Source organism: Enterobacter sp. DNB-S2, from assembly GCF_019443845.1.
Classification (GTDB): domain Bacteria; phylum Pseudomonadota; class Gammaproteobacteria; order Enterobacterales; family Enterobacteriaceae; genus Enterobacter; species Enterobacter asburiae_B.
This window is the reverse complement of sequence record NZ_CP050520.1, coordinates 227,777-339,581: the sequence shown is the minus strand read 5'-3', so window position 1 is coordinate 339,581 and position 111,805 is coordinate 227,777. Positions and strand designations below refer to the sequence as shown.

Here is a 111,805-nt window from a genome sequence, read left to right as displayed (position 1 = left end):
TGCGCAACGCCGGGCAGCAGCGGCTGTACGGCAAAATGGCCCTGAAACCAGAACAGCGCCGCGTCGAGATGCAAAATGATTTCCAGCTTCTCCGGCTGTGTCTGGCGACGCTCAAGTTCATGAATTTTCATGAAATAACTCCTCTAGCTGCGCATAGACACGCTTGTTCATACTGTTTACCGGCATTTCATCGACAATGCGCCAGTAGCGCGGAACGGCGACCGGCTCAAGCCACGGCAGCAGGGCGCGACGCCAGGCGAACTCCTGCGCTTTTTTATCCTGCATATACCCGCGCTGGCGAACCGCTTCATCCAGCACCAGCAGTGCACCAATCCCCTGACGGCCTCCGCGCGTGACCGGCAGCGCAGCCGCTTCGCAAATGCCGTCGAGCTCCAGCAGGCGACGTTCGATCTCGTTAAGCGAGATGCGCTTTTCTTCAATTTTGACCACCCGCCCGCGACGACCGGCGATGCTGAATAGCCCCTCGCTGTCGAAGTGCAGGATATCGTCCAGCTGGAGTCCTTCAGCCTCGTGGATCAGTGGCGACGTGACGCGACAGGCGTCATCTTCCTGATGGAAGATAACGCCGGGGAAGGCCAGCCACGGGACGTTATCCTGCTGGCGATGGCGCCAGGCGAGGATGCCGGTTTCGGTGCTGCCATAAATTTCATCCGGGCAGATGTTAAGCCAGCCAGCGGTGGTGGCGACGTCACACCACGGCAGCATTCCGCCTGCTGAAATCAGCATTCTGACGGGCGGCGCGGGCAGTTCCGTATCCAGGCGCTTCAGGAACGCCGGGCTGCTGATGAACAGGTAATGCCGGTCATGAGGAAGGGCGGCCAGCTGCTCGGCGTAGTAGAGCATCGCGGCATGCAGCGGCAGGCCCAGCGCCATCGGCAAGACGATGCGGAAGGTCAGCCCGTACAGATGTTGCGGTACGACCGAGGCGACAACGCTACAGCCGGTCAGACGTTCGCCGAAGCGGTCAGCCAGCAGACGGGCTTCGCGATCCAGGCTGACGATGTGCTTAATCACCCGGCGCGGGGTACCCGTGGAGCCGGAGGTGAACAGTTCAACGAAGCGGCTTTCGTCAATGGCCGGCAGGGGCGCCCAGCGGCGAGCCGTCAGATGGCTGGAGGCCACCACTATCAGCTTGCCATGGAAATCGAGAGAGCGATCGCTCAGAACGCCGCTAAACAACGCCTGCTGTTCTTCAAGCTGCGAGACGCGGCTATGGCCGGGAATGACCGGCGTTTTACCGGCATGCAGCGAGGCCAGCAGCGCAACGATAAACAGGTAGCTGTTTTCAAAGCACAGCGCCCAGCGCTCGCCTTCCTGCTGACGCAGGGTGTCGACCAGCAGGGTCACGTCGTGGCGCAGCTGGCCCAGCGTCCAGGTACGATCGTCAAGCCAGGCAACGGGCATGTCGTCAGGGCGGGGCGCGTTTAACCACTGGCCCAGCGGAAGGGGACTAGTCATTGTGCATCTCTTTTTTTATCACCCGCTGGCGCACCAGCCACTCGGTTGCCATCAGCGTTCCCATCAGGATATAAGCCACCATACCGTTCCACAGCGTCCACAGATGCATGTCGCCGTAGAGCACGGTCAACAGCGCCATCGCGCCGTTTCCGATGAAAAAGCCGCACCAGACGAGGGTCACCTTGCGGGTATAGCGCACGCCCTCCGGGGGCAGATTTGGCTCGCGCAAGCGCGCCAGCCGTTCGACCAGCGGCATCGCGGTCCACAGCGAACCGCCGAACACGGCCAGCATCACAAGGTTGACGACCACCGGGTAGAACAGCAGCCACTGGTGGGTTTTCAGCAGGTAGCTTGCCGCGCAGAGCGCGATGCCCGCGAGCGCCACGCACTGCACCACATACCGCATCGGGCCAGCGTTCCGTCGCGCCTGGCGCAGCCGCAGCAGCAATACCAGCGCCATCACCGGCAACAGCCACTGCAGGCTGTTGTGCGTTAGCCCAAATCCAATCAGGAAGGGCCACGCCAGCAGCATCAGCCCCGTCAGCAGTGGGATGACCGGGAACGTCCGTCCACCACGCACGACGTCTTACTCTTCGCGCAGAAGCTGTTCGACGGCGTCTACCACATCCTGAACGGTACGAACCGACTTGAAGGTTTCCGGCTTGATTTTCTTGCCCGTTTTCTTCTGCAGATGAACAATCATGTCCACCGCATCAATGCTGTCCAGCTCCAGGTCTTCGTAAAGACGGGCTTCGGGCGTAATGTCCTGCGGGTCGATTTCAAAGAGCTTGGTCAGAAGGCCGCAGACTTCCTGATAAATGGTTTCTTGTTCAGTCATCGTTCACATCTCAGGCGCGTTGAGCGTTGATAAAGGACGCCAGCGTGGCGACGGAAAAGAAGTGCTGGCGCATCTCTTCGCTTTCGGCAGAAAGCACCACGCCATACTGGTTTTTTACCGCCAGACCCAGTTCCAGCGCGTCAATGGAGTCCAGACCCAGCCCATCGCCAAACAGCGCGGCATCGGTATCAATATCCTCTGCGGTAAGCTCGTCCAGATTCAGCGTGGTGATAATGAGATTCTTAATTTCAAGATAAAGCGCTTGCATCATTAATTCCTGACAAAGATTGAAGGCCTGATGTTAATCGATGCTGCAGATGCCGGTTTAACTGCCTTGCCGCCAGCGCCGGTTCTTGTTCATTTGCATCGTAAAATTCGTCGATGTTCACGCGGTCGCGGACATCCACGGTGAAAACAGGTTTTTCTGGCGGTACATCATACCAGTGGCTTTTTTTATCCAGCAGGTGTTCGCTACAGTGGATCAGCACCACCCGCAGATCGCTGTTACAGCGCACGGCGATATTTGCCGCGCCGCGCTGGAGGGAGATAGCCTCGCCAAACCGGGTACGCGTGCCTTCCGGGAAGATTAACAGCGTGTCGCCCTGAGCCAGACGCTGCTGGCTGGCCGCGAGCAGGGGCTCGGCTTCGCTGTTAATCAGGTAATCCGCCGCGCGGATGACGCCGCTGACAAAGGGATTGCGCAGCAGCGCGCTTTTCACCAGGCAGTCGGTTTCGGGCATCACCGACGCCAGAATCACGTAGTCTATTAACGTGGGGTGGTTAGCCACCACCAGACAACCCCGATCGCTGCGCAGCGCGTCAAGATTGTGAATGCGATAGTCCAGTACGCCGAGGCCGCGCGCCACGGTCAGGAAGAAGCGGAAGCTGGCCGCAATGCTGCGACGCGCCAGGCGGCGACGGCTGGCGCGGTCGCGCTGGACGATCAGCAGCAGGTTGAACCAGACCAGCGACAGCAGCAGCCCGCCCACGCCAAACAGCGCGAAGCAGAAGCCGGTCATCACCAGACGCCATAACCAGTTGATACGGGCAGCCAGGCGATTCATGCGCGCGTCCATTGCCACAGCAAACGTTCGCCGGGCACCGCAAACTGACGTTCCTCGCTGAGATAGCGCTGCAGGAACATCAGGCTTTGCGGCAGGGCGGGTTCTTCACCCGTGCTGCCGCTGCGGGTTTCACACTGCAATCCGTTGCCGGATTCAATCACCAGCGCCAGCGCGTAGGGCCAGGTGGGCATCTGCGGCGGTAGCGCCGGATGGTAAAATTCCGGCAGCGCGCCGTCAAAATCGACCAGCAGGACGCGGGAATAGCCCGCATGCAGCAGGCTCAGCACTTCGCATAAGGCCTGCTGGAAGGTGTCCAGTCCGGCAGAAATGGATGACGAGACGATGGCCTGGCGTGCGGTGATCGTGAGATTGCCGACCGCGGAATTGTGCACGGACATCGCGAAGTCGGTGGGTGAAACGGACTGCCCGGTCGCCAGAGCATGCAGAATACGGTCGTTGCGCTCCAGCTCGCCGTGGCGGCTGGAATAGACGACGGCATCAATGGCGTGGTTTTGCAGCATGGCCAGACCAATATCCACCGCCAGCTTACTGCCTGAATTGAGGCGGCGCGCGGTCATCATGGGTAAAGCGGTCAGGCGGGGAAGCGGGGCCGCTGGGTCAACGGCCAACTGCAGGCGCGACCATGCCTGCCAATCTGTGGCATCGCTGAGTCCTGGCGCTCTCGCCTGCCAGTCGATAATGTTCAGTGAAAATTTCATCTACGCGCGTCCGCGAAAAAAAACCGTATTCAAAGGGCAGACTGGGCCACCCGGCAGCTAAGCTGCTCTATTGTTCACGTTTGGTGCATATCAGCAGGGTATGACCGACCCCAAGGTTGTCCAGCCGCTGTTCAACGCTGAAACCTGCGCTCTCCAGGTAGCGATAGAACTTCTCTACGCTGTAAAACCGGCTATTGCCATTCGCCATACAGGTGAAATAGAGCGAGGTGGCATTCAGGCTGAAAGAGGCTGCTTCAAATTTCTGAGCATCCCAGAAAAGCTCCATGATGCACAAACGTGCGCCTGGCTTCATGGCCTGTGCGACGCGCGTCAGCATGGCGACAATCTGATCCGGAGAGAAACAATCCAGGAACTGGCTCATCCACCAGACGTCGGCGTCACCCGGCAATGTTGCTGGGCTAAGCATATCGACAGCATGGAATGCAATACGATGAGAAAAACCTGCTTTTGCGATGTTTTCCTGCGCCAGCGCTATCTGCTGCGGCAGATCGAGGATCGTCACGGCAACATTTTCGTCATAGCGGCAGCAGCGTAACGACCATTTACCCGTATTTCCGCCCACATCGTACAATTTTGTCGGCGAGCTTGCGAATATATATGGCAACGCGGCGTCAAAAGCGGCATCAGAATAGTAATGATCGAAGGCGAACCAGCTCTCTTTCGCCGGAGCTGGTAATTGGGATAACGCCGGGTAGATGGTTGGCCAGTTGCCAAACACGGCTAATCCGGCAGGTTTTTCCTCCTGCAGGGCGTCCGCCAGGTGAAATAGCCCCTGATAACAAACGTCCTGGGTGAAATCCATATTTACGCGGGTCATTTCGTCGTGCAGTAAAAAATGGCCCACTTTCGCCAGGAAATAACGTCCATTCTGTTGGGTAACGATTCGACCGCTTAATCCCATATCCAGCAGTACGCTGACGCCATAGCTGCCGAGCGTGCTGTGTTCGGTTATTTCGTCGAGGCTTGCCCCCGCTTTACCTTGTTTATCGAGCCAGGCGAGAACGCCTGAGTTACGCAGACAAAGCGCAGTCTGGAATAACATCGGGGCAAAGGCGATGCGTTGCGCTTCGGTAATGGCATCCAGTGCGCTGAGTGTGTCCTTTTCGTACATTCCTGCGTAACCTTTGAAGCTAATAAAGAGAGGTTATCGGGCCATACGCGGCCCGACTTTAGAAAAATATTACAGCGCGGCGCCAGCGGAGAGGTTCAGCTGAATATCGTGGTCGAGGTTATTTACCCAACGGTTATAATTTTTGTGAATTTTACCGTCTGCCGCTTTCAGGTTAAGGCTGTTTTCATAGTTGATTGAATAGCTTGTGGCCGTGTACGGAATACTTACCTGGACCGAGTGATCGCGTGACTGCAGACGCCCCTTAATCATTCCCGGGCCGGTTTCCGTCATGATCCAGTCGCGTTTTTGGCCTGCTTTCAAAATTGCCGTTTTTACCTGATCGGCAGTATGGCCCGCGCTTACAATAGAGTGAACCTGAGCAATTGGGGCGGTACGCGCACAGCCTGCCAGTGCGCCAATGAATACGGCAGCAGCACACCATTTAACGATCTTTTTCATCAACAACTCCATATCAATAATAACAATTAAAGGTAGTGTTTTTTACAAATAATATTCATCCGGCTGTTTGTTATCGCCGGGTGTATTTTTTAATCAATATTAATGTTTACATTACGTTGACGCGAAGACGGGCATAATAACATGGAAAATAAATAAGAATTTCATTTTTTATAATTTGCGTTAAATCATGAGTTGCGTTTCAACGTAATGCGCGCGGCGTAATTAAAAACAGAATGAGTATCGCCTTAACGCAAATAAAAATACCGCGACGGATTAGGGACGCGGTAATTTACGGTGTATTACAGACGGTTTAAACCTACCTGTACAGGTAGGTCGGTTACCCGGGTAACCGGCTTTTCGGCCTCCCCGGCCCGAGCAGGATCGCCAGCTTGCTGCCGCCTTTGGTGGTTTCCATCCAGATTTTACATACGCTGGTCAGGGGGACCGACAGCAGCATACCGACCGGGCCCAGCAGCCATCCCCAAACCAGTAAGGATAAAAACACCACCAGCGTCGACATGCCCAGACGGTGTCCCATCATGCGCGGTTCAAGAATATTGCCCAGCACCATATGCACGACGAGGAACAGCGCGCCGACCAGCATGCATTCGTAGAAGCCGTTAAACAGAAACGCCTGAATCATCGGCGGCACGGCGGAAAGCACCGCGCCAATATTGGGCACGTAGTTCAGCAGAAAGGCCAGCACGCCCCACATCAGCGCGAACTGCACGTCCATCAGCATCAGCCCCAGCCAGACAATCACCCCGGTCCAGACGCTCAGGAGCGTTTTCAGCGCCAGATATTTGGAGACGCCCTTCAGGGCCCGGTGTAACCCGGCAATGTGAATTTGCGGATTGTTCAGCGCAAAGCGCAGCTTATAGGGGACGTGGCGGACTTCGAACAGCATAAACACAACGGTCATGACCAGCAGCAGAATGCTGGCCATCGCGCCGGAAAGCCCCGTCATCAAGGTGGTGGCGTAGGTCATGACCTTCTCGGAGTCCATCCTGCGCAGCATCCGTTCGGGTGAGATATGCAGATTAAGGAAGGGCACCATCTCCTGCAGCGCGACAATTTTACGCGTCAGCTCTTTGTTGTACTGCGGCAGCATGGTGGAGAATTCGCTCAGCGATGCCGCCAGCACGCCGAAGAGCGCCGTCAGGCCAATCAGCATGACAATAACCACGATGGTGATGGCTACCGGACGGCTGACGCCCCGGCGTAAAAACCAGGTGACCAGAGGATTAAGCACGATGGCAAAAAAGAGCGCCAGCAGGAGCTGAACAATAATGTCAGCGGCAGCATGGATACCCGCAAGGATAACCACCAGACAGGCGAGTTTTAATAAGATGTGGAGTCCTGCTTTGTCGGACGGGTTAGCGATCATGCGTGTTCCTTAATATGATGACCCGATAAGTGTAGTGCCCGGGCTTCGCTTCGTCTGGCACCGTTAATCTGAAAGTCGGGGCTGATTTTCTTATTGCGCCGTGGTAATAGTGAAACACTGTTGTAAAAAATCCAGGTAGAACCCCATGCCCGAACCTGCCGCTGAACCGGCACTGAGCGGACTGCGCCTCAATCTGCGCATCGTTTCCGTTGTGATTTTCAACTTTGCCAGCTATCTGACCATCGGCCTGCCGCTGGCGGTCCTGCCGGGCTATGTCCATGACGTGATGGGCTTCAGCGCCTTCTGGGCGGGGCTGGTGATTAGCCTGCAATATTTCGCCACGCTCCTCAGCCGCCCGCATGCCGGGCGCTACGCGGACGCGTTCGGTCCAAAAAGCATCGTGGTGGTGGGGCTGTGCGGCTGTTTTCTCAGTGGCCTGAGCTATCTGCTGGCTGCCGCAACCGGCCACTGGCCGCTGGTCAGCCTGGCGCTGCTCTGCCTGGGCCGCGTCATTCTGGGCATTGGGCAAAGTCTGGCGGGAACCGGCTCGACGCTGTGGGGCGTGGGTGTGGTAGGCGCGCCGCACATTGGCCGGGTGATCTCCTGGAACGGGATTGTCACCTACGGTGCGATGGCGCTCGGAGCGCCGCTCGGCGTGGCCTGCTATGCGCTTGGCGGGCTGTATGGGCTTTCCATCACCATTATGGCGGTCGCGCTGCTGGCAATCCTCTTTGCGCTGCCGCGTCCGAAAGTGAAGGCCAGCAAGGGCAAGCCGCTGCCGTTTCGGGCGGTGCTGGGGCGCGTCTGGCCGTACGGCATGGCCCTGGCGCTGGCGACCACCGGCTTCGGCGTGATTGCGACCTTCATTACCCTGTTCTACGACGCCAAAGGCTGGGACGGCGCAGCCTTTGCGTTAACCCTGTTTAGCTGTGCGTTTGTTGGCGCCCGCCTGCTTTTCCCTAACGGCATCAACCGTCTTGGCGGGCTGAATGTGGCGATGATTTGCTTTGCGATAGAGATAGTCGGGCTGTTGCTGACCGGAATTGCGATGGTGCCCTGGGTCGCGAAAGTGGGCGTATTCCTCGCGGGGGCTGGCTTTTCCCTGGTCTTCCCGGCGCTGGGCGTGGTGGCGGTAAAAGCCGTGCCGCAGCAGAATCAGGGGGCGGCGCTGGCGACCTATACGGTGTTTATGGATATGTCTTTAGGCATTACCGGCCCGCTGGCGGGGCTGGTGATGGCCTGGGCAGGGGTTCCGGTGATCTATCTTGCCGCGGCGGGTCTGGTGGTGATTGCGCTGCTGCTGACGTGGCGGCTAAAAAAATGGCCCCCGGTGCAGGCACCGGAGGCCACGTCATCGTCGTGAAGCGTTACTGGATCACGATGGTGTTAATGATGTTTTCAGCAGCCGTCTGCGCTTTCTGCTGATCTTCGGCTGGCAGGGTGATCTGCAGGGTCAGCAGTTTGTTATCAACCTTGCCCAGCACCACAGAAGAGTAGGCGGTCTGGCCTTTTGCAGAGATGATGCTGTCGAGCTGTTGCAGCGTGTGGCCTTTCAGCTCGATGGATTTATTGGTCACGACCTGCAGCTGCGGATCGCGGCCGCGCTGCTGATCTTCCAGACGTTTGGACAGGACGGCCAGGTCTTCGCTGGTGTCGTCGCCCACAATCACAATGACCGCTTTCTGCCCGGTTGCGTCGGAGTAAACGTGCATGTTATTCGCCTGGGTGCCCAGCTTGCCGCTCTGATCGGTCATATCGGCTGGCAGAGAGAAGCTGAGTTTGCCATCCATCAGATTCACCGGCTGGCCGGTCGCGTTGCTCTCTGCGGATGCGCCCTGAGCAGGCGTTTTCGTGTCGCTGTTATCACAGGCTGCAAGACCCACAACCAGCAGGCCAATCCCGACATATTTAACCAGATTGCGCATTGACTTCTTCCTTTCGATAAACGGCCATAACGGCTCATTCGCTCATCTTATCACAACTGATAAAGCGAACCCTTAACCAGCCTGCAATGCCGTGATTTCAGATTTATCTGCCAGCCTTTTCAGCAGCATATTGAGCAGCACGCCGTACATCGGCAGGAAGAACACAATGCTGATAAGGACCTTGAAGCAGTAGTCCACCAGCGCGATTTCCATCCAGTGTTCGGCCATGAACGCATCCGGGCTGCGCCAGAAGGCGATGAAGAAGAAGGCCAGCGTATCGCTCACGTTACCGAACAGCGTGGAGGCGGTTGGCGCCATCCACCAGCGATGATTCTGACGCAGGCGGTTAAACACATGCACGTCGAGGATCTGCCCCAGCGCGTAGGCCATAAAGCTTGCCGCGGCGATACGGGCAACAAACAGGTTGAAGTGGGTTAACGCCTCAAAGCCCTGCCAGCTTCCCATATAAAACAGTGACGAAACCACGTATGAGATGAAGAGCGCCGGGAGCATGACCGAAAAAATAATACGGCGAGCCAGCGGTGCGCCAAAGATACGCACGGTCAAATCCGTCGCGAGGAAAATAAACGGGAAGCTGAATGCGCCCCAGGTGGTATGAAAACCAAAGATGGAGATCGGGAGCTGCACCAGATAGTTGCTGGAGGTGATCACCAGCAAATGGAAAAGCGAAAGCCAGAACAACGCTTTTACGCGCTGTGATTCAGAAAACGACGTCATATTGTGACCTTTTTATACGTTGGGGTGAGGGAACCCAATAAAAACCGCAGCATGATACTGCTTTGGCAGGACATTGCAATGGTTAGTTTTTACGCAATCGTTAACCTGGTTTGCATTGATCGCAACCGGGCGTAAACTACAGCCGTTTTTACCAGACCGAGAAGACCATGACCGACCTGTTTTCCAGCCCAGACCACACTCTTGATGCCCAGGGCCTTCGCTGCCCGGAACCGGTAATGATGGTACGCAAAACCGTGCGCAACATGCAGACCGGTGAAACGCTGTTGATTATTGCCGACGACCCGGCCACGACCCGCGATATTCCCGGCTTTTGTACCTTTATGGAGCATGAGCTGGTGGCACAGCAGACCGAGGCGCTGCCGTACCGGTATTTGATTCGTAAGGGTTAGATGGGCTGTCCTCTGCGGCCTGATGCCCTCACCCCGCCCCTCTCCCACGGGGAGAGGGGGCAAACACTAAAAACGGCAATCTTTGATTGCCGTTTTGCGTTTACCTAGCCTTTCATCCACGCGCGGATCCCGTCCAGGAACATCTGCGTTGCCATCATCACCAGAATCAGCCCCATCAGGCGCTCCAGCGCGTTCACCCCTTTCTCACCCAGCAGGCGCAGGAACAGCGACGACTGCAGCAGGATGATAAACGTCCCGCCCCAGGCGATCAGCAGGGCAATCACCAGATGGCTCATCTGGTTCGGATACTGATGCGACAGCAGCATCAGCGTGGCCAGAATGGTCGGCCCGGCGACGAGTGGAATCGCCAGCGGCACGATAAACGGCTCTTCACCCGCGGGCAGGCCGCTGCTGCTGCCTTCCGCGCTTGGGAAAATCATCTTAATGGCAATCAGGAACAGAATAATCCCGCCGGAAATCGACACGGTTTCGGCGCGCAGGTTCAGGAACGCGAGAATTTTTTCACCGGCAAACAGGAAGATAAACATCACCAGCAGGGCGATAAGCAGCTCGCGGATCATGATCGCCCGGCGGCGCTTCGGCTCGGTGTGCTTCAGCACCGACATGAAGATAGGCAGGTTTCCCAGTGGATCCATAATCAGGATCAATAAAACCGCCGCGGAAATGATTTCACTCATCTTTAAATTATCCCTGATACTTAGTAGTGTTATTCCGATGATTAGCGCTTTTTCTGATTGCCGGGCAATCATCGATTAATTTCGCTTGCGACTTTGGCAGCATTTTGTAATGTGAAGCATATCCCAGTTCAATACTGGCTTGCACAATCAGCACACACCCTCAGCAGGAAAAAAATGCTATGAAAAACGTTGGTTTTATCGGCTGGCGCGGTATGGTCGGCTCTGTACTCATGCAACGCATGGTTGAAGAGCGCGATTTCGACGCTATCCGCCCGGTCTTCTTCTCCACTTCCCAGCTCGGCCAGGCTGCTCCGTCCTTTGGTGGTACCACAGGCACGTTGCAGGATGCTTACGATCTGGAAGCGCTGAAGGCACTCGACATTATTGTGACGTGCCAGGGCGGCGATTATACCAACGAAATCTATCCAAAGCTGCGTGAAAGCGGCTGGCAGGGCTACTGGATTGACGCGGCTTCTTCGCTGCGCATGAAAGATGATGCCATCATCATTCTCGACCCGGTGAACCAGGGCGTCATCACCGACGGCCTGAACAACGGCGTGAAAACCTTTGTCGGCGGTAACTGCACCGTCAGCCTGATGCTGATGTCCCTCGGCGGCCTGTTCGCGCAGGATCTGGTTGAGTGGGTCTCCGTGGCGACCTACCAGGCGGCGTCCGGCGGCGGCGCGCGTCATATGCGCGAGCTGCTGACCCAGATGGGCCAGCTGCACCAAAGCGTCGCAACCGAGCTGGCAAACCCGGCGTCCGCGATCCTTGATATAGAACGTAAGGTCACTCAGCTGACCCGCAGCGGCGAGCTGCCGGTGGACAACTTCGGCGTACCGCTGGCCGGTGGTCTGATCCCATGGATCGACAAACAGCTGGATAACGGCCAGACCCGCGAAGAGTGGAAGGGCCAGGCTGAGACCAACAAAATCCTCGCGACCGCGAACACCATTCCGGTTGACGGCCTGTGCGTGCGTATCGGCGCGCTGCGCTGCCACAGCCAGGCCTTCACCATTAAACTGAAAAAAGATGTGTCTATTCCGACCGTGGAAGAGCTGCTGGCCGCGCACAACCCGTGGGCGAAAGTGGTACCAAACGATCGCGATATCACCATGCGCGAGCTGACCCCGGCTGCCGTTACCGGCACGCTGACCACGCCGGTTGGCCGTCTGCGTAAGCTGAACATGGGGCCGGAGTATCTCTCCGCGTTCACCGTCGGCGACCAGCTCCTGTGGGGCGCCGCCGAGCCGCTGCGCCGCATGCTGCGCCAGCTGGCGTAATAATTTGTTAACTACCGGGGGTGATTTTCACCCCTTTTTTTTTGCGTACTACATGGAGTAACACGCGTATGTCTTATTTTTTATCAGGAGTCATCTAGAGCGTTGGCTATGCTTTAAGGAAGAGTCATTTCTTACCTGAGGTTCGAACGGAGCAGAATGGATGCACATTTTTGTGCTGTCCCGTTCAGGTCACATTAAAAGTCGTCCCGGAGCGCTTAAAAAGGACGACATAAAAAACAGGATGAATACCATGTCCGATCGTGTGGATAGAGACGTGATTAATGCGCTTATTGCGGGTCATTTTGCTGACCCCTTTTCTGTGCTTGGGATGCATCAAACTGAGGATGGCCTTGAAGTTCGGGCACTGTTACCGGATGCCACAGAAGTCTGGGTGATTGAACCCAAAACCGGCCGCAAGGTCGGTAATCTTGAATGCCTCGATTCCCGTGGCTTCTTCTCGGGCGTGATGCCCCGCCGTAAAAACCCTTTTCGCTATCAGCTCGCCGTTCTCTGGCACGGTCAGCAAAACCTGATTGACGATCCTTACAGCTTTGGCCCGCTGCTTAAAGAGATGGATTCCTGGCTGCTCTCCGAAGGAACGCATCTTCGCCCTTATGAAACGCTGGGTGCCCATGCCGATACCATGGACGGCATTACCGGCACGCGATTCTCCGTGTGGGCGCCTAACGCCCAGCGCGTCTCCGTTGTCGGCCAGTTCAACTATTGGGACGGTCGCCGCCATCCGATGCGCCTGCGCCGGGAAAGCGGCATCTGGGAGCTGTTTATCCCCGGAGCGCACCCCGGGCAGCTTTATAAATTCGAGATGATCGACGCCAACGGCAAGCTGCGCATTAAAGCCGACCCGTATGCCTTCGAAGCGCAGATGCGCCCGGATACCGCGTCGCTGATTTGTGGCCTGCCGGAGAAGGTCGTCCAGACGGAGGAGCGCAAACAGGCCAACCGCTTTGACGCGCCGATCTCCGTCTATGAGGTACACCTTGGCTCCTGGCGTCGCCACACCGATAACAACTTCTGGCTCAGCTACCGGGAGCTTGCCGACCAGCTGGTGCCGTATGCCAAATGGATGGGCTTTACCCACCTTGAGCTGCTGCCGGTCAACGAGCATCCGTTCGACGGCAGCTGGGGCTATCAGCCTACCGGGCTGTATGCGCCAACGCGCCGCTTCGGCACGCGCGATGACTTCCGCTATTTCATTGATGCCGCGCATGCCGCCGGGCTGAACGTGATCCTCGACTGGGTGCCGGGACATTTCCCTGCGGATGACTTTGCGCTGGCAGAGTTTGACGGCACGAAGCTGTACGAGCACAGCGACCCGCGCGAAGGCTATCACCAGGACTGGAACACGCTGATCTACAACTACGGTCGCCGTGAGGTCGCAAACTATCTGGTCGGGAATGCCCTGTACTGGATCGAGCGGTTTGGCATTGATGCCCTGCGCGTCGATGCGGTGGCGTCGATGATCTACCGCGACTACAGCCGCAAAGAGGGCGAGTGGATCCCGAACGAGTTTGGCGGCCGTGAAAATCTGGAAGCGATTGAATTCCTGCGCAATACAAACCGCATTATCGGCGAACAGGTGGACGGTGCCGTGACTATGGCGGAAGAGTCGACCGACTTTGCGGGCGTCTCCCGTCCGCCGTCATCAGGCGGCCTGGGGTTCTGGTATAAGTGGAACCTGGGCTGGATGCACGACACGCTCGACTACATGAAGCTGGATCCGGTTCACCGTAAGTATCATCACGATAAGCTGACGTTCGGGATGCTCTACAACTACACCGAAAACTTCATGCTGCCGCTGTCGCACGATGAAGTGGTGCACGGCAAAAAATCCATTCTCGACCGCATGCCGGGCGACGCGTGGCAGAAGTTTGCCAACCTGCGCGCCTACTACGGCTGGATGTTTGCCTTCCCGGGCAAGAAACTGCTGTTTATGGGCAATGAGTTCGCCCAGGGACGCGAGTGGAACCACGACGCCAGCCTCGACTGGCACCTGCTTGAAGGCGGCGACAACTGGCACCACGGGGTGCAGCGTCTGGTGCGCGACCTGAACCTGACCTATCGCCACCACAAAGCGCTGCACGAGCTCGACTTCGATCCGTACGGCTTTGAGTGGCTGGTGGTGGACGACCACGAGCGCTCGGTGTTTGTCTTTGTGCGTCGTGACAAAGCGGGTAACGAAATCATCGTCGCCAGCAACTTCACGCCGGTGCCGCGCGAACACTACCGCTTCGGCATTAACCAGCCGGGCAAATGGCGCGAGATCCTGAATACCGACTCCATGCACTATCACGGCAGCAACGCCGGTAACGGCGGGCTGGTCCAGAGCGACGCCATCGAAAGCCACGGGCGACCCAACTCCCTGAGCCTGACGCTGCCGCCGCTTGGCACCATCTGGCTGATGCGGGAGGGCGAATGACGCAGCTTACGGTAGGTAAACCCGAACCGCTCGGCGCGCGTTTTGACGGAAAGGGTGTCAATTTCACCCTCTTTTCCGCTCACGCTGAGCGGGTAGAACTGTGCGTGTTTGATGGGGAAGGTAACGAACACCGTTACGATTTACCCGAGCGCACGGGGGATACCTGGCACGGCTACCTGGCCGGAGGACGGCCAGGCATGCACTATGGCTTTCGCGTACATGGTCCGTGGGATCCGGCGCAGGGGCACTGGTTTAACCCGGCGAAGCTGCTGATCGACCCGTGCGCGCACCGCGTGGACGGCGAATTTAAAGACGACCCGCTCTTCCACGTGGGCTACGGCGAGCCCGACCACCGCGACAGCGCGCCCGTCGCGCCAAAAAGCGTGGTGGTGAACGATCTTTATGACTGGGAAGACGATGCCCCGCCGCAGACGCCGTGGGGCAATACCGTCATTTATGAAGCCCACGTCAAAGGGCTGACGTACCTGCACCCGTCGATCCCCAAAGAGATGCGCGGCACCTATAAGGCGCTCGGGCATCCCACCATGATTGCCTACCTGAAACACCTCGGCATCACCGCGCTGGAACTGTTGCCCGTCGCCCACTTTGCCAGCGAGCCGCGCCTGCAGCGGCTGGGGCTAAGCAACTACTGGGGCTACAACCCGCTGGCGATGTTCGCGCTTGAGCCACGCTATGCCGCCCATCCGGAAAAGGCGCGGGACGAGTTTCGCGATGCGGTGAAGGCGCTCCATACGGCGGGCATTGAGGTCATTCTGGACGTCGTGCTCAACCACAGTGCTGAAAGCGATCTCGACGGTCCGACGCTCTCCATGCGCGGAATTGATAACCGTAGCTATTATTGGATCAGGCAGGATGGCGATTATGAGAACTGGACCGGCTGCGGTAACACGCTCAACCTCAGCCATCCGGCGGTCACGCATTTTGCTTATGAATGCCTGAAATACTGGGTGGAGACGTTCCACGTCGACGGTTTTCGTTTCGATCTGGCGCCAGTGATGGGGCGCACGCCAGCGTTCAGCCAGCAGGCGCCGCTGTTTGAGGCGATAAAAAACTGTCCGGTGCTCTCGCAGGTGAAGCTCATTGCCGAGCCGTGGGACATCGGGGAAGGCGGCTATCAGGTCGGGAATTTCCCGCCGCTGTTTGCCGAGTGGAACGATCACTACCGCGATGCCGCGCGCCGCTTCTGGCTGGAACGGAATCTGTCGCTGGGGGAGTTCGCCGGACGCTTTGCCGCTTCAAGCGATCTCTTTAAGCGCGACGGCAAACGCCCGTCGGCCACCGTCAATCTGTTGACGGCACACGACGGTTTTACGCTCAGGGACTGCGTTTGTTTCAATCAGAAACACAATGAGGCAAACGGCGAAGAGAATCGCGATGGCACTAACAATAACCATAGCTTTAATCATGGTATAGAAGGGTTAGGCGGAAGCCTTGACGTCATCGAGCGGCGACGCGCCAGCGTTCACGCTTTGCTGACAACGCTTTTATTGTCGCAGGGCACGCCGATGCTGCTGGCAGGCGATGAACACGGCCACAGCCAGCACGGTAACAACAATGCGTATTGCCAGGACAACACGTTAACCTGGCTCGACTGGGGTGAAGCCAACAGCGGGCTGATTCATTTTACCGCTGCGCTGATCCATCTTCGCCAGCAGATCCCCGCGCTGACCGCCGACCGCTGGTGGGAAGAGGGTGACGGCAACGTTCGCTGGTTGAATCAAGACGCGCAACCGTTAAGCGCGCAAGAGTGGCAACACGGCGTACCACGCCTGCAAATCCTGCTGTCGGATAAATGGCTGGTCACGCTGAACGCGACGGATGACGTCGCAGAGATTGTTTTACCTGAAGGGGAATGGCGAGCTGTTCCCCCCCTTGCCGGAGCGGATAATCCGGTAGTAATGGCTGTCTGGCACGGGCCTGCGCACGGAGTGTGCGTATTCCAAAGATGATAAAAAAGGAGTTAGTCATGGTTAGATTAGAGAAGAACGATCCCTTAATGTTGGCGCGCCAGCTACCATTAAAAACGGTTGCCCTGATACTTGCGGGTGGACGTGGTACCCGTCTGAAAGATTTGACCATCAAGCGCGCGAAACCGGCCGTTCACTTTGGTGGTAAGTTCCGTATCATCGACTTTGCGCTCTCCAACTGCCTTAACTCGGGCATTCGCCGTATTGGCGTCATTACGCAGTATCAGTCGCACACGCTGGTTCAGCATATCCAGCGCGGCTGGTCATTCTTCAGCGAAGAGATGAACGAGTTTGTCGATCTCCTTCCCGCTCAGCAACGCGTCCACGGTGAGAACTGGTACCGCGGAACGGCGGATGCAGTGACGCAGAACCTCGACATCATTCGCCGCTATAACGCGGAATACATCGTGATCCTCGCCGGGGACCATATCTACAAGCAAGATTACTCCCACATGCTCATCGACCACGTCGAAAAAGGGGCGCGCTGCACCGTAGCGTGTCTGCCTGTGCCCGTTGCTGAAGCGACGGCGTTTGGCGTGATGCACGTGGATGCCGACGACAAAATTATCGACTTTGTTGAAAAGCCGGCGAACCCGCCAACGATGCCGGGCGATGACACTAAATCGCTCGCCAGCATGGGGATTTATGTCTTTGATGCAGATTATCTTTATGAGCTGCTGGAAGACGACGATAAAGACGAAAACTCCAGCCACGACTTCGGTAAAGACATCATTCCGAAAATCACTAAAGCTGGCATGGCCTATGCACATCCTTTCCCGCTGTCCTGCGTGCAGTCCGACCCCAATGCGGAACCTTACTGGCGCGATGTGGGAACCCTGGAAGCCTACTGGAAAGCGAACCTCGACCTGGCGTCGGTCACGCCTGAGCTGGATATGTACGACCAGAACTGGCCGATTCGTACCCATATGGAATCGCTGCCGCCGGCCAAATTCGTGCAGGACCGCTCCGGCAGCCACGGTATGACGCTGAACTCGCTGGTGTCCGGCGGGTGCATTATTTCAGGCTCGGTGGTGGTGCAGTCGGTGCTGTTCCCCCGCGTGCGGATAAATTCATTCTGTAATATCGATTCGGCAGTCTTACTACCTGATGTCTGGGTAGGGCGCTCGTGCCGTCTGCGTCGCTGCGTTATCGATCGTGCCTGCGTCATTCCAGAAGGGATGGTGATTGGTGAGAACGCGGAAGAAGACGCGCGTCGTTTCTATCGTTCGGAAGAGGGGATCGTGTTAGTCACACGGGAAATGTTGCGGAAGCTGCAGATCAAACAGGAGCGATGATGCAGGTTTTACATGTATGTTCTGAGATGTTCCCGTTGTTAAAAACGGGCGGTCTGGCAGATGTTCTGGGTGCATTACCGGCGGCGCAAATCGCCGGAGGCGTGGATACCCGAGTCCTGCTGCCCGCCTTTCCGGATATCCGGCGCGGTATTCCCGATGCAAAAGTGGTGACCCGCCGTGAGACCTTCGCCGGACGCATCACCCTGCTGTTTGGACATTACAATGGCGTAGGGATTTACCTGATCGACGCGCCGCATTTATACGAGCGACCGGGCAGCCCGTATCACGATACGAACCTGTTCGCCTACACCGATAACGTGCTGCGCTTTGCGCTGCTCGGCTGGGTCGGGGCAGAAATGGCGACGGGGCTGGATCCGTTCTGGCGCCCGGATGTGGTGCACGCGCACGACTGGCACGCCGGGCTTGCCCCGGCGTATCTCGCGGCGCGCGGCCACCCGGCGAAATCGGTCTTTACCGTGCATAACCTGGCGTATCAGGGGATGTACTATGCCCATCACATGAGTGAAATCGATCTGCCATTATCGTTCTATAACATGCACGGGCTGGAATTTAACGGGCAGATCTCGTTCCTGAAAGCCGGGCTCTATTACGCCGATCATATTACGGCGGTGAGCCCAACCTATGCGCGTGAGATCACCCAGCCGGAGTTTGGCTACGGCATGGAAGGGTTGCTGCAACAGCGCCACCGCGAAGGCCGCCTGACGGGCATTCTGAACGGCGTGGATGAACAGATCTGGAGCCCGGAAACCGATCTCCTGCTGGCGGCGCGCTATGGCCGTGATTCCGTGGAAGACAAAGCGGAAAACAAACGCCAGCTGCAGATTGCGATGGGCCTGAAGGTTAACGACAAAGTGCCGCTGTTCGCGGTGGTCAGCCGCCTGACCAGCCAGAAAGGGCTGGATCTGGTGCTGGAGGCGCTGCCCGGTTTACTGGAGCAGGGCGGACAGCTGGCGCTGCTCGGCGCGGGCGACCCGGTGCTGCAGGAAGGTTTCCTTGCCGCCGCGGCGGAACATCCGGGGCAGGTGGGCGTGCAGATTGGCTACCACGAAGCGTTCTCGCACCGCATCATGGGCGGCGCGGACGTCATCCTGGTGCCGAGCCGTTTCGAACCCTGCGGCCTGACGCAGCTTTACGGCCTGAAATACGGCACGCTGCCGCTGGTGCGCCGCACGGGCGGACTGGCGGATACCGTATCCGATAGCTCTCTGGAAAACCTGGCGGACGGTATCGCCAGCGGGTTTGTCTTTGAGGACAGTAATGCCTGGTCGCTGCTTCGGGCGATTCGGCGTGCTTTCGTCTTGTGGTCCCGTCCATCGCTCTGGCGTTACGTTCAGCGTCAGGCGATGTCCATGGACTTTAGCTGGCATGTCGCGGCGCAGTCATACCGCGATCTCTATCAACGCTTGATGTAACGAGGCGAAGTTACTGATATGAACGCTCCATTTAGCTACTCTTCACCCACGCTCAGCGTTGAGGCGTTAAAGCACTCCATCGCCTACAAGCTGATGTTCACCATCGGGAAAGATCCGGTTATCGCCAACAAGCACGAGTGGCTTAACGCCACCCTGTTTGCGGTGCGTGACCGTTTAGTGGAACGCTGGCTGCGCTCAAACCGCGCCCAGCTCTCGCAGGAAACGCGTCAGGTTTACTACCTGTCGATGGAATTTTTGATTGGCCGCACGCTGTCCAACGCGCTGTTGTCGCTCGGAATTTATGACGACGTCAAAACCGCCCTGGAAGAGATGGGGTTAGATTTAGAAGAGCTGATCGACGAAGAGAACGACCCGGGGCTCGGCAACGGCGGTCTGGGGCGTCTCGCTGCCTGCTTCCTCGACTCGCTGGCAACGCTGGCGCTGCCGGGCCGCGGCTACGGTATTCGCTACGACTACGGTATGTTCAAACAGAACATCGTCGACGGGCGCCAGAAAGAGTCGCCGGACTACTGGCTGGAGTACGGCAACCCGTGGGAGTTTAAGCGCCACAATACGCGCTACAAGGTGCGCTTTGGCGGACGTATCCAGCAGGAAGGCAAAAAATCCCGCTGGGTAGAAACGGAAGAGATCCTGGCCGTGGCCTACGACCAGATTATCCCCGGCTATGACACCGATGCCACCAACACGCTGCGCCTGTGGAGCGCCCAGGCCAGTAGCGAAATCAACCTCGGTAAATTCAACCAGGGGGACTACTTTGCGGCGGTGGAAGACAAAAACCACTCCGAGAACGTGTCCCGCGTGCTGTACCCGGATGACTCGACCTACTCCGGTCGCGAGCTGCGCCTGCGTCAGGAGTATTTCCTCGTCTCCTCGACGATTCAGGATATCCTCAGCCGCCACCATCAGCTGCACAAAACCTACGCCAACCTGGCGGAGAAAACCGCGATCCACCTTAACGACACTCACCCGGTGCTTTCCATACCGGAGCTGATGCGTCTGCTGATCGACGAGCATAAGTTCAGCTGGGATGACGCGTTTGAAGTGACCTGTCAGGTATTCTCCTACACCAACCACACGCTGATGAGCGAAGCGCTGGAAACGTGGCCGGTAGACATGCTCGGTAAAATCCTGCCGCGCCATCTGCAGATTATCTTTGAGATTAACGACTACTTCCTCAAGACCCTGCAGGAGCAATACCCGAACGATACCGGGCTGCTGAGCCGCGCTTCCATCATTGATGAATCGAACGGGCGCCGCGTGCGCATGGCCTGGCTGGCGGTCGTCATCAGCCACAAGGTCAACGGCGTGTCCGAGCTCCACTCGAACCTGATGGTGCAGTCGCTTTTTGCGGACTTCGCGAAAATCTTCCCGACGCGGTTCTGCAACGTGACCAACGGCGTCACGCCGCGCCGCTGGCTGGCGCTGGCCAACCAGCCGCTCTCTGAGGTGCTGGACGAGAATATCGGCCGTACCTGGCGTACCGACTTGAGCCAGCTGAGCGAGCTGGAACAGCATATTGATTTCCCGACGGTGAACAAAGCCGTGCGCGAAGCCAAGCTGCTGAACAAAAAGCGTCTGGCGGTCTGGCTGGCGATGCACCTCAACGTGGTGGCAAACCCGAAAGCGCTGTTTGACGTTCAGATCAAACGCATCCACGAATACAAGCGTCAGCTGATGAACGTGCTGCACGTGATCACCCATTACAACCGCATCAAGGCCGATCCAACGGCCGAATGGGTGCCGCGCGTGAAGATCTTCGCCGGTAAGGCGGCCTCTGCCTACTACATGGCGAAGCACATCATTCATCTCATCAACGACGTGGCGAAGGTGGTCAACCAGGATCCGGACATTGGCGACAAGCTGAAGGTGGTTTTCATTCCAAACTACAGCGTAAGCCTGGCGCAGATGATCATCCCGGCGGCGGATCTCTCTGAGCAGATTTCCACGGCGGGTACGGAAGCATCCGGCACCAGTAACATGAAGTTTGCTCTTAACGGCGCGCTGACCATTGGTACGCTTGACGGGGCGAACGTCGAGATGCTGGAGCACGTGGGCGAAGAAAATATCTTTATCTTCGGTAATACGACGGAAGAGGTGGAGGCGCTGCGCAGGAAAGGCTACTCGCCGCGTCAATATTACGAAGAGGATGAAGAGTTACGTCAGGTGCTGACGCAGATCGCGACCGGCGTGTTTAGCCCGGATGAACCGAGCCGCTATCGCGATCTGGTCGATTCGCTGATTAACTTTGGCGATCACTACCAGGTGCTGGCGGACTATCGCAGCTACGTGGACTGTCAGGATAAGGTTGACGAGCTGTACCGTCAGCAGGAGAAGTGGACCAGCGCCGCGATGTATAACATCGCCAATATGGGCTATTTCTCGTCCGACAGGACCATCAAGGAGTATGCCGAGACGATCTGGCATATTGATCCGGTGAGGTTGTAAAAGCAAAACGGCAACCTCGGTTGCCGTTTTTAGTGTTTGTTCCCTCTCTCTGTGGGAGAGGGTCAGGGTGTGGGCATCAGCCCACACCGATCGTATTACGACGCCAGCGACAGCTCACGCTTCCCCGCATTTTGCTGTAACCACTGCGCCACGCGAGACTGTTGCTCGGCGTTGAGCCACATCCCTTCTTTGGTACGACGCCAGATAGCATCATCCAGACGACGAACCCACTCGTGCTCAACCAGGTAGCGCAGCTCGGCTTCGTACAGCTCGTGGCCGAAATGTTCGCCCAGATCCGCAATGTCCTTCGCGTCGGCCAGGAAAAGCTCGGTATTGCTGCCGTAGGTGCGGGCATAGTGGCGCGCCATCCCTTCGGTGATGAACGGGAAGCGACGGCGCAGCTTCGCGGCGTAATCATCGCGATTGTCGCCGATATCACCGCCGGGCAGTACCGCGCCTTTGGTCCACGCCGGGCCAATACCTTTATAGTACGGTGCCAGTTTTTCCAGCGCGTGCTCGGCCAGCTTGCGGTAGGTGGTCAGCTTGCCGCCAAACACGGAAAGCAGCGGCGCCTGACCGTCAACGTCGTGAATATCGAGCGTGTAGTCGCGAGTAATCGCCTGCGGTGAGTCAGACTCGTCATCGCACAGCGGACGCACGCCGGAGTAGGTCCAGACCACGTCGTCGCGTGACAGCTGCTTCCTGAAGTGCGTGTTATACACTTTGAGCAGGTAGTTCACTTCGCTCTCGTCGATCTCGACGTTCTTCGGATCGCCTTTGTACTCCACGTCGGTGGTACCGATGATCGAGAACTCGTCCATCCACGGAATCACAAACACGATGCGCTTGTCTTCGTTCTGCAGAATGTAGGCCTGCTTTTGCGTATGCACGCGCGGTACCACAATGTGGCTGCCCTTGATCAGGCGAATGCCGTACGGCGAAGGCAGATGCATGCCGTCGTCGAAGAACTGCTTCACCCACGGGCCGGTGGCGTTCACCAGACCGCGCGCTTTCCAGCTGAATTTCTCGCCGGTATCGATGTCTTCCGCTTCCACAATCCACAGGCCGTTTTCACGACGGGCTGAGGTCGCACGGGTACGGGTTTTCACCTCGCCACCTTTCTTCTCGACCATCTGGGCATTCGCCAGCACCAGACGCGCATCGTCCACCCAGCAGTCGGAATATTCGAAACCGCGCACGATTTCAGGCTTAAGGACCGATTCTGAGCCAAAACGCAAACCTGTCGAACCCGGGAGGCTGGTGCGTTTACCCAGATGATCGTACATAAACAGACCGATTCGAATCATCCACGCCGGACGCAGATGCGGGCGATGGGGCAGGCGGAAGCGCATCGGAATCGCCAGATGCGGGGCCATTTTCAACAGCACTTCACGTTCGGCCAGCGCTTCGCTGACCAGGCGGAATTCGTAGTGTTCCAGGTAGCGCAGGCCACCGTGAATCAGTTTGGAGCTGGCGGACGACGTCGCGCAGGCGAGGTCGTTAGCTTCCAGCATCAGTACGGATAAACCGCGTCCTGCGGCATCGACCGCAATACCGGCACCGTTGATGCCACCGCCTATCACAATCAGATCTTTGGTTTCCATAACACCCTCATGCACTTTCGTTAAAGCTCAGAAATGTTCGATATCGCTCATAATAGCAAAGGAACGCGCTTTTGGTAACATCAAAAAAACAATTTAGAGTGATATGGATAACATAATGGCGTTTACCCGCCGCCAGGACGTACACTACGGGGTAAAATAGTGCGGTCTGATGCTCTCTCCCCTCACCCTAACCCTCTCCCCAGAGGGGCGAGGGGATGGTTTGCTCCCTCTCCCTTTTAGGGAGAGGGCAGGGGTGAGGGTCAGCAGGCGCCATAAAACCTGAATAAGCGAAAGAGAACACCATGGATCAGTTTGAATGTATTAACGTAGAAGAAGCCCACCAGAAGATGCACCAGGGAAAAGCGGTGCTGGTGGACATCCGCGATCCGCAGAGTTTTGCGATGGGCCACACGCCGGGCGCGTTTCATCTCACTAACGACACGCTGGGCGCGTTTATGCGCGATAACGACTTCGAGACGCCGGTGATGGTCATGTGCTACCACGGCAACAGCAGCAAAGGTGCGGCGCAGTATCTGCTTCAGCAGGGCTACGACGCGGTGTACAGCGTCGACGGCGGCTTCGATGCCTGGCATCGTCATTTCCCGGCAGAAGTGGAATACGCTTTTGAGCGCTGATCCCGCTATACTGTCCCCTTTTGTGTGGAAATAAGCGACCGCTGCCCATGTTGATGATCACCTCTTTTACCAACCCGCGCGTCGCCCAGGCGTTTGTCGACTATATGGCGACGCAGGGCGTTATTCTGACCATTCAGCAACATACGCAGACCGACGTCTGGCTGGCCGACGAGAGCCAGGCCGCGCGTGTAAACGAAGAGCTGGCGCGTTTTCTTGAGAACCCCGGCGACCCGCGCTATCTGGCGGCCAGCTGGCAGTCCGGGCAGACCGACAGCGGATTGCACTACAGCCGTTTTCCCTTCCTTGCCACCATCCGCGAGCGCGCCGGCCCGTTTACGCTGCTGCTGATGGCGGCCTGCATTATCGTCTTCATTATCATGAACGTGGTGGGCGACCAGAGCGTGATGATTGCCCTGGCCTGGCCCTATGACCCGTCTCTTGAGTTTGACGTCTGGCGCTACTTTAGCCACGCGCTGATGCACTTCTCGGTGATGCATATTCTCTTCAACCTGCTCTGGTGGTGGTATCTCGGCGGCGCTGTTGAAAAGCGTCTGGGCAGCGGCAAGCTGATCGTTATCACCCTTATCAGCGCCCTGCTGAGCGGCTATGTGCAGCACAAGTTCAGCGGGCCGTGGTTCGGCGGGCTGTCGGGCGTCGTGTATGCCCTGATGGGCTATGTCTGGCTTCGCGGGGAGCGCGATCCGGAAAGCGGCATTTATCTGCAGCGCGGATTAATAACCTTTGCGTTAATATGGCTAATTGCCGGATGGTTTGATCTGTTTGGTATGTCTATCGCCAACGGTGCACACGTCGCCGGGCTGGCCGTGGGGCTGGCGATGGCCTTTGCCGACACGCTCCATGCGCGAAAACGAACATAATTCTCAGGGATAATTGATGAAACAAACACAACGTCATGACGCTATTATCGAACTGGTAAAAAAACAGGGATACGTCAGCACCGAAGAGCTGGTGGAGCAGTTTGCCGTCAGCCCGCAAACCATCCGTCGTGACCTGAACGACCTGGCCGATCAGAACCGCATTCTTCGCCACCACGGCGGCGCGGCGCTGCCGTCCAGTTCGGTCAATACCTCCTGGCATGACCGTAAAGCCACGCAGACGGCAGAGAAAGAGCGCATTGCCCGCAAGGTCGCCAGCCAGATCCCGAACGGGGCGACGCTGTTTATTGATATCGGCACCACGCCGGAAGCGGTCGCCCATGCGCTGCTGGATCACGAGAACCTGCGCGTGGTCACGAACAACCTGAACGTGGCCAATACCCTGATGCAGAAAGATGACTTCCGCATCATCCTCGCGGGCGGCGAACTGCGCAGCCGCGACGGCGGGATTATCGGCGAAGCGACCCTCGATTTTATCTCTCAGTTCCGCCTCGACTTCGGCATTCTCGGGATCAGCGGCATCGACAGCGACGGCTCGCTGCTGGAGTTTGATTATCACGAGGTGCGCACCAAGCGCGCGATTATTGAGAACTCACGTCACGTGATGCTGGTGGTAGACCATTCGAAGTTTGGCCGAAATGCGATGGTAAACATGGGCAGCATCAGCATGGTGGATGCGGTCTATACCGACGTGATGCCGCCGGCGGGCGTGATGCAGGTGATTAAAGATAATAATTTGCAGTTAGAGTTGTGTTGAAAAGCCGTTCTCCCTCTCCCTGTGGGAGAGGGCCGGGGTGGGGGCACCAGACCGCAGAGGTCCTACACGCCATACCCCATCATCTTCAACAGCTGCTGCGCATGCTGCACCGCATCCTGACGATGCGCCACGCCCAACTTCTGATACAGATTGCGGATATGCGTTTTGATGGTGGTCGCCGCCACCGCAAGCTCACCGGCAATCTGCTCGTTGCTGTAGCCTGAATAGATCAGACCCAGAACCTGCCATTCGCGCTGGGTGAGCGGACTGGTGCGGATAAGCTCCGGCACTTCCGGGTGGTTCAGCAGACGTTCAACGAAGTTCTCATCAAAATGCGCGAACTTGTGTCGATGATGCTGGTTAATCTCGCGCAGAATGCGCTGGGCGCGATGCTGGTCCAGCTCCGGCAGCGTGTTGAGCTGAATAAGCTGACGCAGCTGCTGCGCCATCACTTCACCTTCAATCACAAAGTGGCTGATAAAGCCGGTGCGGTTAGCCAGCTGCAGCGCTTCCAGCAGCACGCGCTGGGCATCGTTTTTACGACCCGCCTGCCAGTAAAGCTGGTTCAGCAGCAGCAGGTTGCGGTTCAGGTCGCTCATCAGACGCAGGCTGCGCGCGTTCTCGTTCAGCTCTTCCAGCACAATCTCTGCGGGCTCTAATTCACCGAGCAGGATCTGCGCGCGGGCAATGTTGCGCCACTGGCTCTGCAGGAAGTGGTTGTTCGCAAATTCGGGTTTTGGCGTCTGACGCAGCCAGTTGGCGGCGGATTTTTTATCGCCGGTCATCTGCCAGTAAATCACCCGGACCTTATCGGCATTTGAGACCCAGTCGCTGTGATACTGACCGTTGCCGAGCAGGTTCTCCAGGCGGTTCAGATGGTTGCGGGCGTTATCGAGATCGCCGCGCGCCAGCGAGCACTGCACCAGCAGCGCCAGGCACTGCAGCTGCTGCTGAGGCTGGAAGCTGGAAAGGACATCCACACCCTGGCGGGCGCAGCTTTCCGCTTCATCCAGACGCGACCATGCCCACAGCAGCTGAGCGCGAATACGCAACAGGAACTCGTGCATCGGCAGCTGTTCCAGGTGCTGTTCACGAATCAGCTGGAACGCTTTTTCCTGGTTTTCCCAGGCGGCCTGCAGGAACCCCTGCGCGAATAAAATCTCGCTCTGTTGGATCAGGCTCCACAGCGCGTAATGCCAGACATCATGTCGACGCGCCATCTGTTCGGTTTGCTGCATCAGTGAAAGGGAACGGGTGAGGTCGCCTTTGCAGTGCAGCACTTCACCGTGCACAGAGGTCGCCACGATGCGGCTGTAGAAGTTAGCCAGCGGCAGTTCATCCAGCGCGACCATCGCCAGCCGTTCAGCTTCGTCCGGGTCGCCGTCGTTAATGGCCACCTGAGCGCGCAGCGCGTTGAACTCGCCGTGCAGGGTGGTATCCATTTCGCTTTCCATCTCCTGCTCGGCGCGCGCCAGCAGGGTGTTCACTTCGCTGTAGCGGTGCTGGCTCTGCATCAGCCAGGCCTGCAGCAGCACCAGACGCGGATTCTCCAGCAGGCTTTCCCACGGCAGGGCTTTGAGAGACTCTTCCAGCAGGGTCAGCTCGCTGTGGTTAAACAGGCCCCACGCATGGTTGAGGAGGATATCGCGCAGCATGCTGGCATCACCGGCGGCCAGCGCGTGGTGGATGGCCTCGCTCGGGAAGCCTTGCGCCATCCAGCTTTCGGCAGCGGCGCGGTGGATCTCCGGCAGTTCAACCGCCAGTTCCCACTGACAGCGCTGGCGCAGGAAGCTGCCAAACAGCGGGTGATAGCTAAACCACTCGCCGGGATCGTCCATGCGCGTCAGGAAAAGGCCCTGACGTTCAATCTCTTCGAGCTGCAGCTGTCCGTTTTCACAGCCCGTCACGCGCACGATGAGAGCATCGTTCATGGAGCGCAGCAGCGAGCTTTTCAGCAGGAAATTACGCGTCGAGGGATCGACGCTGTCCAGCACCTCATCCACGAGGTAGTCAGAAAGGTGGCTGGCGTTGATGCCCGCCAGACGACGCGCAGACTGATGCGCCGGACTGTTGTTTTGTCGGGCAGAGAGCGCGATAAGCTGCAGCGCCGTGGCCCAGCCGGCAACGTCATCACACAGACGGCTGCTTTCGGCGGCCTCAATCGGTGATGTCAGGCGGCAGTCAAAGAACTGTTTCGCTTCCTGGTGGGTAAAGGCCAGCTGCTGGCTGCCCACTTCCAGAAGCTGATCGCGCACGCGCAGGTTGGCAATACCCAGCTGCGGCAGGTTGCGTGACAGCACCACTAAAGTCAGGTTTTCCGGCTGATGGCGCAGGAAGAAACGCATAGATTCATGAATCACCGGATTCGTGATGAGATGGTAATCATCAATCACCACGTAAAGCGGGCGATGCCATTCGGCCAGTTCGATAAACAGCTGAGAGAAAAGGGAGGACAGGCTGGCGTACTGGCGCTTTTGCACCATCACCTCACTGGCGACGCAGTGTCCATGGGTGGCTTGCTGTATGGCGGCAATCAGATAGCTGGCAAAACGCTCCTGCTGGTTATCGCCCTCGTCGAGGGAGTACCAGCCAAGATCGCTTTTACCCGCGGCCCATTGCGAAATGAGCGTTGTTTTTCCATAGCCTGCAGGGCTCGTAACCAGCGCCAGTCGGAAATTATGCGCGCCGGAAAGTTTAGCCAACAGACGCTCGCGGACCACTGTATGGTCAAGACGAACCGGGCGACTTAATTTAGACGGAATCAACATAGGTTTCACTTCACTGTGGGGAACGAGAGATTTTATTTTTTTTGCGCTTCGTAATTAATACGATATAAGGTCGAACAGAAAGAGAACTATTGCAAGTTATGTCTGGGTTTTGTGGTTCTGAATTTGCACTCTGTCACAAAACATTCAGGCAAATGTTGGAACTTTCTCGAAAGGGCCGTAACGCCGCGTCACTGCTGGTTTGTCTGTATACATTCCCGCTGCGCTGAAACTGGTTTCAGAAAGGTATAGTGACGTCAAATTTAATAAAGTGCGGGTAAAGTTGAGTGAGAGTAATAGTCTTTTGAGATCTGTCCCGATGGCTAAATTATTATTCTACGTAAGTAATCATTTCAGAGCGGATTAATTTCGCCCGAAACTGCATTTCATTTCTTTGACATTCTCCCCGGTTACTTTTTTATCATCCGGGCACACTCGAACTATGCTCTGAGAGTGGCCTCGATCACACTTTTATGCTCATCCCCGCTACTCCTCCCTGTCTAATCCCCCACAGGAGGAGGAAGAGGGGAAATGAGCCAGGCACACTAGCGCCAACTTGTGTTTTCTTTCTAAAGGATGCCGATCCCCTATGTCACAGCCTACCTTCAACAAAGCTCAATTCCAGGCTGCCCTGACGCGTCAGTGGCAGCGTTTTGGCCTTCATGCTGCAAACGAGATGACGCCTCACCAGTGGTGGCAGGCCGTGAGCGGTGCGCTCGCAGAACAGCTGGATGCTCAGCCTTTGGCAAAGCCGGTGAAGAACCAGCGCCATGTAAACTACATTTCAATGGAATTCCTGATTGGCCGTCTGACGGGCAACAACCTGTTGAACCTCGGCTGGTATCAGGACGTTGGTGACGTCCTTAAAGAACACGACATTAACCTGACCGACCTGCTGGAAGAAGAGATTGACCCGGCGCTGGGCAACGGCGGTCTGGGACGTCTGGCGGCCTGTTTCCTCGACTCCATGGCGACCGTCGGCCAGTCGGCGATTGGCTATGGCCTGAACTATCAGTATGGCTTGTTCCGTCAGTCGTTTGCCGATGGCCATCAGATGGAAGCGCCGGACGACTGGCATCGCAATACCTATCCGTGGTTCCGCCACAACGCGCAGCTGGATGTGCAGGTCGGCATTGGCGGGAAAGTGACAAAGCAGGGGCTCTGGGAACCGGCGTTCACCATTACCGGTGAAGCCTGGGATCTGCCGGTGCTCGGCTACCGTAACGGCGTGGCGCAGCCGCTGCGTCTGTGGCAGGCGAAGCACGCGCATCCGTTTAACCTGACCAAATTCAACGACGGCGATTTCCTTCGCGCCGAGCAGCAGGGCATCGACGCCGAGAAGCTGACCAAAGTCCTCTACCCGAACGACAACCACCTGGCCGGTAAAAAGCTGCGCCTGATGCAGCAGTACTTCCAGTGCGCCTGCTCCGTGGCGGACATTCTGCGTCGCCATCACCTCGCGGGCCGCAAGCTGGCGCAGCTGCCGGACTTCGAAGTGATTCAGCTCAACGACACGCACCCGACGATTGCGATCCCGGAACTGCTGCGCGTGCTGATCGACGAGCACCAGCTGAGCTGGGATGACGCCTGGGCCATCACCAGCCGTACCTTTGCCTACACCAACCACACCCTGATGCCAGAAGCGCTCGAGTGCTGGGATGAGAAGCTGGTGAAAACGCTGCTGCCGCGCCACATGCAGATCATCAACAAGATTAACGACCAGTTTAAAACCCTGGTGGATAAAACCTGGCCAGGCAACAAAGCGGTCTGGGCGAAGCTGGCGGTTGTGCATGACAAGCAGGTGCGCATGGCGAACATGTGCGTGGTCAGCGGCTTTGCGGTGAACGGCGTGGCGGCGCTGCACTCGGATCTGGTGGTCAAAGATCTCTTCCCGGAATACCACCAGCTGTGGCCGACCAAATTCCACAACGTGACCAACGGCATCACGCCGCGTCGCTGGATCAAGCAGTGCAACCCGCTGCTGGCCGGTCTGCTGGATAAGACCCTGAAGAAAGAGTGGGCCAACGATCTGGACCAGCTCATCAACCTGGAAAAATACGCTGACGACGCGAAATTCCGCGAGCAGTACCGCGCGATCAAGCTGGAGAACAAGGTTCGCCTGGCGGAGTTTGTGAAAGTGCGTACCGGCATTGAGATCAACCCGAATGCCATTTTCGATATCCAGATCAAACGTCTGCACGAGTACAAACGCCAGCACCTGAACCTGCTGCACATTCTGGCGCTGTACAAAGAGATCCGCGAGAACCCGCAGGCCGACCGCGTGCCGCGCGTGTTCCTGTTCGGTGCGAAAGCGGCGCCGGGCTATTACCTGGCGAAAAACATTATCCTCGCCATCAATAAAGTGGCGGCGGCGATCAACAGCGATCCGAAAGTGGGCGACAAGCTGAAGGTGGTGTTCCTGCCGGATTACTGCGTCTCGGCGGCTGAAATGCTGATCCCGGCGGCGGATATTTCCGAGCAGATCTCGACGGCAGGTAAAGAAGCGTCCGGTACCGGCAACATGAAGCTGGCGCTGAACGGCGCGCTGACCGTCGGTACGCTCGACGGGGCAAACGTCGAAATCGCCGAGAAGGTCGGGGAAGAGAATATCTTTATCTTCGGCCATACCGTGGAAGAGGTGAAGGCCATCAAAGCCAAAGGCTATGACCCGGTGAAATGGCGTAAGAAAGACAAAGTGCTCGACGCGGTGCTGAAGGAGCTGGAAAGCGGTAAATACAGCGACGGCGACAAGCACGCGTTTGACCAGATGCTGCACAGCATGGACAAACACGGCGGTGACCCGTATCTGGTGATGGCGGACTTCACGGCCTACGTTGAAGCGCAAAAACAGGTCGACGTGCTGTATCGCGACCAGGAAGCCTGGACCCGCGCGTGCATTCTGAACACCGCCCGCTGCGGTATGTTCAGCTCTGACCGTTCAATCCGTGATTATCAAGCCCGTATCTGGCAGGCAAAACGCTAAGGAAGCGCGATGGAGAGTAAACGTCTGGACAGCGCCGCGCAGGCGGCGGGGATCAGCCTCAGTTACATTAATGCGCACGGCAAACCGCAGTCTATTGGCGCCGACACCAAAAGACGTTTGCTGGATGCCATGCACAAAGCCGACGCGAAAGCGTCGGTTGCGCCGGTGCCGAACGTGAAGGTGTTCACCGCAGGCAAAAAGATGCCGCTGGCGGTGGAGGGGCGCGGCGAGTTTAGCTGGCTGCTTACCACCGAAGAGGGGCATCAGCACAAAGGCCACGCCACCGGCGGTAAAACGTTAAACCTTCCGGCGAAGCTGCCGGAGGGGTATCACACCTTAACGCTCACCCAGGACGATCGTCGTTTCCACTGCCGGGTGATCGTCGCGCCAAAACGCTGCTACGAGCCGCAGGCGTTGCTCGAGGGTAAAAAGCTGTGGGGCGCCTGCGTGCAGCTCTATACGCTGCGCTCCGACAGCAACTGGGGCATCGGTGATTTTGGCGATCTGAAAAAGATGCTGGTGGATGTGGGCGAGCGCGGCGGCGCGTTTATCGGGCTCAACCCGATCCACGCGCTCTATCCGGCCAACCCGGAGAGCGCCAGCCCGTACAGCCCGTCGTCCCGTCGCTGGCTGAACGTGATTTATATCGACGTTAACGCGTTAGATGACTTCAAAAACAGCAAAGAGGCGCAGGCGTGGTGGAAACTCAGCACCACGCAGCAGGCCCTGAAGCAGGCGCGCGACGCGGACTGGGTGGACTATTCCACCGTCACGGCGCTGAAAATGGCCGCGCTGCGTCTGGCGTGGAAAGGCTTTTCGCAGCGCGATGACGAGCAGATGGCCGCGTTCCGCCAGTTTGTAACGCAGGAGGGCGAGAGCCTGTACTGGCAGGCGGCGTTTGATGCACTGCACGCGTATCAGGTGAAGGAGGACGAAATGCGCTGGGGTTGGCCGGTCTGGCCGGAAGCGTATCAGTCCGTCGACACGCCTGAAGTAAAAGCGTTCTGTAAAAAATATGCCGATGAAGTGGACTTCTACCTGTGGCTGCAGTGGCTGGCGTACAGCCAGTTTGCCGCCTGCTGGCAGGTGAGCCAGGGCTATAAGATGCCGATCGGCCTGTATCGCGATCTGGCCGTCGGCGTGGCAGAGGGCGGCGCGGAAACCTGGTGCGACCGTGAGCTTTACTGTCTGAAAGCTTCCGTCGGCGCGCCGCCGGATATTCTTGGTCCGCTCGGTCAGAACTGGGGATTGCCGCCGATGGATCCGCACGTCATGGCGGCGCGCGCCTATGAGCCGTTCATCGACCTGCTGCGCGCGAACATGCAGAACTGCGGCGCGCTGCGTATCGACCACGTGATGTCCGTGCTGCGTCTGTGGTGGATCCCGTACGGTGAAACGGCCGATCACGGGGCGTACGTGCAGTATCCGGTTGACGATCTGCTGTCGATCCTGGCCCTGGAAAGTAAACGCCACCAGTGCATGGTGATCGGTGAAGATCTCGGTACCGTGCCGGTGGAAATTGTCAGCAAGCTCCGCGACAGCGGCGTCTACTCCTATAAAGTGCTCTATTTTGAAAACGACCATGAGAAAACCTTCCGCGCGCCGAAAGCGTACCCTGAACAATCAATGGCAGTCGCGACGACGCATGACCTTCCTACGCTTCGTGGCTATTGGGAAAGCGGCGATCTGACGCTCGGCAAAACGCTCGGGCTGTACCCTGATGAAGAGGTTTTGCGCGGCCTGTATCAGGATCGCGAGCTCTCCAAACAGGGGCTGCTGGATGCGCTGCACAAGCAGGGCTGTCTGCCGAAACGTGCCGGACATAAGGCGTCATTGATGTCGATGACCGCTACCCTCAATCGCGGCTTGCAGCGCTATATTGCCGACAGCAACAGCGCCCTGCTGGGCCTGCAGCCGGAAGACTGGATTGATATGGCGGAGCCGGTGAACATTCCGGGCACCAGCTATCAGTACAAGAACTGGCGTCGCAAGCTGTCCACATCGCTTGAGAAGATGTTTGCCGATGACGGGGTGAACAAGCTGATTAAGGATTTGGACAAACGCAGAAGGGCGGTGGGCAAGAAGCGGTAGTTTCACCCTAACCCTCTCCCAGAGGGAGAGGAAATAGAATGTAGGCCGGGTAAGCGTCAGCGCTACCCGGCTTTTTTACATCAAACCACCATATTCAACAGCAGTACCCCGACCAGACCGCACACCGAAATAATGGTTTCCAGCGCGGACCAGGACTTAATGGTTTCACCGATCGTCAGGTTGAAGTACTCCTTGAACAGCCAGAAGCCAGGGTCGTTAACGTGAGAGAAAATCACGCTACCGGAACCGACGGCGATAACCATCAGCTCAGGGCTAACACCCGTGGTCGCAATCAGCGGGGCAACGATACCGCCCGCGGTGATTGCCGCAACGGTCGCAGAACCCAGCGCAATACGCAGAACCGCGGCAATAGACCAGGCCATCAGGAGCGGCGACACGTTGGTTTCATGCATCATGGCAGCGATGTATTTGTCCACGCCGCTGTCGACCAGAACCTGCTTGAATGCGCCGCCGCCGCCGATGATCAGGAGCATCATGGCAATGATTTTGATGGAAGAGGTCAGCGTGTCGTTGATCTGATCCATTGAACGACCGCGGTTCAGGCCGAAGGTGAACATCGCGATCAGCACCGCAATCAGCGTTGCCATGACCGGGTCACCGAGGAATTCCGCAACGGACAGGAACGGATGACCTTTCGGCAGAATCATCTCCGCCACGGCACGCATCGCCATCAGGATCACCGGTACCAGAGAGGTCCAGACGCTGACGCCAAAGCCCGGCATCTCTTCTTCGGTGAAGGTTTTGGCGCTGTACAGACCTTCCGGAATCGGCTTATCAATGCCTTTCAGGAAGCGGGCATAAACCGGGCCCGCCAGAATCACGGTTGGGATCGCCAGAATCGTACCGAACAGCAGGGTTTTACCCATATCCGCGTGGAAAATGGTTGCGATAGCGGTTGGACCCGGGTGCGGCGGCAGGAAGCCGTGAGTCACGGACAGCGCCGCAGCCATTGGCACACCGACATACAGCAGCGGGATGTTTGCCGCAGCCGCGATGGTGAACACCAGCGGCAGCATCAGCACGAAGCCCACTTCATAGAACAGCGCGAAGCCGACGGTAAAACCGGTTAATACCACCGCCCACTGGATGTTCTTCTTGCCAAATTTGGCAATCAGCGTGGTGGCGATACGCTGGGCGCCCCCGCAGTCTGCCAGCATTTTGCCGAGCATGGCGCCGAAGCCCATGATCAGCGCCAGGCTGCCGAGCGTGCCGCCGACGCCAGCTTTGATGGAACTGATAACTTTAACCAGCGGCATACCCTGCATCAGACCGACTGCAAGTGCCACCAGAACCAGAGCGATAAATCCGTTCATTTTGAAACGGATCATCAAGAGCAGTAATAACACAACACCGATAGCAACGATGACTAATGGCATGATTTACCTGGCCTTTGAATTGTTATGGGTAACGTCATTGTTTCAACGACAAATTCCGATTGTCCCAACTGGGAACAGAGTGTTAACGGCACTCATACTGATGCCTTCGAAACCATTAAGTTTAGTCGGCTGTTATAAGGATGCTGAGTGCCCACGAGAATGATACGGGTAACATGGCTCGATTGAGAATCACCCTGGGAGGCTAAATTTGAATTATGAGACGCAGGTCAACATATGGGAGGTAAACGCAAAACGGTAACCATGAGGTTACCGTTTTTAATGTTTTCACCCTCTCCCGGGGGAGAGGGCCGGGGTGAGGGCATCAGACCTCACTATTTCTGTAGGCCCGGTAAGCGCAGCGCCACCGGGCGATACAGACGGATACTGAATTAGTAGTAAGAGTGCTCGCCGCGCTGGTGCTCGGTCAGGTCACGCACGCCTTTCAGTTCCGGGAACTCGTTCAGCAGCTGCTTCTCGATCCCTTCTTTCAGCGTCACATCGACCATTGAACAGCCGTTGCAGCCGCCGCCAAACTGCAGAATGGCAAAACCTTCGTCGGTGATTTCCATCAGGGAAACACGACCGCCGTGGCCCGCCAGCTGTGGGTTGATCTGGGATTGCAGCAGATACTCAACGCGCTCCATCAGCGGGGCATCGTCAGACACTTTACGCATTTTCGCGTTCGGCGCTTTCAGGGTCAGCTGAGAACCCAGCTGATCGGTGACGAAGTCGATCTCCGCATCTTCAAGATACGGTGCGCTCAGCTCATCAACGTAGGCGGTGAGCTGTTCAAATTTAAGGGCAGTGTCAGTCGCTTCCACAGCGTCCGGAGGACAATAAGAAACACCACATTCTGCATTCGGAGTGCCTGGATTAATCACAAACACGCGGATCTGCGTCCCTTCTTCCTGATTTGCCAGCAGTTTGGCAAAGTGCGCTTGTGCAGAATCGGAAATACGGATCATAGCTTTGGCCTAATAGTTGACTAAATTACCTGGGTATAATCATACGCCCATTGAAGAAGGGCTACAAGGTACGGCACAGACACCATACCTGAACCGACGCGGCGCCGCTTCGCAAAAGCAGTCGGGAAAGTTCAGCAACGGTACTGCCCGTGGTGACGACATCATCCACAATCGCGATATGGAGACCGTCGACCGGCAATTCAAGGCGAAAGGCATTTTTGAGGTTTCTTTTGCGAAGCCGTGCGCTGAGCTGATGCTGGATGGCGGTGGCATGAACGCGTGTCAGCGCGCGGGCCTCATACCGGCAGCCGAGCCACCGCGCGAGGGGACGGCAGAGCAGGTCACTCTGGTTATAGCCGCGCCGCCAGTGCCGACGTCGGTATAAGGGGACATTCACCACCATGTCAATTTTCGGCAGTGCCCGGTGACGTCGCGCCTGCAAAACCGCCAGCAACAGCAGGCGGGCAAGGGGCTGTGCCAGCGAGCTCTGCCCGGAAAACTTCAGCGCGTGGATCAGCCTGTTCAGCGGCGGAACATAATCATCCACGGCCACCAGCGCGCTCCACGGCGGGGATTTTTTCAGGCAGCGGCCACAGGGCAACGAGGGGTTCGTGGCCGGTAAACCACATTGTGGACAGATCCCAATACGCCATTGCAGCGATCGCGTGCAGACGGAGCAGACGCCCCACCCGCTGAGCACCAGCGGCATTTGGCATAGCCAGCACAAGCCGGGTACTGTTAGCATGTGCAACCTCCATGTGAAAAAAGAGAACAGTAACTGATGAAGACGCTGTGGTGGCAGACCGTAGGGACAGGAAATTGCCATCTTGTGCTGCTGCACGGATGGGGCCTGAATGCGGAGATATGGCATTGCATACGTGAGGAACTTGCCTCGCATTTCACGCTGCATCTGGTGGATTTACCCGGCTTTGGCCGCAGCCGCGGGTATGGCGCGTTGTCGCTTGATGAAATGGCGCAGCAGGTTCTGGACGCTGCGCCGCAAAACGCGGTCTGGCTGGGCTGGAGCCTGGGCGGGCTGGTGGCGAGCCAGATTGCGCTGTCGCGGCCTGAACGCGTAAAAGCGCTGGTGACGGTGGCGTCATCGCCCTGTTTTAGCGCGCAGGAAGAGTGGCCGGGGATCAAGCCTGACGTGCTGGCGGGCTTCCAGCAGCAGCTGAGCGAAGATTTCCAGCGGACCGTAGAGCGGTTCCTGGCATTGCAGACAATGGGCACTGACACCGCGCGTAAGGATGCCCGAACGCTGAAGCAGACCGTGCTTTCGCTGCCGATGCCGGAGGTTGAGGTGCTAAACGGCGGACTTGAGCTCCTGAAAACGGTTGACCTGCGCGAGCCGCTGGCCGCGCTGACGGTGCCGCACCTGCGTATCTACGGTTATCTCGACGGGATTGTGCCGCGCAAAGTGGTTCCGCTGCTGGATTCGCTCTGGCCGGAGAGTGAATCGCAGATTATTGCCAAAGCCGCACATGCCCCGTTTATCTCTCATCCGACGGAATTTTGTTCAGCGCTGATTGCGTTAAGTCAACGTTTCGACTGATTATTTTCTATCCTGCCTGGAAAAAGTAACACACCGCAACCATACTCCAGATGTCGTTGCGGTTGTTCTGCCTACGATAATCAAAACAACAATCCTATGGAGAGTCAGGCTATGAAACTTGTTACAGGTATTGTCACTTCTCTGGTTATTGGGTCACTGTCATTTGGCGTCTTTGCGGCAAAAGAGCTGGAAAAAGATAAAGTTGCCGGCATGAATCTGACGAAAATTGGTGAGATTTCTACGTCTGACACCACCGCGCCGATGGATGCTCGCAGAGAGCTGTCGAAGAAAGCGGATGAGCTGGGCGGAACGTACTATGTCGTCACCAGTGCAGAAAAACAGACCAAAAACGTACGCGCAACGGCGGACGTCTACAAGTAATACGATAAAGCCGGGCAGCGATGCCCGGCTTTGTTAACGCAGCGTCCACCACTCCCTGAGGCAGGACTTTCCTTCCGGACAGCTTTTACAACTGCCGGAGAGACAACCGTCCGCTTCTTCCTGAATCCGCACGGCTTTCCCCATGGCTTCCAGTCTTTCCAGCATGGCATCGATCATCGGCTGCGGCGTATGCAGGCTGAGGCTCAGCTGTTTCGCCTCCATTCGCCCTTGCAGTGCCAGCAGGTCACGAACCTGAATCAACGATGCCATGGTTTACTCCTTAGTGACAGTCGCCCGCCGGGCTGCTGCAGCAGGTCGCGGCGGTTTTACGGTTTGCCAGCAGGTCGATGTCGACGCGGCTGCGCGCACGCCGCAGCAAACCGAGCACTATCACGTTAAACAGCACAACCGCGAGAATGCAGACCAGGCTGTAGCGCGGATGTTGGCTGAAATTAACGGTTTGATAAAAGAGCGTCGACAGCGAGTACGCAATGTTTAACCCCCACAGGATGGAGAAGCCCATCCAGCCGCGGCTGGACTCGCGGGCAATCGCCCCCATCACGGAGATGCATGGAATGTAGAGCAGAACAAAGATGAGGTAGCTGTAGGCCGCGGACGCGCTGCCAAATTTCTCGCCCATCACGCCCATGGCACCTGTTGCCATTTCGCCGTCGCCTTTGCTGGCCTCAATAGGGTTCGCCAGCACGCTCAGGCTGAAGGTGTCTTTCAGGCTCTGCCAGGTTTCCTCTACGGCACCCAGCAGTTCATGACCGAGATGAAACTCTGCCGGATTAAATTCCTGTTCCTGAATGTTCTCTGCGGTGTAAAGCGTGTTCAGGGTGCCGACAACCACCTCTTTCGCCATCGCGCCGGTGAACAGCCCGACGGTCGCCTGCCAGTTATCCTCATGCACGCCAATCGGTTTGAAGACCGGCGTGATGACGCGGCTGACGGAGGCGAGGGCAGAGTCGTTGATGTTATCTGCCGCCTGCCCGCTGAGGGTGAAGCTGTTCAGCGCGCTCAGGAAAATGCTGACGATGACAATCACCTTACCGGCGCGCAGCACAAAGCCCTTCAGGCGCTGCCAGGTCTGGATCGCCAGGCTTTTCAGATGCGGCACGTGATACACCGGTAGCTCCATCACAAACGGCGACGCTTCACCGCGCATGATGGTGTGCTTCAGCATTAAACCGGTAAGAATAGCCATCACGATGCCCAGCACATACAGCGAGAAGACCGCCAGCGCGCCCTGCTGACCAAAGAAGGCTGCGGCAAAGACCGCAAAGATGGCCAGACGGGCACCGCAGGACATAAACGGCGCCATCATAATGGTCATCAGACGTTCACGTGGCGCATCCAGGGTGCGTGCGCCCATCACCGACGGTACGTTACAGCCGAAGCCGACAATCAGCGGGACGAAGGATTTACCCGGCAGACCCAGCGCCTGCATCAGACGATCCATCACGAACGCGGCGCGCGCCATGTAGCCGGAATCTTCCAGGAACGAGAGGAACAGATACATCATGCCGATCTGCGGCACCAGAGGCAGAACGGTGTTGATACCGCCGCCGATCCCCTGTGCGAGGAAGATGGTTAACCATTCAGGGAAGTGCAGAGTGTAACCCACCCACTGAATTCCGTGGACGAAGACCGCGACGGAACCGGCGTCGAAAATGGGCTGGAGGGCGCCGCCGATGTTAATGGCGAGCAGGAACATCACGTACATCACCAGCAGGAAGATGGGCAAACCGAGGAAGCGGTTAAGCACAACTTTATCCACCGCTGCCGTAAAGCGGCTGGGCTCTGCCGTCAGGGCGTTACTGACAACGTCGCAAATCGAGGCGATGGCCTGGTAACGCGCATCGGCGATGTGCAGCGCCGGGTCGTCCAGCTCGTCGCTAAGACGGGCCACCGTCGCGTCCAGCTTATCAGCCGCATGCCCGGCGTAAGCGCGGCTGTAGATATCCCCTTCCAGCATCTGCAGGCCGAGCCACAGGCGCTGTTTTGCCGGCATGCTTTTGTCCATCTCCTGCGCCAGCACATTGGCTTCGCGCAGGAGAGGCTTCGCGTAATGCACCAGCTCAATGTCATGATTTCCCTGGTGACGGTCAATGGCCAGCTTCAGCGCATCAATACCGCGAGCGCGCGTCGAGACCAGCGGAACGACCGGGCAACCCAGGCGCGCGGAGAGGGCATCGACGTCGATACGAAGCTTTTGTTTCTCCGCAATGTCGAGCATGTTGAGCGCCACGATGCAGGGGATGCCCAGCTCCAGCAGCTGCAGCGTCAGATAAAGGTTACGTTCGAGATTGGAGGCGTCGACCACGTTGATCAGCAGGTCCGCGTCGCCGCCGAGAATATAGTGGCAGGCAATCTGCTCATCGAGCGAGGTTTGCGACGAAATGGTGGTTAAGGAGTAGGTGCCGGGAAGGTCAACCAGCGTCACCTGGTTGTCGGTCGTCGTGAACTGGCCCTCTTTACGCTCAACCGTCACGCCCGCCCAGTTGCCCACGCGCTGGCGGGCTCCGGTTAGCTGGTTAAAAAGCGTCGTCTTGCCGGAATTAGGATTGCCAATTAAGCCAATAGTTAACTTTTTCATTTTTTTAGACTCACTGAAACCGCTGGCTTGTTATCGGGATAAGGCTTCGACTTCTATTAACGCGAGGTCTTTCTTACGCAGCACCAGATTCACGCGGCGGGTTTCGATATGAACCGGATCGCCCAGCGGCGCCACGCGCACGACCTGGAATGACGAGCCGGGCAGCATGCCCAGCGACAGCAGCTTTTGCCGATAGGCTGGGCTAATTTCGCGGGTAAAACCGGTAATCTTCCATGCACTGTCTGGAGTGAATTGCATAACGCCTGATTCCACGAAAGGTTAAATTATCTACTATGGGATGATAATGAGAATAGTTTTTATCAGCAATATTAAAACTGTGACGGAATGTTGTTTACGGTATTAATTTACGGCCTGTTTGACCTGGCTCAATATTTGCTGAATTGCCTGGAAAACAAAAAGGGGAGTATTTGTTAACGGGGTGATAATTCGTGGTTTAAATATGGCTATGCAATCGGTTTCATATATTTCGATATGATTTTATTCCCCCCACCCATGAGGACGAGGGGGAAAGACCGCACCGTGCGATCCCCTCTCCCCTTTGGGGAGAGGGTTAGGGTGAGGGGCATTGCAACCTTAGCGTTTCTTACCCATCGCTGCCGCCAGCGCATCCATCATCGCGCTGTTGCCTGCAGGCTGAGCATCACGTCCGCGCGGTTTTGCCGCTTTTGCGGCCGGGCGCTGCTGCTCGCGGCCACCGCCATTGCCGCCGCGGCGCGCGCTGGTGTCGCCCGGCTGCTCGTCCAGACGCATGGTCAGCGCGATACGCTTGCGCTGCAGATCGACTTCCAGCACTTTCACCTTCACGATGTCGCCCGCTTTGACCACGGTGTGCGGGTCTTCAACGAACTTGTCGGCAAGGGAAGAGATATGCACTAGACCGTCCTGATGCACGCCGATATCCACAAAAGCGCCAAAGTTAGTGACGTTGGTCACCGCGCCTTCCAGCACCATGCCGGGCAGCAGGTCGTTCATGGTTTCCACGCCGTCAGCAAAGGTCGCCGTCTTGAACTCAGGACGCGGATCGCGGCCCGGCTTTTCCAGCTCTTTGATGATGTCGGTGACGGTGGGGACACCAAATTTGTCATCGGTGAAATCAACGGCTTTCAGGTTGCGCAGGGCACTGCTGTCACCCATAAGATCTTTCAGTGCCTGCTGGGTGGCGGCCAGAATGCGCTCCACAACCGGGTACGCTTCCGGGTGAACGGTGGAAGCATCCAGCGGGTTATCGCCGTGGTTGATGCGCAGGAAGCCCGCACACTGCTCAAAGGCTTTTGGCCCCAGACGGCTCACCTTCAGCAGCTGCTGACGGTTCTGGAACTGGCCGTTCTCATCACGCCAGGCGACGATGTTCTGCGCCATCATGCGGGTTAAGCCCGCCACGCGGGTCAGCAGGGGAACGGAAGCTGTGTTCAGGTCAACGCCGACGGCGTTTACGCAGTCTTCCACCACCGCGTCCAGCTTGCGCGCCAGCTGAGTCTGGCTCACGTCGTGCTGATACTGGCCCACGCCGATGGATTTCGGGTCGATCTTCACCAGCTCCGCCAGCGGATCCTGCAGGCGGCGTGCGATAGAAACCGCACCGCGGAGGGACACGTCCAGGTCAGGGAACTCCTGGGCCGCCAGCTCGGACGCGGAATAGACGGATGCCCCCGCTTCGCTGACGATCACTTTCTGTGCCGTCACTTTCGGGAACTGCTTCTGCACGTCGAGGTAGAAACGCTCGGTTTCGCGTGAGGCCGTACCGTTGCCGATGGCAACCAGCTCGACGTTGTATTTTTCGCACAGCGCCGCCACGACGACGGCCGCTTTCGCTGCCTGGCCGGTGTGCGGATAGATGGTATCGGTCGCCACCAGCTTGCCGGTGCCGTCAACGACGGCGACCTTCACGCCGGTACGCAGACCCGGATCGAGACCCATAGTCGCGCGCAGGCCGGCAGGGGCTGCCATCAGCAGGTCGTGCAGGTTACGGGCGAAGACGTTAATCGCTTCATCTTCGGCGCGCTCGCGCACGGTGCCCATCAGCTCGGTTTCGAGGTGCATCAGCACCTTGATGCGCCAGGTCCAGCTCACCACGCCTTTGCGCCAGCTGTCCGCCGGGGCGTTGTTCAGGCGCAGGCCGAGATGGTCGATAATGATCTGCTCGCAGTGGCTCTCTTTCGGCGGCTCGTCAAACTGCGGGTCGGCGTTCAGGGAGAGCTGGAGCACGCCTTCGTTGCGGCCGCGGAACATCGCCAGCGCGCGGTGTGAAGGGGCGGTAGAGATCGGTTCGTGGTGATCGAAGTAGTCGCGGAATTTCGCGCCTTCTTCCTCTTTACCCGCGACGACGGTAGAGACGATGTGGGCATTCTTCCACAGGTAATCACGCACTTTAGCGAGCAGGGCGGCGTCTTCGGCGAAGCGCTCCATCAGAATGTAGCGCGCGCCGTCAAGGGCGGCCTTGGTGTCCGCTACGCCTTTGTCGGCGTCGATGAATTTGGCGGCTTCGGTTTCCGGATCGTGGGACGGCTCGTTCCACAGCAGGTCGGCCAGCGGCTCAAGACCCGCTTCAATCGCAATCTGCCCGCGCGTGCGGCGCTTCGGTTTGTACGGCAGATAGAGATCTTCGAGTTCGGTTTTGCTCAGGGTGCCGTTGATGGCGCTTTCAAGCTCGCTGCTCAGCTTGCCCTGTTCGCCGATGGATTTGAGGATCGCCTGACGACGTTCTTCCAGCTCGCGCAGATAGCCCAGACGGGTCTCCAGGTTACGCAGCTGCGTGTCATCCAGACCGCCGGTGACTTCCTTACGATAGCGTGCAATAAACGGCACGGTGTTCCCTTCATCAAGCAGGCGAACGGCAGCTTCTACCTGTTCGGCTCTGGCCTGAATATCACCCGCAATAATGCGGCAGAGCGAATCTTTCATCATGGCTTTATCATCTGTTGAGTCGAAAAATCAGGGGATAGTTATACGGGCTGACACGGCAAAATGCCAGCCGGGGAGGGCGCTCTCGGACTATTTTACGTAGACGATCTCATTGACGTACCAGCTGGCTTCACCGGCTGGAGTCTGAACGACGGCCAGATCGCCCACTTCCTTTTTGAGCAGCGCGCGAGCCATCGGGGAGTCGATGGAGATGTAGTCCTTACGACCAAAAATTTCATCGTAGCCGACAATGCGAAAACGCAGAGTGTCGCCATCGTCGTTTTCAATTTCCACCCACGCGCCGAAGAACACTTTGCCCTCCTGCTGCGGGGAGTAATCGACAATTTTGAGATTCTCGAGACACTTCGTCAGATAGCGAACCCGGCGGTCAATTTCGCGCAGCCGCTTTTTGTTGTACTGGTAGTCAGCGTTTTCGCTGCGATCGCCCAGGCTTGCCGCCCAGGTCACCTTTTTGGTTACTTCAGGACGCTCTTCGCGCCAGAGGTAATCCATCTCTTTTTTGAGCTTTTCGTACCCTTCGCGGGTGATCAGGGGCGTTTTCATGGTAAAGCCTTTGCTGCCTGCCGGTTAACTGTCTTGCGCACAATACGTACCGCACAGTGTAACAGACAGGATTAATAATGATTTATGTGATGAAATGAGCAGATAAGCTGCTGTTAAATATGCTTTGTAACAATTTCGACTAGAATTTATACCAGAATTAACTGGTCGAATACGTGCACTTTTTTAGAATACGCTGTTACAAAGACTATCCGAACCTTTGGGAGTACACACAATGCAAGAGAACTACAAAATTCTGGTCGTGGATGACGACATGCGCCTGCGCGCGCTGCTGGAGCGTTATCTGACCGAGCAGGGCTTCCAGGTTCGTAGCGTCGCGAACGCTGAGCAGATGGACCGTCTGCTGACCCGTGAATCTTTCCACCTGATGGTTCTCGACCTGATGCTGCCTGGCGAAGACGGGCTTTCTATTTGCCGCCGTCTGCGCAGCCAGAGCAACCCGATGCCGATCATTATGGTGACGGCGAAGGGTGAGGAAGTTGACCGTATCGTCGGCCTCGAAATCGGCGCAGATGACTACATTCCAAAACCGTTTAACCCGCGTGAACTGCTGGCGCGTATTCGCGCTGTGCTGCGCCGTCAGGCGAACGAACTGCCTGGGGCACCGTCTCAGGAAGAAGCCGTCATTGCCTTCGGCAAGTTCAAGCTGAACCTCGGCACGCGCGAGATGTTCCGTGAAGACGAGCCAATGCCGCTCACCAGCGGCGAGTTTGCGGTTCTGAAAGCGCTGGTCAGCCACCCGCGTGAACCGCTTTCCCGTGACAAGCTGATGAACCTGGCGCGCGGTCGCGAATACTCCGCAATGGAACGCTCCATTGACGTGCAGATCTCCCGCCTGCGCCGCATGGTGGAAGAAGATCCTGCGCATCCTCGTTATATTCAGACCGTATGGGGTCTGGGCTACGTGTTCGTCCCGGACGGCTCTAAAGCATGAGGCGAATGCGCTTCTCGCCGCGTAGCTCGTTTGCCCGCACCCTGTTGCTGATCGTCACCCTGCTGTTCGTCAGCCTGGTGACGACCTATCTGGTGGTGCTGAACTTTGCGATCCTGCCGAGCCTCCAGCAGTTTAATAAGGTCCTGGCCTACGAAGTCCGTATGCTGATGACCGACAAACTGCAGCTGGAGGACGGCACGCAGCTCGTCGTTCCCCCGGCGTTTCGCCGTGAAATCTACCGTGAGCTGGGCATTTCGCTCTACTCCAACGAAGCGGCGGAAGACGCTGGCCTGCGCTGGGCGCAGCACTACGAATTCCTCAGCCAGCAGATGGCGCAGCAGCTGGGCGGCCCAACGGAAGTGCGCGTTGAGGTCAACAAAAGCTCGCCCGTCGTCTGGCTGAAAACCTGGCTGTCACCCAATATCTGGGTGCGCGTTCCGCTGACCGAAATCCATCAGGGCGACTTCTCGCCGCTGTTCCGCTACACCCTGGCGATTATGCTGCTGGCGATAGGCGGCGCGTGGCTATTTATCCGTATACAGAACCGACCGCTGGTCGACCTGGAGCACGCTGCGCTGCAGGTCGGTAAAGGGATTATTCCACCTCCGCTGCGCGAGTATGGCGCCTCGGAAGTCCGTTCGGTGACGCGCGCGTTTAACCATATGGCGGCAGGCGTGAAGCAGCTGGCGGATGACCGTACGCTGCTGATGGCGGGCGTAAGCCATGACCTGCGCACGCCGCTAACGCGTATTCGTCTGGCGACGGAGATGATGGGGGAAGAGGACGGTTATCTCGCCGAGTCCATTAACAAGGATATCGAAGAGTGTAACGCCATCATCGAGCAGTTCATCGACTACCTGCGCACCGGGCAAGAGATGCCGATGGAGATGGCGGATCTGAACGCGGTGCTGGGCGAAGTGGTGGCGGCGGAAAGCGGCTACGAGCGCGAGATTGATACCGACCTGCAGGCGGGTGAAATTGAGGTACGCATGCACCCGCTTTCTATCAAGCGTGCGGTGGCGAACATGGTGGTCAACGCGGCGCGCTACGGTAACGGCTGGATCAAAGTCAGCAGCGGGTCTGAACTCAACCGCGCCTGGTTCCAGGTGGAAGACGACGGTCCGGGCATCAAGCCCGAGCAGCGTAAGCATCTGTTCCAGCCGTTTGTGCGCGGCGACAGCGCTCGCAGCACCAGCGGCACGGGCTTAGGCCTGGCGATTGTTCAGCGTATTATCGATAACCACAACGGACTGCTGGAGATTGGCACCAGCGAGCGGGGTGGGCTGAGCATTCGCGCCTGGCTGCCGGTCCCCGTGACGCGGGGGCAGGTGAAAGAGGGTTAAAAAAAGGTGCGGCCTGATGCCCTCACCCCGGCCCTCTCCCACGGGAGAGGGAGAAAACATTAAAAAAGGCAACTTTCGTTGCCTTTTTGCTTTGACCTACAGCTTCGGTCCCGCGCTCACCAGCGCAGCACCCGCCGGGGTATCGGTATACTTCTCGAAGTTCTCGATAAACAGCTTCGCCAGCGATTCCGCCTTCTCGCGCCACTGCTCTGGAGAACCGTACGTGTTGCGCGGGTCGAGGATATGCGGATCCACACCCGGCAGCGACGTAGGGATCGCCAGGTCAAACATCGGCAGCGTGAAGGTTTCGGCGTCGTCCAGAGAACCATCCAGAATGGCGTCGATAATCGCGCGGGTATCTTTGATGGAGATACGTTTGCCGGTACCGTTCCAGCCGGTGTTCACCAGGTATGCCTGCGCGCCGGATGCCTGCATGCGTTTCACCAGCACTTCAGCGTACTGCGTCGGGTGCAGCGACAGGAAGGCCGCGCCGAAGCAGGCGGAGAAGGTTGGGGTTGGCTCCGTCACGCCACGCTCGGTACCCGCCAGCTTGGCGGTAAAACCGGAGAGGAAGTGATACTGCGTCTGGCTGGCCGTCAGGCGAGACACCGGAGGCAGCACTCCGAACGCATCCGCGGTCAGGAAAATGACCTTCGTGGCATGACCCGCTTTTGACACCGGCTTCACGATATTGTCGATGTGGTAGATCGGGTAAGAGACGCGGGTGTTTTCCGTTTTCGACGCATCGTCGAAGTCGATGGAGCCGTCGGCACGCACGGTGACGTTTTCCAGCAGCGCATCGCGACGGATCGCGTGGTAGATATCAGGCTCGGCCTCTTCAGACAGGCGAATGGTCTTCGCGTAGCAGCCGCCTTCAAAGTTGAATACGCCGTCGTCATCCCAGCCGTGTTCGTCATCGCCAATCAGGCGACGTTTTGGATCGGTGGACAGGGTGGTTTTCCCGGTACCGGACAGGCCGAAGAATACCGCCACGTCGCCTTTTTCACCGACGTTAGCCGAGCAGTGCATGGAGGCGATGCCCCGCAGCGGCAGCAGGTAGTTCATGACCGAGAACATCCCTTTCTTCATTTCGCCGCCGTACCAGGTACCGCCTATCAGCTGGATACGCTCGGTCAGGTTGAAGGCCACAAAGTTTTCGGAGTTCAGACCCTGCTCTTTCCACTGTGGGTTCGTGCATTTCGCACCGTTCATCACGATGAAATCCGGGGTGAAATCCTGCAGCTCTTCGTCGGTTGGACGAATAAACATGTTTTTCACGAAATGTGCCTGCCAGGCCACTTCAGTGATAAAACGCACGGAGAGACGGGTATCGGCGTTAGCGCCGCAGAAAGCGTCGACAATGAACAGACGCTTGCCGGAAAGTTGATGGGTGACGAGCCCTTTCAGGTGCTGCCAGGTTTCCGGGGAGAGCGGTTTGTTGTCGTTCTTCCCTTTGCCCTTGTCAGCCCACCACAGCGTATCGCGGGTGGTTTCGTCTCGGACGATATATTTATCTTTCGGCGAACGACCGGTAAAAATACCGGTATCGACGGCGATAGCACCAAGATTCGTCAACACACCACGCTCGTATCCTTCCAGTGCTGGATTGAGCTCTTCCTGATACAGCGTATCGTAGTCGGGGTTGTAGACGATTTCCTGGACGTCGTGAATACCATAAGCCTTGAGATCTTGCGGGGTTAAACCAGTAACACGCATATCACTGCTCCTTAGCCAATATGTACTGCCTGAAATTGTAGGGTTTTTCTGAGGTTGTTAACCGCGACGGGGCTCATAGATTTACGCATCTGGACAAAACCCTTACTAACGGAAAACGCTGCGACTCCAGTCACAGCGCAGGCGGATTATCGCAGGAATCGCTTTTTGGTTGGGGAAAATGTTCCGAAAAGGTTAAAGAGTGGTGATTTTATCGGAAAGAATGTGAATGTAATCGCATACACGTAAGAAAATTACGTAAGAGTTACATAAGGAAAACGATTCAGCTTGGGAGGAGTTTTTTTCCCCCTCACCCCAGCCCTCTCCCCAAAGGGGAGAGGGGGGTCAAGTACCCTCTCCCCTTTGGGGAGAGGGTTAGGGTGAGGGGAAAGAGGTTTAGTGAACCTGCGGATCCGCCGGGGAGGCGTTATTGCGGATCTCAGCGATATCCATCGAATTGAACACGTAGTGCGTACCGCAGTAGTCACAGTGCATATCGATTTCGCCGTCTTCCGCCATGATGCTGTCGATCTCTTCATCCGGCAGGGTTTTCAGCGCGCCAGCACAGCGCTCGCGTGAGCAGGTGCACTTAAATTCCACGGATTGCGGGTCGTAAACCGTTACTTCTTCTTCGTGGTACAGACGCCACAGCACGTCGGTCGCCGACAGGTTGAACAGCTCTTCCGCTTTGATGGTTTCGGTCAGCGTCGCCAGGTGCTCAAAGTCATTGGTCTGTGCGTCCTGCGCAGGCAGAACCTGCAGCAGCATACCGCCCGCAGCAGGCTGACCGTCCACTTCACCGGTGCGGATGAAGAGACGCGTCGGCAGCTGTTCAGAACGCATGAAGTAATCTTCCAGGCAGGCTGCCAGGGTATCGCCTTCCAGACCCACCACACCCTGATAGCGCTCACCTTCCTCAGGGGAGATGGTGATCACCAGGTAGCCATTACCCACCAGCGTTTTGAGGTCTGCATTTTCAGGCACGTCGCCCTGAACGCGCGCCACGCCGCGCATCTGCTGCTGGTTATTGCCGTTGATCACCGCCAGCGTCATCGGGCCGTCACCCTGCAGCTGCACGGTGATATCACCGGCAAACTTCAGCGTCGCCGTCAGCAGGCTGGTGGCAACCAGCAGTTCGCCCAACAGGGTCTTCACCGGCAGCGGGTAGTTGTGGTTTTCCAGAATCTGTTTCCAGGTTTCGGATACGGTGACCAGCTCGCCGCGCACGGCGAATTGTTCAAACAGATAGCGGTGTAATTGGTCGTGTTGGGCCATTTTCATCTCTCGTGCGGGTGAGGTTAATCAGTCTCACCGTGTTTAAATTTCATCAGATCGCGACGCTCTTTTTTATCCGGTCGCCGGTCCGGGTGGGGCATCGTCAGCGCGTTCATTTTGCGCGCCAGCGCGGTCTTCTCGCGCTTTTCAATGCTCTCCGCCGTCTCTTCATAAAGCAGTACGGCTTCCGCTGCAGGTCGACGCTGTTCGGTAATGGCTTTAATCACCACCGTACGTTCATCGTTGCCCTGCCGCAGCGTTAAGGTGGCATTCAGCTCAACCAGCTTGCTTGGTTTGCTGCGCTGGCCGTTGTAATGCACTTTTCCGCCGTCAACCATCTCGCGGGCGAGGGCGCGAGTTTTATAAAAACGCGCTGCCCACAGCCATTTATCCAGTCTTACCCCGTCAGAGGGTTTTTCTTTCATGGCGTCTCCTTCACGGTCAGTGAGGGGATCATCTTGCGATAGTCGTTCAGTCCAGGGTGGCGCAGATAGCTTTTTTCAGCCAGGCCAGAGTCAGGATTGGTCACGCCCAGACAGTAGCGAATGCCAAACCTTGCCGCGGAATCCAGAATGGGCTCGCTGTCATCAATGAACAACGTACGTTCTGGCTGCAAACCCGTCTCTTCCCTCACCGCATGCCACAACCGCTGATCCTCTTTCGGATAACCAAATGTGTGGGTGGAAAGTAATAAATCAAGGTGCGAAGCCAGACCGGTATGCTCCAGCTTCACCGCCAGATTATGTGGATGCGCGTTGGTCAACAAAATACGGCGCTTGCCGCTCGCTTTCAGCGCATCCAGAAAGGGCACGGTGTCCTCGCGCAGAACGGCGCGCGGCCCCTGGGCGGTGGTCATGGCACAAATATCCAAACCGAGGCGCTCGCTCCAGTAGTCAAGACAGTACCAGTTTAGCGTATGTTGCACCGCGCTATATTGCGAACGAATGAATGCCTGCGCTTCTGCCGGGGAGATCCCCTGCTGCTCGCCATAGGTTTCAGGAACCAGCGTTTGCCAGAAATAGTTATCAAAGGCGAGATCGAGCAGCGTGCCGTCCATATCCAGCAGAACGGTATCTACCTCCTGCCAGGCGATATCAAGATGCATTAGGGGGGAACTCCAGCCAGAAGAAACGTGCGCGACAGGGTAGCACAACTTGCCGCGCAACGACGTTATCAGATCAGGCTCTCAGACGAGGGGATCAGCTTTGGATTGAGGCAGTTTTCATAATACTGCTGAATGTCTGCAAGCCGGGTGCGCGAGCGCTGGTAGCGGCGCAGGGCCATAAAGCCGTTCCAGAAAATGGCGATCAGCATCGCGGTCATCAGCAAAGAGGTGCCGATGTAACGCCACAAGCCTGCGCTATCCGGCATCCGGTGCAGGCCGATATGGCGAGTGCCGTTGGCGTCGGTATAAATACTCGTGACAATCCCTTCGGCGCTGAACGGCGTTTGCATCAGCATCTGCGCCAGGCGCTGGAACTGGCTCCACTGCTCCTGTGCCGGGTAGTCATAAAGCGCAACCTGCGGGTAGGGCTGATCGACCAGATCGCTGCCTTCATCGCTTGCTATCACAAAGCCACCCGGCGCCGGGCTGTTCAGCGTCTGAGCCGCACGGGTGGTCTCGCGCATCATGAACGGCGACGTCGAGGTGGCGACCAGGTTATCCAGCGATTCCGCGCTCACCGGACGCAGCAGCACGTTAACGCCATCCAGTCGTCCCGCTTCGGCGCGTTTTACCAGCGAGTCCCAGTCTTTGCTGTTCCCCAGGTTTACCAGGGCGTTTTTAAGGCGTATGCACTCATCCTGAGAGGAGCATAAATCCTGTGTTTTCAGGACGATGTCACCAAAATCATCCAGCAGAACCATGCCTGATTTCTGAATGGCCGAGCGCAGCGCGGGGCTGACGCGCGAATCATCGTCCGGTTTCGGATGCAGCTGGCGGTTAACCGTCTGGGTGAGAGCCGTGGCCTTGTTCACCACTTCGGATTCCGGCAGCGGCAGCGGCGGCGCGTCGTTCCAGATAATTTGCGAACAATCGAACGGCATGAACGGCGAGCTCTGACGCGTGTTCCACGCCCCCCGGGTGTGAATATTACACATCCCGGTCCCCTTCAGGCGCAGCGTGTCCCCCACGCGTACACCGGCTTCATCCAGTTTGTTGACGCTGGTCGCTTCAATGGTTTGCGCCCCTTTGATCCACGACAGGGTGAATTTAATGGGCATATCCAGCGGCACGAAAAGCAGCAGCATGGCTAAGACCAGCGCGGCGCCGCCGGCAATGACCGTACTGCGTAGCCAGTGCTGAAGCGGGAAATTTTTCACTTCATCATGCAGAGACAGGAAGCGCCCCTGACGCACAACGTGGCGGTCAAGGTAGATATCAATATCGGTTTTCTGCCCTAAATCCTGTGCGATCCACGGCTGCCAGTGACGCGGGTAGATCAGGTCGATAATACCGAGCGAGATATTGTTGAGATGCTCCTGATCGTTTTCACCGAACAGGCCCCAGCGCTTTGGCGTCCCGCGCAGGCAGTGGATCTCGCGCAACGAGGTTTTAGCCGGTGGAGCAAAGAGACCCCAAAGCCCGCCGGCCAGCAGCAGCACCGCGCCGCCAGCCAGCCAGGGGACAAACACATCCGGCGTCAGCAGGCAGATGAAAAAGAGCAGGAAGGCAGCAACGATCAGAATGGCTTCGCGGATGCCGTCCGGTCGGCTCAGGGCATACTCTTCATGCGTTTCCTGGCGAATGTTCAGCAGTTCGATCTGCTCTGTCTCTTCGCCACGAATGGACGCCTGCGTTGAACTCGCGCGCTCCAGCGCAAAACGCGGGGCTTCCTGAAGGTATTCATTCAGCGTATGGCCGTTAAGCGTGATAACCAGAGGCAACGAATCGGTGTGAATCAGCTCAACGCTGTTTTCGTCATTAATGTATTGCTCCCAGGACGGGGGCAGATGCACTTCGACGGAATCAAGGTAATAGCGCCATTTGTTCGGGTCATCAGTGGTAATGCCATAGCGCGTGATGGAGCGCGTCACGCACAGCACGGTATCACTTTGCGCATTAAGCTTTAGCGCGACGGGCGCAGCGGTGGCTCCCGTTGGCCCAGGCGTTAACTGAGTACGGTTCAGGATTTCGAGATAGTTTTCAACCGCATCGCGCTCGTCTTGCGTGAGTTTACGCGTGCTCGCACCCGCAAATGCGTTTAAAAAAGGCAGGCGATAACGGCGCTGTACGCGGCGCCTGTACAACCACCCTGCAACCAACGCGCCGGCCAGCATAGCAGCGAGAACAATCAAAATGGTGCTCATGCTTTCCCCATCTTACTTATCTTCTTACAGGTGTAGTCAGTAGCACCTTTACATTGAATGAGAGTCTGTGGCTGGCTATCGGCAAGTATGGAGTCGAACTTGAGCATTCTGAAGCGCATCCCAGTGAACGGTGATGATAGCAAAGCCTGTTATGGCGCGATATCAGCAAATTCCTGGAAACATTTCAACCTCTTGACATTTGTTTTGAATTGAGGATTGATCCCTGGTACGTTGCATAAATGTAAATAAAGAACGATTGACATTGCCGAAACCGTGCGGCATATCGCACAATAACGCCAGTTCTCACTGCTAAGACCCATCAAGATGAGCAAACCATTACAAAAACCCACCATTCTGAATGTTGAAACTGTCGCCAAATCGCGCCTGTTTAATGTCGAAAGTGTGGACCTGGAGTTCAGCAACGGTGTGCGTCGCGTTTATGAACGTATGCGCCCCTCTTCGCGCGAAGCGGTGATGATTGTTCCCATTGTCGACGATCATCTGATTTTGATCCGCGAATACGCTGTGGGAACGGAATCTTACGAGCTTGGGTTCTCGAAAGGGCTTATCGACCCGGGTGAAACCGTCTTTGAAGCGGCAAACCGCGAGCTGAAAGAAGAGGTCGGCTTCGGTGCGAATGAGCTTTCATTCCTGAAAAAGCTAAGCATGGCGCCGTCCTATTTTTCCAGCAAAATGAATATCGTGGTGGCTGAAGATCTCTATCCTGAATCGCTGGAAGGGGATGAGCCGGAGCCGCTGCCGCAGGTTCGCTGGCCGCTAGCGCACCTGATGGATCTGCTTGAAGACCCTGACTTTAATGAGGCTCGCAACGTGAGCGCGCTGTTCCTGGTACGGGAGTGGTTGAAGGGGCAGGGGCGACTGTAGTGGCCTGATGCCCTCACCCCAACCCTCTCCCACGGGAGAGAGAGCAAACACAAAAACGGCAACCAGAGGTTGCCGTTTTGCTTTGTTGTCAGAACAGCTCGTGCGTCTCGCCGTTATCAATAATCTCTGTCCCCACCTCGTGCACCGCCTGCGTGGTTGGCTGCGTGCCCTCGATGAAATACTCTTCGCGGCTATTACCGCCGTTGGCGAGTTGACCGGTGCTGCGGTCGATATTAACCGTCACCACGCCTGGCGGTGGCGTTAACGGCTGCTCCGGCACGCCTTCAAGAACGGACTTCATGTAGGCGTCCCAGGCCGGCTGCGCGCTCTTCGCTCCGCCTTCGTAGCCGGAAATTTGATCCTTAATCGCGCCGGAGGCCGTTGTACGACCTAAGTCACGGCGGTGATCGTCGAAACCGATCCAGACCGACGTCACCACGCCCGGACCGTAGCCGGAGAACCACGCGTCTTTCGAGCTGTTGGTTGTCCCCGTTTTACCGCCGATGTCATGACGCTGCAAATCGCGCCCTGCGCGCCAGCCTGTGCCCTGCCAGCCCGGTTCACCGAAGATGTTGGTGTTCAGCGCGCTTTTGATCAGGAACGACAGCGGCGTGTTGATCACGTGCGGGGCATACTCCGGCGCGCCGGTCTGTGCCACCAGCGACTGGTTAGCCTGCTCAAGCTGCGGCTGCGGCACGACGCCGCTCTGCTGCTCCTGAGACACGGCAGGGTCTTCCATGTCCTTGTTTTCAAGCACCTCGGATTTCGGCGTATTGCCATAAATCACCGGAATATCGCAGTCAGGGCAGGCAATTTTCGGCTTCGCTTCGAACAGCACGCCGCCCTGATCGTTCTCGATCTTGCTGATGAAGTACGGGTCAATCAGGAAGCCGCCGTTAGCCATCACCGAGTACCCGCGTGCGACCTGAAGCGGCGTAAACGAGGCGGAGCCTAACGCCAGCGACTCGGTGCGAACGATGTTCTGCGCCGGGAAACCGAAGCGCTGCAGATACTCTGCGGCATAGTCGACGCCCATGGCGCGCATGGCGCGCACCATCACCACGTTTTTCGACTGTCCCAGGCCCTGACGGAGACGAATTGGGCCGGCATACTCCGCAGGGGAGTTCTTCGGCTGCCAGTCGGAACCGGCACCGGCATCCCAGCGGGAGATTGGGACGTCGTTAAGGATGCTGGCGAGGGTCAAGCCCTTATCCATCGCTGCCGTGTAGAGGAACGGTTTGATATTGGAACCGACCTGACGCAGCGCCTGAGTGGCGCGGTTAAATTTGCTCTGGTTGAAATCAAACCCGCCGACCAGGGCCAGGATGGCACCGTTCTGTGGATTGATAGAGACCAGGGCCGAGTTGACGTCCGGCACCTGTGCCAGCCACCAGGATTCGCCTACTTTCCGCACCCAGATTTGCTGCCCGGTCTGGACGGCATCGGTCACTTTACGCGGCGTTGCGCCCTGCAGCGTATCCGAGCGGTAAGGACGCGCCCAGCGGATACCGTCCATACGCAGCGAGACGGACGTACCGTCCGCGAGCGTCGCAACGGCTTCCTGAGGATCGGCCTGCGTTACCACGGCAGGAAGGAGCGGACCATAGGTTGGCAGCGCCTTCAGCGTACTGGTGATTTTTTTGCTGTCCCACGCGCTTTCGCCCACTTTCCAGAGCACGTTTGACGGGCCGCGATAGCCGTGACGCATATCGTAGTCCATCACGTTGTTCCGCACCGCTTCCTGAGCCGCCTGCTGGACCTTACGGGTGACGGTGGTGTACACGCGATAGCCATCTTCGTAGGCCTTGTCACCATAGCGATTCACCATCTCCTGGCGAACCATTTCGGTCAGGTAAGGGGACGCGAAAGCGATCTCAGGGGCGTGGTAGTTAGCGTCAATGACATCGTTACGCGCCTGGTCGTACTCGCTCTGGCTGATGTAGCCTTCGCTCAGCATACGTGACAAAACGACGTTACGGCGCGCGGTGGCGCGATCGAGCGAGTAGAGCGGGTTAAAGGTGGACGGCGCTTTCGGCAGACCGGCGATGGTTGCCATTTCGCTTAAGGTGAGCTGCTCAACAGGCTTACCGAAGTACACCTGTGCGGCAGCCCCCACGCCATAGGCGCGGTAACCCAGGTAGATTTTGTTGAGGTACAGCTCAAGGATTTCGTCTTTGCTCAGCAGCTGCTCAATACGGATCGCGAGGAACACCTCTTTGATCTTACGTATCAGCGTCTTTTCAGGGCTGAGGAAGAAGTTACGCGCCAGCTGCTGCGTAATGGTACTCGCCCCCTGAGAAGCGTGACCAGAGAACAACGCAATGCTCGCGGCACGGAAAATCCCCACCGGATCGACACCGTGGTGCTCGTAAAAACGGCTGTCCTCCGTGGCGATAAAGGCTTTCACCATCACGGGGGGGATTTGGTTTAAGGTCAGCGGAATACGACGCTTCTCGCCATACTGCGCCATCAGCTCGCCATCGGCGCTATAGACTTGCATCGGGATCTGGAGGCGCACATCGCGAAGCGTGGCGACATCAGGTAGCTGTGGCTCAATATATTTGTATAAACCGTAAATCGAGCCTGCTCCCAGCAGAATGCAACAGACTGCAAGGATGAATAAATACTTTACGAACTTCACCGGAGATTTCCCATTTGGTTTCACTTGGGCAGTTTCTAAACAATCGCGCGGTAGTATAAAGGCAAGCCTGATTCATTGATATAGCCGTCAACCCGACGGGCGATAAGGAGATCGTGAAGCATGGCTTTCAAAACATGGCAAACGGGCGTTCATATTCAACAGGATAGGGTGCAGATCGTCGCCTTGACCCGGGAGAAGTCGGGCTGGTGCTTGCGCCGCTGGTGGGCGATTCCTCTGGACGAGGGCATCATTCGTGACGGCAAAATTTGTCAGCCAGAACGGCTGGTTGATGCGTTACGCGACTGGCGGAAAACGCTGCCGCACTACCATCGGGTGTTCCTCTCTTTCCCGGCAGCACGCACCCTGCAACGGTCGCTCCCCCGTCCGACCGTTGCGCTGCGCGACAGCGAGCAGCTCTCATGGCTTGGCGCGGCGCTCGCGCGCGAACTGGAGATGTCTGCCGATACGCTCTGTTTCGATTACGCGCAGGATACCTTCAGCAATACCTTTCACGTGACCGCCGCGCAAAACAACGAGGTTGATACCCTACTGGCGCTGGCGAAAACGCTGCGTTTGCGGCTGGTGGCCATTACGCCGGATGCCAGCGCGCTGGCGAATCTTCTTCCTGCGGTGGCGCCAGCGACGTGCGTCGCCTGGCGCGACGAGCGGCAGTGGCTGTGGGCGATGCGTCACCAGTGGGGACGCCGCTTTACCACAGAAGCCGAAAGCGTGGCCGAGCTGGCGGCGCTGCTGGCGCTTGGTCCGGATGACATCGCGCTGTTTGATAACCGACGTGACCCGTGGGAAATCCTGGAGCGCTGCCAGGCCCCGCTACCGGACTGCGGCGCTGATTATACCGTTGCGCTGGCGCTGGCCATGAGCGAGGTGCCCAGATGAGCCTCATGAACTTTCTGCCCTGGCGACAGCAGCGGCGCGCACGATGCCTGCGTTTCTGGGGGGCAATGTGTGTCGGCACCGTGCTGTTGATGTTCGCGATCATTTTCTGCCTGCGGATAAACCCTGTTATGAGGCTGCACGCGCTGCAAACGGAGCTGACGGGAATGCAGACCGTGCAGCATGCGCTTGCCTCCCGGCAGAAACTCGCCTCACAGGCGCAGAAGCCAGCGCAGACACGTCAACAACGCGCATGGCAGCCGGTGCTGGAATCCCTTTCCCGCGCCACTCCTTCACAGGTCTGGCTGACAGAGCTTCGCTATCAGCCTCCTGCTCTGATGTTGAGTGGGTATGCCATAACCCTGCCAGCCCTGTCTGCTCTGCGCGATGCGCTGGGCCAAATAGCGGGTTTTACGCCCGGAACGGCGGGTGAGCTTCGGCAGGACAGCCAGGGGCGCTGGATGTTCACCCTCCATCTTAAAAGCGAGGGGTAACGCATGGATACCCTGTTAGAACGCTGGTGCGAAAGCCGTCCCTGGTATCGGGTGCTTTTCTGGTGTCTGGGGAGTCTCCTGGCAGGACTGGCCGCGTGGGGCACCTTGCTCAGACCGCTGGACAGGCAGTGTGCTGAACGACAGCGACAGCTGATTCAGGACGCGAGGACGAACGCGGCGTTATGGCCTGTCGTCAGAAAGGTGCCGTTTCTTACGGAAACAACGGAAATACGCGAGCTGACGCCGTTTTCCCCGCTCGATTTTCAGGGTGATAACGCGACGCTGGTTCACTGGAAGCCGCTGCAGAACGGAGGGGAACTGATGCTGGAGGTGGAGTGGCAGGCTCTCCCGGCGCTTTTTTCCCGGCTGGCGCAGCGGGATGTGCAGATCGCCGCTTTCGCGATTGCCCCACAAGGTACAGCGTTGCGCCTGCGGCTGGAGCTGGAACATGCGAAATAGCGCGCGATATTTGCTGGTTTGCTCAGCGCTGCTATTGACCGGCATGCGCGATCCGTTTCGCCCGCCGGACGATCCCTGCGCCATTGGCGAGCTGGCGCAGTGGCGCTATCGCGGCATGGTGGGAGGACAGCAGGCTATCGGTATTTTACAGGATGGGCAAAAGCGCTGGTACCGCCTGAAAATGCATGAGCGCTTCCCGGCAGGCTGGACGATAACAGCCATAAATGAAACGGAACTGGTTGTTGATGTGGGTGACACATGTGAACCAGGAAAATGGACGTGGCAACGAGAAGGAACGAATAAGAATGAATTTACGGATAATGCTGTGGCTGCTGGCGTTCAGCCATCCGCTGTGGGCCGCCGCGCCAAAACCGGTCACGCTGGTGGTGGATGACGTGCCTGTAGTCCAGGTGCTGCAGAGCCTGGTCGCACAGGAGAACCGAAATCTGGTGATATCGCCTGACGTCGGCGGCTCGCTTTCGCTCAACCTGACGCGCGTCCCCTGGCGGCAAGCGTTACAAACGGTTGTCACCAGCGCTGGCCTCGTTTTGCGAGAGGAGGGCGGCATTTTTTATGTTCATACCGCGGCCTGGCAGCGTGAACAGCAGGAGCGCTCAGAACAGGAGCGAACGCGTCGACAGCTTGAGGCGCCGCTGGTTTCTCACAGCCTCGCTTTCTCCTATGCCGATGCCGGAGAGCTGCAAAAAGACGCTGAAAAACTCCTGAGCCCAAAGGGAAGTTTGTCTCTCGACAAACGCACCAACCGGCTGCTGATTCGCGATAACCAGACGGTGGTGGAGACGCTGCAGCGCTGGGCCGCTCAGATGGATATTCCTGTCGAACAGGTCGAGCTGGCGGCGCACATTGTGACCATTAATGAAAAAAGCCTGCGTGAGCTGGGAGTGAAATGGAATCTCGCCGACGCCGCTGACGCGGGAAAGGTTGGCCAGCTCACCACGCTTGGCAGCGATCTTTCCGTCGCCAGCGCCACCAGCCACGTGGGTTTTAACATCGGACGGATCAATGGTCGGCTGCTGGATCTGGAGCTTTCTGCGCTGGAGCAAAAACAGCAGGTCGATATCATCGCCAGCCCGCGGCTGCTGGCCTCGCATATGCAACCGGCCAGCATCAAGCAGGGGAGTGAAATTCCGTATCAGGTCTCAAGCGGCGAAAGCGGCGCAACCTCCGTTGAGTTTAAAGAGGCGGTATTAGGGATGGAGGTCACGCCGGTGGTCTTACCGGGAGGGCGCGTGCGCCTGAAATTGCACATCAGTGAAAATATGCCGGGACAAGTGCTGCAGCAGGCGGACGGCGAAACGCTGGCGATCGACAAACAGGAGATAGAAACCCAAGTGGAGGTAAAAAGTGGAGAAACGCTGGCGTTGGGCGGAATTTTTTCGCAGAAGAACAAAACTGGCAGCGACAGCGTGCCGGGGCTGGGGAAAATCCCCTGGCTTGGGCAGCTTTTTCGCCACGATGGGAAGGATAATGAACGGCGCGAGCTAGTGGTGTTTATTACACCACGTCTGGTCGGTATTCGCTGACGGGTAACGATCCCCGCAATGATTTTGCATTCAGTTTGTTGCAGATGTTTGACGTGGGGCATGAATTAGCATACAAGGAGTACCGATTTGAGTTGGACTTACGTCTTATTACCTTATGCGCCCGGCGCGGTGATTTAATCAGTTGCCAAACAAGCCGGAGTATTGAGATAATTTTTAGTCTGACTCTCGCTCTATTGCATATGAGGTTTCAGTTCATGTCCTGCTACGCTGGGTGTCTGCGAAGCGGGAATTACCATTAACGAATAGTCTTAGTAGTACCGATAAAATGGCAGAGAAACGCAATATCTTTCTGGTTGGGCCTATGGGTGCCGGCAAAAGCACTATTGGGCGTCAGTTAGCTCAACAACTCAATATGGAATTTTACGATTCTGATCAAGAGATTGAGAAACGAACCGGAGCTGATGTGGGCTGGGTTTTCGATGTAGAAGGCGAAGAAGGTTTCCGTGACCGAGAAGAAAAAGTGATCAACGAACTCACGGAAAAACAGGGCATCGTTCTGGCAACAGGCGGCGGTTCTGTGAAATCTCGCGAAACCCGTAACCGTCTCTCCGCCCGTGGCGTAGTGGTCTATCTTGAGACGACCATCGAGAAACAGCTGGCACGTACGCAGCGCGATAAAAAGCGCCCGCTGCTGCAGGTTGAAACGCCACCACGCGAAGTTCTGGAAGCGTTGGCCGATGAACGCAATCCGCTGTATGAAGAGATTGCCGACGTGACCATTCGTACTGACGACCAGAGCGCTAAAGTGGTTGCAAACCAGATTATTCATATGCTGGAAAGCAACTGATTCTGGCTTTATATACACTCGCCTGCGGGTAAAAGCATTAAAGGTGGATGTCGCGTCATGGAGAGGATTACAGTTACTCTCGGGGAACGTAGTTACCCTATCACCATCGCGGCTGGTTTGTTTAACGACCCAGCTTCCTTTTTACCACTGAAAACGGGTGATCAGGCGATGCTGGTCACCAATGAGACGCTGGCTCCGCTTTATCTCGACCGCGTACGCCACCTGCTTGAGCAGGCGGGCGTAAAAGTCGACAGTGTGATTCTCCCCGATGGCGAGCAGTATAAAAGCCTGACGGTACTGGATACCGTCTTTACCGCATTGCTGCAAAAACCGCACGGTCGCGATACAACACTGCTTGCCCTGGGCGGCGGTGTTGTGGGCGATCTGACCGGATTTGCGGCCGCAAGCTATCAACGTGGCGTCCGTTTTATTCAAATCCCGACCACGTTGCTGTCCCAGGTCGACTCCTCTGTGGGTGGCAAAACGGCAGTCAACCATCCGCTCGGCAAAAACATGATTGGCGCGTTCTACCAGCCCGCATCGGTGGTGGTGGATCTCGACTGTCTGAAAACCCTGCCGAAGCGCGAACTGGCTTCGGGTCTGGCAGAAGTGATCAAATACGGCATTATTCTCGATGGCGAGTTCTTTAGCTGGCTTGAAGAGAATATGGATGCGCTGCTGTGCCTGGATGAGGCTACACTGGCATACTGCATTCGTCGTTGTTGTGAACTGAAAGCAGAAGTTGTCGCTGCAGACGAGCGTGAAACGGGCTTACGTGCTTTACTGAATCTTGGGCATACGTTTGGCCACGCCATTGAAGCCGAGATGGGTTACGGCAACTGGCTGCACGGTGAAGCCGTCGCGGCCGGTATGGTCATGGCAGCGCGCACCTCTGAACGTCTGGGGCAGTTTAAACCTGAAGAGACGGCACGCATCATTGCGCTGCTTGAGCGTGCAGGTTTGCCGGTAACCGGGCCGCAGGAGATGTCGGCGCAAGCGTATTTACCCCACATGATGCGCGATAAAAAAGTATTGGCAGGTGAGATGCGTCTTGTACTCCCGCTTGCAATAGGGAAGAGTGAAGTGCGCGGCGGAGTGCCGCACGATGTCGTTCTTGGCGCTATCGCTGATTGTCAGCAGGCGTAACAACTAGAAAGGTCAGGCCACTGTCGCAGGTGGTCGTTTAGCTTCAGGTGAAATGCAAAGTCGTTAGCATAAGCCTTTGAGTGGGGTGTTAAATGGATGAATTCAAACCAGAAGACGAGCTGAAACCCGATCCCAGCGATCGTCGTACTGGTCGTTCTCGTCAATCTTCAGAACGTGATAACGAGCCGCAGATCAACTTTGACGATGTTGATCTGGATGCAGACGATCGTCGCCCTTCGCGCAGCCGCAACGCGCACGAAGAGCGAGCAGAAGAGGATTATGAGTCCGAAGAAGATTCAATGGACGAACAGCCTGTAGAGCGTCGCCCGCGTAAACGTAAAAAAGCCGCTGCGCCGAAACCGGCTTCCCGCCAGTACATCATGATGGGCCTGGGCGTTCTGGTGCTTGTGCTGCTGATTGTCGGCATTGGCTCCGCGCTTAAAGCACCGTCAACGAACTCAACCGAGCAAACTGCTTCCGCTGAGAAGAGCATCAACCTGTCCGGTAACGATGCGACCAATCAGGCGAATGGCGCACAGCCTGCACCGGGTGCGACTTCCGCAGAGCAGACCGCAGGTAACACCACAGCACCGCAGGATGTTTCTCTGCCGCCCGTTTCTTCAACCCCTGCTCAGGGTCAGGCACCTGCTACGCCTGAAGGCCAGCAGCGCGTAGAAGTTCAGGGAGATCTGAACAATGCGCTGACGCAGCCGCAGAACCAGCAGCAGGTTGATAACGTCGTGGTTAACTCTACGCTGCCAACTGAGCCGGCAACCGTTGCCCCGATTCGCGGTGGTAACGCTCAGCCACAAACGGCTGCGACGGAAACCAAACCGCGCCAGACGCAAACTGCGACGCGTCCTGAACGTAAGCAGGCGGTGATTGAGCCTAAGCGTGAAACCAAACCTCAGGCAGTCGTAAAAGCGCCTGAAGTGAAAGCCGTACCGGCACAGCCGAAACGCACCGAAACGGCTGCGGTGAGCGAGCCTGCTAAAGCGCCAGTCACGCAGACTGCGCCGAAAGCAACGGCAACCACAGCGGCACCTGCAGCAACGGCTCCGGCAGCCACGGCAACAGCCTCCAGCAGCGCCGCAGGCAAAACTGCAGGTAACGTTGGCTCGATGAAGTCTGCGCCATCCAGCAATTACACGCTGCAGCTGAGCAGTTCGTCTAACTATGACAACCTCAACAGCTGGGCGAAGAAATCAAATCTGAAAGACTATGTTGTTTATCAGACGACCCGTAACGGTCAGCCGTGGTATGTGCTGGTCAGCGGCGTTTATTCGTCCAAAGATGAAGCGAAACGTGCCGTAGCGGCACTGCCAGCGGATGTTCAGGCAAAAAATCCCTGGGCGAAGCCGATTCATCAGGTTCAGGCCGATCTGAAGTAATGTTTAAAGCGCAGGATGCTGTCGGAGCTTTCTCCACAGCCGGAGAAGGTGTAATCAGTTAGTCAGCATGAAAAAAAATCGCGCTTTTCTGAAATGGGCAGGGGGGAAATACCCCCTGCTCGATGATATTAAAAAGCACCTGCCAAAAGGCGAGTGTCTAATCGAGCCTTTCGTGGGCGCAGGATCGGTGTTCCTGAACACCGATTTTTCTCGTTATATCCTGGCGGATATCAACAACGACCTCATCAGCCTCTATAACATTGTTAAGCTGCGTACCGAAGAGTATGTCGCAGAGGCGCGCAAACTGTTTACGCCGGAGAACAATCAGCCGGACGTTTACTACCAGTTCCGCACTGAGTTTAATCAGAGTCAGGATCCGTTCCGTCGGGCGCTGCTGTTCCTCTATCTCAACCGTCATGGTTACAACGGCCTGTGCCGCTATAACCTGCGCGGGGAGTTTAACGTGCCGTTTGGTCGCTATAAGCGCCCGTATTTCCCGCAGGACGAGCTGTACCACTTTGCCGAAAAAGCGCAGAACGCAGAGTTTCATTGCCTCTCCTATGAAGAGTGTATGGAGCTGGCAGGCGTAAACTCGGTGGTTTACTGTGACCCGCCTTACGCACCACTGTCTGCAACGGCGAATTTCACCGCTTATCACACCAACAGCTTCAGCCCGGCCGAACAGGCCCGTCTGGCGGAGATGGCAGAAAAGCTGGTCAGCAAAAGAATTCCGGTGTTAATTTCGAATCACGACACGCCTGATACGCGCGAATGGTATAAAGCCGCGAAGCATTTTCAGGTCAAAGTGCGGCGTAGCATTAGCAGCAACGGCGGCACACGTAAAAAGGTGGACGAACTTCTGGCTCTTTATCGCCCCTGAGCCGTTTTGCCCGCCGGTAAACACATTTCAAGGAGAAGCGGATGAAACAGTTTTTGATTGCTCCCTCAATTCTGTCGGCCGATTTTGCCCGCCTGGGTGAAGACACCGCCAAAGCTCTCGCGGCTGGCGCAGATGTCGTCCATTTCGACGTTATGGACAACCACTACGTCCCTAACCTGACCATTGGCCCAATGGTGCTCAAGGCATTACGTAACTATGGCATTACCGCGCCGATCGACGTTCACCTGATGGTTAAGCCTGTTGATCGCATCGTGCCTGACTTCGCCGCAGCGGGTGCCAGCATCATCACTTTCCATCCGGAAGCCTCTGAACACGTGGACCGCACGCTGCAGCTGATCAAAGAGAACGGCTGTAAGGCGGGCCTGGTGTTTAACCCGGCCACGCCGCTGAGCTATCTCGACTATGTCATGGACAAGCTGGACGTGATTCTGCTGATGTCCGTTAACCCGGGCTTTGGCGGTCAGTCGTTCATTCCCCACACGCTGGATAAGCTGCGTGAAGTGCGCCGTCGTATTGATGAGTCAGGTTACGATATTCGCCTGGAAGTGGACGGCGGTGTGAAAGTGAATAACATTGGTGAAATTGCGGCAGCCGGCGCGGATATGTTCGTTGCAGGTTCGGCAATTTTCGACCAACCGGATTACAAAAAAGTCATTGATGAAATGCGCCGTGAGCTGGCGAAGGTAAGTCATGGATAAATTGCAGGCAATTCGGGGTATCGCATTTGACCTCGACGGCACGCTGGTCGACAGCGCGCCGGGCTTAACGAGCGCCGTAGACCAGGCGCTGTACGCCCTTGAACTCCCCGTTGCGGGGGAAGAGCGCGTGGTAACGTGGATTGGCAACGGCGCCGATGTCCTGATGGAGCGCGCGTTGACGTGGGCGCGTCAGGAGCGCGCGTCGCAGCGTTCCGCGCAGGGTAAACCGAGCGTTGACCACGCTGACATCCCTAAGGATGAACAGCTGCGGATTCTGCGCAAACTGTTCGATCGTTTCTATGAAGAGACCGTCGAGGAGGGCAGTTTCCTGTTCCCGGACGTTCAGGAAACGCTGAGCGCGCTGCACGCGAAGGGCATTCCGCTGGGGCTGGTGACCAACAAACCGACGCCGTTTGTTGCACCGCTGCTGGAAGCGCTCGATATCGCGAAGTATTTCTCCGTGATTGTGGGCGGCGACGACGTACAGAACAAAAAGCCGCATCCGGAACCGCTGTTGCTGGTGGCAGGAAAATTATCCTTAACGCCTGCGGAGCTGCTCTTTGTCGGGGATTCGCGCAATGATATTCTGGCTGCCCGAGCGGCTGGGTGTCCTTCCGTCGGATTAACCTATGGCTACAACTACGGTGAAGCCATCACATTAAGTGAGCCGGATGTGGTCTTCGACCACTTCAAAGATTTGTTGCCCGCACTCGGGCTTTCGCACAGTGAACATCAGGAATTGAATAATGACTAAGCCCATCGTTTTTAGTGGCGCACAGCCTTCAGGTGAATTGACCATTGGTAACTACATGGGGGCGTTACGTCAGTGGGTCAGCATGCAGGATGAGTACCATTGCATTTACTGCATCGTCGATCTCCATGCGATTACCGCGCGTCAGGATCCTGAGAAGCTGCGTAAAGCCACCCTGGACACCCTGGCGCTGTACCTGGCCTGTGGCATCGATCCTGAGAAGAGCACCATTTTCGTTCAGTCTCACGTGCCGGAGCACGCGCAGCTGGGCTGGGCGCTGAACTGCTACACCTATTTCGGCGAGCTGAGCCGTATGACCCAGTTCAAGGATAAATCCGCGCGCTACTCTGAGAACATCAACGCCGGCCTGTTCGACTATCCGGTGCTGATGGCGGCGGACATCCTGCTGTATCAAACCAACCAGGTACCGGTAGGTGAAGACCAGAAGCAGCACCTGGAGCTGAGCCGCGATATCGCCCAGCGCTTTAACGCTATTTACGGCGATGTGTTTAAAGTGCCAGAGCCATTCATTCCGAAGTCCGGTGCGCGCGTGATGTCGCTGCTGGAGCCGACCAAGAAGATGTCCAAGTCTGACGATAACCGCAACAACGTTATCGGCCTGCTGGAAGATCCGAAATCCGTCGTCAAAAAGCTCAAGCGCGCAGTCACCGACTCCGACGAGCCGCCTGTAGTGCGCTACGACGTGCAGAACAAAGCGGGCGTCTCCAACCTGCTGGATATCCTCTCCGGCGTGACCGGCCAGAGCATTCCTGAACTGGAAAAACACTTCGAAGGCAAGATGTATGGCCACCTGAAAGGTGAAGTGGCAGACGCCGTTTCCGGCATGCTGACCGAGCTGCAGGAGCGTTATCACCGCTACCGTAACGATGAAGCTTTCCTGCAGAAGGTGATGAAAGACGGCGCGGAAAAAGCCAGCGCGCGCGCGTCCGAAACCCTGAAAGCGGTGTACGAAGCGATTGGGTTTGTGGGTAAACCGTAGGTAAAAGCAAAACGGTAACAGCGTTACCGTTTTTAGGGTTTGTTCCCTCTCCCTGTGGGAGAGGGTCAGGGTGAGGGCATCAGGCCGCACGTCCCTAAACTAAAAAACCGGGAAATTCCCGGTTTTTTACGCCTGAAAAACGCTTACTGCTGCGCCGCCGGGCCGCAACCGCCGATGATCTTCGAAATGGAGATCGCCGGGTGCAGCAGGTAATCGTAGCTGCAGTTATTTTTGGTGTTCTGTACATGACCGGTACAGGCAGTCAGAGTCGATAACAGGCCAACCAGAACGGCGGCTTTTGCCAGTTTGAACATACGCATTCCTTGTCTTAAAAACGAAAGTTGGATGTAACTCAGGGGAATAAAGGGAGAAATTCCACTTCGGGGCGGTATATTATCGACAGCGGTAAGAGGGGAGTAGTCCGCATAAGGACTACTCCGCAAAGGAAGAATATGCGTTAGTGATTTGAGAACCAGTTCAGCTTATCGCGCAGCTCAACCACGCGACCCACCACAATCAGCGCCGGGCTTTCGACCTGCTGCGCCAGCTCACCGAGCTGCGTCAGTACACCATTCACCACGCGTTGCTTGATGGACGTACCGTTTTCCACCAGCGCAACCGGCATATCAGCCTCCATGCCGTGCTCCAGCAGCTTCGCCTGAATCGTCGCGGCCTGGTTCAGCCCCATGTAGAAGACCAGCGTTTGCTTTTCCGCGGCCAGGTTATGCCAGTCCAGCTCGCTGCCGGTTTTCAGATGGCCCGTCACCAGACGCACGCTCTGGGCATAGTCGCGGTGGGTCAGCGGAATGCCAGAGTAAGCTGAGCAGCCGGATGCCGCCGTAATGCCCGGCACGACGGAGAACGGAATACCCGCGTCACACAGGGTTTCCAGCTCCTCGCCGCCGCGACCAAAGATAAACGGATCGCCACCCTTAAGGCGCACCACGCGCTTACCTTTCTGCGCCTCGCGCAGGAGGATCTGGTTAATCTCCTCCTGCGGCACGCAGTGATAGCCCGCCCGTTTACCAACGAATACGCGGTCGGCATCGCGGCGTACCAGGTTCATGATGTCATCAGAGACCAGGCGATCGTAAACTACGGTATCGGCCTGCTGGATCTGCTGTAGCCCTTTCAGCGTCAGCAAGCCCGCATCGCCGGGGCCTGCGCCCACCAGCACCACTTCGCCGCGATGGTCCAGCGGCTCGCTGAGCAGCTGTTCGGTCGTCTCTTCTACGGCTTTGGTGTCCTGATTCGCCAGCGACTGCGCCAGCCTGTCGTTCACAAAGAATTTTTCCCAGAAGCGACGACGCTCGCCAACGGTCGAGAAGGTTTTCTTCACGCGGGAGCGGAGCTGCCCGGCGTAATGCGCTATCTGACCAAGGTGCTGCGGCAGCACGGCCTCCAGCTTTTCCCGCAGCAGGCGGGCGAGAACCGGCGAGCGTCCGCCGGACGACACCGCAATCATCAGCGGCGAGCGGTCGATAATCGACGGCATAATAAAGCTGGCCTCTTTCGGCGCATCCACCACGTTGCAGAAGATTCGGCGCGCTTCGCAGGCGTCGCTGACGCGCTGGTTCACTTCATCGTCGTCCGTTGCGGCAATCGTCAGCCAGCAGGTATCGAGCAGGGATTCATTAAACTCACCCTGTTCCAGCGTGAGCATCCCTTCCTGGGCCCAGACCTCAAACTGTGGGGCGAAGGCGAGGGCGTTGACGGTGAGCCGGGCGCCAGCCTCTAACAGCAGGCGCGCTTTGCGTTCAGCCACGTCGCCGCCGCCCACGAGCAGGCAGTCGCGGTTGCGTAATTGACAAAAAATCGGCAGGTGATCCACGACGTTACCTCGCAGCTTTCATGGAGGGGGTAAGAATTGACGTCAGGATAACAGCAGGAATCGTACAAAACATACGGTTTTTCCTGCCGTTACCCATAAGGGGTCATAAGCTTTTCGTATTGAAAAGGCGGGGGATTAGCCTTTCAACTGCACCTTGCCGTCCTTCACGCGAACGTCATAGTGCTTCACTGAATGACTCTCATCTTCCATGCAGTAGCCGTCGCTTAAGCGGAAACGCTGCTTTTTCAGCGGGCTGGCGACCCACAGTTCGCCCTGATGCTCGGCAATCAGTCCGCGGGAGAGCACGCTGGCCTCGAAGAACGGGTCGATATTGCTGATGGCAAAAACCTGTTCATCGTGGCGAGGGCGGAAAATCGCAACCTGCTCGCTACCCAGCAGCGCGCATACGCCGGTGGCCGGGATGATGTCGTTTATATCGCAAATGTTTATCCACTGGCTCATGCGTTTTCCTCCACCAGCGTGACCGGAATTCGTTCATACGGTGTCGCCGGACGATGCTGTTCACGCTCCGGCACAACCTGTACGTTCGGGTCGCGCTGGGTGCTGTTGATAAAGTGTTTGAAGCGCGTCTGCGCCGCCGGGGTGTTGACGGTTTCCGTCCACTCGCAGATCACCGCCTCGCGAAGGCGTGCCATCTCGGCTTCCAGATGTTCGTTCAGGCCCAGCTTGTCGTCGATGATCACCGATTTCAGGTAGTCGATGCCGCCTTCCAGGTTATCGAGCCAGGAGGCGGTACGGGTCAGCTTATCGGCGGTTCGGATGTAGAACATCATGAAGCGGTCGAGATACTGAATCAGCGTGTCGCGATCGAGATCCGCCGCCAGCAGGTCCGCGTGGCGTGGCTTCATCCCGCCGTTGCCGCAGACGTACAGGTTCCAGCCTTTTTCGGTGGCGATAATACCTACGTCTTTACCCTGCGCTTCCGCACATTCGCGGGTACAGCCGGAGACGCCAAACTTCATCTTGTGCGGGGTGCGGATGCCTTTGTAGCGGTTTTCCAGCTCCACGCCGAAGCCCACGCTGTCGCCGACGCCGTAGCGGCACCAGGTGCTTCCCACGCAGGTTTTCGCCATGCGCAGCGCTTTGGCGTACGCGTGACCGGTTTCGAAGCCCGCTTCAATCAGCTGACGCCAGATTTCCGGCAGATCGTCTTTCTGCGCGCCAAACAGGCCGATACGCTGGGAGCCGGTAATTTTGGTGTAGAGGTTAAATTCACGCGCAATACGACCCACGGCGACCAGCCCTTCCGGCGTGATTTCGCCACCGGCTGAGCGTGGAATAACGGAGTAGGTGCCATCTTTCTGGATGTTCGCCAGGAAGTTGTCGTTGGTGTCCTGCAGCAGCGTGTGTTCCGGCTTGAGTACGTACTCGTTCCAGCAGGAGGCCAGCAGGGAGCCGACGGTCGGTTTACACACTTCGCAGCCGTAGCCCTGGCCGTGTTTCGCCAGCAGCTCGTCGAAGGACTTGATGCCTTCCACGCGGATCAGGTGATACAGCTCCTGGCGAGAATACGCGAAGTGCTCGCACAGGTTGTTGTTCACTTCGATGCCCTGTTTCGCCAGTTCGGCGTTCAGCACCTGAGTGACCAGCGGAATACAGCCGCCGCAGCCGGTACCGGCTTTGGTTTCCGCTTTCAGTGCCGCCACGGTGTGGCAGCCTTTGTTGATGGCGGAGATCAGCATGCCTTTGGTGACGTCGAAGCAGGAGCAAATCTGCGCGCTGTCCGGCAGTTTATCCACGCCGATAGACGGCTTGCCGCTGGACGCGTGCGCCGGGAGGATCAGCGCGTCCGGGTTTTCCGGCAGTTCGATGGCGTTCAGCACCAGCTGGAGCAGGTTGCCGAAGTCGCTGGTGTCGCCCACCAGCACCGCGCCGAGCAGGGTTTTGTTGTCCTGGCTGACGATGAGGCGTTTGTAGACTTCTTTGCTTTCGTCGAGATAGACATAGCTGCGCGAATTCGGGGTGCGGCCATGCGCATCGCCAATACCGCCCACGTCCACGCCCAGCAGCTTCAGCTTGGCGCTCATGTCTGCACCGGTAAACGCGTTTTCGCTACCGAGGATATGGTCCACGGCGACCTGCGCCATTTTGTAGCCCGGCGCCACCAGACCGTATACGCGGTTATTCCAGCTGGCGCATTCGCCAATCGCGTAGATATCCGGATCGGAGGTCTGGCAGGCGTCGTTGATCATGATCCCGCCGCGCTGCGCCACGGCCAGCCCGCACTGGGTCGCCAGCTTGTCGCGCGGACGAATACCGGTGGAGAAGACGATGAAGTCCACTTCCAGCTCGCTGCCGTCGGCAAAGCGCATGGTTTTGCGCGCTTCAGTCCCTTCCTGAACGATCTCTTTGGTGTTCTTGCTGGTGTGAACCTTCACGCCCATGCTTTCGATTTTACGACGCAGCTGGTCACCGCCCATGTGGTCGAGCTGTTCGGCCATCAGCATCGGGGCAAATTCGATGACGTGGGTTTCAACGCCGAGGTTTTTCAGCGCGCCTGCCGCTTCCAGACCCAGCAGGCCGCCGCCGACCACCGCGCCGCGACGGCTGCGACGGGCGCAGGATTCGATGGCGTTGAGGTCTTCAATGGTACGGTAGACGAAGCAATCCTGAGTTTCCGAGCCTTTGATCGGCGGGATCCACGGATAGGAGCCCGTCGCCATGATCAGCTTGTCGTAAAAAACCGTACGCCCGGCGCTGGAGTGGATCACTTTTTCCTGACGGTTGATGGTGATAGCGCGTTCGCCCACCAGCACTTTTACGCCATGCTTCTCGTAGAAACCTTCGCGCACCAGAGAGAGCTCTTCGGCGGTATGATGGGAAAAGTAGGAAGACAGGTGCACACGGTCGTACGCCTTGCGGGGTTCTTCACAGAACACGGTAATATCGAACTGCTCAGCATCGGCCTTATCGAGAAGATCCTCGATAAAGCGGTGGCCGACCATGCCGTTACCGATGATAGCGAGTCTGACTTTGCTCATTATTGCCTCGATTTCTTTTCTATTATTGCCTACCTTAACGATTCAGCAGGGGCGCTTATTGATGCAAATCAAATACGTCTTCGCCTACTCCTTAGGTGGTATATAACTGATTTGTCAGGATTTTTATAAGTGGCGGAAATCGCAGGCTTTTCGTGCTCGTTGAATTTGTGTACAAATCAGGGGCGGTTTTGCCAAAATCGATACGCCTGAATATCAGCGGCGTTTTTTAGGGGAAGGGTATGTCTACAGCACCGTTATGGCTTGTTCAGAATGTTCGTTTACCGGGTCGGGAAGGGCTGTGGCAGCTCGCCATTGGGAACGGGCGATTTGGTGACATCACTCCGATGGACGACACCCACGCCGAAAGTTATGAAGTATTGAACGCGCGCGGCGGGCTTGCGATCCCGCCGTTCATTGAGCCGCATATTCATCTTGATACGACCCAGACCGCGGGTGAGCCGAACTGGAACCAGTCCGGCACGCTATTCGAAGGCATTGAGCGCTGGGCGGAGCGCAAGGCGTTGCTCAGCCATGAGGATGTTAAAGCGCGCGCCTGGAAAACGCTGAAGTGGCAAATTGCCAACGGCATCCAGTTTGTCCGTACCCATGTGGATGTCTCCGACCCGACGCTCACCGCCCTGAAGGCGATGCTGGAGGTGAAGCAGGAGGTTGCCCCGTGGGTGACGCTGCAAATCGTCGCGTTCCCGCAGGAAGGTATTCTCTCTTACCCGAACGGCACGGCGCTGCTGGAAGAGGCGTTAAGGCTGGGGGCCGACGTGGTTGGGGCGATCCCGCACTTCGAGTTCACCCGCGAGTATGGCGTGCAGTCGCTGCACATCGCTTTTGAACTGGCGAAGAAGTATGACCGTCCGCTGGATATCCACTGCGATGAAATCGACGACGAGCAGTCGCGGTTTGTCGAGACGGTGGCAGCGCTGGCGTATGAGGCCGGCATCGGCCCGCGCGTGACGGCCAGCCACACCACCGCCATGCACTCCTACAACGGCGCTTACACCTCCCGGCTCTTCCGTCTGCTGAAAATGTCGGGAATTAACTTCGTCGCTAACCCGCTGGTCAATATTCACCTGCAGGGGCGCTTTGATGACTATCCGAAGCGCCGCGGCATCACCCGGGTGAAAGAGCTGCAGGAAGCGGGCATTAACGTCTGCTTCGGTCATGACGACGTCTTCGACCCGTGGTACCCGCTCGGCACCGGCAACATGCTGCAGGTGCTGCATATGGGGCTGCACGTCTGCCAGATGATGGGCTATCCGCAAATCGACAGCGGCCTGAATCTCATCACCCATAACAGCGCCCGTACCTTCGGCCTGAGCGATTACGGTATTGCCACGGGGAACCCGGCGAACCTGATTATTCTGCCTGCCGAGAGCGGGTTTGAAGCGGTGCGCTGTCAGGTGCCGGTGCGCTGGTCGATTCGTCAGGGGCGGGTGATCGCCACGACGCAGCTGGCGCAGACGTGGATCCAGATGGATATCGGAGGAGAAGAGGTAAGTTTTGCCAGAAACAGCCCCTCTGCCGAGCGCAAAGGGGCGTAGGGGTTAGTGAGACGCTGCCGCCGCGTTGTGCTGGCGGTGGCGGGTCACGAAGCCCAGAACGAAGCACATGATGAACACCACGGCATACAGACCGTTCGCGGTGTGCAGCGCCGCCAGCGGGCCGCTGTGGGCGACGATCGGGCCGGTGACCACGAAGGTCAGCATGGTGCCGATGGTGCCGCAGGTCAGGACGAAGTTAACCAGCTTCGGCGAGGCCACTTTGGTCTGCAGGGAGCCCAGGGTGATGATAGAGGTATAAATGGCGCTGGAGAAGAAGCCCAGGGTCAGAATGAACCACGGCATGTGCTCCGGTGAACCGTTGATGAACAGGTACATCAGCACGGTCGCCAGCCCCGCCAGCACGGTCAGAATGCGCTGCAGGTCGAAGAAGCGCAGGATGAAGCTAAACGCCCACATGCCGAACATGTAAGACATCCAGAAATCGCTCACCAGTTTACCCGCATCGTTCAGGCTCATGCCCAGACCTTTCGCGTACTCCGGTACCCAGGAGATAAAGCCCAGCTGGCCCAGGATGTAGCACAGCGCGGCGATGGAGAGGAACAGCACGCCGATGCCCCACTTTTCTTTCGCAACCGGCTCTGCGGTGGTTTGCGCTTTCTTGCCCAGCACCGGGAACTCGCAGCCGAAGGTCAGAATAAAGATCGCCACGTAGACCAGGCCGATGCAGGCATAAACCCAGTACCACTCAATGCTGCGCGCCAGCAGAACCGCCGCGACCATCGGGAAAATCATTCCGGCCATGCTGAAGAAGGAGTCGGTAAACAGCAGACGCGCGCCGCGCTGGCGGCCTTCATACATGTGGGTAATCAGGAACGTACCGATCGACATGGTGATCCCGCTGACCAGACCCAGCACGAACATAGCTGCGGAGAACAGGGCGATGCTGTGGCTCAGCATCAGGCCCGCCACGGCGGCAACCATCAGCACAAAGCCAAAGCGCAGCTGGGTTTTCAGCGGGACGATTTCCATCAGCCAGGCATTCAGGAAGATAGAGATCAGGATCCCCGCGTTGAGGAAGGTAAAGGTGTTACTCATGCTGGAAACGGGCAGCTGGAAGTAGTCTGCGATATTCCCCATCACCATCCCGGTGACGATCACCAACGCGCCGGTCAGGGCGTAGGAGAAGAAGCTGATCCATGTGAGCTTGATGCGATTGCTGTTAGTCATGTCTGGCCTGTTCAGAAAAAGAAAAGCGCCCGGGGGGCGCTGAGAGCGGGCAGATTTTAGTCGCTAAAGTGATCTATTCCTATCTTTTAAGGGCAATGATTACGTCATTGCAGGTTTTAGTGTGATCTAAATCACATTAATTGACGACGTAACCAATCGTTTGCGCGGTAATAATTGTTTCAACTTCGTAAAATTAGGTAAAAGGCTGGTCTCCGTTCATACTGCTCTTTAGAATCAAGCCATTCGCTTTTTATACTGCGCTTTGTTAAGGAATTCTCATGCTCAAATCAACACTGGCGGCTGTCGCAGCTGTGTTTGCTCTTTCTGCCGTTTCCCCTGCTGCGCTGGCAGCAAAAGGGGACCCTCACGTTCTGCTGACCACCTCTGCCGGGAATATTGAGCTGGAACTGAATAGCCAGAAAGCCCCTGTTTCCGTGAAAAACTTTCTCGACTATGTGAACAGTGGTTTCTATAACAACACCACTTTCCACCGCGTGATCCCAGGCTTTATGGTGCAGGGCGGCGGCTTCAACGAGCAGATGCAGCAGAAGCAGCCGAACCCGCCTATTAAAAACGAAGCGGACAATGGCCTGCTGAACAAACGCGGCACCATCTCCATGGCGCGTACCGCAGACAAAGACAGCGCGACCAGCCAGTTCTTCCTGAACGTGGCGGATAACGCCTTCCTCGACCACGGTCAGCGCGACTTTGGCTATGCCGTTTTCGGTAAGATTGTGAAAGGCATGGACGTGGCCGATAAGATTTCTCAGGTGCCTACTCACGACGTCGGTCCGTACCAGAATGTGCCGTCAAAACCGGTGGTTATCCTCTCCGCAAAAGTTCTGCCGTAATTCTTCTGAACGCGGGCTTCTTCTGCCCGCGTTATATGACCCTCCCTGCGAAAGCGCGTTTTGCTGCTTATACTTGTGGCAAACGGACTATTCAGGGAGGCGTTAAGTGAAAAAGCTCACCGACAAGCAAAAATCCCGTCTCTGGGAACAGCAGCGTAACGTCAATTTACAGGCCAGTTGTCTCCTTGAAAAAGGTAATGGTCCCTCAGAGCCCCATATTGAGACGCTGGAGCTTGGGCCTTCCGCGCCCGGGTTGCCCCACCTGTGCCTTATTCATCGTCATTTGTACCGCAGCGAGATGAAGCGGGCAGGCGAGTTACGTACCGACGATATTTTTAAGGGTGACATTCCTTTCTGCCATTTCGAATACATCGAGAAGATGGGCAACGAGCTGATGGCGGCGCTGGAAAGCGAAAAGTATCTCGTGGGTCTTGAGAAAGCGGCGTTTGTTGACCGGGTTAGCCACTATTACTGCGAAATCAACATGCTGCATCCATTTATGCGCGGCAACGGTATTGCCCAACGCGTTTTCTTCGAGCAGCTGGCGCTCCACGCGGGCTACGCGCTGGACTGGCGCGATATCGATCCCGACCAGTGGGTGGCGGCTAACCGAAGCGGCGCAACGGGAGATTTAACCGCGCTCAACGCTATCTTTGCCAAAGTAGTGAGCGAAGCGCGGGAATCTGAGTAGAATAGGGCGGCATTTTTTTCGGGAGCCGCCATGATTCTGCTGATTGATAACTACGATTCCTTCACCTGGAACCTTTACCAGTATTTTTGTGAACTGGGTGCAGAGGTGGTTGTCCGCCGCAACGACGAGATCCATCTCGACGATATCGACACGCTGGCTCCGCAGAAAATCGTGATTTCTCCGGGGCCGTGTACGCCGTCGGAGTCGGGTATTTCTCTGGATGTGATCCAGCACTATGCCGGCAAGCTGCCGATCCTGGGCGTCTGCCTGGGCCATCAGGCGATTGCTCAGGCGTTTGGTGCCACCATCGTGCGCGCCGCCAAAGTGATGCACGGAAAAACCTCTCCGGTCACCCACGCCGGCTCCGGGGTATTCACAGGGCTCAATAACCCGTTAACCGTGACGCGTTACCATTCCCTGGTGATTGACCCGTCGACGCTGCCCGACTGCTTTGAGGTGACCGCCTGGAGCGATACGCAGGAGATCATGGGGATTCGTCACCGCGAATGGGACCTCGAAGGCGTGCAGTTCCACCCGGAAAGCATCCTCAGCGAGCAGGGGCACGCGCTGCTGGCAAATTTCCTCAATCGCTGAATATCTGTTGCCTTGCTGTGATTTTTTATGCATATTTTGTGATTATATTTTCACAATCACTGTGACATAAAAATGGATGGTCATGACATGGCAACTGAACAACCAGCAATTACCCGCGCGACATTTGATGAAGTGATCCTGCCGATTTATGCACCGGCTGAGTTTATCCCGGTGAAGGGGAAAGGCAGCCGCGTCTGGGATCAGCAGGGTAAAGAGTATGTGGATTTCGCGGGCGGTATTGCGGTCACGGCGCTGGGTCATTGCCATCCCGCGCTGGTTGAGGCGCTGAAAACCCAGGGCGAAACCCTGTGGCATACCAGCAATGTGTTCACCAACGAACCGGCGCTGCGCCTGGGCCGCAAGATCATCGATGCGACCTTTGCCGAGCGCGTGCTGTTTATGAACTCCGGCACTGAAGCCAACGAAACTGCGTTTAAGCTGGCGCGCTACTACGCGACAACGCGCCACAGCCCGTACAAAACCAAAATCATCGCCTTCCACAATGCCTTCCACGGACGCTCCTTCTTTACCGTCTCCGTTGGCGGCCAGCCGAAGTATTCCGACGGGTTTGGCCCGAAACCGGCCGACATTGTCCACGTGCCGTTTAACGATCTGCACGCGGTGAAAGCGGTCATGGACGACCACACCTGCGCCGTTGTTGTCGAGCCTATCCAGGGTGAAGGCGGCGTGACGGCGGCAACTCCGGAATTCCTGAAAGGGCTGCGCGCGCTGTGCGACGAGCATCAGGCGCTGCTGGTCTTTGATGAAGTGCAGTGCGGGATGGGGCGTACCGGCGATCTGTTCGCTTATATGCACTACGGCGTGACGCCGGACATCCTGACCAGCGCCAAAGCGCTCGGCGGCGGTTTCCCGGTGAGTGCGGTACTGACGACGCAGGAGATCGCCTCCGCGTTCCACGTCGGTTCTCACGGTTCCACCTACGGCGGTAACCCGCTGGCGAGTGCCGTGGCGGGTGCCGCATTCGACATTATCAACACGCCGGAGGTGTTGAACGCCGTGAGCGCGAAGCGCGAGCTGTTCGTAAAACACCTGCAAAAGATTGATGAACAGTACGATGTGTTCAGCGAAATTCGCGGGATGGGGCTGTTGATTGGCGCCGAGCTGAAGCCGCAGTACAAAGGCCGGGCGCGCGACTTCCTGCACGCCGCCGCCCACGAAGGGGTGATGGTGCTTAATGCCGGGCCTGACGTGATGCGCTTTGCGCCGTCGCTGGTGGTAGAAGACAAAGACATCGAAGACGGTTTAACCCGCTTTGCCGCGGCGGTCGAGAAGATCGTAAAAGGCTAATACTCGGTTCGCTTTAGCCGGCGCGTTAACCAAATGCCGTGATGCGGACGCTGACGCCATGCCACCGACGAAATGGTGTGCATGGTGTTCAGATGCCCCAGAACGCGCTGTAAATGCTGCTCCAGGGTGCTCATTGGCCCGTGGGTCAACGTCTCCGGCGCTTCCAGAATATTTGAGTCGCCCGACTCGCCCGGCGCGTCATACTCCAGACGCTGCTGGCACCTCTGCAACGCAATTTCACACGACTGCAAATAGCGCTGCGCCAGATCCGGCGTCAGCATCGTGTGCTCGCGCGCCAGCGTGGTCATGGCGTTAATATGCTCGACGATAAACTGGCTGTGCGTCACCCAGAGCTTCATGTCTGCCAGATAGTGCGAGTTAAAGCCCGGCTCCTGCATCGCCTGGTTGAGTGAGTTAAACAGGGCGTTGTGCGCCTGGTTGACCTTCATCCGCTGATAGGCCAGCGGGGAGGGCTGCGGATCGTCGCTCAGGATCAGGCGAATAGCCTGCTGGTCGGCTTCCAGCGCGTCGTGGGCGTTCTGCCTCAGCAGCCCGCTCTGCCACTGCGGCCACAGCCAGACCATGCCGCCAAAGGCAATCAGGCAGCCGATCAGGGTATCAATCAGCCTGGCGACAATAAACTGTTCGCCATTGAGCGTGAGCAACTGCAGCGTATATACCGCCGTCACCGTAAAGCCCACCATCGCCCAGCCGTAGTTTTTGCGGATAATCAGGTAGCTCACCAGCGTAATCGCCAGCATCCCTGCCAGGGTATAGCCTTCCGGCACGTGGAAGTGCAGCGTCACGCCTGCAATGATCAGCCCGGCCAGCGTTCCGCCAGCCCGATGCAGAATACGCACCCGCGTGGCGCCGTAGCCGTTCTGGGTGACAAACAGCACGGTCATTAAGATCCAGTACGGTTTCGGCAGATGCAGCGCCATGCCCATCAGGCTGGCGGTACTGAGCATAACGCTAATCCTTGCGGCGTTGCGCAGGGCGGACGATTTAAGAGAAAGATAGCTTTTGAGCGCGGGCAATAACGGAAGCCGTTTTTGCTTATCCGCCATCAGGTCGCGGGGATAAAGCGGGCGCTGGGTGCGCAACACGCGGGCGATGCGGCTGAAGTGCCAGGCGGCAAACTGGCCGACCGGGTTATCGGGATGCTGGCGGGCGATTTTCTCCAGCGCGCCGAGCTGCTTGTCCATGTTAAAGCGCGTCGGGTAGCGGTGGTAGAGAATATCATCGGCCAGCACGCGCAGACGTGCCGAGACGGTCTGCGCGTTCCAGCGGATCACCGCTTCGGCGTGGCTGCGCTCGACCAGCTTTTGCACCTCCTGCGGGTGGTGAAGGCTTACGGAGATATGCTCCTGTAGATCCAGCCCGACCTGGAAGGTGCGCAGCAGCCGCTTGTACTCGTGGTTCTTGTTGGCGGCGAGCATATGCAGCTGCTGATAGCACTGGCTTATGAGATCCACCACCTTCTGCTGGCGCGTCAGCAGCGGCGGTAAGGATTTTTCCGGGTCGGTATGCTGGGTGAGCAGGGTGTATTTGGCTTCGCAGTAATCCGCAAGCTGCACATAGAGCAGGCTCAGGGATTCACGCAGCGGCTGCTCCCGCCACAGCCAGAACCAAAACCAGTTAAACAGCCCGTACCATAATGTCCCCAGGGCGTAGATCAGCAGCGGCTCCCACACCGGCATGTTCCCGGCGAGGCTCAGCGTGAAAATGGCCGCAATCAGCGAGGCGGGAAGCAGGCGAGCGTGCAGCGAACTGATTTCCGCCGTGACGCCAAGGGTCATCGCAAGTACGGTCAGGATCAGCGGCAGCGGGATATCCCGGGCAAGCAGGAGTTGTACGGCGAGGCTACAGCCCGCAAACAGGCAGCCACCAACGATCAGGCGTTTGAAAAAACGCTTATGCGGCGTGTCCAGACCGGCAATGTTGCAGCAGGCGGGCACGAGGGAAAACAGCAGGCCTTGCTGAAGATGTCCGAGGATCAGGCCTATGGCCACAGGAAGACACAACACCAGCGTTTGCCGCAGTGCGTAGTTAACTTCCGGGTGATAGATCAGCCTGCGCCACAGGGGGAGTAGAGACAAAAACGGCGTGACACCTTGCGATGGCACGCCGTTTAAGCGGAATTAACGCGTTCCGTAGACCACGATGGTTTTACCGTGGGCGGAGATCAGGTTTTGATCTTCCAGCATTTTCAGGATACGGCCCACTGTTTCACGGGAGCAACCGACGATCTGACCAATTTCCTGACGGGTAATTTTAATTTGCATGCCGTCCGGGTGGGTCATGGCGTCTGGCTGTTTCGCCAGGTTCAACAGGGTTTGTGCGATACGGCCGGTAACGTCCAGGAAGGCGAGGTTACCCACTTTCTCTGACGTGACCTGCAGACGGCGCGCCATCTGGGAAGAAAGACGCATCAGGATGTCAGGGTTAACCTGAATCAGCTGACGGAACTTCTTGTAAGAAATTTCAGCCACTTCACATGCTGTCTTTGCTCGAACCCAGGCGCTACGTTCCTGGCCCTCTTCAAACAGGCCCAGTTCACCGATGAAATCGCCCTGGTTCAGATAAGAAAGGATCATCTCTTTCCCTTCTTCATCTTTGATCAGCACTGCCACCGAGCCTTTAACGATGTAATACAACGTTTCCGCTTTTTCACCCTGGTGAATCAGCGTGCTCTTCGATGGGTACTTATGAATGTGGCAATGAGACAAGAACCATTCGAGAGTCGGGTCTGTTTGCGGTTTGCCAAGCACCATGCGCTGTTATCCTCTGTTATAAGCTGTCACCAGAGTCATCAGATGCATCCGGACTCTGGGGTTGCAATCGAATTCTTACCCATACCCTGGGAAGTCGGCTACCGTAACGTTTCGCAGCCAGTAAAGTTTGATGTCCTCTGCATACACGTGTAACGTCAATGTATTACTGTAGCATCCTGAGTGTTTTAGCATAGCTTTCGCCGCGTGTCTCCTGGTGTCTCGCTTCAGCATGATGCAGGTCGCCTTCCATTGCGAGAAATGTAACGCACGCGTAATCTGTCACCAAAAATGCAACGTTGGAGTTAATGAATATGCAAGCGCGCGTGAAATGGGTTGAAGGTTTAACGTTCCTGGGCGAGTCCGCGTCAGGACACCAGATTTTGATGGACGGTAACTCCGGCGATAAAGCACCCAGCCCAATGGAAATGGTGCTGATGGCGGCAGGCGGATGCAGCGCAATTGATGTGGTGTCGATTCTGCAAAAAGGACGTCATGACGTGACGGATTGTGAGGTTAAACTCACGTCAGAGCGTCGCGAAGAGGCGCCACGCCTGTTCACCCATATTAACCTGCACTTTGTGGTCACCGGTAAAGAGCTGAAAGACGCGGCGGTCTCGCGTGCGGTGGACCTGTCTGCGGAGAAGTACTGCTCCGTGGCGTTAATGCTGGAGAAAGCGGTAAAAATCACGCATTCGTATGAAGTGATCGAGGCGTGATTGATGGGGCATCGTGCGTGTTGATGCCCTCACCCTAACCCTCTCCCACAGGGAGAGGGAACATGCTCACGCGATCTGCTTCCCTTCCATCAGTCGCTCCACCAGCGGCGTCATGATGAGCTCCATCGCCAGCCCCATTTTCCCGCCCGGCACGACTAACGTATTCATGTGCGAAATAAACGAGCCCTGCAGCATTGCCAGCAGCCAGGGGTAATCAATGCCTTCGAGATTGCGGAAATGGATCACCACAAAGCTCTCATCCAGCGACGGGATGCTTTTAGCGGCAAACGGGTTCGAGGTGTCCACCGTCGGCACGCGCTGGAAGTTGATATGGGTGCGGGAGAACTGCGGCGTCAGGAAGTTAATGTAATCCTCCATGGAGCGCACCACGGAGTCCATCACCGCCTCTCGCGAATGGCCGCGCTCGCTCATGTCGCGCGTCAGCTTCTGGATCCACTCCAGGTTAACGATAGGGACCACGCCGACCAGCAGATCCACGTGGCGCGCCACGTCGTGTTGAGGCGTGACCACGCCACCGTGCAATCCTTCGTAAAACAGGACGTCGGTGGGTTCCGGCAGCGGCTGCCACGGGGTAAAGGTTCCCGGCACCTGATTCCAGGGTACGGCTTCATCATAGGTGTGCAGATACTTGCGGGACTGCCCTTTGCCGCTCTTACCGTACTCTATAAAGGTTTGTTCCAGCAGGCCAAAGTCATTGGCCTCCGGGCCGAAGTAGCTGATGTGTTTACCCGAATCGCGCGCCTTACGAATGGCCATGTCCATCTCCGGACGCGTGTAGCGGTGAAAGCTGTCGCCTTCGACCTCCGCCGCACGGAGATTCAGCTGGGCGAAAATCTTGCGAAATGCGAGGCTGGTGGTGGTGGTTCCCGCACCACTCGACCCCGTAACGGCAATAACCGGATGTCTGGCAGACATAGCAACTCCCTGACTGAAAAGGGTGGAAGATCAGCCGTGAAACGCGTTGCGGGGCATGATATTGACCGTCTCATGCAGTTCTGACCACACCAGCACCACGTCGCCGCTTTTCAGCTGGCGCTTAACATCGTTGACCTTTTGCTCAAGCGAGCGTTCCTGTTCACCATAATCGGTGCCTTCGCGTAATACAAAGCTTTCAATCAGATTATCGAGCGTTTCGGGAGCCAGATCCTGCCAGGGAATAATCATTTTGCACCGTCCAGATAAGGGGTCAGCCAGTCAGGAATTCGCGCCTCAAGCCACATTTTCGGGCGGCGCAGCGTGCCCCCGATAAACCCGACGTGGCCGCCATGCTCGGTCAACTGATAGTGAACGTTGTCGGGCAGGAATTCCTGAGCGGGGATCGAGTGATGATCCATAAACGGGTCATCTTTGGCATGAATAATCAGCGTCGGCTGCGTGATCTTGCTGAGCAGCGGCATGGCGCTGCACTGACGATAATAGTCAATCGCATCGGCGAAGCCGTGGATTTTCGCGGTGATCAGGTCGTCGAACTCGCGGATACGACGCACCTTTTTCAGCTGGCGCAGGCTTACCGGCAGGGTATCCGGGTAGGCCTTCAGCTTACGCGCCGCGTTGGCCTTCAGCAGGTTGAGCAGGTAGCGCTGGTAGACGCGGGAAAAGCCTTTATCCATGTGGTAGCTGCACTGCTCGAGCATAAACGGCGCGGAGACAATGACGGCGGCATCCAGCGGTACGCTTTCACCCTCTTTGGCCAGCAGACAGGCCAGCATATTCCCGCCCAGCGAGTAGCCCACGGCGGCCGTTGGCACGGTGCCATAATTTTCCCGCAGCCAGTGTAAAAACCACGTCCCGTCTTCGGTTTCACCCGAGTGATAAATGCGTTTCTGACGATTCGGTTCACCGCTGCAGCCGCGAAAATGCATCACCATGCCGAGCCAGCCGCGCGCTTTTGCCGCCTCAATTAGCCCATGCGCATACGGGCTGTGCAGGCTGCCTTCCAGACCGTGGAAAACCACCAGACGCGGCTTATGGCGAGCCTGTTCAGGCGCTTCGCTCCAGGCGAGATCCAGAAAATCACCGTCTGGCAGGTCAAGCCGTTGCCAGTGCGGGGTGAACTGAACCTTGCGGCGGATCAGTCGCGGCAGCATGGTCTGCAAATGCGGATTGGCCACGCCGCGCATAGGCACGAACTCAGTGCTGTCTTCGGCCGCAATGTCGAAGTCTGATGGAATGATTTGGGTCATAAGCGCGATGCTGATTCTTGTCGGAAATTTACGATACTTTCCGAATTGTACCCCGTTTAAGCTGGATTTCCGAACCCGGTACGGATTCTGCTCTTCAAACGGGGTAAATAAGTCAGTCAGCCTGCAGCATCGCTTCCAGCTGTTCCTGCGCGTCGAGCCACGCCATCTCGCACTCTTCGAGACTGGATTTGGTCTTCGCCTGGGTTTGCAGGCAGTCGGTCAGCTCAGCCTTGCGGCTCTGGTCGTACAGGCCGCTATCGCCGAGCTTCTCTTCAACGATAGCCAGCGTGGCGTTGAGTTTTTCCATCTCTTTTTCGAGACGGGTAATCTCTTTACGCAGGGGCTGCGTCTGGGTGCGCAGCTCCGCTTCACGGCGCTTCTGATCTTTACGCGCCTGCGCGCTGTTGGCGTTGTCTTTCGCTGACTCTTCCGGCTGGTTTTCCTGCTTCTGCACGTCCGTCAGCCACTGCTGATAGTCTTCCAGATCGCCGTCGAACGGTTCGACTTTGCCGCCGTGCACTAAATAGAGATCGTCCGTGGTGGAGCGGATCAGGTGACGGTCGTGCGAAACCACCACCAGCGCGCCTTCGAACTCAATCAGCGCTTCGGTCAGCGCCTGACGCATGTCGAGATCCAGGTGGTTGGTCGGTTCATCGAGCAGCAGCAGGTTCGGGCGCTGCCAGACGATCAGCGCCAGCACCAGACGGGCCTTTTCGCCGCCGGAGAAGCGCTCGGTGTTTTCAGTCACCTTATCGCCCTGGAAGCCGAAGCCGCCGAGATAGTCGCGCAGCTTCTGCTCCATCTCCTGCGGCGCAAGACGCGCGAGGTGCTGAATCGGCGATTCATCCGCGCGTAAAAATTCCAGCTGATGCTGGGCGAAGTAACCCAGCTTGATGCCCTTCGCGAGGCCGATTTCGCCGCTGACCGGGTTAAGCTCGCCCGCCAGCAGTTTGATCAGCGTCGATTTACCGGCGCCGTTACGCCCCAGCAGGCCAATACGTGAACCCGGCACCAGGTTGAGCTTGATGGAGTCGAGAATAATGCGGTCGGCATAGCCCGCGCTGACCTTCTCCATCTTAAGCAGCGGGTTAGGCAGGCTTTCCGGCTCGCGGAAGCTGAAGTGGAACGGGTTATCCACGTGCGCCGGGGCGATCATCTCCATGCGTTCCAGCATCTTGATGCGGCTCTGGGCCTGCTTGGCTTTTGAGGCTTTGGCCTTAAAGCGATCCACGAAGCTCTGCAGATGCGCCACGCGCTGCTGCTGGCTTTCGTACATGGACTGCTGCTGGGCGAGACGCGTCGCGCGCTGGCGCTCGAAGGAGCTGTAGTTGCCGGTGTACTCGAACATCGTTTGCTGTTCGATATGAATAATTTTATCCACCACCGGGTCAAGGAAGTCGCGGTCGTGGGAGATCAGAATCAGAGTGCCCTGATAGCTCTTGAGCCACTTCTCCAGCCAAATAACCGCATCGAGATCGAGGTGGTTGGTCGGTTCGTCGAGCAACAGCAGGTCAGAGCGGCAGATCAGCGCCTGCGCCAGGTTGAGGCGCATACGCCAGCCGCCGGAGAAGTCGCTGACCGGACGTTCCAGCTGTTCGTTGCTGAAGCCCAGGCCGTGCAGCAGGCTGGAGGCGCGGGAGCGAATGGTCCACGCGTCGATGGCGTCCAGCTTGCCGTGAACGGTGGCGATGGCGTGACCGTCGTTGCGCTCGTTAGCAGAATGAAGTTCCGCTTCGAGCTTACGGTATTCACGGTCGCCGTCGATAACATAGTCGAGTGCCGGTTCGCTCAGCGCAGGCGTCTCCTGGTTTACCCAAGCGAGCTGCCAGTTTCCCGGGAAGGTAAAGTTACCGCCATCCGCGCTAATCTCGTTTTTCAGCAGCGCCAGCAGGGTGGATTTACCGCAGCCGTTTTTGCCGACCAGACCCACTTTTTGGCCCGGGTTGATGGTAGCAGTGGCGTTATCCAGCAGGACGCGCACGCCGCGACGAATTTGTAACGAGGAGAAAACAATCATAGAAGCGCCGTATGTTCCGACTATGTTAATTTGTCATTATGATAATGTAAGGTGTGGGCCATTTTCCGCACCGGGCCGCCATGGTAGCCCAAAACAGCGACGATACACAAAAACAGAAACAAGACCGGGAGGGGAATGATGTCTCAGACAGCAAAAGTGCTGCTGCTGTATGCCCATCCGGAATCTCAGGACTCGGTGGCAAACCGGGTGCTGCTTAAGCCGGCCACACAGCTTAGTAACGTAACGGTGCACGATCTCTACGCGCACTATCCTGATTTCTTTATTGATATCCCTTACGAGCAGGAGCTGCTGCGTCAGCATGACGTGATTGTGTTCCAGCATCCGCTTTATACCTATAGCTGTCCGGCGCTGCTCAAAGAGTGGCTGGACCGCGTGTTGAGCCGGGGCTTCTCCAGCGGGGTGGGGGGCAACCAGCTGGCGGGAAAGTACTGGCGTAGTGTGATTACGACCGGTGAACCCGAAAGCGCTTACCGCCACGACGGGCTGAACCGCTATCCGATGAGCGATATCCTCAGGCCATTCGAGCTGACGGCGGCGATGTGCCGTATGCACTGGATGAGCCCGATTATTGTCTACTGGGCGCGGCGTCAGGATCCGAAAGAGCTGGCAAGCCACGCCAGAGCCTACGGTGAATGGCTGGCGTCCCCAATTCCGGCAGGAGGTCGTTAATGGAAGGATCGAATTTACTCCTCGCCGGGGTGCTGTTTTTATTTGCGGCCGTCGTTGCGGTGCCGCTTGCTGCACGTATTGGAATAGGTGCGGTGCTGGGGTATCTGCTGGCGGGGATCGCGATTGGCCCCTGGGGGCTGGGATTCATCAGCGATGTGGATGAAATTCTCCATTTCTCCGAGCTGGGCGTGGTGTTCCTGATGTTCATCATTGGCCTGGAGCTGAATCCTTCTAAGTTGTGGCAGCTCCGGCGATCTATCTTTGGCGTGGGGGCCGCGCAGGTGCTGTTCAGCGCCGCTATTCTGGGCGGCCTGTTAATGCTGACGAGTTTCTCCTGGCAGGCGGCGGTGATAGGCGGAATAGGCCTTGCGATGTCGTCGACGGCGATGGCGCTACAGCTGATGCGCGACAAAGGGATGAACCGTAACGAAGCCGGTCAGCTGGGCTTTTCGGTGCTGCTGTTCCAGGATTTGGCGGTGATCCCAGCGCTGGCGCTGGTGCCGCTGCTGGCGGGGTCCGGGGACGATCACTTCGACTGGGCTAAAATCGCCATGAAGGTGCTGGCCTTCGCGGGCATGCTGATTGGCGGTCGTTTCCTGTTACGTCCCGTGTTCCGCTTTATTGCCGCGTCGGGCGTTCGCGAGGTGTTTACCGCCGCGACGCTGCTGCTGGTGCTGGGATCGGCGTTGTTTATGGACGCGCTGGGGCTGTCGATGGCGCTCGGGACCTTTATCGCCGGGGTGCTGCTGGCGGAGAGCGAGTATCGTCACGAGCTGGAAATTGCCATCGATCCCTTCAAAGGGCTGCTGCTAGGCCTGTTCTTTATTTCGGTGGGGATGGCGCTTAACCTTGGCGTCCTCTATACCCATCTGCTGTGGGTGATAGTGAGCGTCGCCATTCTGGTTGCGGTGAAGATGCTGGTGCTGTACGTGATGTCACGTATCTACGGGCTGCGCAGTTCGGAACGCATGCAGTTTGCCAGCGTGTTAAGCCAGGGAGGCGAGTTCGCGTTTGTGCTGTTCTCGACCGCATCCTCCCAGAAGCTGTTTAAAGACGATCAGATGGCGCTTTTGCTGGTGACGGTCACGCTGTCTATGATGACCACGCCGCTGCTGATGAAGCTGGTGGATAAACTGCTGTCGCGCCGCCTGAACCCAAATGACGATGAAGACGAAGCGCCGTGGGTGGAAGACGACAAGCCGCAGGTGATTGTGGTGGGCTTTGGCCGTTTTGGACAGGTGATTGGACGCCTGCTGATGGCGAACAAAATGCGCATTACGGTACTGGAGCGGGATATCAGCGCGGTCAACCTGATGCGTAAATATGGCTACAAGGTTTACTACGGCGATGCGACCCAGCTCGAGCTGCTGCGCTCGGCGGGGGCGGAAGCGGCAGAGTCCATCGTGATTACCTGTAACGATCCGGAAGACACGATGAAGCTGGTGGATCTGTGCCAGCAGCATTTCCCGCATCTGCATATTCTGGCGCGTGCGCGGGGACGTGTTGAAGCTCACGAATTGTTGCAGGCGGGTGTGAAACACTTCTCCCGTGAGACGTTCTCCAGTGCGCTGGAGCTGGGCCGTAAGGCGCTGATCTCGCTCGGCATGCATCCGCATCAGGCGCAGCGCGCCCAGATGCACTTCCGCCGGCTGGATATGCGGATGCTGCGCGAGCTGATGCCGGTACATACCGATACGGCGCAGATCTCCCGCGTGCGGGAAGCGCGTCGCGAGCTGGAGGAGATCTTCCAGCGAGAGATGCAACAGGAACGACGCCAGCTTGATGGCTGGGATGAATTTGAATAAAGGGTAACGAAAGATGGCTGTACGTAAACGCTTTATCGCGGGTGCAAAATGTCCGACCTGTCAGGCGCAAGATACCCTGGCGATGTGGCGGGAAAATAATGTTGATGTTGTTGAGTGTGTTAAGTGCGGTCACCAGATGCGTGAGGCCGATAAAGAGGCCCGCGATCACGTTCGCAAAGAAGAGCAAGTTATCGGGATTTTTCATCCGGACTAGCGATATGCCCTGAGTTTTTTTAAGCTAAAGGGTACACGGGTGCAGATTTCCGCTACAATCTGCGCCAGCAATTTTCCCACGCTCAGGAGATATCATGAAAGTAGCAAAAGACCTGGTGGTCAGCCTGGCCTATCAGGTACGTACAGAAGACGGTGTGTTGGTTGATGAGTCTCCGGTGAGTGCGCCGCTTGACTACCTGCATGGTCACGGTTCCCTGATTTCCGGCCTGGAAAACGCGCTGGAAGGTCATGAAGTTGGCGACAAATTTGACGTTGCTGTAGGCGCGAACGACGCTTACGGTCAGTATGACGACAACCTGGTTCAGCGCGTTCCTAAAGACGTGTTCATGGGCGTTGACGAACTGCAGGTTGGCATGCGCTTCCTGGCTGAAACTGACCAGGGCCCGGTTCCTGTTGAAATCACCGAAGTGGAAGATGACCACGTCGTGGTTGACGGTAACCACATGCTGGCTGGCCAGAACCTGAAGTTCAACGTAGAAGTTGTTGCGATCCGTGAAGCGACCGAAGAAGAGCTGGCTCATGGCCACGTTCACGGTGCGCACGGTCACGACCATGACCACGATCACGGCCACGACGGCTGCTGCGGTGGTCACGGCCACGATCACGACCATGGTCATGACCACGGTAAAGGTGGTTGCGGTAACGGCGGCTGCGGTTGCCACTAATACCCGTCGTCTTTCAAGCCGCAGGTGCGTTGGCTGCGCTTTCAAACCCCGGTCACATAGTTATCTATGCTCCCGGGGATTTTCAAGCTTGCCGCCTTCCTGCGACTCGAAATCCATAGGGTATTTGGTATGTAGGCCCGGTAAGCTTCGCGCCACCGGGCACAAAAAAAGCGGGATTATCCCGCTTTTTTTGCGCCTCAATAATGAGGAGGTGGCGTCTCTTCTGACTGAGAGGCAATGTTTGACGGCTGTGTAGCCTTCAGCTTTTCCGTCAGCAGGCGCATATGATCCCGCAGTTTTGCCATTTCGAGCTCATGTGCGGTCACGGTCTGGTTTAGCTCTTCGATGGTGATGTCCTGAAAAGCCAGGCGGCTTTCCAGCTCAGCCATTCTCGCTTCTATTGCTGTATCCTTCATCATTCACCTCGTTTATTTCAGATTCGCCATAATGGCCCTGCGGCGGCGCAGTTTAACTGAGTTTATCCTTAAGTACAGTCTGCATCCCTTTGGCAGGAAACTTATTTAAACAAAAATAGTCTGAAAAGTGGCGAGAATTGGAAGTGTCTGTCTGTAGATTTCTTCCGCAACGTTTTATAGTACGTAACTCATTTACGTTTAACGCTGGGGTGAGAGTCCCCAGGCCCTGGAGATATGGATGAAATCACTGTTTAAAGTAACGCTGCTGGCGACGACGATGGCTGTTGCGCTGAACGCGCCGCTGTCATTCGCTGCTGATACTGCTGCGAAGCCTGCTGCCACTGCAGACAGCAAAGCGGCGTTCAAAAATGACGACCAGAAATCCGCCTACGCACTGGGCGCATCTCTGGGTCGCTACATGGAAAACTCTCTGAAAGAACAAGAGAAACTGGGCATCAAACTGGATAAAGCTCAGCTGATCGCGGGCGTTCAGGACGCATTTGCAGATAAGAGCAAGCTGTCTGACCAGGAAATTGAACAGACTCTGCAGGCGTTCGAAGCGCGCGTGAAGGGTGCCGCGCAGACCAAGATGGACGCGGACGCTAAAGACAACGAAGCGAAAGGCAAAGCCTACCGAGATACCTTTGCCAAAGAGAAAGGTGTGAAAACCTCTTCTACCGGCCTGGTGTACAAAGTTGAGAAAGAAGGCACCGGCGATGCGCCTAAAGACAGCGACACCGTTGTTGTGAACTACAAAGGTACGCTGATCGACGGTAAAGAGTTCGATAACTCTTACACCCGCGGTGAGCCGCTCTCCTTCCGTCTGGATGGTGTGATCCCTGGCTGGACTGAAGGCCTGAAAAACATCAAGAAAGGCGGCAAGATCAAGATGGTTATCCCACCGGATCTGGCCTATGGCAAAACCGGCGTTCCGGGTATTCCTGCCAACTCTACGCTGGTCTTTGACGTAGAGCTGCTGGATATCAAACCGGCACCGAAAGCGGATGCGAAAGCAGACGCACCGGCTGACGATAAAGCCGCTGCTGCTAAGAAGTAATGTTGAAAAAAACCGCCGCCTTTCAGGCGGCGGTTTTTTTATTGTGGGGCAGATATAATTAACACTGGAAAGCGCTACGCACGCTGTATTAATTTAGTTGTCCGTGTAGATAATGAGCCTGCCCTGAAAACCTAACGACAGGCTCCTGAAAAGGAGTGTTTTTTTCATGTCCAGGTCGCTTTTAACCAACGAAACCAGTGAACTTGATTTGCTGGATCAACGTCCTTTCGATCAGACCGACTTCGATATTCTGAAATCCTACGAAGCGGTAGTGGACGGGTTAGCGATGCTCATTGGCTCCCACTGCGAAATCGTATTGCACTCCCTGCAAGATCTGAAGTGTTCCGCCATCCGCATTGCGAATGGTGAACATACTGGCCGTAAAATTGGTTCGCCAATTACCGACCTTGCATTGCGTATGCTGCATGACATGACCGGCGCGGACAGCAGCGTCTCCAAATGCTATTTCACCCGCGCCAAAAGCGGCGTGCTGATGAAATCAGAAACCATCGCGATTCGAAACCGCGAGCATCGTGTTATTGGGCTGCTGTGCATCAACATGAACCTTGATGTGCCATTCTCGCAAATCATGAGCACCTTTATTCCACCAGAAACGCCGGACGTTGGCTCTTCTGTTAACTTTGCCTCCTCCGTTGAAGATCTGGTGACGCAGACGCTTGAGTTTACGATTGAAGAGGTGAATGCCGATCGCAACGTCTCGAACAACGCCAAGAATCGCCAGATCGTGCTCAATCTCTACGAAAAAGGGATTTTTGATATTAAAGACGCCATCAACCAGGTGGCCGATCGTCTGAACATCTCCAAGCACACGGTCTACCTCTATATTCGCCAGTTCAAAAGCGGCGATTTCCAGGGACAAGACAAGTAATGCGTTTTGCGTTAATGGTGACAGGCCCGGCGTACGGCACTCAGCAGGCCAGCAGCGCGCTGCAGTTTGCGCATGCGCTACTGGCGGCCGGACATGAGCTGGCGAGCGTTTTCTTCTATCGGGAAGGGGTGTATAACGCGAATCAGTTTACGTCACCGGCGAGCGACGAATTCGATCTGGTGCGCGCCTGGCAGGCATTAAACGAAAAGCAGGGCGTAGAACTGCACATCTGCGTGGCGGCGGCACTGCGCCGCGGGGTGACCGATGCAACCGAAGCCGCACGTCTTGGTTTATCGGGTTCTAACCTGCAGCCCGGCTTTTCGTTGAGTGGCCTGGGTGCACTGGCACAAGCGGCATTAACCTGCGACAGAGTGGTGCAATTCTGATGAAGCGTGTCGCGTTTGTTTTTTCCTCCGCACCGCACGGCAATGCGTCCGGCAGAGAAGGGCTGGATGCGCTGCTCGCGACCTCAGCATTGACCGAAGATATCGGTGTCTTCTTTTTGGGCGACGGCGTATTTCAGCTTCTGGCGGGGCAACAGCCTCAGGCCATTCTGGCGCGTGATTACATCGCGACGTTCAAAGTGTTACCGCTTTACGATATCGAAACCTTCTATGTCTGTGCCGACTCCCTGGCTGCGCGCTCCCTAAACGAGGCAACGCCTTTCGTGCTGGATGTGACAGTCTTGTCTTCTGCTGCATTGCGCGAACACCTTTCCCACTACGACACCGTTCTGACTTTCTGAGGCTGACATGCTCCATACTCTGAGCCATTCACCGTGGCAATGTGATATCGACGCGTTACTGAGTATGCTGCGCGAAGGTGATGACCTGCTGCTGATTCAGGATGGTGTGCTTGCCGCACTGGACGGCAGTCGTTTCGTTGAAATTCTCACGAATGCCCCCATAACAGTCTCTGCGCTGAAGGACGATCTGGATGCGCGGGGTCTTTCTGGTCAAATTTCAGCCAAAATTGACGTGGTTGGCTATACTGATTTCGTCAATCTTACTGTGACGCACGCCAGTCAAATGAACTGGTGATTTGAGAACGTTGTATATTTCTTGACACCTTTTCGACGTAGCCCTAAAATTTCGCGTCCTCATATTGTATGAGGTCGTTTTATTACGTGTTTACGAAGCAAAAGCTAAAACCAGGAGCTATTTAATGGCAACAGTTAACCAGCTGGTACGCAAACCACGCGCACGCAAAGTTGCAAAGAGCAACGTGCCTGCGCTGGAAGCCTGCCCGCAGAAACGTGGCGTATGTACTCGTGTATATACCACCACTCCTAAAAAACCAAACTCCGCACTGCGTAAAGTATGCCGTGTGCGTTTGACTAACGGTTTCGAAGTGACTTCCTACATCGGTGGTGAAGGTCACAACCTGCAGGAGCACTCCGTGATCCTGATCCGTGGCGGTCGTGTTAAAGACCTTCCGGGTGTTCGTTACCACACCGTTCGTGGTGCGCTCGACTGCTCAGGTGTTAAAGACCGTAAGCAGGCTCGCTCCAAGTACGGCGTGAAGCGTCCTAAGGCTTAATGGTTCTCCGTTAAGTAAGGCCAAACTGATTTATCTTAATGTCAAACTAAACTCTTTGAGTTTTGGACAATCCTGAATTAACAACGGAGTATTCCCATGCCACGTCGTCGCGTTATTGGTCAGCGTAAAATTCTTCCAGATCCGAAATTCGGATCAGAACTGCTGGCAAAATTTGTAAATATCCTGATGGTAGATGGTAAAAAATCTACTGCAGAAGCAATCGTATACAGCGCGCTTGAGACCCTGGCTCAGCGTTCTGGTAAAAATGAACTGGAAGCTTTCGAAGTCGCTCTCGACAACGTTCGCCCAACCGTAGAAGTTAAGTCCCGCCGCGTTGGTGGTTCTACTTATCAGGTTCCAGTTGAAGTTCGTCCGGTTCGTCGTAATGCTCTGGCAATGCGTTGGATCGTTGAAGCTGCTCGTAAACGCGGTGATAAATCCATGGCTCTGCGTCTGGCGAACGAACTTTCTGATGCTGCAGACAACAAAGGTACTGCAGTTAAGAAACGTGAAGACGTTCACCGTATGGCAGAAGCCAACAAGGCGTTCGCACACTACCGTTGGTAATCCCTTCGGAGTATTAGTCACCAGGCGGGCGCTTCAGAGAAGCCGCCCGCTCTGGGTAACTTAACTGAACGCCTAAAGATATAAACGAGGAATCAAATGGCTCGTACAACACCCATCGCACGCTACCGTAACATCGGTATCAGTGCGCACATCGACGCCGGTAAAACCACTACTACCGAACGTATTCTGTTCTACACCGGTGTAAACCATAAAATCGGTGAAGTTCATGACGGCGCAGCCACCATGGACTGGATGGAACAGGAGCAGGAGCGTGGTATCACTATCACCTCCGCAGCGACTACTGCATTCTGGTCAGGTATGGCTAAGCAGTACGAACCGCATCGCGTAAACATCATCGACACCCCAGGGCACGTTGACTTCACCATCGAAGTAGAACGTTCCATGCGTGTTCTTGACGGCGCGGTAATGGTTTATTGCGCAGTTGGTGGTGTTCAGCCACAGTCTGAAACCGTATGGCGTCAGGCGAACAAATATAAAGTTCCACGCATCGCGTTCGTTAACAAAATGGACCGTATGGGTGCTAACTTCCTGAAAGTTGTTGGCCAGATCAAAACCCGTCTGGGCGCGAACCCTGTTCCGCTGCAGCTGGCAATTGGTGCTGAAGAAGGCTTCACCGGCGTTATCGACCTGGTGAAAATGAAAGCCATCAACTGGAACGATGCAGACCAGGGCGTTACCTTCGAATACGAAGATATCCCAGCTGCAATGCAGGACCTGGCTGACGAATGGCACCAGAACCTGATCGAATCCGCTGCTGAAGCTTCTGAAGAGCTGATGGAGAAATACCTGGGTGGTGAAGAACTGACTGAAGAAGAGATCAAAAAAGCTCTGCGTCAGCGCGTTCTGAACAACGAAATCATCCTGGTAACCTGTGGTTCTGCGTTCAAGAACAAAGGTGTTCAGGCGATGCTGGATGCGGTAGTTGACTACCTGCCATCCCCAGTTGACGTTCCTGCGATCAACGGCATCCTGGACGACGGTAAAGATACTCCGGCTGAGCGTCACGCAAGCGACGAAGAGCCATTCTCTGCACTGGCGTTCAAAATTGCTACCGACCCATTCGTGGGTAACCTGACCTTCTTCCGCGTTTACTCTGGTGTGGTTAACTCCGGTGACACCATCCTGAACTCCGTGAAAGCGGCGCGTGAACGTTTTGGCCGTATCGTACAGATGCACGCTAACAAACGTGAAGAGATCAAAGAAGTTCGTGCGGGCGACATCGCTGCAGCTATCGGTCTGAAAGACGTGACCACTGGTGACACCCTGTGTGACCCGGATCACCCGATCATTCTGGAGCGTATGGAATTCCCTGAGCCGGTAATCTCCATCGCAGTTGAACCAAAAACCAAAGCTGACCAGGAAAAAATGGGTCTGGCTCTGGGCCGTCTGGCGAAAGAAGACCCATCATTCCGCGTATGGACTGATGAAGAATCTAACCAGACCATCATCGCTGGTATGGGTGAACTGCACCTGGACATCATCGTTGACCGTATGAAGCGTGAATTCAACGTTGAAGCGAACGTGGGTAAACCTCAGGTTGCTTACCGCGAAGCGATTCGCGCGAAAGTTACCGATGTTGAAGGTAAACACGCTAAGCAGTCTGGTGGTCGCGGTCAGTACGGTCACGTTGTGATCGACATGTACCCACTGGAGCCGGGCTCTAACCCGAAAGGTTACGAGTTCATCAACGACATCAAAGGTGGTGTAATTCCTGGCGAATACATCCCAGCCGTTGATAAAGGCATCCAGGAACAGCTGAAAGCAGGCCCTCTGGCTGGCTATCCGGTTGTTGACATGGGTGTTCGTCTGCACTTCGGTTCTTACCACGACGTTGACTCCTCTGAACTGGCGTTTAAACTGGCTGCGTCTATTGCCTTTAAAGAAGGCTTTAAGAAAGCAAAACCAGTTCTGCTTGAGCCAATCATGAAGGTTGAAGTAGAAACTCCTGAAGAGAACACCGGTGACGTTATCGGTGACTTGAGCCGTCGTCGCGGTATGCTGCGTGGTCAGGAATCCGAAGTAACTGGCGTTAAGATCCACGCTGAAGTTCCGCTGTCTGAAATGTTCGGATATGCAACTCAGCTGCGTTCTCTGACCAAAGGTCGTGCATCATACACCATGGAATTCCTGAAGTATGATGATGCGCCTAACAACGTTGCTCAGGCCGTTATTGAAGCCCGTGGTAAGTAATCCACAGGATTAAAACCTAAGTCCCGTGCTCTCTCCACAGGGGAGAGCACTATAGTAAGGAATATAGCCGTGTCTAAAGAAAAATTTGAACGTACAAAACCGCACGTCAACGTTGGTACTATCGGCCACGTTGACCATGGTAAAACTACCCTGACTGCTGCAATCACTACCGTTCTGGCTAAAACCTACGGTGGTTCTGCTCGTGCATTCGACCAGATCGATAACGCACCAGAAGAAAAAGCACGTGGTATCACCATCAACACTTCCCACGTTGAATATGACACCCCGACTCGCCACTACGCACACGTAGACTGCCCAGGCCACGCCGACTATGTTAAAAACATGATCACCGGTGCTGCGCAGATGGACGGCGCGATCCTGGTTGTTGCTGCGACTGACGGCCCAATGCCTCAGACTCGTGAGCACATCCTGCTGGGTCGTCAGGTAGGCGTTCCTTTCATCATCGTGTTCCTGAACAAATGCGACATGGTTGATGACGAAGAGCTGCTGGAACTGGTAGAGATGGAAGTTCGTGAACTGCTGTCTCAGTACGATTTCCCGGGCGACGACACTCCAATCGTTCGTGGTTCTGCTCTGAAAGCGCTGGAAGGCGAAGCTGAGTGGGAAGCTAAAATCATCGAACTGGCTGGCTTCCTGGATTCTTACATCCCAGAACCAGAGCGTGCGATTGACAAGCCATTCCTGCTGCCAATCGAAGACGTATTCTCCATCTCCGGTCGTGGTACCGTTGTTACCGGTCGTGTAGAGCGCGGTATCATCAAAGTTGGTGAAGAAGTTGAAATCGTTGGTATCAAAGAGACTGCGAAGTCTACCTGTACTGGCGTTGAAATGTTCCGTAAACTGCTGGACGAAGGCCGTGCTGGTGAGAACGTTGGTGTTCTGCTGCGTGGTATCAAACGTGAAGAAATCGAACGTGGTCAGGTTCTGGCGAAGCCAGGCTCAATCAAGCCACACACCAAGTTCGAATCTGAAGTGTACATCCTGTCCAAAGACGAAGGCGGCCGTCATACTCCGTTCTTCAAAGGCTACCGTCCACAGTTCTACTTCCGTACAACTGACGTGACCGGTACCATCGAACTGCCAGAAGGCGTTGAGATGGTAATGCCAGGCGACAACATCAAGATGGTTGTGACTCTGATCCACCCAATCGCGATGGACGACGGTCTGCGTTTCGCAATCCGTGAAGGCGGCCGTACCGTTGGCGCGGGCGTTGTTGCTAAAGTTCTGGGCTAATTAATTATCCCCGAATAAAAAAAAGGACGCTTCGGCGTCCTTTTTTGTTTTCTGCCGCTCAGTTACTGTCACAAAATTTCGCATTTTTTGCCTGCTCCCGCCCCGTATTGTGGCGTTTGTGCTATTGTAATCATAACCATTCTCACTTACACTTTGCGCATAATTTGAACGGGAGTCTCTATGTACGTTTGTTTATGTAATGGTGTAAGCGACAAGAAAATACGTCAGGCCGTTCGCCAGTTTCAGCCTCAGTCATTTCAGCAACTACGCAAATTTGTTCCGGTGGGAAATCAATGCGGTAAATGTGTACGTGCTGCGCGAGAGATCATGCAGGACGAATTGATGCAGATCCCGGAATACAAAGAGATCGCGTAAGCGCCCATCTTTTTTTTGACATCCCTGTAGCCCGATCTACGCTTCAATGAGTGGAAGCGGAGGGACTATATAATGAAAGGTGATGTTAAAATCATAAGTTATCTCAATAAATTATTGGGAAATGAGCTTGTCGCAATTAACCAGTACTTTCTTCACGCGAGAATGTTCAAAAACTGGGGGCTTAAACGTCTGAACGACGTTGAGTACCATGAATCGATCGATGAAATGAAGCACGCTGATAAATATATCGAGCGTATTTTATTCCTTGAAGGCATTCCAAACCTGCAGGATCTTGGAAAGCTGGGCATCGGAGAAGATGTCGAAGAGATGCTGCGTTCCGACCTCAGGCTGGAACTTGAAGGCGCCAAAGATCTCCGTGAAGCCATTGCTTATGCCGACAGCGTACATGACTACGTTAGTCGCGATATGATGATCCAGATCCTGGCCGATGAAGAAGGTCATATTGACTGGCTGGAAACGGAGCTGGATCTGATTGCTAAAATCGGTCTGCAGAACTACCTTCAGTCGCAGATTAAAGTGGAAGAGTAACCACCGTCTTCCAGCCTACGCATAAACCCGCTGCTGCCAGAAATGGCCCAAAAGGCAGTGGGTTTTTTAATGCTCCCTTATCGCCGGTGAGTAACGAAAACACAAGAATGCTAAGTAGCGCCATAAGCGCAGCGAGTAACGCCAGTGTAGGCAGCATGCACCAGCCATGCCACGCGCCAAGCGCCGCCAGGTATTTTACATCGCCGTATCCCATCCCTTCACGCCGGCAGATAAACCGATATCCCCAGTAAATAACGGCAAAGCCGACATATCCAGCCATCGCTCCCACCACTGCACTCGGCAGAAAATCAGGTTGGACACAGAGCTGAAAGAGCAGGCCCGCCCATAGCAACGGGCAGAGAAATTTATCGGGAAGCAGTCCGTAGCGAATATCTGCACGGACGAGAAAGGCAGTCAGCGAAAAATAGACCAGCAAAAAGGGGAGGGTGGTTAACATGGAAAAGGCCTCAAAAGGGTTTGAGCGCATCCTCGCTATAATCGACCTGGTCGGCAATCTATAAAAACGACACTTGCGTAGGGGCTCGAGACAAAGCCTTGAGAAGGGATACATTGCGTAAAAAGTTGCGCGCCCTTACGCATACTGCGCCTCTGGCGCTTAATTTCTAAACGCCACTTGCGTCTTGTCCAGATTTACGTATAATGCGCGGGCTTGTCGTAATTGACGGCGGGTTCAATCAGAACCAGAGTAGCTCATTTTGTTACTCAACAATGCTCCCAATTGGGGAGCTACGTAAGAACGGTTACACTCTCCCATCAATCGTAATGGGTTTGAGGAGTAATCATTTTCGTTTATAAAATAATTGGAGCTCTGGTCTCATGCAGAACCAAAGAATCCGTATCCGCCTTAAAGCGTTTGATCATCGTCTGATCGATCAATCAACCGCGGAAATCGTCGAGACTGCTAAGCGCACTGGTGCGCAAGTCCGTGGTCCGATCCCGCTGCCGACCCGCAAAGAGCGCTTCACCGTTCTGATCTCTCCGCACGTCAACAAAGACGCGCGTGATCAGTACGAAATCCGCACTCACAAGCGTCTGGTTGACATCGTTGAGCCAACTGAGAAAACCGTTGATGCTCTGATGCGTCTGGATCTGGCTGCCGGTGTAGACGTGCAGATCAGCCTGGGTTAATCAGGTCATCGAGCGATTGAGAGGTTGATACAATGATTGGTTTAGTCGGTAAAAAAGTGGGCATGACCCGCATCTTCACTGAAGATGGCGTTTCAATCCCAGTAACCGTAATCGAAGTTGAAGCAAACCGCGTTACCCAGGTTAAAGATCTGGCTAACGATGGCTACCGCGCTGTTCAGGTGACCACTGGTGCTAAAAAAGCTAACCGTGTAACCAAACCAGAAGCGGGTCACTTCGCTAAAGCTGGCGTAGAAGCTGGCCGTGGTCTGTGGGAATTCCGTCTTGCTGAAGGCGAAGAGTTCACCGTAGGTCAGGACATTAGCGTTGAGCTGTTTGCTGACGTTAAAAAAGTTGACGTAACCGGTACCTCTAAAGGTAAAGGTTTTGCTGGTACCGTTAAGCGCTGGAACTTCCGTACCCAGGACGCTACCCACGGTAACTCCTTGTCTCACCGCGTTCCGGGTTCTATCGGTCAGAACCAGACTCCGGGCAAAGTGTTCAAAGGCAAGAAAATGGCAGGTCAGCTGGGTAACGAACGTGTGACCGTTCAGAGCCTGGACGTAGTACGTGTTGACGCTGAGCGCAACCTGCTGCTGGTTAAAGGTGCAGTTCCGGGTGCAACCGGTAGCGACCTGATCGTTAAACCAGCTGTGAAGGCGTAAGGGGATAGCAATGGAATTAGTATTGAAAGACGCGCAGAGCGCGCTGACTGTTTCCGAAACTACCTTCGGTCGTGATTTCAACGAAGCGCTGGTTCACCAGGTTGTTGTTGCTTATGCAGCTGGTGCTCGTCAGGGTACTCGTGCTCAGAAGACTCGTGCTGAAGTAACTGGTTCTGGCAAAAAGCCATGGCGCCAGAAAGGTACCGGCCGTGCGCGTTCAGGTTCTATCAAGAGCCCGATCTGGCGTTCAGGTGGCGTGACCTTCGCTGCGCGTCCACAGGACCACAGTCAAAAAGTTAACAAAAAGATGTACCGCGGCGCGCTGAAAAGCATCCTGTCCGAACTGGTACGTCAGGATCGTCTGATCGTTGTCGAGAAGTTCTCTGTTGAAGCGCCTAAAACTAAGCTGCTGGCACAGAAACTGAAAGACATGGCTCTGGAAGATGTGCTGATCATCACCGGTGAGCTGGACGAGAACCTGTTCCTGGCCGCACGTAACCTGCACAAGGTTGACGTACGCGATGCGACTGGTATCGACCCGGTTAGCCTGATCGCCTTCGACAAAGTCGTAATGACTGCTGATGCTGTTAAGCAAGTTGAGGAGATGCTGGCATGATTCGTGAAGAACGTCTGCTGAAGGTGCTTCGCGCACCGCACGTTTCTGAAAAAGCGTCTACTGCGATGGAAAAAACAAACACCATCGTTCTCAAAGTTGCTAAAGACGCGACCAAAGCAGAGATCAAAGCTGCTGTGCAGAAACTGTTTGAAGTCGAAGTCGAAGTCGTTAACACCCTGGTAGTTAAAGGGAAAGTTAAACGTCACGGACAGCGTATCGGTCGTCGTAGCGACTGGAAAAAAGCTTACGTCACCCTGAAAGAAGGCCAGAATCTGGACTTCGTTGGCGGCGCTGAGTAAGTCGGAGGAGTAATACAATGGCAGTTGTTAAATGTAAACCGACATCTCCGGGTCGTCGCCACGTAGTTAAAGTGGTTAACCCTGAGCTGCACAAGGGCAAACCTTTTGCTCCGTTGCTGGAAAAAAACAGCAAATCCGGTGGTCGTAACAACAATGGCCGTATCACCACTCGTCACATCGGTGGTGGCCACAAGCAGGCTTATCGTATTGTTGACTTCAAACGCAACAAAGACGGTATCCCAGCAGTTGTTGAACGTCTTGAGTACGATCCGAACCGTTCCGCGAACATTGCGCTGGTTCTGTACAAAGACGGCGAACGCCGTTACATCCTGGCCCCTAAAGGCCTGAAAGCTGGCGACCAGATTCAGTCTGGCGTTGATGCTGCAATCAAAGCAGGCAACACCCTGCCGATGCGCAATATCCCGGTTGGTTCTACCGTTCATAACGTAGAAATGAAACCAGGTAAAGGCGGTCAGCTGGCACGTTCCGCTGGTACTTACGTTCAGATCGTTGCTCGTGATGGTGCTTATGTCACCCTGCGTCTGCGTTCTGGTGAAATGCGTAAAGTCGAAGCAGACTGCCGCGCTACTCTGGGCGAAGTTGGCAATGCTGAGCATATGCTGCGCGTTCTGGGTAAAGCAGGTGCTGCACGCTGGCGTGGTGTTCGTCCTACCGTTCGCGGTACTGCGATGAACCCAGTCGACCACCCACATGGTGGTGGTGAAGGTCGTAACTTTGGTAAGCACCCGGTAACTCCGTGGGGCGTTCAGACCAAAGGTAAGAAGACCCGCAGCAACAAGCGTACTGATAAATTTATCGTACGTCGCCGTAGCAAATAATTTTAGAGGATAAGCCATGCCACGTTCTCTCAAGAAAGGTCCTTTTATTGACCTGCACTTGCTGAAGAAGGTAGAGAAAGCGGTGGAAAGCGGAGACAAGAAGCCCCTGCGCACTTGGTCCCGTCGTTCAACGATCTTTCCTAACATGATCGGTTTGACCATCGCTGTCCATAATGGTCGTCAGCACGTTCCAGTCTTTGTTACCGACGAAATGGTTGGTCACAAACTGGGTGAATTCGCACCGACTCGTACTTATCGCGGCCACGCTGCTGATAAAAAAGCGAAGAAGAAATAAGGTAGGAGGAAGAGATGGAAACTTTAGCTCAACATCGCCATGCTCGTTCTTCTGCTCAGAAGGTTCGCCTTGTTGCTGACCTGATTCGCGGTAAGAAAGTGTCGCAGGCCCTGGACATCCTGACCTATACCAACAAGAAAGCTGCGGTATTGGTCAAGAAAGTACTGGAATCTGCCATTGCTAACGCTGAACACAACGATGGCGCTGACATCGACGATCTGAAAGTCGCGAAAATTTTCGTAGATGAAGGCCCAAGCATGAAGCGCATTATGCCGCGTGCGAAAGGTCGTGCAGATCGCATCCTGAAGCGCACCAGCCACATTACTGTGGTTGTGTCCGATCGCTGAGACTCTGGAGACTAGCAATGGGTCAGAAAGTACATCCTAATGGTATTCGCCTGGGTATTGTAAAACCATGGAACTCTACCTGGTTTGCGAACACCAAAGAATTCGCTGACAACCTGGACAGCGATTTTAAAGTACGTCAGTACCTGACTAAGGAACTGGCTAAAGCGTCTGTATCTCGTATCGTTATCGAGCGTCCAGCGAAGAGCATCCGTGTGACTATTCACACTGCTCGTCCTGGCATCGTTATCGGTAAGAAAGGCGAAGACGTAGAAAAACTGCGCAAGGTCGTAGCGGATATCGCTGGCGTTCCTGCACAGATCAATATCGCTGAAGTTCGTAAGCCTGAACTGGACGCTAAATTGGTTGCTGACAGCATCACTTCACAGCTGGAACGTCGTGTTATGTTCCGTCGTGCTATGAAGCGTGCTGTACAGAACGCAATGCGTCTGGGCGCTAAAGGTATTAAAGTTGAAGTTAGCGGCCGTCTGGGCGGCGCGGAAATCGCACGTACCGAATGGTACCGCGAAGGTCGCGTACCGCTGCACACTCTGCGTGCTGACATCGACTACAACACCTCTGAAGCGCACACCACTTACGGTGTAATCGGCGTTAAGGTATGGATCTTCAAAGGTGAGATCCTGGGTGGTATGGCTGCTGTTGAACAACCGGAAAAACCGGCTGCTCAACCTAAAAAGCAGCAGCGTAAAGGCCGTAAATAAGGAGCGTCGCTGATGTTACAACCAAAGCGTACAAAATTCCGTAAAGTGCACAAAGGCCGCAACCGTGGTCTGGCGCAGGGTACGGATGTTAGCTTCGGCACTTTCGGTCTGAAAGCTGTTGGCCGTGGTCGTCTGACTGCACGTCAGATCGAAGCAGCACGTCGTGCAATGACCCGTGCAGTTAAGCGTCAAGGTAAGATCTGGATCCGTGTATTCCCGGACAAACCGATCACCGAGAAGCCACTGGAAGTTCGTATGGGTAAAGGTAAAGGTAACGTGGAGTACTGGGTTGCCTTAATCCAACCGGGCAAAGTCCTTTATGAAATGGACGGTGTTCCGGAAGAGCTGGCCCGTGAAGCCTTCGGCCTGGCAGCAGCGAAACTGCCTATCAAAACCACCTTTGTAACTAAGACGGTGATGTAATGAAAGCAAAAGAGCTGCGTGAAAAAAGCGTTGAAGAGCTGAACGCTGAGCTGCTGAACCTGCTGCGTGAGCAGTTCAACCTGCGTATGCAGGCTGCAAGTGGCCAACTGCAACAGACTCACCTGCTGAAGCAAGTGCGTCGCAATGTTGCACGCGTTAAGACTTTACTGACTCAGAAGGCGGGTGCGTAATGACCGATAAAATCCGTACTCTGCAAGGTCGTGTTGTTAGCGACAAAATGGAGAAATCCATTGTTGTAGCTATCGAACGTATTGTGAAACACCCGATCTACGGTAAATTCATCAAGCGTACGACCAAACTGCACGTACATGACGAGAACAACGAATGTGGTATCGGCGACAAGGTTGAAATCCGTGAATGCCGTCCACTGTCCAAGACTAAGTCCTGGACGCTGGTTCGCGTTGTAGAGAAAGCGGTTCTGTAATACAGTACGCCTTCTCAATACGAATAAACGGCTCAGCGATGAGCCGTTTATTTTTTCTACCCATATTGCAGAAGCGGTGTTATAATGCCGCGCCCTCGATATGGGGCTTTTTAACGGCTCTGATTTTAGAGTCTCAGGTAGTAGTTGACATTAGCGGAGCACTAAAATGATCCAAGAACAGACTATGCTGAACGTCGCCGACAACTCCGGTGCACGTCGCGTAATGTGTATCAAGGTTCTGGGTGGCTCGCACCGTCGCTACGCAGGCGTAGGCGACATCATCAAGATCACCATCAAGGAAGCAATTCCACGTGGTAAGGTCAAAAAAGGTGATGTGCTGAAGGCGGTAGTGGTGCGCACCAAGAAGGGTGTTCGTCGCCCTGACGGTTCTGTCATTCGCTTCGATGGTAATGCATGCGTTATTTTAAACAATAACAGCGAGCAGCCTATCGGCACGCGTATCTTTGGGCCGGTAACTCGTGAACTTCGTACTGAGAAGTTCATGAAAATTATCTCTCTGGCACCAGAAGTACTCTAAGGAGCGAATCATGGCAGCGAAAATCCGTCGTGATGACGAAGTTATCGTGTTAACCGGTAAAGATAAAGGTAAACGCGGTAAAGTAAAAAATGTTCTGTCTTCCGGCAAACTTGTCGTTGAAGGTATCAACCTGGTTAAGAAACATCAGAAGCCGGTTCCGGCCCTGAACCAACCAGGTGGCATCGTTGAAAAAGAAGCTGCTATTCAGGTTTCTAACGTTGCAATCTTCAATGCGGCTACCGGCAAGGCTGACCGTGTAGGCTTTAGATTCGAAGACGGCAAAAAAGTCCGTTTCTTCAAGTCTAACAGCGAAACTATCAAGTAATTTGGAGTAGTACGATGGCGAAACTGCATGATTACTACAAAGACGAAGTAGTTAACAAACTCATGACTGAGTTTAACTACAATTCTGTCATGCAAGTCCCTCGGGTCGAGAAGATCACCCTGAACATGGGTGTTGGTGAAGCGATCGCTGACAAGAAACTGCTGGATAACGCAGCAGCTGACCTGACAGCAATCTCCGGTCAAAAACCGCTGATCACCAAAGCACGCAAATCTGTTGCAGGCTTCAAAATCCGTCAGGGCTATCCGATCGGCTGTAAAGTAACTCTGCGTGGCGAACGCATGTGGGAGTTCTTTGAGCGCCTGATCACTATTGCTGTTCCACGTATCCGTGACTTCCGTGGCTTGTCCGCTAAGTCTTTCGACGGTCGTGGTAACTACAGCATGGGTGTCCGTGAGCAGATCATCTTCCCAGAAATCGACTACGATAAAGTCGACCGCGTGCGTGGTTTGGATATTACCATTACCACTACTGCGAAATCTGACGAAGAAGGCCGTGCTCTGCTGGCTGCCTTTGACTTCCCGTTCCGCAAGTAAGGTAGGGTTACTGAATGGCTAAGCAATCAATGAAAGCACGCGAAGTAAAGCGCGTAGCTTTAGCTGATAAATTCTTCGCTAAACGCGCTGAACTGAAAGCGATCATTTCTGATGTGAACGCTTCCGACGAAGATCGTTGGAATGCGGTTCTCAAGCTGCAGTCTCTGCCGCGTGATTCCAGCCCGTCTCGTCAGCGTAACCGCTGTCGTCAAACAGGTCGTCCACATGGTTATGTGGGCAAGTTTGGGTTGAGCCGTATCAAACTGCGTGAAGCCGCCATGCGCGGTGAAGTGCCAGGCTTGAAAAAGGCTAGCTGGTAATTACCAATTGAATCACGGGAGTAAAGACAGATGAGCATGCAAGATCCGATCGCGGATATGCTGACCCGTATCCGTAACGGTCAGGCCGCGAACAAAGTTGCGGTCACCATGCCTTCCGCCAAGCTGAAAGTGGCAATTGCCAACGTGCTGAAGGAAGAAGGTTTTATCGAAGATTTTAAAGTTGAAGGCGACACCAAGCCGGAACTGGAACTTACTCTTAAGTATTTCCAGGGTAAAGCTGTTGTAGAAAGCATTCAGCGTGTCAGCCGCCCAGGCCTGCGCATCTATAAGAAAAAAGATGAGCTGCCAAAAGTTATGGCTGGCCTTGGTATCGCAGTTGTTTCTACCTCTAAAGGTGTTATGACTGATCGTGCAGCGCGCCAGGCTGGTCTTGGTGGCGAAATTATCTGCTACGTAGCCTAATCGGAGGAAAGAATGTCTCGTGTTGCTAAAGCACCGGTCGTTATTCCTGCCGGCGTTGATGTAAAAATCGACGGTCAGGTTATTACGATCAAAGGTAAAAACGGCGAGCTGACTCGTACCCTCAACAAAGCTGTTGAAGTTAAACATGCAGATAACGCTCTGACCTTCGGTCCACGTGATGGTTTCGTGGATGGATGGGCTCAGGCTGGTACCGCGCGTGCCCTGCTGAACTCAATGGTTGTTGGTGTTACCGAAGGCTTCACTAAAAAGCTTCAGCTGGTTGGTGTAGGTTATCGTGCAGCTATCAAAGGGAATGCAGTAGGCCTGTCTCTGGGCTTCTCACACCCTGTTGAGCATCCGCTGCCGGCCGGTATCACTGCAGAATGTCCGACTCAAACTGAAATCGTGCTGAAAGGCGCTGATAAACAGCTGATCGGTCAGGTTGCAGCAGATCTGCGCGCCTACCGTCGTCCTGAGCCTTACAAAGGCAAGGGTGTTCGTTACGCCGACGAAGTCGTGCGTACCAAAGAGGCTAAGAAGAAGTAAGGTAACACTATGGATAAGAAATCTGCTCGTATCCGTCGTGCGACCCGCGCACGCCGCAAGCTCAAAGAGCTGGGTGCAACTCGCCTGGTGGTACATCGTACCCCGCGTCATATTTACGCACAGGTAATTGCACCGAACGGTTCTGAAGTTCTGGTAGCTGCTTCTACTGTAGAAAAAGCTATCTCAGAACAATTGAAGTACACCGGTAACAAAGACGCCGCTGCAGCTGTAGGTAAAGCTGTTGCTGAACGCGCTCTGGAAAAAGGCATCAGCAATGTTTCCTTTGACCGTTCCGGGTTCCAATATCATGGTCGTGTCCAGGCACTGGCAGATGCTGCCCGTGAAGCTGGCCTTCAGTTCTAAGGTAGAGGTGTAAGATGGCTCACATCGAAAAACAGGCTGGCGAACTGCAGGAAAAGCTGATCGCGGTAAACCGCGTATCTAAAACCGTTAAAGGTGGTCGTATTTTCTCCTTCACAGCTCTGACTGTAGTAGGCGATGGTAACGGTCGCGTTGGTTTTGGTTACGGTAAAGCGCGTGAAGTTCCAGCAGCGATCCAGAAAGCGATGGAAAAAGCCCGTCGCAATATGATTAACGTCGCGCTGAACAACGGTACCCTGCAACACCCAGTTAAAGGTGTTCACACGGGTTCTCGTGTATTCATGCAGCCAGCTTCAGAAGGTACCGGTATCATCGCCGGTGGTGCAATGCGCGCCGTTCTGGAAGTTGCTGGGGTTCATAACGTTCTGGCCAAAGCATATGGTTCCACCAACCCGATCAACGTGGTTCGTGCAACTATTGATGGCCTGGAAAATATGAATTCTCCAGAAATGGTCGCTGCCAAGCGTGGTAAATCCGTTGAAGAAATTCTGGGGTAATTGACCATGGCAAAGACTATTAAAATCACTCAAACCCGCAGTGCAATCGGTCGTCTGCCGAAACACAAGGCAACGCTGCTTGGCCTGGGTCTGCGTCGTATTGGTCATACCGTTGAGCGCGAGGATACTCCTGCTGTTCGTGGTATGGTCAACGCGGTTTACTTCATGGTTAAAGTTGAGGAGTAAGAGATGCGTTTAAATACTCTGTCTCCGGCCGAAGGCTCTAAAAAGGCGGGTAAACGCCTGGGTCGTGGTATCGGTTCTGGCCTCGGCAAAACCGGTGGTCGTGGTCACAAAGGTCAGAACTCTCGTTCTGGCGGTGGCGTACGTCGCGGTTTCGAGGGTGGCCAGATGCCACTGTACCGTCGTCTGCCGAAGTTCGGCTTCACCTCTCGCAAAGCAGCGATCACAGCGGAAATCCGTCTGTCTGACCTGGCGAAAGTTGAAGGCGGCGTTGTAGACCTGAACACGCTGAAAGCAGCAAACATTATCGGTATCCAGATCGAGTTCGCGAAAGTGATCCTGGCTGGTGAAGTTTCTACTCCGGTAACTGTTCGTGGCCTGCGTGTTACTAAAGGTGCTCGTGCTGCTATCGAAGCTGCTGGCGGTAAAATTGAGGAATAAGTAGCAGATGGCTAAGCAACCGGGATTAGATTTTCAAAGTGCCAAAGGTGGATTTGGTGAGCTGAAACGCAGACTGCTGTTTGTTATCGGCGCGCTGATTGTGTTCCGTATTGGCTCTTTTATTCCGATCCCTGGTATCGATGCCGCTGTACTTGCCAAACTGCTTGAGCAACAGCGAGGTACCATCATTGAAATGTTCAACATGTTCTCTGGTGGTGCCCTCAGCCGTGCTTCTATCTTTGCATTGGGTATTATGCCGTACATTTCGGCATCTATTATTATCCAGCTGCTGACGGTCGTTCATCCGGCCCTGGCAGAGTTGAAGAAAGAAGGGGAGTCTGGACGTCGTAAGATTAGTCAGTACACCCGTTACGGTACTCTGGTGCTGGCAATATTCCAGTCGATCGGTATTGCTACCGGTCTGCCGAATATGCCTGGTATGCAGGGCCTGGTGTTAAACCCGGGCTTTGCATTCTACTTCACCGCTGTTGTAAGTCTGGTCACAGGGACTATGTTCCTGATGTGGCTCGGCGAACAGATTACTGAGCGTGGTATCGGTAACGGTATCTCTATCATTATCTTCGCCGGTATTGTTGCGGGCCTCCCGCCAGCCATCGCCCATACTATCGAGCAAGCGCGTCAAGGCGACCTGCACTTCCTCCTGTTGCTGTTGGTTGCAGTATTAGTATTTGCAGTGACGTTCTTTGTTGTCTTCGTTGAACGTGGTCAACGCCGCATTGTGGTGAACTACGCTAAACGTCAGCAGGGTCGTCGTGTCTATGCTGCACAGAGCACACATTTACCGCTGAAAGTGAACATGGCGGGGGTTATCCCGGCTATCTTCGCTTCCAGTATTATTCTGTTCCCGGCGACCATCGCGTCATGGTTCGGGGGCGGTACTGGTTGGAACTGGCTGACAACAATTTCGCTGTATTTGCAGCCTGGGCAACCACTTTATGTGTTACTCTATGCGTCTGCGATCATCTTCTTCTGTTTCTTCTACACGGCGTTGGTCTTCAACCCGCGTGAAACAGCAGATAACCTGAAGAAGTCCGGTGCATTTGTACCAGGAATTCGTCCGGGAGAGCAAACGGCGAAGTATATCGATAAAGTAATGACTCGCCTGACTTTGGTTGGTGCGCTTTATATTACTTTTATCTGCCTGATCCCGGAGTTCATGCGTGATGCAATGAAAGTACCGTTCTACTTCGGTGGGACCTCACTGCTTATCGTTGTTGTCGTGATTATGGACTTTATGGCTCAAGTGCAAACTCTGATGATGTCCAGTCAGTACGAGTCTGCATTGAAGAAGGCGAACCTGAAAGGCTACGGCCGCTAAATGGTCGCCTGAGAAGTTACGGAGAGTAAAAATGAAAGTTCGTGCTTCCGTCAAGAAATTATGCCGTAACTGCAAAATCGTTAAGCGTGATGGTGTCATCCGTGTGATTTGCAGTGCCGAGCCGAAGCATAAACAGCGCCAAGGCTGATTATTTCGCATATTTTTCTTGCAAAGTTGGGTTGAGCTGGCTAGATTAGCCAGCCAATCTTTTGTATGTCTGTACGTTTCCATTTGAGTATCCTGAAAACGGGCTTTTCAGCATGGTGCGTACATATTAAATAGTAGGAGTGCATAGTGGCCCGTATAGCAGGCATTAACATTCCTGATCAGAAACATGCTGTGATCGCATTAACTTCGATCTACGGCGTCGGCAAGACCCGTTCTAAAGCCATTCTGGCTGCAGCGGGTATCGCTGAAGATGTTAAGATCAGTGAGCTGTCTGAAGAACAAATCGACACGCTGCGTGACGAAGTTGCCAAATTTGTCGTTGAAGGTGATCTGCGCCGTGAAATCAGCATGAGCATCAAGCGCCTGATGGATCTTGGTTGCTATCGCGGTTTGCGTCATCGTCGTGGTCTGCCAGTGCGCGGTCAGCGTACTAAGACCAACGCACGTACCCGTAAGGGTCCGCGCAAACCGATCAAGAAATAATCGGGGTGATTGAATAATGGCAAAGGCACCAGTTCGTGCACGTAAACGTGTAAGAAAACAAGTCTCTGACGGCGTGGCTCATATCCATGCTTCTTTCAACAACACCATCGTTACTATTACTGATCGTCAGGGTAACGCATTGGGTTGGGCAACAGCCGGTGGTTCCGGTTTCCGTGGTTCTCGCAAATCCACTCCGTTCGCAGCTCAGGTTGCAGCAGAGCGTTGCGCAGAAGCCGTAAAAGAATACGGCATCAAGAATCTGGAAGTTATGGTTAAAGGTCCGGGTCCGGGTCGTGAATCTACTGTTCGCGCTCTGAACGCCGCTGGTTTCCGCATCACGAATATTACTGATGTGACTCCGATCCCTCATAACGGTTGTCGTCCGCCGAAAAAACGTCGCGTATAACGCTCCGTTTTTTAGGTTAGTTGGAGATAGAAAATGGCAAGATATTTGGGTCCTAAGCTCAAGCTGAGCCGTCGTGAGGGCACCGACTTATTCCTTAAGTCTGGCGTTCGCGCGATCGATACCAAGTGTAAAATTGAACAAGCTCCTGGCCAGCACGGTGCGCGTAAACCGCGTCTGTCTGACTATGGTGTGCAGTTGCGTGAAAAGCAAAAAGTTCGCCGTATGTACGGTGTGCTGGAGCGTCAGTTCCGTAACTACTATAAAGAAGCAGCACGTCTGAAAGGCAACACAGGTGAAAACCTGCTGGCTCTGCTGGAAGGTCGTCTGGACAACGTTGTATACCGTATGGGCTTCGGCGCTACTCGTGCTGAATCACGTCAGCTGGTTAGCCACAAAGCAATCATGGTAAACGGTCGTGTTGTTAACATCGCTTCTTATCAGGTTAAAGCGAATGACGTTGTTAGCATTCGTGAGAAAGCGAAAAAGCAATCTCGCGTGAAGGCCGCTCTGGAGCTGGCTGAGCAGCGTGAAAAGCCAACCTGGCTGGAAGTTGATGCTGGCAAGATGGAAGGTACGTTCAAGCGTCAGCCAGAACGTTCTGATCTGTCTGCGGACATTAACGAACACCTGATCGTCGAGCTTTACTCCAAGTAAAGCTTAGTACCAAAGAGAGGACACAATGCAGGGTTCTGTGACAGAGTTTCTAAAACCGCGCCTGGTAGATATCGAGCAAGTGAGTTCGACGCACGCCAAGGTGACCCTTGAGCCTTTAGAGCGTGGCTTTGGCCATACTCTGGGTAACGCACTGCGCCGTATTCTGCTCTCATCGATGCCGGGTTGCGCGGTGACCGAGGTTGAGATTGATGGTGTACTTCATGAGTACAGCACCAAAGAAGGCGTTCAGGAAGATATCCTTGAAATCCTGCTCAACCTGAAAGGGCTGGCGGTGAGAGTTCAGGGTAAAGATGAAGTTATTCTTACTCTGAATAAATCTGGCATTGGCCCTGTGACTGCAGCCGACATCACCCACGACGGTGATGTTGAAATCGTCAAGCCGCAGCACGTGATCTGCCACCTGACCGATGAGAACGCAGCTATTAGCATGCGTATCAAAGTTCAGCGCGGTCGTGGTTATGTGCCGGCTTCTGCCCGAATTCATTCGGAAGAAGATGAGCGCCCAATCGGCCGTCTGCTGGTCGACGCATGCTATAGCCCTGTAGAGCGTATTGCCTACAATGTTGAAGCAGCGCGTGTAGAACAGCGTACCGACCTGGACAAGCTGGTCATCGAAATGGAAACCAACGGCACAATCGATCCTGAAGAGGCGATTCGTCGTGCGGCGACCATCCTGGCAGAACAACTGGAAGCTTTCGTTGACTTACGTGATGTACGTCAGCCGGAAGTGAAAGAAGAGAAACCAGAATTCGATCCGATCCTGCTGCGCCCTGTTGACGATCTCGAATTGACTGTCCGCTCTGCTAACTGCCTCAAGGCAGAAGCTATCCACTATATCGGTGATCTGGTACAGCGTACCGAGGTTGAGTTGCTGAAAACGCCGAACCTGGGTAAAAAATCTCTTACCGAGATTAAAGACGTGCTGGCTTCACGTGGTCTGTCTCTGGGCATGCGCCTGGAAAACTGGCCACCAGCAAGCATTGCTGACGAGTAACCGGATCACAGGTTAAGGTTTTACTGAGAAGGATAAGGTCATGCGCCATCGTAAGAGTGGTCGTCAACTGAACCGCAACAGCAGCCATCGCCAGGCTATGTTCCGCAACATGGCAGGTTCACTGGTTCGTCATGAGATCATCAAGACGACCCTGCCTAAAGCGAAAGAGCTGCGTCGCGTAGTTGAGCCGCTGATTACTCTTGCCAAGACTGACAGCGTTGCTAATCGTCGTCTGGCATTCGCCCGTACTCGTGATAACGAGATCGTGGCAAAACTGTTTAACGAACTGGGCCCGCGTTTCGCGAGCCGTGCCGGTGGTTACACTCGCATTCTGAAGTGTGGTTTCCGTGCAGGCGACAACGCGCCGATGGCTTACATCGAGCTGGTTGATCGTTCAGAGAAAGCAGAAGCTGCTGCAGAGTAATCTGCAGTAACGTAAAAAAACCCGCTCCGGCGGGTTTTTTTATATCCGCGATATCCCCACTTCTCTACAATGTCTGTATCAATTCTGTTCATCTCCTGGAGCTGGTAATGTGGTTGCTCGACCAGTGGGCAGAACGCCATATTCGCGATGCCCAAAAAAAAGGTGAATTCGACGATCTCCCCGGGAGCGGCGAACGCCTTGCGCTTGACGATGACTCGCACATCGCACCGGAATTACGGGCTGGATACCGTTTGCTGAAAAA

122 protein-coding genes (2 of these 122 cut by a window edge) are annotated in these 111,805 nt (G+C 55.9%); 80 read left to right on the top strand and 42 right to left on the bottom strand.

Annotated elements, in window-relative coordinates:
* The 10 genes from HB664_RS01775 to HB664_RS01730 all read right to left on the bottom strand — a co-directional run.
* Positions 1–131, bottom strand: the start of a protein-coding gene (locus HB664_RS01775) for a hydroxymyristoyl-ACP dehydratase (RefSeq protein WP_069303391.1). The gene continues 223 nt to the left of window position 1, outside the view; the window shows 131 of its 354 coding nt (coding positions 1–131); the start codon lies at positions 129–131; the stop codon falls past the left edge of the window.
* Entirely contained in the window at positions 118–1,479 is a 1,362-nt protein-coding gene (locus HB664_RS01770; RefSeq protein WP_219940300.1) for an AMP-binding protein, read from the bottom strand. Before HB664_RS01770 ends, HB664_RS01775 begins: the two co-directional genes overlap by 14 nt.
* The gene (locus HB664_RS01765; RefSeq protein ID WP_375156385.1) at positions 1,472–2,011 is read right to left on the bottom strand and encodes a hypothetical protein; all 540 of its coding nucleotides are present in this window, start codon (positions 2,009–2,011) and stop codon (positions 1,472–1,474) included. The genes HB664_RS01770 and HB664_RS01765 overlap by 8 nt, the downstream gene beginning before the upstream one ends.
* Before the next feature lie 54 nt (positions 2,012–2,065).
* The gene (locus HB664_RS01760) at positions 2,066–2,317 is read right to left on the bottom strand and encodes an acyl carrier protein (RefSeq protein ID WP_024908875.1); all 252 of its coding nucleotides are present in this window, start codon (positions 2,315–2,317) and stop codon (positions 2,066–2,068) included.
* 10 nt (positions 2,318–2,327) lie between these two features.
* The gene (locus HB664_RS01755; RefSeq protein ID WP_008503081.1) at positions 2,328–2,585 is read right to left on the bottom strand and encodes a phosphopantetheine-binding protein; all 258 of its coding nucleotides are present in this window, start codon (positions 2,583–2,585) and stop codon (positions 2,328–2,330) included.
* Positions 2,566–3,381, bottom strand: coding sequence for a 1-acyl-sn-glycerol-3-phosphate acyltransferase (locus tag HB664_RS01750; protein ID WP_033146839.1), 816 nt, complete (start codon positions 3,379–3,381; stop codon positions 2,566–2,568). Before HB664_RS01750 ends, HB664_RS01755 begins: the two co-directional genes overlap by 20 nt.
* Positions 3,378–4,100: a beta-ketoacyl synthase chain length factor gene (locus tag HB664_RS01745; RefSeq protein WP_219940298.1), complete on the bottom strand. Its 723-nt coding sequence runs from the start codon at positions 4,098–4,100 to the stop codon at positions 3,378–3,380. The genes HB664_RS01750 and HB664_RS01745 overlap by 4 nt, the downstream gene beginning before the upstream one ends.
* Positions 4,101–4,167: 67 nt before the next feature.
* Positions 4,168–5,232 carry a methyltransferase gene (locus HB664_RS01740; protein WP_048977523.1) on the bottom strand — a complete coding sequence of 355 codons (1,065 nt, stop codon included), beginning with the start codon at positions 5,230–5,232 and terminating at the stop codon, positions 4,168–4,170.
* A 69-nt stretch (positions 5,233–5,301) separates the two neighbouring features.
* Entirely contained in the window at positions 5,302–5,691 is a 390-nt protein-coding gene (locus HB664_RS01735) for a lipoprotein (protein WP_048977525.1), read from the bottom strand.
* Positions 5,692–6,028: 337 nt separating this feature from the next.
* Positions 6,029–7,078: an AI-2E family transporter gene (locus HB664_RS01730; RefSeq protein WP_032662225.1), complete on the bottom strand. Its 1,050-nt coding sequence runs from the start codon at positions 7,076–7,078 to the stop codon at positions 6,029–6,031.
* A 145-nt stretch (positions 7,079–7,223) separates the two neighbouring features.
* Here HB664_RS01730 and HB664_RS01725 point away from each other — a divergent pair, with 145 nt between their 5' ends.
* The gene (locus tag HB664_RS01725; protein ID WP_039263064.1) at positions 7,224–8,441 is read left to right on the top strand and encodes an MFS transporter; all 1,218 of its coding nucleotides are present in this window, start codon (positions 7,224–7,226) and stop codon (positions 8,439–8,441) included.
* A 4-nt stretch (positions 8,442–8,445) separates the two neighbouring features.
* Here the strand turns inward: HB664_RS01725 and HB664_RS01720 are convergent, their stop codons facing one another.
* Together HB664_RS01720 and HB664_RS01715 are read right to left on the bottom strand one after the other, a co-directional pair.
* Complete coding sequence (locus HB664_RS01720; protein WP_023309515.1) at positions 8,446–9,003, bottom strand: DcrB family lipoprotein; 558 nt, start codon at positions 9,001–9,003, stop codon at positions 8,446–8,448.
* A gap of 72 nt (positions 9,004–9,075) precedes the next feature.
* Positions 9,076–9,741 carry a 7-cyano-7-deazaguanine/7-aminomethyl-7-deazaguanine transporter gene (locus HB664_RS01715; protein ID WP_023309514.1) on the bottom strand — a complete coding sequence of 222 codons (666 nt, stop codon included), beginning with the start codon at positions 9,739–9,741 and terminating at the stop codon, positions 9,076–9,078.
* Between the two features lie 167 nt (positions 9,742–9,908).
* Here HB664_RS01715 and tusA point away from each other — a divergent pair, with 167 nt between their 5' ends.
* Positions 9,909–10,151 carry a sulfurtransferase TusA gene (gene tusA / locus HB664_RS01710; RefSeq protein WP_008503071.1) on the top strand — a complete coding sequence of 81 codons (243 nt, stop codon included), beginning with the start codon at positions 9,909–9,911 and terminating at the stop codon, positions 10,149–10,151.
* A 104-nt stretch (positions 10,152–10,255) separates the two neighbouring features.
* Here the strand turns inward: tusA and yhgN are convergent, their stop codons facing one another.
* Positions 10,256–10,849: an NAAT family transporter YhgN gene (gene yhgN, locus HB664_RS01705; protein ID WP_003861574.1), complete on the bottom strand. Its 594-nt coding sequence runs from the start codon at positions 10,847–10,849 to the stop codon at positions 10,256–10,258.
* Between the two features lie 179 nt (positions 10,850–11,028).
* On the opposite strand from yhgN, the gene asd reads away from it, so the two are divergent.
* The 6 genes from asd to glgP all read left to right on the top strand — a co-directional run bounded on the left by asd (position 11,029) and on the right by glgP (position 21,751).
* A complete protein-coding gene (asd, locus tag HB664_RS01700) occupies positions 11,029–12,132 on the top strand; it encodes an aspartate-semialdehyde dehydrogenase (RefSeq protein ID WP_033146834.1) in 1,104 nt (367 codons plus the stop codon).
* 250 nt (positions 12,133–12,382) lie between these two features.
* Positions 12,383–14,569, top strand: coding sequence for a 1,4-alpha-glucan branching enzyme (gene glgB, locus HB664_RS01695; RefSeq protein WP_219940297.1), 2,187 nt, complete (start codon positions 12,383–12,385; stop codon positions 14,567–14,569).
* Positions 14,566–16,539: a glycogen debranching protein GlgX gene (gene glgX, locus HB664_RS01690; protein WP_219940296.1), complete on the top strand. Its 1,974-nt coding sequence runs from the start codon at positions 14,566–14,568 to the stop codon at positions 16,537–16,539. The genes glgB and glgX overlap by 4 nt, the downstream gene beginning before the upstream one ends.
* Before the next feature lie 17 nt (positions 16,540–16,556).
* Positions 16,557–17,852, top strand: coding sequence for a glucose-1-phosphate adenylyltransferase (glgC, locus tag HB664_RS01685; RefSeq protein ID WP_023337914.1), 1,296 nt, complete (start codon positions 16,557–16,559; stop codon positions 17,850–17,852).
* Positions 17,852–19,285 (top strand): glycogen synthase GlgA, encoded by a 1,434-nt coding sequence (gene glgA / locus HB664_RS01680; protein ID WP_219940805.1) that lies wholly within the window; start codon positions 17,852–17,854, stop codon positions 19,283–19,285. The genes glgC and glgA overlap by 1 nt, the downstream gene beginning before the upstream one ends.
* 18 nt (positions 19,286–19,303) lie before the next feature.
* Complete coding sequence (gene glgP, locus HB664_RS01675; protein WP_029740650.1) at positions 19,304–21,751, top strand: glycogen phosphorylase; 2,448 nt, start codon at positions 19,304–19,306, stop codon at positions 21,749–21,751.
* A 95-nt stretch (positions 21,752–21,846) separates the two neighbouring features.
* Here the strand turns inward: glgP and glpD are convergent, their stop codons facing one another.
* Complete coding sequence (gene glpD / locus HB664_RS01670; protein ID WP_069303382.1) at positions 21,847–23,355, bottom strand: glycerol-3-phosphate dehydrogenase; 1,509 nt, start codon at positions 23,353–23,355, stop codon at positions 21,847–21,849.
* 302 nt (positions 23,356–23,657) lie between these two features.
* Here glpD and glpE point away from each other — a divergent pair, with 302 nt between their 5' ends.
* The 3 genes from glpE to HB664_RS01655 are packed head-to-tail and all read left to right on the top strand — an operon-like array spanning position 23,658 to position 25,643.
* Positions 23,658–23,990, top strand: a complete 333-nt coding sequence (gene glpE / locus HB664_RS01665) for a thiosulfate sulfurtransferase GlpE (protein ID WP_006177908.1) — start codon at positions 23,658–23,660, stop codon at positions 23,988–23,990.
* 47 nt (positions 23,991–24,037) lie between these two features.
* The gene (glpG, locus tag HB664_RS01660; protein ID WP_045888427.1) at positions 24,038–24,868 is read left to right on the top strand and encodes a rhomboid family intramembrane serine protease GlpG; all 831 of its coding nucleotides are present in this window, start codon (positions 24,038–24,040) and stop codon (positions 24,866–24,868) included.
* Between the two features lie 16 nt (positions 24,869–24,884).
* Positions 24,885–25,643 carry a DeoR/GlpR family transcriptional regulator gene (locus tag HB664_RS01655; protein ID WP_008503060.1) on the top strand — a complete coding sequence of 253 codons (759 nt, stop codon included), beginning with the start codon at positions 24,885–24,887 and terminating at the stop codon, positions 25,641–25,643.
* Between the two features lie 62 nt (positions 25,644–25,705).
* On the opposite strand, the gene malT is transcribed toward HB664_RS01655, so the two are convergent.
* Entirely contained in the window at positions 25,706–28,411 is a 2,706-nt protein-coding gene (gene malT, locus HB664_RS01650) for an HTH-type transcriptional regulator MalT (RefSeq protein ID WP_029742188.1), read from the bottom strand.
* 586 nt (positions 28,412–28,997) lie between these two features.
* On the opposite strand from malT, the gene malP reads away from it, so the two are divergent.
* On the top strand, positions 28,998–31,391 hold the full coding sequence (gene malP / locus HB664_RS01645; RefSeq protein ID WP_087823632.1) for a maltodextrin phosphorylase: 2,394 nt from the start codon (positions 28,998–29,000) through the stop codon (positions 31,389–31,391).
* A gap of 9 nt (positions 31,392–31,400) precedes the next feature.
* Positions 31,401–33,482, top strand: a complete 2,082-nt coding sequence (malQ, locus tag HB664_RS01640; RefSeq protein ID WP_219940295.1) for a 4-alpha-glucanotransferase — start codon at positions 31,401–31,403, stop codon at positions 33,480–33,482.
* An 80-nt stretch (positions 33,483–33,562) separates the two neighbouring features.
* Here malQ and gntT read toward each other — a convergent pair whose 3' ends face one another.
* From gntT to gntX, 3 genes are all read right to left on the bottom strand, one after another.
* A complete protein-coding gene (gntT, locus tag HB664_RS01635; RefSeq protein WP_039263070.1) occupies positions 33,563–34,879 on the bottom strand; it encodes a gluconate transporter in 1,317 nt (438 codons plus the stop codon).
* Between the two features lie 389 nt (positions 34,880–35,268).
* The gene (gene nfuA / locus HB664_RS01630) at positions 35,269–35,844 is read right to left on the bottom strand and encodes a Fe-S biogenesis protein NfuA (RefSeq protein WP_008503055.1); all 576 of its coding nucleotides are present in this window, start codon (positions 35,842–35,844) and stop codon (positions 35,269–35,271) included.
* Between the two features lie 61 nt (positions 35,845–35,905).
* Positions 35,906–36,589, bottom strand: coding sequence for a DNA utilization protein GntX (gene gntX / locus HB664_RS01625; protein WP_219940294.1), 684 nt, complete (start codon positions 36,587–36,589; stop codon positions 35,906–35,908).
* Between the two features lie 36 nt (positions 36,590–36,625).
* On the opposite strand from gntX, the gene bioH reads away from it, so the two are divergent.
* Positions 36,626–37,399, top strand: a complete 774-nt coding sequence (gene bioH, locus HB664_RS01620) for a pimeloyl-ACP methyl ester esterase BioH (protein WP_045888430.1) — start codon at positions 36,626–36,628, stop codon at positions 37,397–37,399.
* 111 nt (positions 37,400–37,510) lie between these two features.
* A complete protein-coding gene (locus tag HB664_RS01615; protein ID WP_033146824.1) occupies positions 37,511–37,780 on the top strand; it encodes a YdgH/BhsA/McbA-like domain containing protein in 270 nt (89 codons plus the stop codon).
* A gap of 33 nt (positions 37,781–37,813) precedes the next feature.
* Here the strand turns inward: HB664_RS01615 and feoC are convergent, their stop codons facing one another.
* The 5 genes from feoC to greB all read right to left on the bottom strand — a co-directional run bounded on the left by feoC (position 37,814) and on the right by greB (position 43,865).
* Positions 37,814–38,050 carry a [Fe-S]-dependent transcriptional repressor FeoC gene (feoC, locus tag HB664_RS01610; protein ID WP_143347654.1) on the bottom strand — a complete coding sequence of 79 codons (237 nt, stop codon included), beginning with the start codon at positions 38,048–38,050 and terminating at the stop codon, positions 37,814–37,816.
* Positions 38,051–38,060: 10 nt separating this feature from the next.
* Positions 38,061–40,379: a Fe(2+) transporter permease subunit FeoB gene (gene feoB, locus HB664_RS01605; RefSeq protein ID WP_047059829.1), complete on the bottom strand. Its 2,319-nt coding sequence runs from the start codon at positions 40,377–40,379 to the stop codon at positions 38,061–38,063.
* Positions 40,380–40,409: 30 nt separating this feature from the next.
* Positions 40,410–40,637: a ferrous iron transporter A gene (gene feoA / locus HB664_RS01600; protein ID WP_008503050.1), complete on the bottom strand. Its 228-nt coding sequence runs from the start codon at positions 40,635–40,637 to the stop codon at positions 40,410–40,412.
* A gap of 336 nt (positions 40,638–40,973) precedes the next feature.
* Positions 40,974–43,304 (bottom strand): Tex family protein, encoded by a 2,331-nt coding sequence (locus HB664_RS01595; protein WP_196355111.1) that lies wholly within the window; start codon positions 43,302–43,304, stop codon positions 40,974–40,976.
* Positions 43,305–43,391: 87 nt separating this feature from the next.
* Positions 43,392–43,865 carry a transcription elongation factor GreB gene (greB, locus tag HB664_RS01590; protein ID WP_014885539.1) on the bottom strand — a complete coding sequence of 158 codons (474 nt, stop codon included), beginning with the start codon at positions 43,863–43,865 and terminating at the stop codon, positions 43,392–43,394.
* A 232-nt stretch (positions 43,866–44,097) separates the two neighbouring features.
* Here greB and ompR point away from each other — a divergent pair, with 232 nt between their 5' ends.
* A complete protein-coding gene (gene ompR / locus HB664_RS01585) occupies positions 44,098–44,817 on the top strand; it encodes a two-component system response regulator OmpR (protein WP_001157751.1) in 720 nt (239 codons plus the stop codon).
* Positions 44,814–46,160, top strand: a complete 1,347-nt coding sequence (envZ, locus tag HB664_RS01580; RefSeq protein WP_219940293.1) for a two-component system sensor histidine kinase EnvZ — start codon at positions 44,814–44,816, stop codon at positions 46,158–46,160. Before ompR ends, envZ begins: the two co-directional genes overlap by 4 nt.
* Positions 46,161–46,256: 96 nt before the next feature.
* On the opposite strand, the gene pckA is transcribed toward envZ, so the two are convergent.
* The 5 genes from pckA to HB664_RS01555 form a co-directional block, all read right to left on the bottom strand.
* A complete protein-coding gene (gene pckA / locus HB664_RS01575) occupies positions 46,257–47,876 on the bottom strand; it encodes a phosphoenolpyruvate carboxykinase (ATP) (RefSeq protein ID WP_219940292.1) in 1,620 nt (539 codons plus the stop codon).
* 393 nt (positions 47,877–48,269) lie between these two features.
* Positions 48,270–49,154, bottom strand: coding sequence for an Hsp33 family molecular chaperone HslO (gene hslO, locus HB664_RS01570; protein ID WP_161495995.1), 885 nt, complete (start codon positions 49,152–49,154; stop codon positions 48,270–48,272).
* Positions 49,155–49,171: 17 nt separating this feature from the next.
* On the bottom strand, positions 49,172–49,573 hold the full coding sequence (hslR, locus tag HB664_RS01565; RefSeq protein ID WP_029740483.1) for a ribosome-associated heat shock protein Hsp15: 402 nt from the start codon (positions 49,571–49,573) through the stop codon (positions 49,172–49,174).
* Positions 49,570–50,253, bottom strand: coding sequence for a GMP/IMP nucleotidase (gene yrfG, locus HB664_RS01560; protein WP_219940291.1), 684 nt, complete (start codon positions 50,251–50,253; stop codon positions 49,570–49,572). Before yrfG ends, hslR begins: the two co-directional genes overlap by 4 nt.
* Positions 50,254–50,321: 68 nt before the next feature.
* Positions 50,322–52,457 (bottom strand): intracellular growth attenuator family protein, encoded by a 2,136-nt coding sequence (locus HB664_RS01555; RefSeq protein ID WP_219940290.1) that lies wholly within the window; start codon positions 52,455–52,457, stop codon positions 50,322–50,324.
* A gap of 324 nt (positions 52,458–52,781) precedes the next feature.
* Between HB664_RS01555 and nudE the strand changes: the two genes are divergently transcribed.
* Positions 52,782–53,342: an ADP compounds hydrolase NudE gene (gene nudE, locus HB664_RS01550; RefSeq protein ID WP_008503041.1), complete on the top strand. Its 561-nt coding sequence runs from the start codon at positions 52,782–52,784 to the stop codon at positions 53,340–53,342.
* 88 nt (positions 53,343–53,430) lie between these two features.
* Here nudE and mrcA read toward each other — a convergent pair whose 3' ends face one another.
* Positions 53,431–55,983 carry a peptidoglycan glycosyltransferase/peptidoglycan DD-transpeptidase MrcA gene (gene mrcA, locus HB664_RS01545; RefSeq protein ID WP_094934889.1) on the bottom strand — a complete coding sequence of 851 codons (2,553 nt, stop codon included), beginning with the start codon at positions 55,981–55,983 and terminating at the stop codon, positions 53,431–53,433.
* 120 nt (positions 55,984–56,103) lie between these two features.
* Between mrcA and pilM the strand changes: the two genes are divergently transcribed.
* The 12 genes from pilM (at position 56,104) to trpS (ending at position 66,069) form a co-directional block, all read left to right on the top strand.
* Positions 56,104–56,880 (top strand): pilus assembly protein PilM, encoded by a 777-nt coding sequence (gene pilM / locus HB664_RS01540; protein WP_143347649.1) that lies wholly within the window; start codon positions 56,104–56,106, stop codon positions 56,878–56,880.
* The gene (locus HB664_RS01535; protein ID WP_047059815.1) at positions 56,877–57,371 is read left to right on the top strand and encodes a PilN domain-containing protein; all 495 of its coding nucleotides are present in this window, start codon (positions 56,877–56,879) and stop codon (positions 57,369–57,371) included. Before pilM ends, HB664_RS01535 begins: the two co-directional genes overlap by 4 nt.
* A gap of 3 nt (positions 57,372–57,374) precedes the next feature.
* Entirely contained in the window at positions 57,375–57,830 is a 456-nt protein-coding gene (locus HB664_RS01530; RefSeq protein WP_143347648.1) for a HofO, read from the top strand.
* On the top strand, positions 57,820–58,224 hold the full coding sequence (locus HB664_RS01525) for a HofP DNA utilization family protein (RefSeq protein WP_143347647.1): 405 nt from the start codon (positions 57,820–57,822) through the stop codon (positions 58,222–58,224). Before HB664_RS01530 ends, HB664_RS01525 begins: the two co-directional genes overlap by 11 nt.
* Positions 58,151–59,374, top strand: a complete 1,224-nt coding sequence (hofQ, locus tag HB664_RS01520; RefSeq protein WP_223862645.1) for a DNA uptake porin HofQ — start codon at positions 58,151–58,153, stop codon at positions 59,372–59,374. The genes HB664_RS01525 and hofQ overlap by 74 nt, the downstream gene beginning before the upstream one ends.
* A 286-nt stretch (positions 59,375–59,660) precedes the next feature.
* On the top strand, positions 59,661–60,182 hold the full coding sequence (gene aroK, locus HB664_RS01515; protein ID WP_003861630.1) for a shikimate kinase AroK: 522 nt from the start codon (positions 59,661–59,663) through the stop codon (positions 60,180–60,182).
* Positions 60,183–60,239: 57 nt separating this feature from the next.
* Positions 60,240–61,328, top strand: a complete 1,089-nt coding sequence (gene aroB / locus HB664_RS01510) for a 3-dehydroquinate synthase (RefSeq protein WP_219940289.1) — start codon at positions 60,240–60,242, stop codon at positions 61,326–61,328.
* Between the two features lie 92 nt (positions 61,329–61,420).
* Entirely contained in the window at positions 61,421–62,719 is a 1,299-nt protein-coding gene (damX, locus tag HB664_RS01505; protein WP_033146809.1) for a cell division protein DamX, read from the top strand.
* A gap of 67 nt (positions 62,720–62,786) precedes the next feature.
* Entirely contained in the window at positions 62,787–63,599 is an 813-nt protein-coding gene (gene dam, locus HB664_RS01500; RefSeq protein WP_033146808.1) for an adenine-specific DNA-methyltransferase, read from the top strand.
* Between the two features lie 41 nt (positions 63,600–63,640).
* Entirely contained in the window at positions 63,641–64,318 is a 678-nt protein-coding gene (rpe, locus tag HB664_RS01495) for a ribulose-phosphate 3-epimerase (RefSeq protein WP_024907923.1), read from the top strand.
* On the top strand, positions 64,311–65,072 hold the full coding sequence (gene gph / locus HB664_RS01490) for a phosphoglycolate phosphatase (RefSeq protein WP_033146807.1): 762 nt from the start codon (positions 64,311–64,313) through the stop codon (positions 65,070–65,072). Before rpe ends, gph begins: the two co-directional genes overlap by 8 nt.
* Complete coding sequence (gene trpS, locus HB664_RS01485; protein WP_023309477.1) at positions 65,065–66,069, top strand: tryptophan--tRNA ligase; 1,005 nt, start codon at positions 65,065–65,067, stop codon at positions 66,067–66,069. Before gph ends, trpS begins: the two co-directional genes overlap by 8 nt.
* A gap of 143 nt (positions 66,070–66,212) precedes the next feature.
* Here the strand turns inward: trpS and HB664_RS01480 are convergent, their stop codons facing one another.
* From HB664_RS01480 to nirB, 4 genes are all read right to left on the bottom strand, one after another.
* The gene (locus HB664_RS01480) at positions 66,213–66,383 is read right to left on the bottom strand and encodes a YhfL family protein (protein ID WP_008503029.1); all 171 of its coding nucleotides are present in this window, start codon (positions 66,381–66,383) and stop codon (positions 66,213–66,215) included.
* A gap of 143 nt (positions 66,384–66,526) precedes the next feature.
* A complete protein-coding gene (gene cysG / locus HB664_RS01475; protein ID WP_219940288.1) occupies positions 66,527–67,900 on the bottom strand; it encodes a siroheme synthase CysG in 1,374 nt (457 codons plus the stop codon).
* Between the two features lie 135 nt (positions 67,901–68,035).
* Positions 68,036–68,362 carry a nitrite reductase small subunit NirD gene (gene nirD / locus HB664_RS01470; RefSeq protein ID WP_023309475.1) on the bottom strand — a complete coding sequence of 109 codons (327 nt, stop codon included), beginning with the start codon at positions 68,360–68,362 and terminating at the stop codon, positions 68,036–68,038.
* Positions 68,359–70,902, bottom strand: a complete 2,544-nt coding sequence (gene nirB, locus HB664_RS01465; protein WP_219940287.1) for a nitrite reductase large subunit NirB — start codon at positions 70,900–70,902, stop codon at positions 68,359–68,361. The genes nirD and nirB overlap by 4 nt, the downstream gene beginning before the upstream one ends.
* Positions 70,903–71,141: 239 nt before the next feature.
* Between nirB and HB664_RS01460 the strand changes: the two genes are divergently transcribed.
* Entirely contained in the window at positions 71,142–72,458 is a 1,317-nt protein-coding gene (locus HB664_RS01460) for a cytosine deaminase (RefSeq protein ID WP_219940286.1), read from the top strand.
* 3 nt (positions 72,459–72,461) lie between these two features.
* Here HB664_RS01460 and tsgA read toward each other — a convergent pair whose 3' ends face one another.
* Positions 72,462–73,646 (bottom strand): MFS transporter TsgA, encoded by a 1,185-nt coding sequence (gene tsgA, locus HB664_RS01455; protein WP_039263090.1) that lies wholly within the window; start codon positions 73,644–73,646, stop codon positions 72,462–72,464.
* A gap of 278 nt (positions 73,647–73,924) precedes the next feature.
* On the opposite strand from tsgA, the gene ppiA reads away from it, so the two are divergent.
* The 4 genes from ppiA (at position 73,925) to HB664_RS01435 (ending at position 77,090) form a co-directional block, all read left to right on the top strand.
* On the top strand, positions 73,925–74,497 hold the full coding sequence (gene ppiA, locus HB664_RS01450) for a peptidylprolyl isomerase A (RefSeq protein ID WP_023309471.1): 573 nt from the start codon (positions 73,925–73,927) through the stop codon (positions 74,495–74,497).
* Positions 74,498–74,603: 106 nt separating this feature from the next.
* Positions 74,604–75,188 (top strand): putative adenosine monophosphate-protein transferase Fic, encoded by a 585-nt coding sequence (locus tag HB664_RS01445; protein ID WP_039263091.1) that lies wholly within the window; start codon positions 74,604–74,606, stop codon positions 75,186–75,188.
* Between the two features lie 30 nt (positions 75,189–75,218).
* The gene (gene pabA, locus HB664_RS01440; RefSeq protein WP_032662295.1) at positions 75,219–75,782 is read left to right on the top strand and encodes an aminodeoxychorismate synthase component 2; all 564 of its coding nucleotides are present in this window, start codon (positions 75,219–75,221) and stop codon (positions 75,780–75,782) included.
* Between the two features lie 87 nt (positions 75,783–75,869).
* Positions 75,870–77,090 (top strand): aspartate aminotransferase family protein, encoded by a 1,221-nt coding sequence (locus tag HB664_RS01435; protein WP_172421409.1) that lies wholly within the window; start codon positions 75,870–75,872, stop codon positions 77,088–77,090.
* Here the strand turns inward: HB664_RS01435 and HB664_RS01430 are convergent.
* Entirely contained in the window at positions 77,087–79,174 is a 2,088-nt protein-coding gene (locus HB664_RS01430) for a YccS/YhfK family putative transporter (RefSeq protein WP_112778195.1), read from the bottom strand. The two genes, HB664_RS01435 and HB664_RS01430, sit on opposite strands and share 4 nt — an antisense overlap.
* A gap of 57 nt (positions 79,175–79,231) precedes the next feature.
* Positions 79,232–79,864, bottom strand: a complete 633-nt coding sequence (gene crp / locus HB664_RS01425; RefSeq protein ID WP_000242758.1) for a cAMP-activated global transcriptional regulator CRP — start codon at positions 79,862–79,864, stop codon at positions 79,232–79,234.
* A gap of 311 nt (positions 79,865–80,175) precedes the next feature.
* Here crp and HB664_RS01420 point away from each other — a divergent pair, with 311 nt between their 5' ends.
* Positions 80,176–80,580 carry an OsmC family protein gene (locus HB664_RS01420; RefSeq protein ID WP_008503018.1) on the top strand — a complete coding sequence of 135 codons (405 nt, stop codon included), beginning with the start codon at positions 80,176–80,178 and terminating at the stop codon, positions 80,578–80,580.
* 66 nt (positions 80,581–80,646) lie between these two features.
* Here the strand turns inward: HB664_RS01420 and HB664_RS01415 are convergent, their stop codons facing one another.
* The 4 genes from HB664_RS01415 to HB664_RS01400 all read right to left on the bottom strand — a co-directional run bounded on the left by HB664_RS01415 (position 80,647) and on the right by HB664_RS01400 (position 84,801).
* Positions 80,647–81,516, bottom strand: a complete 870-nt coding sequence (locus HB664_RS01415; protein WP_023309465.1) for a phosphoribulokinase — start codon at positions 81,514–81,516, stop codon at positions 80,647–80,649.
* A 30-nt stretch (positions 81,517–81,546) separates the two neighbouring features.
* A complete protein-coding gene (locus HB664_RS01410; protein ID WP_008503016.1) occupies positions 81,547–81,765 on the bottom strand; it encodes a YheU family protein in 219 nt (72 codons plus the stop codon).
* On the bottom strand, positions 81,762–82,784 hold the full coding sequence (locus HB664_RS01405; RefSeq protein WP_219940285.1) for a hydrolase: 1,023 nt from the start codon (positions 82,782–82,784) through the stop codon (positions 81,762–81,764). The genes HB664_RS01410 and HB664_RS01405 overlap by 4 nt, the downstream gene beginning before the upstream one ends.
* 112 nt (positions 82,785–82,896) lie before the next feature.
* Positions 82,897–84,801: an ABC transporter ATP-binding protein gene (locus tag HB664_RS01400; protein ID WP_033146795.1), complete on the bottom strand. Its 1,905-nt coding sequence runs from the start codon at positions 84,799–84,801 to the stop codon at positions 82,897–82,899.
* A gap of 135 nt (positions 84,802–84,936) precedes the next feature.
* Between HB664_RS01400 and kefG the strand changes: the two genes are divergently transcribed.
* The 4 genes from kefG to slyD all read left to right on the top strand — a co-directional run bounded on the left by kefG (position 84,937) and on the right by slyD (position 88,195).
* A complete protein-coding gene (gene kefG / locus HB664_RS01395; RefSeq protein ID WP_021242220.1) occupies positions 84,937–85,491 on the top strand; it encodes a glutathione-regulated potassium-efflux system ancillary protein KefG in 555 nt (184 codons plus the stop codon).
* Complete coding sequence (gene kefB, locus HB664_RS01390; RefSeq protein WP_219940284.1) at positions 85,491–87,296, top strand: glutathione-regulated potassium-efflux system protein KefB; 1,806 nt, start codon at positions 85,491–85,493, stop codon at positions 87,294–87,296. The genes kefG and kefB overlap by 1 nt, the downstream gene beginning before the upstream one ends.
* A gap of 13 nt (positions 87,297–87,309) precedes the next feature.
* On the top strand, positions 87,310–87,510 hold the full coding sequence (locus HB664_RS01385; RefSeq protein ID WP_033146793.1) for a YheV family putative zinc ribbon protein: 201 nt from the start codon (positions 87,310–87,312) through the stop codon (positions 87,508–87,510).
* Between the two features lie 94 nt (positions 87,511–87,604).
* Positions 87,605–88,195: a peptidylprolyl isomerase gene (gene slyD / locus HB664_RS01380; RefSeq protein ID WP_014833521.1), complete on the top strand. Its 591-nt coding sequence runs from the start codon at positions 87,605–87,607 to the stop codon at positions 88,193–88,195.
* A gap of 197 nt (positions 88,196–88,392) precedes the next feature.
* Here slyD and HB664_RS01375 read toward each other — a convergent pair whose 3' ends face one another.
* Positions 88,393–88,611 (bottom strand): protein SlyX, encoded by a 219-nt coding sequence (locus HB664_RS01375; RefSeq protein WP_023309461.1) that lies wholly within the window; start codon positions 88,609–88,611, stop codon positions 88,393–88,395.
* Between the two features lie 238 nt (positions 88,612–88,849).
* Between HB664_RS01375 and fkpA the strand changes: the two genes are divergently transcribed.
* The 11 genes from fkpA (at position 88,850) to bfr (ending at position 97,052) form a co-directional block, all read left to right on the top strand.
* Positions 88,850–89,668 carry an FKBP-type peptidyl-prolyl cis-trans isomerase gene (gene fkpA, locus HB664_RS01370; RefSeq protein WP_023309460.1) on the top strand — a complete coding sequence of 273 codons (819 nt, stop codon included), beginning with the start codon at positions 88,850–88,852 and terminating at the stop codon, positions 89,666–89,668.
* 166 nt (positions 89,669–89,834) lie between these two features.
* On the top strand, positions 89,835–90,557 hold the full coding sequence (locus tag HB664_RS01365) for a transcriptional regulator (protein ID WP_014171909.1): 723 nt from the start codon (positions 89,835–89,837) through the stop codon (positions 90,555–90,557).
* Positions 90,557–90,943: a sulfurtransferase complex subunit TusD gene (tusD, locus tag HB664_RS01360; RefSeq protein ID WP_033146792.1), complete on the top strand. Its 387-nt coding sequence runs from the start codon at positions 90,557–90,559 to the stop codon at positions 90,941–90,943. Before HB664_RS01365 ends, tusD begins: the two co-directional genes overlap by 1 nt.
* Positions 90,943–91,302: a sulfurtransferase complex subunit TusC gene (tusC, locus tag HB664_RS01355; RefSeq protein ID WP_219940283.1), complete on the top strand. Its 360-nt coding sequence runs from the start codon at positions 90,943–90,945 to the stop codon at positions 91,300–91,302. Before tusD ends, tusC begins: the two co-directional genes overlap by 1 nt.
* A gap of 7 nt (positions 91,303–91,309) precedes the next feature.
* Positions 91,310–91,597 carry a sulfurtransferase complex subunit TusB gene (gene tusB, locus HB664_RS01350; RefSeq protein WP_033146790.1) on the top strand — a complete coding sequence of 96 codons (288 nt, stop codon included), beginning with the start codon at positions 91,310–91,312 and terminating at the stop codon, positions 91,595–91,597.
* Between the two features lie 124 nt (positions 91,598–91,721).
* Positions 91,722–92,096, top strand: coding sequence for a 30S ribosomal protein S12 (gene rpsL, locus HB664_RS01345; RefSeq protein WP_000246815.1), 375 nt, complete (start codon positions 91,722–91,724; stop codon positions 92,094–92,096).
* Positions 92,097–92,192: 96 nt separating this feature from the next.
* Positions 92,193–92,663, top strand: a complete 471-nt coding sequence (gene rpsG, locus HB664_RS01340; protein WP_004106370.1) for a 30S ribosomal protein S7 — start codon at positions 92,193–92,195, stop codon at positions 92,661–92,663.
* 96 nt (positions 92,664–92,759) lie between these two features.
* Entirely contained in the window at positions 92,760–94,874 is a 2,115-nt protein-coding gene (gene fusA, locus HB664_RS01335; protein ID WP_033146789.1) for an elongation factor G, read from the top strand.
* Between the two features lie 69 nt (positions 94,875–94,943).
* Entirely contained in the window at positions 94,944–96,128 is a 1,185-nt protein-coding gene (gene tuf, locus HB664_RS01330) for an elongation factor Tu (protein ID WP_014068448.1), read from the top strand.
* 180 nt (positions 96,129–96,308) lie between these two features.
* Entirely contained in the window at positions 96,309–96,503 is a 195-nt protein-coding gene (gene bfd, locus HB664_RS01325) for a bacterioferritin-associated ferredoxin (protein ID WP_008503493.1), read from the top strand.
* Between the two features lie 72 nt (positions 96,504–96,575).
* Entirely contained in the window at positions 96,576–97,052 is a 477-nt protein-coding gene (gene bfr / locus HB664_RS01320) for a bacterioferritin (protein WP_008503492.1), read from the top strand.
* Here the strand turns inward: bfr and HB664_RS01315 are convergent.
* On the bottom strand, positions 97,036–97,509 hold the full coding sequence (locus tag HB664_RS01315) for an A24 family peptidase (protein WP_064673113.1): 474 nt from the start codon (positions 97,507–97,509) through the stop codon (positions 97,036–97,038). The two genes, bfr and HB664_RS01315, sit on opposite strands and share 17 nt — an antisense overlap.
* Positions 97,510–97,889: 380 nt before the next feature.
* On the opposite strand from HB664_RS01315, the gene rpsJ reads away from it, so the two are divergent.
* The 29 genes from rpsJ to HB664_RS01170 form a co-directional block, all read left to right on the top strand.
* Positions 97,890–98,201 carry a 30S ribosomal protein S10 gene (gene rpsJ / locus HB664_RS01310; protein ID WP_001181005.1) on the top strand — a complete coding sequence of 104 codons (312 nt, stop codon included), beginning with the start codon at positions 97,890–97,892 and terminating at the stop codon, positions 98,199–98,201.
* A gap of 32 nt (positions 98,202–98,233) precedes the next feature.
* Complete coding sequence (gene rplC, locus HB664_RS01305) at positions 98,234–98,863, top strand: 50S ribosomal protein L3 (RefSeq protein ID WP_006178923.1); 630 nt, start codon at positions 98,234–98,236, stop codon at positions 98,861–98,863.
* Positions 98,864–98,873: 10 nt separating this feature from the next.
* Positions 98,874–99,479 carry a 50S ribosomal protein L4 gene (gene rplD, locus HB664_RS01300; protein WP_000424395.1) on the top strand — a complete coding sequence of 202 codons (606 nt, stop codon included), beginning with the start codon at positions 98,874–98,876 and terminating at the stop codon, positions 99,477–99,479.
* The gene (gene rplW / locus HB664_RS01295) at positions 99,476–99,778 is read left to right on the top strand and encodes a 50S ribosomal protein L23 (RefSeq protein WP_000617546.1); all 303 of its coding nucleotides are present in this window, start codon (positions 99,476–99,478) and stop codon (positions 99,776–99,778) included. The genes rplD and rplW overlap by 4 nt, the downstream gene beginning before the upstream one ends.
* 17 nt (positions 99,779–99,795) lie before the next feature.
* Positions 99,796–100,617: a 50S ribosomal protein L2 gene (gene rplB / locus HB664_RS01290; RefSeq protein WP_000301859.1), complete on the top strand. Its 822-nt coding sequence runs from the start codon at positions 99,796–99,798 to the stop codon at positions 100,615–100,617.
* A 16-nt stretch (positions 100,618–100,633) separates the two neighbouring features.
* Complete coding sequence (gene rpsS / locus HB664_RS01285; RefSeq protein WP_001138117.1) at positions 100,634–100,912, top strand: 30S ribosomal protein S19; 279 nt, start codon at positions 100,634–100,636, stop codon at positions 100,910–100,912.
* A 14-nt stretch (positions 100,913–100,926) separates the two neighbouring features.
* Positions 100,927–101,259, top strand: coding sequence for a 50S ribosomal protein L22 (gene rplV / locus HB664_RS01280; protein ID WP_002919773.1), 333 nt, complete (start codon positions 100,927–100,929; stop codon positions 101,257–101,259).
* 17 nt (positions 101,260–101,276) lie between these two features.
* On the top strand, positions 101,277–101,978 hold the full coding sequence (rpsC, locus tag HB664_RS01275; protein WP_000529945.1) for a 30S ribosomal protein S3: 702 nt from the start codon (positions 101,277–101,279) through the stop codon (positions 101,976–101,978).
* A 12-nt stretch (positions 101,979–101,990) separates the two neighbouring features.
* Positions 101,991–102,401 (top strand): 50S ribosomal protein L16, encoded by a 411-nt coding sequence (rplP, locus tag HB664_RS01270; RefSeq protein WP_002919759.1) that lies wholly within the window; start codon positions 101,991–101,993, stop codon positions 102,399–102,401.
* Entirely contained in the window at positions 102,401–102,592 is a 192-nt protein-coding gene (gene rpmC, locus HB664_RS01265) for a 50S ribosomal protein L29 (RefSeq protein ID WP_003863282.1), read from the top strand. The genes rplP and rpmC overlap by 1 nt, the downstream gene beginning before the upstream one ends.
* Positions 102,592–102,846 (top strand): 30S ribosomal protein S17, encoded by a 255-nt coding sequence (gene rpsQ, locus HB664_RS01260; protein ID WP_008503489.1) that lies wholly within the window; start codon positions 102,592–102,594, stop codon positions 102,844–102,846. Before rpmC ends, rpsQ begins: the two co-directional genes overlap by 1 nt.
* A 166-nt stretch (positions 102,847–103,012) precedes the next feature.
* Positions 103,013–103,384 carry a 50S ribosomal protein L14 gene (gene rplN, locus HB664_RS01255; protein ID WP_002919748.1) on the top strand — a complete coding sequence of 124 codons (372 nt, stop codon included), beginning with the start codon at positions 103,013–103,015 and terminating at the stop codon, positions 103,382–103,384.
* A gap of 10 nt (positions 103,385–103,394) precedes the next feature.
* Positions 103,395–103,709 (top strand): 50S ribosomal protein L24, encoded by a 315-nt coding sequence (rplX, locus tag HB664_RS01250; protein WP_003863287.1) that lies wholly within the window; start codon positions 103,395–103,397, stop codon positions 103,707–103,709.
* A gap of 14 nt (positions 103,710–103,723) precedes the next feature.
* Positions 103,724–104,263 (top strand): 50S ribosomal protein L5, encoded by a 540-nt coding sequence (gene rplE, locus HB664_RS01245; protein ID WP_001096206.1) that lies wholly within the window; start codon positions 103,724–103,726, stop codon positions 104,261–104,263.
* A 14-nt stretch (positions 104,264–104,277) separates the two neighbouring features.
* A complete protein-coding gene (gene rpsN / locus HB664_RS01240; protein WP_003863291.1) occupies positions 104,278–104,583 on the top strand; it encodes a 30S ribosomal protein S14 in 306 nt (101 codons plus the stop codon).
* Positions 104,584–104,613: 30 nt separating this feature from the next.
* Complete coding sequence (gene rpsH / locus HB664_RS01235; protein ID WP_006178918.1) at positions 104,614–105,006, top strand: 30S ribosomal protein S8; 393 nt, start codon at positions 104,614–104,616, stop codon at positions 105,004–105,006.
* Positions 105,007–105,018: 12 nt separating this feature from the next.
* The gene (gene rplF / locus HB664_RS01230; protein WP_003863296.1) at positions 105,019–105,552 is read left to right on the top strand and encodes a 50S ribosomal protein L6; all 534 of its coding nucleotides are present in this window, start codon (positions 105,019–105,021) and stop codon (positions 105,550–105,552) included.
* 9 nt (positions 105,553–105,561) lie between these two features.
* Complete coding sequence (gene rplR / locus HB664_RS01225) at positions 105,562–105,915, top strand: 50S ribosomal protein L18 (protein WP_003863297.1); 354 nt, start codon at positions 105,562–105,564, stop codon at positions 105,913–105,915.
* Positions 105,916–105,929: 14 nt separating this feature from the next.
* Positions 105,930–106,430 carry a 30S ribosomal protein S5 gene (rpsE, locus tag HB664_RS01220; RefSeq protein WP_003863299.1) on the top strand — a complete coding sequence of 167 codons (501 nt, stop codon included), beginning with the start codon at positions 105,930–105,932 and terminating at the stop codon, positions 106,428–106,430.
* Positions 106,431–106,436: 6 nt separating this feature from the next.
* The gene (gene rpmD, locus HB664_RS01215) at positions 106,437–106,616 is read left to right on the top strand and encodes a 50S ribosomal protein L30 (protein ID WP_003863301.1); all 180 of its coding nucleotides are present in this window, start codon (positions 106,437–106,439) and stop codon (positions 106,614–106,616) included.
* A gap of 3 nt (positions 106,617–106,619) precedes the next feature.
* Positions 106,620–107,054: a 50S ribosomal protein L15 gene (gene rplO, locus HB664_RS01210; RefSeq protein WP_003863304.1), complete on the top strand. Its 435-nt coding sequence runs from the start codon at positions 106,620–106,622 to the stop codon at positions 107,052–107,054.
* 7 nt (positions 107,055–107,061) lie between these two features.
* The gene (gene secY / locus HB664_RS01205) at positions 107,062–108,393 is read left to right on the top strand and encodes a preprotein translocase subunit SecY (RefSeq protein ID WP_003863305.1); all 1,332 of its coding nucleotides are present in this window, start codon (positions 107,062–107,064) and stop codon (positions 108,391–108,393) included.
* A 31-nt stretch (positions 108,394–108,424) separates the two neighbouring features.
* Positions 108,425–108,541 carry a 50S ribosomal protein L36 gene (gene rpmJ, locus HB664_RS01200; protein WP_000868187.1) on the top strand — a complete coding sequence of 39 codons (117 nt, stop codon included), beginning with the start codon at positions 108,425–108,427 and terminating at the stop codon, positions 108,539–108,541.
* Positions 108,542–108,687: 146 nt separating this feature from the next.
* The gene (gene rpsM, locus HB664_RS01195) at positions 108,688–109,044 is read left to right on the top strand and encodes a 30S ribosomal protein S13 (protein ID WP_003863308.1); all 357 of its coding nucleotides are present in this window, start codon (positions 108,688–108,690) and stop codon (positions 109,042–109,044) included.
* A 16-nt stretch (positions 109,045–109,060) separates the two neighbouring features.
* Complete coding sequence (rpsK, locus tag HB664_RS01190) at positions 109,061–109,450, top strand: 30S ribosomal protein S11 (protein WP_003863312.1); 390 nt, start codon at positions 109,061–109,063, stop codon at positions 109,448–109,450.
* 33 nt (positions 109,451–109,483) lie between these two features.
* Positions 109,484–110,104 carry a 30S ribosomal protein S4 gene (gene rpsD, locus HB664_RS01185; protein ID WP_004868345.1) on the top strand — a complete coding sequence of 207 codons (621 nt, stop codon included), beginning with the start codon at positions 109,484–109,486 and terminating at the stop codon, positions 110,102–110,104.
* A gap of 25 nt (positions 110,105–110,129) precedes the next feature.
* Entirely contained in the window at positions 110,130–111,119 is a 990-nt protein-coding gene (locus tag HB664_RS01180) for a DNA-directed RNA polymerase subunit alpha (RefSeq protein ID WP_002919219.1), read from the top strand.
* Positions 111,120–111,159: 40 nt separating this feature from the next.
* On the top strand, positions 111,160–111,543 hold the full coding sequence (gene rplQ / locus HB664_RS01175; protein ID WP_001216368.1) for a 50S ribosomal protein L17: 384 nt from the start codon (positions 111,160–111,162) through the stop codon (positions 111,541–111,543).
* Between the two features lie 107 nt (positions 111,544–111,650).
* Positions 111,651–111,805, top strand: partial view of a DUF1992 domain-containing protein gene (locus HB664_RS01170; RefSeq protein WP_219940282.1) — the beginning only. It continues 214 nt past the right edge of the window; only the first 155 of its 369 coding nucleotides appear in the window; its start codon is at positions 111,651–111,653; its stop codon lies off the right edge, out of view.

Excerpts from the sequence above, each read along its gene's own strand:
- HB664_RS01770 (WP_219940300.1), bottom strand. The coding sequence starts at position 1,479 with ATGACTAGTCCCCTTCCGCTGGGCCAGTGGTTAAACGCGCCCCGCCCT.
- HB664_RS01765 (WP_375156385.1), bottom strand. The coding sequence starts at position 2,011 with ATGCTGCTGGCGTGGCCCTTCCTGATTGGATTTGGGCTAACGCACAAC.
- HB664_RS01760 (WP_024908875.1), bottom strand. The coding sequence starts at position 2,317 with ATGACTGAACAAGAAACCATTTATCAGGAAGTCTGCGGCCTTCTGACC.
- HB664_RS01755 (WP_008503081.1), bottom strand. The coding sequence starts at position 2,585 with ATGCAAGCGCTTTATCTTGAAATTAAGAATCTCATTATCACCACGCTG.
- HB664_RS01750 (WP_033146839.1), bottom strand. The coding sequence starts at position 3,381 with ATGAATCGCCTGGCTGCCCGTATCAACTGGTTATGGCGTCTGGTGATG.
- HB664_RS01745 (WP_219940298.1), bottom strand. The coding sequence starts at position 4,100 with ATGAAATTTTCACTGAACATTATCGACTGGCAGGCGAGAGCGCCAGGA.
- HB664_RS01740 (WP_048977523.1), bottom strand. The coding sequence starts at position 5,232 with ATGTACGAAAAGGACACACTCAGCGCACTGGATGCCATTACCGAAGCG.
- HB664_RS01735 (WP_048977525.1), bottom strand. The coding sequence starts at position 5,691 with ATGAAAAAGATCGTTAAATGGTGTGCTGCTGCCGTATTCATTGGCGCA.
- HB664_RS01730 (WP_032662225.1), bottom strand. The coding sequence starts at position 7,078 with ATGATCGCTAACCCGTCCGACAAAGCAGGACTCCACATCTTATTAAAA.
- HB664_RS01725 (WP_039263064.1), top strand. The coding sequence starts at position 7,224 with ATGCCCGAACCTGCCGCTGAACCGGCACTGAGCGGACTGCGCCTCAAT.
- HB664_RS01720 (WP_023309515.1), bottom strand. The coding sequence starts at position 9,003 with ATGCGCAATCTGGTTAAATATGTCGGGATTGGCCTGCTGGTTGTGGGT.
- HB664_RS01715 (WP_023309514.1), bottom strand. The coding sequence starts at position 9,741 with ATGACGTCGTTTTCTGAATCACAGCGCGTAAAAGCGTTGTTCTGGCTT.
- tusA (WP_008503071.1), top strand. The coding sequence starts at position 9,909 with ATGACCGACCTGTTTTCCAGCCCAGACCACACTCTTGATGCCCAGGGC.
- yhgN (WP_003861574.1), bottom strand. The coding sequence starts at position 10,849 with ATGAGTGAAATCATTTCCGCGGCGGTTTTATTGATCCTGATTATGGAT.
- asd (WP_033146834.1), top strand. The coding sequence starts at position 11,029 with ATGAAAAACGTTGGTTTTATCGGCTGGCGCGGTATGGTCGGCTCTGTA.
- glgB (WP_219940297.1), top strand. The coding sequence starts at position 12,383 with ATGTCCGATCGTGTGGATAGAGACGTGATTAATGCGCTTATTGCGGGT.
- glgX (WP_219940296.1), top strand. The coding sequence starts at position 14,566 with ATGACGCAGCTTACGGTAGGTAAACCCGAACCGCTCGGCGCGCGTTTT.
- glgC (WP_023337914.1), top strand. The coding sequence starts at position 16,557 with ATGGTTAGATTAGAGAAGAACGATCCCTTAATGTTGGCGCGCCAGCTA.
- glgA (WP_219940805.1), top strand. The coding sequence starts at position 17,852 with ATGCAGGTTTTACATGTATGTTCTGAGATGTTCCCGTTGTTAAAAACG.
- glgP (WP_029740650.1), top strand. The coding sequence starts at position 19,304 with ATGAACGCTCCATTTAGCTACTCTTCACCCACGCTCAGCGTTGAGGCG.
- glpD (WP_069303382.1), bottom strand. The coding sequence starts at position 23,355 with ATGGAAACCAAAGATCTGATTGTGATAGGCGGTGGCATCAACGGTGCC.
- glpE (WP_006177908.1), top strand. The coding sequence starts at position 23,658 with ATGGATCAGTTTGAATGTATTAACGTAGAAGAAGCCCACCAGAAGATG.
- glpG (WP_045888427.1), top strand. The coding sequence starts at position 24,038 with ATGTTGATGATCACCTCTTTTACCAACCCGCGCGTCGCCCAGGCGTTT.
- HB664_RS01655 (WP_008503060.1), top strand. The coding sequence starts at position 24,885 with ATGAAACAAACACAACGTCATGACGCTATTATCGAACTGGTAAAAAAA.
- malT (WP_029742188.1), bottom strand. The coding sequence starts at position 28,411 with ATGTTGATTCCGTCTAAATTAAGTCGCCCGGTTCGTCTTGACCATACA.
- malP (WP_087823632.1), top strand. The coding sequence starts at position 28,998 with ATGTCACAGCCTACCTTCAACAAAGCTCAATTCCAGGCTGCCCTGACG.
- malQ (WP_219940295.1), top strand. The coding sequence starts at position 31,401 with ATGGAGAGTAAACGTCTGGACAGCGCCGCGCAGGCGGCGGGGATCAGC.
- gntT (WP_039263070.1), bottom strand. The coding sequence starts at position 34,879 with ATGCCATTAGTCATCGTTGCTATCGGTGTTGTGTTATTACTGCTCTTG.
- nfuA (WP_008503055.1), bottom strand. The coding sequence starts at position 35,844 with ATGATCCGTATTTCCGATTCTGCACAAGCGCACTTTGCCAAACTGCTG.
- gntX (WP_219940294.1), bottom strand. The coding sequence starts at position 36,589 with ATGCTAACAGTACCCGGCTTGTGCTGGCTATGCCAAATGCCGCTGGTG.
- bioH (WP_045888430.1), top strand. The coding sequence starts at position 36,626 with ATGAAGACGCTGTGGTGGCAGACCGTAGGGACAGGAAATTGCCATCTT.
- HB664_RS01615 (WP_033146824.1), top strand. The coding sequence starts at position 37,511 with ATGAAACTTGTTACAGGTATTGTCACTTCTCTGGTTATTGGGTCACTG.
- feoC (WP_143347654.1), bottom strand. The coding sequence starts at position 38,050 with ATGGCATCGTTGATTCAGGTTCGTGACCTGCTGGCACTGCAAGGGCGA.
- feoB (WP_047059829.1), bottom strand. The coding sequence starts at position 40,379 with ATGAAAAAGTTAACTATTGGCTTAATTGGCAATCCTAATTCCGGCAAG.
- feoA (WP_008503050.1), bottom strand. The coding sequence starts at position 40,637 with ATGCAATTCACTCCAGACAGTGCATGGAAGATTACCGGTTTTACCCGC.
- HB664_RS01595 (WP_196355111.1), bottom strand. The coding sequence starts at position 43,304 with ATGATGAAAGATTCGCTCTGCCGCATTATTGCGGGTGATATTCAGGCC.
- greB (WP_014885539.1), bottom strand. The coding sequence starts at position 43,865 with ATGAAAACGCCCCTGATCACCCGCGAAGGGTACGAAAAGCTCAAAAAA.
- ompR (WP_001157751.1), top strand. The coding sequence starts at position 44,098 with ATGCAAGAGAACTACAAAATTCTGGTCGTGGATGACGACATGCGCCTG.
- envZ (WP_219940293.1), top strand. The coding sequence starts at position 44,814 with ATGAGGCGAATGCGCTTCTCGCCGCGTAGCTCGTTTGCCCGCACCCTG.
- pckA (WP_219940292.1), bottom strand. The coding sequence starts at position 47,876 with ATGCGTGTTACTGGTTTAACCCCGCAAGATCTCAAGGCTTATGGTATT.
- hslO (WP_161495995.1), bottom strand. The coding sequence starts at position 49,154 with ATGAAAATGGCCCAACACGACCAATTACACCGCTATCTGTTTGAACAA.
- hslR (WP_029740483.1), bottom strand. The coding sequence starts at position 49,573 with ATGAAAGAAAAACCCTCTGACGGGGTAAGACTGGATAAATGGCTGTGG.
- yrfG (WP_219940291.1), bottom strand. The coding sequence starts at position 50,253 with ATGCATCTTGATATCGCCTGGCAGGAGGTAGATACCGTTCTGCTGGAT.
- HB664_RS01555 (WP_219940290.1), bottom strand. The coding sequence starts at position 52,457 with ATGAGCACCATTTTGATTGTTCTCGCTGCTATGCTGGCCGGCGCGTTG.
- nudE (WP_008503041.1), top strand. The coding sequence starts at position 52,782 with ATGAGCAAACCATTACAAAAACCCACCATTCTGAATGTTGAAACTGTC.
- pilM (WP_143347649.1), top strand. The coding sequence starts at position 56,104 with ATGGCTTTCAAAACATGGCAAACGGGCGTTCATATTCAACAGGATAGG.
- HB664_RS01535 (WP_047059815.1), top strand. The coding sequence starts at position 56,877 with ATGAGCCTCATGAACTTTCTGCCCTGGCGACAGCAGCGGCGCGCACGA.
- HB664_RS01530 (WP_143347648.1), top strand. The coding sequence starts at position 57,375 with ATGGATACCCTGTTAGAACGCTGGTGCGAAAGCCGTCCCTGGTATCGG.
- HB664_RS01525 (WP_143347647.1), top strand. The coding sequence starts at position 57,820 with ATGCGAAATAGCGCGCGATATTTGCTGGTTTGCTCAGCGCTGCTATTG.
- hofQ (WP_223862645.1), top strand. The coding sequence starts at position 58,151 with ATGCTGTGGCTGCTGGCGTTCAGCCATCCGCTGTGGGCCGCCGCGCCA.
- aroK (WP_003861630.1), top strand. The coding sequence starts at position 59,661 with ATGGCAGAGAAACGCAATATCTTTCTGGTTGGGCCTATGGGTGCCGGC.
- aroB (WP_219940289.1), top strand. The coding sequence starts at position 60,240 with ATGGAGAGGATTACAGTTACTCTCGGGGAACGTAGTTACCCTATCACC.
- damX (WP_033146809.1), top strand. The coding sequence starts at position 61,421 with ATGGATGAATTCAAACCAGAAGACGAGCTGAAACCCGATCCCAGCGAT.
- dam (WP_033146808.1), top strand. The coding sequence starts at position 62,787 with ATGAAAAAAAATCGCGCTTTTCTGAAATGGGCAGGGGGGAAATACCCC.
- rpe (WP_024907923.1), top strand. The coding sequence starts at position 63,641 with ATGAAACAGTTTTTGATTGCTCCCTCAATTCTGTCGGCCGATTTTGCC.
- gph (WP_033146807.1), top strand. The coding sequence starts at position 64,311 with ATGGATAAATTGCAGGCAATTCGGGGTATCGCATTTGACCTCGACGGC.
- trpS (WP_023309477.1), top strand. The coding sequence starts at position 65,065 with ATGACTAAGCCCATCGTTTTTAGTGGCGCACAGCCTTCAGGTGAATTG.
- HB664_RS01480 (WP_008503029.1), bottom strand. The coding sequence starts at position 66,383 with ATGTTCAAACTGGCAAAAGCCGCCGTTCTGGTTGGCCTGTTATCGACT.
- nirD (WP_023309475.1), bottom strand. The coding sequence starts at position 68,362 with ATGAGCCAGTGGATAAACATTTGCGATATAAACGACATCATCCCGGCC.
- nirB (WP_219940287.1), bottom strand. The coding sequence starts at position 70,902 with ATGAGCAAAGTCAGACTCGCTATCATCGGTAACGGCATGGTCGGCCAC.
- HB664_RS01460 (WP_219940286.1), top strand. The coding sequence starts at position 71,142 with ATGTCTACAGCACCGTTATGGCTTGTTCAGAATGTTCGTTTACCGGGT.
- tsgA (WP_039263090.1), bottom strand. The coding sequence starts at position 73,646 with ATGACTAACAGCAATCGCATCAAGCTCACATGGATCAGCTTCTTCTCC.
- ppiA (WP_023309471.1), top strand. The coding sequence starts at position 73,925 with ATGCTCAAATCAACACTGGCGGCTGTCGCAGCTGTGTTTGCTCTTTCT.
- pabA (WP_032662295.1), top strand. The coding sequence starts at position 75,219 with ATGATTCTGCTGATTGATAACTACGATTCCTTCACCTGGAACCTTTAC.
- HB664_RS01435 (WP_172421409.1), top strand. The coding sequence starts at position 75,870 with ATGGCAACTGAACAACCAGCAATTACCCGCGCGACATTTGATGAAGTG.
- crp (WP_000242758.1), bottom strand. The coding sequence starts at position 79,864 with ATGGTGCTTGGCAAACCGCAAACAGACCCGACTCTCGAATGGTTCTTG.
- HB664_RS01420 (WP_008503018.1), top strand. The coding sequence starts at position 80,176 with ATGCAAGCGCGCGTGAAATGGGTTGAAGGTTTAACGTTCCTGGGCGAG.
- HB664_RS01415 (WP_023309465.1), bottom strand. The coding sequence starts at position 81,516 with ATGTCTGCCAGACATCCGGTTATTGCCGTTACGGGGTCGAGTGGTGCG.
- HB664_RS01410 (WP_008503016.1), bottom strand. The coding sequence starts at position 81,765 with ATGATTATTCCCTGGCAGGATCTGGCTCCCGAAACGCTCGATAATCTG.
- HB664_RS01405 (WP_219940285.1), bottom strand. The coding sequence starts at position 82,784 with ATGACCCAAATCATTCCATCAGACTTCGACATTGCGGCCGAAGACAGC.
- HB664_RS01400 (WP_033146795.1), bottom strand. The coding sequence starts at position 84,801 with ATGATTGTTTTCTCCTCGTTACAAATTCGTCGCGGCGTGCGCGTCCTG.
- kefG (WP_021242220.1), top strand. The coding sequence starts at position 84,937 with ATGATGTCTCAGACAGCAAAAGTGCTGCTGCTGTATGCCCATCCGGAA.
- kefB (WP_219940284.1), top strand. The coding sequence starts at position 85,491 with ATGGAAGGATCGAATTTACTCCTCGCCGGGGTGCTGTTTTTATTTGCG.
- HB664_RS01385 (WP_033146793.1), top strand. The coding sequence starts at position 87,310 with ATGGCTGTACGTAAACGCTTTATCGCGGGTGCAAAATGTCCGACCTGT.
- slyD (WP_014833521.1), top strand. The coding sequence starts at position 87,605 with ATGAAAGTAGCAAAAGACCTGGTGGTCAGCCTGGCCTATCAGGTACGT.
- HB664_RS01375 (WP_023309461.1), bottom strand. The coding sequence starts at position 88,611 with ATGAAGGATACAGCAATAGAAGCGAGAATGGCTGAGCTGGAAAGCCGC.
- fkpA (WP_023309460.1), top strand. The coding sequence starts at position 88,850 with ATGAAATCACTGTTTAAAGTAACGCTGCTGGCGACGACGATGGCTGTT.
- HB664_RS01365 (WP_014171909.1), top strand. The coding sequence starts at position 89,835 with ATGTCCAGGTCGCTTTTAACCAACGAAACCAGTGAACTTGATTTGCTG.
- tusD (WP_033146792.1), top strand. The coding sequence starts at position 90,557 with ATGCGTTTTGCGTTAATGGTGACAGGCCCGGCGTACGGCACTCAGCAG.
- tusC (WP_219940283.1), top strand. The coding sequence starts at position 90,943 with ATGAAGCGTGTCGCGTTTGTTTTTTCCTCCGCACCGCACGGCAATGCG.
- tusB (WP_033146790.1), top strand. The coding sequence starts at position 91,310 with ATGCTCCATACTCTGAGCCATTCACCGTGGCAATGTGATATCGACGCG.
- rpsL (WP_000246815.1), top strand. The coding sequence starts at position 91,722 with ATGGCAACAGTTAACCAGCTGGTACGCAAACCACGCGCACGCAAAGTT.
- rpsG (WP_004106370.1), top strand. The coding sequence starts at position 92,193 with ATGCCACGTCGTCGCGTTATTGGTCAGCGTAAAATTCTTCCAGATCCG.
- fusA (WP_033146789.1), top strand. The coding sequence starts at position 92,760 with ATGGCTCGTACAACACCCATCGCACGCTACCGTAACATCGGTATCAGT.
- bfd (WP_008503493.1), top strand. The coding sequence starts at position 96,309 with ATGTACGTTTGTTTATGTAATGGTGTAAGCGACAAGAAAATACGTCAG.
- bfr (WP_008503492.1), top strand. The coding sequence starts at position 96,576 with ATGAAAGGTGATGTTAAAATCATAAGTTATCTCAATAAATTATTGGGA.
- HB664_RS01315 (WP_064673113.1), bottom strand. The coding sequence starts at position 97,509 with ATGTTAACCACCCTCCCCTTTTTGCTGGTCTATTTTTCGCTGACTGCC.
- rpsJ (WP_001181005.1), top strand. The coding sequence starts at position 97,890 with ATGCAGAACCAAAGAATCCGTATCCGCCTTAAAGCGTTTGATCATCGT.
- rplC (WP_006178923.1), top strand. The coding sequence starts at position 98,234 with ATGATTGGTTTAGTCGGTAAAAAAGTGGGCATGACCCGCATCTTCACT.
- rplD (WP_000424395.1), top strand. The coding sequence starts at position 98,874 with ATGGAATTAGTATTGAAAGACGCGCAGAGCGCGCTGACTGTTTCCGAA.
- rplW (WP_000617546.1), top strand. The coding sequence starts at position 99,476 with ATGATTCGTGAAGAACGTCTGCTGAAGGTGCTTCGCGCACCGCACGTT.
- rplB (WP_000301859.1), top strand. The coding sequence starts at position 99,796 with ATGGCAGTTGTTAAATGTAAACCGACATCTCCGGGTCGTCGCCACGTA.
- rpsS (WP_001138117.1), top strand. The coding sequence starts at position 100,634 with ATGCCACGTTCTCTCAAGAAAGGTCCTTTTATTGACCTGCACTTGCTG.
- rplV (WP_002919773.1), top strand. The coding sequence starts at position 100,927 with ATGGAAACTTTAGCTCAACATCGCCATGCTCGTTCTTCTGCTCAGAAG.
- rpsC (WP_000529945.1), top strand. The coding sequence starts at position 101,277 with ATGGGTCAGAAAGTACATCCTAATGGTATTCGCCTGGGTATTGTAAAA.
- rplP (WP_002919759.1), top strand. The coding sequence starts at position 101,991 with ATGTTACAACCAAAGCGTACAAAATTCCGTAAAGTGCACAAAGGCCGC.
- rpmC (WP_003863282.1), top strand. The coding sequence starts at position 102,401 with ATGAAAGCAAAAGAGCTGCGTGAAAAAAGCGTTGAAGAGCTGAACGCT.
- rpsQ (WP_008503489.1), top strand. The coding sequence starts at position 102,592 with ATGACCGATAAAATCCGTACTCTGCAAGGTCGTGTTGTTAGCGACAAA.
- rplN (WP_002919748.1), top strand. The coding sequence starts at position 103,013 with ATGATCCAAGAACAGACTATGCTGAACGTCGCCGACAACTCCGGTGCA.
- rplX (WP_003863287.1), top strand. The coding sequence starts at position 103,395 with ATGGCAGCGAAAATCCGTCGTGATGACGAAGTTATCGTGTTAACCGGT.
- rplE (WP_001096206.1), top strand. The coding sequence starts at position 103,724 with ATGGCGAAACTGCATGATTACTACAAAGACGAAGTAGTTAACAAACTC.
- rpsN (WP_003863291.1), top strand. The coding sequence starts at position 104,278 with ATGGCTAAGCAATCAATGAAAGCACGCGAAGTAAAGCGCGTAGCTTTA.
- rpsH (WP_006178918.1), top strand. The coding sequence starts at position 104,614 with ATGAGCATGCAAGATCCGATCGCGGATATGCTGACCCGTATCCGTAAC.
- rplF (WP_003863296.1), top strand. The coding sequence starts at position 105,019 with ATGTCTCGTGTTGCTAAAGCACCGGTCGTTATTCCTGCCGGCGTTGAT.
- rplR (WP_003863297.1), top strand. The coding sequence starts at position 105,562 with ATGGATAAGAAATCTGCTCGTATCCGTCGTGCGACCCGCGCACGCCGC.
- rpsE (WP_003863299.1), top strand. The coding sequence starts at position 105,930 with ATGGCTCACATCGAAAAACAGGCTGGCGAACTGCAGGAAAAGCTGATC.
- rpmD (WP_003863301.1), top strand. The coding sequence starts at position 106,437 with ATGGCAAAGACTATTAAAATCACTCAAACCCGCAGTGCAATCGGTCGT.
- rplO (WP_003863304.1), top strand. The coding sequence starts at position 106,620 with ATGCGTTTAAATACTCTGTCTCCGGCCGAAGGCTCTAAAAAGGCGGGT.
- secY (WP_003863305.1), top strand. The coding sequence starts at position 107,062 with ATGGCTAAGCAACCGGGATTAGATTTTCAAAGTGCCAAAGGTGGATTT.
- rpmJ (WP_000868187.1), top strand. The coding sequence starts at position 108,425 with ATGAAAGTTCGTGCTTCCGTCAAGAAATTATGCCGTAACTGCAAAATC.
- rpsK (WP_003863312.1), top strand. The coding sequence starts at position 109,061 with ATGGCAAAGGCACCAGTTCGTGCACGTAAACGTGTAAGAAAACAAGTC.
- rpsD (WP_004868345.1), top strand. The coding sequence starts at position 109,484 with ATGGCAAGATATTTGGGTCCTAAGCTCAAGCTGAGCCGTCGTGAGGGC.
- HB664_RS01180 (WP_002919219.1), top strand. The coding sequence starts at position 110,130 with ATGCAGGGTTCTGTGACAGAGTTTCTAAAACCGCGCCTGGTAGATATC.
- rplQ (WP_001216368.1), top strand. The coding sequence starts at position 111,160 with ATGCGCCATCGTAAGAGTGGTCGTCAACTGAACCGCAACAGCAGCCAT.